Annotated in this window: 78 protein-coding genes, 2 tRNA genes, 1 other RNA gene and 1 pseudogene (1 of these 82 cut by a window edge); 31 read left to right on the forward strand and 51 right to left on the reverse strand. The window is 63.1% G+C overall.

All coding sequences use genetic code 11. The features are described 5' to 3' along the window. From OW493_RS10320 to OW493_RS10330, 3 genes are all read left to right on the forward strand, one after another. Window positions 1-973, forward strand: the 3' portion of a protein-coding gene (locus OW493_RS10320; protein ID WP_289864048.1) for a beta-ketoacyl-ACP synthase. It extends 284 nt beyond the left edge of the window; 973 of the gene's 1,257 nt are visible here — the last part of the coding sequence; its start codon lies off the left edge, out of view; its stop codon occupies window positions 971-973. A gap of 192 nt (window positions 974-1,165) precedes the next feature. Next, window positions 1,166-1,705, forward strand: a complete 540-nt coding sequence (locus OW493_RS10325; protein WP_240499664.1) for a heavy metal-binding domain-containing protein — start codon at window positions 1,166-1,168, stop codon at window positions 1,703-1,705. A 9-nt stretch (window positions 1,706-1,714) separates the two neighbouring features. Next, the gene (locus OW493_RS10330; protein WP_289864049.1) at window positions 1,715-2,617 is read left to right on the forward strand and encodes a hypothetical protein; all 903 of its coding nucleotides are present in this window, start codon (window positions 1,715-1,717) and stop codon (window positions 2,615-2,617) included. A 7-nt stretch (window positions 2,618-2,624) separates the two neighbouring features. Here the strand turns inward: OW493_RS10330 and OW493_RS10335 are convergent, their stop codons facing one another. From OW493_RS10335 to OW493_RS10390, 12 genes are all read right to left on the reverse strand, one after another. After that, entirely contained in the window at window positions 2,625-3,710 is a 1,086-nt protein-coding gene (locus tag OW493_RS10335; RefSeq protein WP_289864051.1) for an AAA family ATPase, read from the reverse strand. A gap of 8 nt (window positions 3,711-3,718) precedes the next feature. After that, complete coding sequence (locus tag OW493_RS10340; protein WP_289864052.1) at window positions 3,719-4,372, reverse strand: AAA family ATPase; 654 nt, start codon at window positions 4,370-4,372, stop codon at window positions 3,719-3,721. A 109-nt stretch (window positions 4,373-4,481) separates the two neighbouring features. Continuing rightward, on the reverse strand, window positions 4,482-4,841 hold the full coding sequence (locus tag OW493_RS10345) for a RidA family protein (RefSeq protein WP_289864053.1): 360 nt from the start codon (window positions 4,839-4,841) through the stop codon (window positions 4,482-4,484). A 288-nt stretch (window positions 4,842-5,129) separates the two neighbouring features. Beyond that, window positions 5,130-6,020, reverse strand: a complete 891-nt coding sequence (locus OW493_RS10350; RefSeq protein WP_077375301.1) for a universal stress protein — start codon at window positions 6,018-6,020, stop codon at window positions 5,130-5,132. Between the two features lie 244 nt (window positions 6,021-6,264). After that, window positions 6,265-7,752, reverse strand: a complete 1,488-nt coding sequence (locus OW493_RS10355; RefSeq protein WP_077375304.1) for a SulP family inorganic anion transporter — start codon at window positions 7,750-7,752, stop codon at window positions 6,265-6,267. Between the two features lie 264 nt (window positions 7,753-8,016). Continuing rightward, a complete protein-coding gene (locus tag OW493_RS10360; RefSeq protein ID WP_289864054.1) occupies window positions 8,017-9,027 on the reverse strand; it encodes a DMT family transporter in 1,011 nt (336 codons plus the stop codon). A 4-nt stretch (window positions 9,028-9,031) separates the two neighbouring features. After that, window positions 9,032-9,895: an HAD family phosphatase gene (locus OW493_RS10365; RefSeq protein ID WP_289864055.1), complete on the reverse strand. Its 864-nt coding sequence runs from the start codon at window positions 9,893-9,895 to the stop codon at window positions 9,032-9,034. Between the two features lie 154 nt (window positions 9,896-10,049). Further along, the gene (locus OW493_RS10370) at window positions 10,050-11,039 is read right to left on the reverse strand and encodes a cyclodeaminase (RefSeq protein ID WP_289864056.1); all 990 of its coding nucleotides are present in this window, start codon (window positions 11,037-11,039) and stop codon (window positions 10,050-10,052) included. Between the two features lie 134 nt (window positions 11,040-11,173). Beyond that, window positions 11,174-12,298, reverse strand: coding sequence for a pyridoxal-phosphate dependent enzyme (locus tag OW493_RS10375; protein WP_289864057.1), 1,125 nt, complete (start codon window positions 12,296-12,298; stop codon window positions 11,174-11,176). Between the two features lie 3 nt (window positions 12,299-12,301). Beyond that, on the reverse strand, window positions 12,302-13,792 hold the full coding sequence (locus OW493_RS10380) for an aminotransferase (RefSeq protein WP_077375316.1): 1,491 nt from the start codon (window positions 13,790-13,792) through the stop codon (window positions 12,302-12,304). 75 nt (window positions 13,793-13,867) lie between these two features. After that, entirely contained in the window at window positions 13,868-15,337 is a 1,470-nt protein-coding gene (locus OW493_RS10385; protein WP_077375705.1) for an NAD-dependent succinate-semialdehyde dehydrogenase, read from the reverse strand. 375 nt (window positions 15,338-15,712) lie between these two features. After that, window positions 15,713-16,261: a hemerythrin domain-containing protein gene (locus OW493_RS10390; protein ID WP_077375707.1), complete on the reverse strand. Its 549-nt coding sequence runs from the start codon at window positions 16,259-16,261 to the stop codon at window positions 15,713-15,715. A 312-nt stretch (window positions 16,262-16,573) separates the two neighbouring features. On the opposite strand from OW493_RS10390, the gene OW493_RS10395 reads away from it, so the two are divergent. Continuing rightward, window positions 16,574-17,941, forward strand: coding sequence for a replication-associated recombination protein A (locus OW493_RS10395; RefSeq protein WP_084207982.1), 1,368 nt, complete (start codon window positions 16,574-16,576; stop codon window positions 17,939-17,941). 73 nt (window positions 17,942-18,014) lie between these two features. Here the strand turns inward: OW493_RS10395 and lolA are convergent, their stop codons facing one another. Both lolA and OW493_RS10405 read right to left on the reverse strand, forming a co-directional pair. After that, window positions 18,015-18,611, reverse strand: coding sequence for an outer membrane lipoprotein chaperone LolA (gene lolA / locus OW493_RS10400; RefSeq protein WP_103751423.1), 597 nt, complete (start codon window positions 18,609-18,611; stop codon window positions 18,015-18,017). Window positions 18,612-18,879: 268 nt separating this feature from the next. Next, a complete protein-coding gene (locus OW493_RS10405) occupies window positions 18,880-22,665 on the reverse strand; it encodes a DNA translocase FtsK 4TM domain-containing protein (protein WP_289864060.1) in 3,786 nt (1,261 codons plus the stop codon). 400 nt (window positions 22,666-23,065) lie between these two features. Between OW493_RS10405 and aat the strand changes: the two genes are divergently transcribed. The 3 genes from aat to infA all read left to right on the forward strand — a co-directional run bounded on the left by aat (window position 23,066) and on the right by infA (window position 25,282). Continuing rightward, the gene (gene aat / locus OW493_RS10410; protein ID WP_289864062.1) at window positions 23,066-23,788 is read left to right on the forward strand and encodes a leucyl/phenylalanyl-tRNA--protein transferase; all 723 of its coding nucleotides are present in this window, start codon (window positions 23,066-23,068) and stop codon (window positions 23,786-23,788) included. Window positions 23,789-23,908: 120 nt separating this feature from the next. Further along, window positions 23,909-24,712 (forward strand): arginyltransferase, encoded by an 804-nt coding sequence (locus OW493_RS10415; protein WP_084207979.1) that lies wholly within the window; start codon window positions 23,909-23,911, stop codon window positions 24,710-24,712. A gap of 351 nt (window positions 24,713-25,063) precedes the next feature. Beyond that, on the forward strand, window positions 25,064-25,282 hold the full coding sequence (gene infA, locus OW493_RS10420) for a translation initiation factor IF-1 (protein WP_024953359.1): 219 nt from the start codon (window positions 25,064-25,066) through the stop codon (window positions 25,280-25,282). Between the two features lie 653 nt (window positions 25,283-25,935). Here the strand turns inward: infA and clpA are convergent. The 3 genes from clpA to icd form a co-directional block, all read right to left on the reverse strand. Then, window positions 25,936-28,200 (reverse strand): ATP-dependent Clp protease ATP-binding subunit ClpA, encoded by a 2,265-nt coding sequence (gene clpA / locus OW493_RS10425; protein WP_077375333.1) that lies wholly within the window; start codon window positions 28,198-28,200, stop codon window positions 25,936-25,938. A gap of 33 nt (window positions 28,201-28,233) precedes the next feature. Then, a complete protein-coding gene (gene clpS, locus OW493_RS10430; RefSeq protein WP_077375336.1) occupies window positions 28,234-28,635 on the reverse strand; it encodes an ATP-dependent Clp protease adapter ClpS in 402 nt (133 codons plus the stop codon). 316 nt (window positions 28,636-28,951) lie between these two features. Continuing rightward, the gene (icd, locus tag OW493_RS10435) at window positions 28,952-30,214 is read right to left on the reverse strand and encodes an NADP-dependent isocitrate dehydrogenase (protein ID WP_065392420.1); all 1,263 of its coding nucleotides are present in this window, start codon (window positions 30,212-30,214) and stop codon (window positions 28,952-28,954) included. A gap of 100 nt (window positions 30,215-30,314) precedes the next feature. Here icd and OW493_RS10440 point away from each other — a divergent pair. The 11 genes and pseudogenes from OW493_RS10440 to OW493_RS10490 all read left to right on the forward strand — a co-directional run. Further along, a pseudogene (locus tag OW493_RS10440) lies at window positions 30,315-30,848 on the forward strand (pseudouridine synthase); the annotation flags it as partial. Between the two features lie 275 nt (window positions 30,849-31,123). Then, window positions 31,124-31,573, forward strand: a complete 450-nt coding sequence (locus OW493_RS10445) for an NUDIX hydrolase (RefSeq protein ID WP_136938838.1) — start codon at window positions 31,124-31,126, stop codon at window positions 31,571-31,573. Window positions 31,574-31,746: 173 nt separating this feature from the next. Then, on the forward strand, window positions 31,747-32,928 hold the full coding sequence (mnmA, locus tag OW493_RS10450) for a tRNA 2-thiouridine(34) synthase MnmA (protein ID WP_077375345.1): 1,182 nt from the start codon (window positions 31,747-31,749) through the stop codon (window positions 32,926-32,928). Continuing rightward, window positions 32,925-33,560 (forward strand): high frequency lysogenization protein HflD, encoded by a 636-nt coding sequence (hflD, locus tag OW493_RS10455; RefSeq protein WP_077375348.1) that lies wholly within the window; start codon window positions 32,925-32,927, stop codon window positions 33,558-33,560. The genes mnmA and hflD overlap by 4 nt, the downstream gene beginning before the upstream one ends. A gap of 149 nt (window positions 33,561-33,709) precedes the next feature. Next, window positions 33,710-35,077: an adenylosuccinate lyase gene (gene purB, locus OW493_RS10460; RefSeq protein WP_077375351.1), complete on the forward strand. Its 1,368-nt coding sequence runs from the start codon at window positions 33,710-33,712 to the stop codon at window positions 35,075-35,077. Between the two features lie 271 nt (window positions 35,078-35,348). Continuing rightward, window positions 35,349-36,602, forward strand: a complete 1,254-nt coding sequence (locus OW493_RS10465; RefSeq protein WP_289864064.1) for a cupin domain-containing protein — start codon at window positions 35,349-35,351, stop codon at window positions 36,600-36,602. Next, window positions 36,599-37,030 (forward strand): GNAT family N-acetyltransferase, encoded by a 432-nt coding sequence (locus OW493_RS10470; protein WP_077375356.1) that lies wholly within the window; start codon window positions 36,599-36,601, stop codon window positions 37,028-37,030. Before OW493_RS10465 ends, OW493_RS10470 begins: the two co-directional genes overlap by 4 nt. A gap of 318 nt (window positions 37,031-37,348) precedes the next feature. Next, window positions 37,349-38,170 (forward strand): hypothetical protein, encoded by an 822-nt coding sequence (locus tag OW493_RS10475; RefSeq protein ID WP_289864065.1) that lies wholly within the window; start codon window positions 37,349-37,351, stop codon window positions 38,168-38,170. Between the two features lie 192 nt (window positions 38,171-38,362). Beyond that, entirely contained in the window at window positions 38,363-39,673 is a 1,311-nt protein-coding gene (aceA, locus tag OW493_RS10480) for an isocitrate lyase (protein WP_077375362.1), read from the forward strand. 395 nt (window positions 39,674-40,068) lie between these two features. After that, window positions 40,069-40,581, forward strand: coding sequence for a glycine zipper 2TM domain-containing protein (locus OW493_RS10485; RefSeq protein ID WP_077375365.1), 513 nt, complete (start codon window positions 40,069-40,071; stop codon window positions 40,579-40,581). Between the two features lie 544 nt (window positions 40,582-41,125). Beyond that, on the forward strand, window positions 41,126-42,136 hold the full coding sequence (locus OW493_RS10490) for a lipid A deacylase LpxR family protein (RefSeq protein ID WP_136938842.1): 1,011 nt from the start codon (window positions 41,126-41,128) through the stop codon (window positions 42,134-42,136). A gap of 138 nt (window positions 42,137-42,274) precedes the next feature. Here OW493_RS10490 and OW493_RS10495 read toward each other — a convergent pair whose 3' ends face one another. Next, window positions 42,275-42,559 carry a hypothetical protein gene (locus OW493_RS10495; protein WP_077375371.1) on the reverse strand — a complete coding sequence of 95 codons (285 nt, stop codon included), beginning with the start codon at window positions 42,557-42,559 and terminating at the stop codon, window positions 42,275-42,277. A gap of 624 nt (window positions 42,560-43,183) precedes the next feature. On the opposite strand from OW493_RS10495, the gene OW493_RS10500 reads away from it, so the two are divergent. Beyond that, window positions 43,184-43,666: a peptidylprolyl isomerase gene (locus OW493_RS10500; RefSeq protein ID WP_065392558.1), complete on the forward strand. Its 483-nt coding sequence runs from the start codon at window positions 43,184-43,186 to the stop codon at window positions 43,664-43,666. Window positions 43,667-43,885: 219 nt separating this feature from the next. Here the strand turns inward: OW493_RS10500 and OW493_RS10505 are convergent, their stop codons facing one another. From OW493_RS10505 to OW493_RS10525, 5 genes are all read right to left on the reverse strand, one after another. After that, the gene (locus OW493_RS10505) at window positions 43,886-44,584 is read right to left on the reverse strand and encodes a DUF3047 domain-containing protein (protein ID WP_289864066.1); all 699 of its coding nucleotides are present in this window, start codon (window positions 44,582-44,584) and stop codon (window positions 43,886-43,888) included. Window positions 44,585-44,673: 89 nt separating this feature from the next. Then, a complete protein-coding gene (locus OW493_RS10510; RefSeq protein ID WP_284728445.1) occupies window positions 44,674-45,321 on the reverse strand; it encodes a CDP-alcohol phosphatidyltransferase family protein in 648 nt (215 codons plus the stop codon). Window positions 45,322-45,365: 44 nt separating this feature from the next. Then, window positions 45,366-47,117, reverse strand: a complete 1,752-nt coding sequence (locus tag OW493_RS10515) for a hypothetical protein (protein WP_289864067.1) — start codon at window positions 47,115-47,117, stop codon at window positions 45,366-45,368. Continuing rightward, the gene (locus tag OW493_RS10520) at window positions 47,093-48,376 is read right to left on the reverse strand and encodes an ABC transporter substrate-binding protein (RefSeq protein ID WP_289864069.1); all 1,284 of its coding nucleotides are present in this window, start codon (window positions 48,374-48,376) and stop codon (window positions 47,093-47,095) included. The genes OW493_RS10515 and OW493_RS10520 overlap by 25 nt, the downstream gene beginning before the upstream one ends. A 65-nt stretch (window positions 48,377-48,441) precedes the next feature. After that, window positions 48,442-50,664, reverse strand: coding sequence for an FAD-dependent oxidoreductase (locus tag OW493_RS10525; RefSeq protein WP_077375383.1), 2,223 nt, complete (start codon window positions 50,662-50,664; stop codon window positions 48,442-48,444). Window positions 50,665-50,963: 299 nt separating this feature from the next. Here OW493_RS10525 and msrA point away from each other — a divergent pair, with 299 nt between their 5' ends. After that, entirely contained in the window at window positions 50,964-51,641 is a 678-nt protein-coding gene (gene msrA / locus OW493_RS10530) for a peptide-methionine (S)-S-oxide reductase MsrA (RefSeq protein ID WP_141392648.1), read from the forward strand. A gap of 96 nt (window positions 51,642-51,737) precedes the next feature. Here msrA and OW493_RS10535 read toward each other — a convergent pair whose 3' ends face one another. Next, window positions 51,738-53,078, reverse strand: coding sequence for an MFS transporter (locus OW493_RS10535; RefSeq protein WP_289864072.1), 1,341 nt, complete (start codon window positions 53,076-53,078; stop codon window positions 51,738-51,740). Between the two features lie 264 nt (window positions 53,079-53,342). On the opposite strand from OW493_RS10535, the gene OW493_RS10540 reads away from it, so the two are divergent. Further along, window positions 53,343-54,260, forward strand: a complete 918-nt coding sequence (locus OW493_RS10540; RefSeq protein ID WP_289864073.1) for a LysR family transcriptional regulator — start codon at window positions 53,343-53,345, stop codon at window positions 54,258-54,260. A gap of 94 nt (window positions 54,261-54,354) precedes the next feature. On the opposite strand, the gene OW493_RS10545 is transcribed toward OW493_RS10540, so the two are convergent. The 13 genes from OW493_RS10545 to OW493_RS10605 all read right to left on the reverse strand — a co-directional run bounded on the left by OW493_RS10545 (window position 54,355) and on the right by OW493_RS10605 (window position 70,947). After that, window positions 54,355-54,870 (reverse strand): NlpC/P60 family protein, encoded by a 516-nt coding sequence (locus OW493_RS10545; protein ID WP_289864075.1) that lies wholly within the window; start codon window positions 54,868-54,870, stop codon window positions 54,355-54,357. A 354-nt stretch (window positions 54,871-55,224) separates the two neighbouring features. Continuing rightward, a complete protein-coding gene (locus OW493_RS10550) occupies window positions 55,225-57,855 on the reverse strand; it encodes a YbeU/YbeR family protein (RefSeq protein WP_289864076.1) in 2,631 nt (876 codons plus the stop codon). A 282-nt stretch (window positions 57,856-58,137) separates the two neighbouring features. Next, window positions 58,138-61,215, reverse strand: coding sequence for an efflux RND transporter permease subunit (locus tag OW493_RS10555; RefSeq protein ID WP_084207966.1), 3,078 nt, complete (start codon window positions 61,213-61,215; stop codon window positions 58,138-58,140). A gap of 3 nt (window positions 61,216-61,218) precedes the next feature. Then, complete coding sequence (locus tag OW493_RS10560) at window positions 61,219-62,427, reverse strand: efflux RND transporter periplasmic adaptor subunit (protein WP_289864078.1); 1,209 nt, start codon at window positions 62,425-62,427, stop codon at window positions 61,219-61,221. A gap of 80 nt (window positions 62,428-62,507) precedes the next feature. Beyond that, window positions 62,508-63,146, reverse strand: a complete 639-nt coding sequence (locus tag OW493_RS10565) for a TetR/AcrR family transcriptional regulator (RefSeq protein WP_289864079.1) — start codon at window positions 63,144-63,146, stop codon at window positions 62,508-62,510. A 281-nt stretch (window positions 63,147-63,427) separates the two neighbouring features. Then, complete coding sequence (locus OW493_RS10570) at window positions 63,428-63,907, reverse strand: YcgN family cysteine cluster protein (protein ID WP_077375429.1); 480 nt, start codon at window positions 63,905-63,907, stop codon at window positions 63,428-63,430. 67 nt (window positions 63,908-63,974) lie between these two features. Next, the gene (locus tag OW493_RS10575; protein WP_077375431.1) at window positions 63,975-64,271 is read right to left on the reverse strand and encodes a YcgL domain-containing protein; all 297 of its coding nucleotides are present in this window, start codon (window positions 64,269-64,271) and stop codon (window positions 63,975-63,977) included. 124 nt (window positions 64,272-64,395) lie between these two features. Then, entirely contained in the window at window positions 64,396-65,583 is a 1,188-nt protein-coding gene (rnd, locus tag OW493_RS10580; protein WP_289864081.1) for a ribonuclease D, read from the reverse strand. 207 nt (window positions 65,584-65,790) lie between these two features. Continuing rightward, window positions 65,791-66,417, reverse strand: coding sequence for a recombination mediator RecR (recR, locus tag OW493_RS10585; RefSeq protein ID WP_077375437.1), 627 nt, complete (start codon window positions 66,415-66,417; stop codon window positions 65,791-65,793). Then, window positions 66,417-66,749, reverse strand: a complete 333-nt coding sequence (locus OW493_RS10590) for a YbaB/EbfC family nucleoid-associated protein (RefSeq protein ID WP_077375440.1) — start codon at window positions 66,747-66,749, stop codon at window positions 66,417-66,419. Before OW493_RS10590 ends, recR begins: the two co-directional genes overlap by 1 nt. Before the next feature lie 156 nt (window positions 66,750-66,905). After that, window positions 66,906-69,164 (reverse strand): DNA polymerase III subunit gamma/tau, encoded by a 2,259-nt coding sequence (dnaX, locus tag OW493_RS10595; protein ID WP_289864085.1) that lies wholly within the window; start codon window positions 69,162-69,164, stop codon window positions 66,906-66,908. 495 nt (window positions 69,165-69,659) lie between these two features. Next, an RNA gene (ffs, locus tag OW493_RS10600) (signal recognition particle sRNA small type) lies at window positions 69,660-69,756 on the reverse strand. 129 nt (window positions 69,757-69,885) lie between these two features. Continuing rightward, window positions 69,886-70,947 carry an AbrB family transcriptional regulator gene (locus tag OW493_RS10605; protein WP_289864087.1) on the reverse strand — a complete coding sequence of 354 codons (1,062 nt, stop codon included), beginning with the start codon at window positions 70,945-70,947 and terminating at the stop codon, window positions 69,886-69,888. Window positions 70,948-71,143: 196 nt separating this feature from the next. Between OW493_RS10605 and OW493_RS10610 the strand changes: the two genes are divergently transcribed. From OW493_RS10610 to OW493_RS10620, 3 genes are read left to right on the forward strand one after another with little or no spacing between them, the layout of a single operon-like run. Next, complete coding sequence (locus OW493_RS10610; protein WP_271303149.1) at window positions 71,144-71,917, forward strand: response regulator transcription factor; 774 nt, start codon at window positions 71,144-71,146, stop codon at window positions 71,915-71,917. Beyond that, window positions 71,914-73,581, forward strand: coding sequence for a sensor histidine kinase (locus tag OW493_RS10615; RefSeq protein WP_289864088.1), 1,668 nt, complete (start codon window positions 71,914-71,916; stop codon window positions 73,579-73,581). The genes OW493_RS10610 and OW493_RS10615 overlap by 4 nt, the downstream gene beginning before the upstream one ends. Next, a complete protein-coding gene (locus tag OW493_RS10620; RefSeq protein WP_271303151.1) occupies window positions 73,575-74,852 on the forward strand; it encodes an ABC transporter substrate-binding protein in 1,278 nt (425 codons plus the stop codon). The genes OW493_RS10615 and OW493_RS10620 overlap by 7 nt, the downstream gene beginning before the upstream one ends. Here OW493_RS10620 and mscK read toward each other — a convergent pair. Further along, on the reverse strand, window positions 74,849-78,385 hold the full coding sequence (mscK, locus tag OW493_RS10625; RefSeq protein WP_254696554.1) for a mechanosensitive channel MscK: 3,537 nt from the start codon (window positions 78,383-78,385) through the stop codon (window positions 74,849-74,851). The two genes, OW493_RS10620 and mscK, sit on opposite strands and share 4 nt — an antisense overlap. Window positions 78,386-78,661: 276 nt before the next feature. Between mscK and OW493_RS10630 the strand changes: the two genes are divergently transcribed. From OW493_RS10630 to OW493_RS10645, 4 genes are all read left to right on the forward strand, one after another. Next, window positions 78,662-79,807 carry a phospholipase A gene (locus OW493_RS10630; RefSeq protein ID WP_254696555.1) on the forward strand — a complete coding sequence of 382 codons (1,146 nt, stop codon included), beginning with the start codon at window positions 78,662-78,664 and terminating at the stop codon, window positions 79,805-79,807. A gap of 375 nt (window positions 79,808-80,182) precedes the next feature. Then, entirely contained in the window at window positions 80,183-80,530 is a 348-nt protein-coding gene (locus tag OW493_RS10635) for a DUF883 family protein (protein ID WP_077375457.1), read from the forward strand. Next, the gene (locus tag OW493_RS10640) at window positions 80,530-80,952 is read left to right on the forward strand and encodes a phage holin family protein (RefSeq protein ID WP_043333873.1); all 423 of its coding nucleotides are present in this window, start codon (window positions 80,530-80,532) and stop codon (window positions 80,950-80,952) included. Before OW493_RS10635 ends, OW493_RS10640 begins: the two co-directional genes overlap by 1 nt. 36 nt (window positions 80,953-80,988) lie before the next feature. Beyond that, a complete protein-coding gene (locus OW493_RS10645) occupies window positions 80,989-81,339 on the forward strand; it encodes a YqjK-like family protein (RefSeq protein ID WP_084207957.1) in 351 nt (116 codons plus the stop codon). A 101-nt stretch (window positions 81,340-81,440) separates the two neighbouring features. On the opposite strand, the gene OW493_RS10650 is transcribed toward OW493_RS10645, so the two are convergent. Continuing rightward, window positions 81,441-82,637 (reverse strand): MFS transporter, encoded by a 1,197-nt coding sequence (locus OW493_RS10650; RefSeq protein ID WP_289864092.1) that lies wholly within the window; start codon window positions 82,635-82,637, stop codon window positions 81,441-81,443. A gap of 218 nt (window positions 82,638-82,855) precedes the next feature. Between OW493_RS10650 and OW493_RS10655 the strand changes: the two genes are divergently transcribed. Further along, on the forward strand, window positions 82,856-83,764 hold the full coding sequence (locus tag OW493_RS10655) for a LysR family transcriptional regulator (RefSeq protein WP_289864094.1): 909 nt from the start codon (window positions 82,856-82,858) through the stop codon (window positions 83,762-83,764). 28 nt (window positions 83,765-83,792) lie between these two features. Here OW493_RS10655 and OW493_RS10660 read toward each other — a convergent pair whose 3' ends face one another. From OW493_RS10660 to OW493_RS10680, 5 genes are all read right to left on the reverse strand, one after another. Continuing rightward, the gene (locus tag OW493_RS10660) at window positions 83,793-84,989 is read right to left on the reverse strand and encodes an NAD(P)/FAD-dependent oxidoreductase (RefSeq protein WP_271303156.1); all 1,197 of its coding nucleotides are present in this window, start codon (window positions 84,987-84,989) and stop codon (window positions 83,793-83,795) included. A gap of 328 nt (window positions 84,990-85,317) precedes the next feature. Beyond that, on the reverse strand, window positions 85,318-86,313 hold the full coding sequence (locus tag OW493_RS10665) for a PepSY domain-containing protein (RefSeq protein WP_271303157.1): 996 nt from the start codon (window positions 86,311-86,313) through the stop codon (window positions 85,318-85,320). Between the two features lie 241 nt (window positions 86,314-86,554). Next, window positions 86,555-88,144: an ABC-F family ATPase gene (locus OW493_RS10670; RefSeq protein ID WP_077375479.1), complete on the reverse strand. Its 1,590-nt coding sequence runs from the start codon at window positions 88,142-88,144 to the stop codon at window positions 86,555-86,557. Between the two features lie 95 nt (window positions 88,145-88,239). Beyond that, entirely contained in the window at window positions 88,240-88,521 is a 282-nt protein-coding gene (locus OW493_RS10675; protein ID WP_289864095.1) for a peptidylprolyl isomerase, read from the reverse strand. Between the two features lie 499 nt (window positions 88,522-89,020). After that, window positions 89,021-103,114, reverse strand: coding sequence for a carbohydrate-binding protein (locus tag OW493_RS10680; protein WP_289864096.1), 14,094 nt, complete (start codon window positions 103,112-103,114; stop codon window positions 89,021-89,023). Between the two features lie 854 nt (window positions 103,115-103,968). On the opposite strand from OW493_RS10680, the gene OW493_RS10685 reads away from it, so the two are divergent. Both OW493_RS10685 and OW493_RS10690 read left to right on the forward strand, forming a co-directional pair. Further along, entirely contained in the window at window positions 103,969-105,750 is a 1,782-nt protein-coding gene (locus OW493_RS10685; RefSeq protein WP_289864097.1) for a type I secretion system permease/ATPase, read from the forward strand. Next, entirely contained in the window at window positions 105,747-107,075 is a 1,329-nt protein-coding gene (locus OW493_RS10690) for an HlyD family type I secretion periplasmic adaptor subunit (RefSeq protein ID WP_077375488.1), read from the forward strand. Before OW493_RS10685 ends, OW493_RS10690 begins: the two co-directional genes overlap by 4 nt. Window positions 107,076-107,212: 137 nt before the next feature. Here OW493_RS10690 and OW493_RS10695 read toward each other — a convergent pair. The 7 genes from OW493_RS10695 to OW493_RS10725 form a co-directional block, all read right to left on the reverse strand. Next, window positions 107,213-107,300, reverse strand: a tRNA-Ser gene (locus OW493_RS10695). 176 nt (window positions 107,301-107,476) lie between these two features. Next, window positions 107,477-108,052 (reverse strand): YiiD C-terminal domain-containing protein, encoded by a 576-nt coding sequence (locus OW493_RS10700; protein WP_289864098.1) that lies wholly within the window; start codon window positions 108,050-108,052, stop codon window positions 107,477-107,479. Between the two features lie 8 nt (window positions 108,053-108,060). Further along, on the reverse strand, window positions 108,061-108,621 hold the full coding sequence (locus OW493_RS10705) for a nitroreductase family protein (RefSeq protein WP_289864100.1): 561 nt from the start codon (window positions 108,619-108,621) through the stop codon (window positions 108,061-108,063). A gap of 128 nt (window positions 108,622-108,749) precedes the next feature. Beyond that, complete coding sequence (queF, locus tag OW493_RS10710) at window positions 108,750-109,628, reverse strand: NADPH-dependent 7-cyano-7-deazaguanine reductase QueF (protein ID WP_289864101.1); 879 nt, start codon at window positions 109,626-109,628, stop codon at window positions 108,750-108,752. A 133-nt stretch (window positions 109,629-109,761) separates the two neighbouring features. Continuing rightward, the gene (locus OW493_RS10715; RefSeq protein ID WP_077375500.1) at window positions 109,762-110,535 is read right to left on the reverse strand and encodes an ABC transporter permease; all 774 of its coding nucleotides are present in this window, start codon (window positions 110,533-110,535) and stop codon (window positions 109,762-109,764) included. Further along, window positions 110,532-111,500, reverse strand: coding sequence for an ABC transporter ATP-binding protein (locus tag OW493_RS10720; protein WP_289864103.1), 969 nt, complete (start codon window positions 111,498-111,500; stop codon window positions 110,532-110,534). The genes OW493_RS10715 and OW493_RS10720 overlap by 4 nt, the downstream gene beginning before the upstream one ends. Window positions 111,501-111,865: 365 nt before the next feature. Next, window positions 111,866-111,940 (reverse strand) — tRNA-Gly (locus tag OW493_RS10725). Between the last annotated feature and the right edge of the window lie 91 nt (window positions 111,941-112,031).

The raw sequence follows: 112,031 nt of genomic DNA on the forward strand, positions 1-112,031 counted from the left end.
AGCCGCGGGACTGAGTGACAGCCCGCTCAAGGAGAGCGGCCAGATGGGCATCGCCTACGGCGCGTCCGCCGGTGAGCCGGACGCGGTGGCGGACTTCGGCAACATGCTGATCAACCACTCTACCGATGGCCTCAACGCCAACTCCTACATCCGCATGATGGCGCATACCGCGCCGGTGAACATCGGGGTCTTTCTCGGCATCAAGGGGCGGATCCACACCACCTCCAGCGCCTGCACCTCCGGCAGCCAGGGCATCGGCTATGCCTATGAGGCGATTCGCTTCGGCCGCCAGATAGCGATGGTCGCCGGGGGCTGCGAGGAGCTGTCCGCCGCCGATGCCGCGGTGTTCGACACCCTGTTCGCCACCAGCACCTGCAATGACCGCCCGGACCGCTCGCCGCGACCCTTCGATGCCGAGCGCGATGGCCTGGTGATCGGCGAAGGCGCCGGCACGCTGATCCTCGAGGAGCTGGACCACGCCCTGGCGCGTGGCGCGACCATCCACGCCGAGATTCTCGGCTTCGGCACCAACTCCGATGGCCGCCACGTCACCCAGCCGGACGCCGACATGATGGAGGCCGCGATGCGCATGGCCCTTGACGATGCCGGCCTCTCGGCCAGCGAGATCGGCTATGTCAGCGCGCATGGCACCGCCACCGAGCGCGGCGACATCGCCGAGAGTCACGCCACCCATGCCGTGTTCGGGGAACGCACGCCCATCAGTGCCTTCAAGAGCTACACCGGCCATACCCTGGGGGCCTGCGGTGCGCTGGAAGCCTGGATCGCCATCGAGATGATGCGCGAAGGCTGGTTCCACGGCACCGCCAACCTCAAGGACATCGACCCGCGCTGCGCGACGTTGGACTACCTGCGTGACGGCGGCCGCGAGATCGAGACGGATACGGTGATGAGCAACAACTTCGCCTTCGGCGGCATCAACACCTCGCTGATCCTGCGGCGCTGGCAGGGCTGACGACGCCCGCACGGCCCTCGGTGTCATCGGGCGTGTGACTGTCGCCACCAGACGACTTTGCAGCGGGTCACAACTGGCGCAAGATACGCGCCCGCTGCATGGTCTATGGTGTGATTGGCTCACGCCGTTGGCTGGATGAAGGCGATATTCCCTGGCGTCGAGCCAGTCAAACCCTGTCAGGAGAGGTGTCAGATGGCGTCATCCGTTGCTCAGTCGTTCGTTTCCTCGTCACACCCCATGGCCCACGCCAGCACGGCGCCGGCCGGCCGCCTGTCGCGGGGACGCGTGCTGGTGTCCGCCCTGGTGCTCGGCGCGGCCGGGCTGCTGGCCTCCGCACCGGCACAGGCGCGGGATACGCAGCACTTCCTGCCCATCATGCCGGTGATGGCCAGCACCGCGGCCAGTCAGCGACTGGGCAAGGATGTGGCCTTCTTCTTCGGTGACAAGCAGCCCTACGAGCGCATCGAGAAGCGTGGCTGGGCACGTGTGAACCCGAAGACCAACGCGACCAACAAGAGCGATGCCGCGGCCTGCCGCTGGGTGTTCCTGTCGGCGCTGCGTGAGTTGCAGGAAAAGGCGCGTGAATACGGGGCCAACGCGGTCATCAATATCCGCAGCGACTATGACAACGTGCCCTACTCCAGCAGCGAGAAGTACGAGTGCCACGCGGGCAATGTCGTCGCGGGCGTCGCGTTGCGCGGGGATCTGGTGATCCTGCATCCGAAGAACTGATTCGCCATCATGACGGCCAGGGAAGGCAAGGATGTGAGTGAGGCAGGCGAGCCGGTCGAGGGCAGCTCGGCGCGCGCAGCGGATACTCCTGCGGCGCGCCCGACCGATCACCCCGCCTACCGCTGCGTGGTGCTGGGGCATGCGGTATCGCATGGCTCCGCTTCACTGAGCACTGGTTCACTGAGCACTGGTTCACTGAGCACTGATTCGCTGAGCGCCGACTTGTCTAACGGCGAGCCGCTGATCTCGCATGATCCCCATGCCCTAGCCGCCGCCCTGGCGTCCGCGACTGGCAGCGCTGTGCGCGACTTGCCGAATGACAGCTCTGACGCCACCTCTCGGCCAGCCCGCCTGTGGCTGGCCGAGGCCTGTGTGCTGCCTACGTCTTGTGCTGATTCGGCTGCTCCCTCTGCCAGCTCCTCGACGGATGCCTCCAGCCGTCGCTCGATGCGCAATTTACAGGCGGCTGTGGATAACGCGGACACTCCCGTGTCATCTGCCAAGGCCCGCCGTCGCCAGCAACGTGAAGCCGAATCCCACCTCGCCCGCGTGCTGCTCGGTGAACTCGCCGCTGCTCAAGGCATTGTGCTGCCACTGGCTGACTGGTCACCACGTGGCCAGGCGCCCCATCACCCTGCACTGCCATCAGGCTTTCACGTCTCCATCGCCCACCGCCACGGCCATGTCCTTGTCGGCCTCGCCACCGCTCCGCTCGGTCTGGACCTCGAGTACCGCAATCCCCGCCACGCCCACGACCTCGACGCCCGCATCGCCATGCTGCCTACAGACGCACGCGAACGCCTCGCTGAAGCATCACACCTCAGCGAGACAGAACAACTGGACGGATTTTATCGGGAATGGGTGAGGTATGAGGCGGCATTAAAGAGCACGAATAACCACTCCCAAACATAACAAAATATCAATCATAAATAGCTGTAATTTTATCCAACATGCTATCTGAAATCTGAAAATCTTCTCGATTTATATGACTCAATGCCACATATGGCTTTGAACTAGTACCTTGAGGTAGTCCTAACTCTTCCTCAATATCATTAACAAGAAACAGCCCATGACCTATATTATAATTAATCACATTCAATATGTTTTGAGTTGATCTATCTGCCGCATTTCTAGCATCTATGTTCTTATGATGTTGATGATCTTGATCGTATACTGCAACATAAGGAATGAGAAAACAATTTAAGAGCTTGATATACTGAGGGATGCTATTCTTTGAGCCACAATCTATAGCAGTATATTCATATTTATAAAGTTCATATTTTTTAGCCAATGCCGGTATTACCGCTTTCTCGGTCGCCCCTTCCAAGAGTATAACTTTTTTAGCAAAAAATAGTTCGCTTCTATCCGGATTTATCCAATATGTGAGATTGAAATCCTTTTTTTCGTCACCTTCAAATATATCACCCGCGCATTTTCTTACAACTGTACCTGCTTCATCATCACTTTTGTCAGCTATATATATTGAGCGATATCTTTCTAGATCAATGAGGCCGCTTGAATGAGTACATATAATCACTTGACTACCTAAGTCCGAAAGCTTTACAAAAGAATCAAAAAGCTGCCTTTGTGCTTGCGGATGTAAATACAACTCTGGTTCTTCAAATATAAAGTATTTTGAATTTGATATTCTGACATCGTTATCGACATGTAACCTTCCCGGAGTCTCTTTAGCCAATACTTGCACCAAAGCAAGTGTCAATGCTCTTTGAAGGCCATGACCTTTTCTCACTATATCCGTTCTTACACCATCGTCGATCCAGATCTGAGTATTCGACTTAATAACATTATCAATGTCAGGTTCCTTTATTTCAATATCTATCTTTGTACCCCAGACACTAAGCTCACGTGAAAGAGACAGTTCAAGTTCAGTTATTTCCTGAGGCCTTCTTGCATGATGCTCACCATCATCATTTATATTGAAAATTGAAAACAACTCAGCCAACCCTTCTTTAGCCGACCTCCAATCATTATTGCTTTCAGACATGGAGGATATTACACCTGAATAAATCCTACCAAAGACACTAGACTCTTTTGAGCTAAAATCAGACACAGCATCTTTACAGCGGGTATAAAGTACAATTCTCCAAAGCTACTTGCAGCAACAGACTTCAAACCTAAAAATTCAGTTTCTTCTTTTTGATAAATAAATTCTAGCTCCACTCTGTGCTCCTCAATATACGAGGCTTGAGCATTCATTACATCTTGCTTATTAATCCTTCCTTGAGCAGGCAAGAAATCTATTAAAGGCGTATTCTCAACAACTTCTCTTTTTGTATAATTAGAAGCCTCCTCTTCTTTAAGCCACTCTATAGTACACTTTTCAACAAAACCTCTATATTCAAAACTTCCTCCTTTGTAAGCAGTCTTACGCACAGTTATTTTGTTATCAGAAGTCAAATACTTGGTGAACCTAGCTTTTTCCACATCCGACAAATCGTTAAAAACTATTTCAACAAACAAAATTCCAGAATCACAATTAAAATCTAAATCCTGGTGCTTTAATTGACTAAAGAAGAACAGTATTGCAGATAGGATATTTGACTTGCCGTGATTATTCCTTCCGATAATCACCATTAAATCTTGCGCTTCGATATCTATCTCTTTGATAGACCTCCAATTCGATATCTTCAGAGAATCAAATCTCATAAAAAACTCCTTTAGAATAGAAAATTCATAATCTACTTAAAGAAGTTAACAAGAATTAAAAAACCCGCCAGAGAAAAATCTGGCGGGCTTAGAAAAACCATACTGCGAGTTATTTAACGGCGGCGACCACGGTAATTTCACACAGCAGTTCCGGGCTGGCCATGGCGGCTTGGACGCAGGCGCGGGCGGGGGCGTGACCTTCCGGTACCCAGGCGTCCCAGATGTCGTTGAAGGTCTTGAAGTCATCCATTGTCTTGAGATAGACGGTGGCGGAGAGCAGGTGCTCGCGGTCGCTGCCGACTTCTTCCAGCAGCGCATCGACACGCGCGAGCATGCTGTTGGCCTGGTCCGTGATATCACTGAAGCGTTGTTCCGGCCCGGCGACCTGGCCACACAGATAGATGGTGTTGTTGTGGATGACGGCGCGGCTCATGCGTGCCTTGGTGTCGTGACGTTGGATATCGCTCATGGAGAGTGTCCTTGTGCCGTTCTTCTTGGAGTGGTGAAAGACGCACCAGCGTAAGGGAAAGCCCCTCAGCGGCATGGCGCGCAATGAGGATAAGCGGCCATCAGCGTTCCAGATTCCGGCGGGCGGCGCAACGCGACCTGCGGGGTATTTTCCAGTCGTCGTGAGGGTTTCTGCCTTGCGTACCTGTAGCCACTGCCCAAGGGGCGGAAATAAAGACGCCGCGCCATCCCGACATGACACGGGAAGGCGCGGCGTTCTCATTGCCCGGCAGGGCGTGTGCTGAACGTGCTAGCGCAGGATCAGCAGCGGCACCGTGGCATTGCGGATCATCTCGGTGGTGGTACTGCCGACCAGCAACTGACGGATGCGCGAGTGGCCGTAGGCGCCCATCACCAGCATGTCGATGGCGTGCTCCTTGGCGTATTCGCGCAGACAGGCTTCCACTTCACCGGCCTTGAGGCTGGCCTGCACGTTGAAGCCCGCTGACTGGAGAGTGTCACGCGCGGTCTCAAGCGGAGCCTGATGCTCCACCGAGTCCGCGCCGACCATCACCAGATGCAGCTCGGCGCCCTGCAGCAAGGGGCTGGCCGCCAGCACCTCGATGGCACGCTTGATGGTTGCGCTGCCATCGAAGGCGATCAACACGCGTGTCGGCGTCTGAAACTCGCCCGGCACTACCAGCACGGGACGATGCAGGCTGCGAATCACGCGCTCCAGATTGGAGCCGAGATGCTCACTGGCCTGCTCCGCCCCTTCCCCGCGCTTGCCGATCACCAGCAGGCGAATCTCGTCCTCAAGCTCGGCCAGTGTCTCGACCAGCTCACCATTGCGCTGGCGCGGGCGTGGTTCGGTGATACCGGCCTGGGTGGCGCGCTCACAGGCGGCTTCCAGCATCAGGCGGCCCTGCTCCTGGGCGATGCGCCCGCGCTGCTCATCGAGGGTGGCGAGCTCCTCCAGCAGGTGCTCCCGGGCACCGAGACCGATGCTGCCGGAGAGATCGCCATTGGCGGGTTCGGCGCTTTCATTGCGGTCGATCACATGCAGGATGCTGAGAGGTGCCGACAGGCGCTGGCTGGCCCAGACGGCGGCGTCACACACGGGGGCGGCGAAGGCGGAGCCGTCAATGCAGGCGGTGACCTTGTCATGGCCTGTCGCGGCACTGGCAGAGGATTGGCTCATGGCGGGCTTCCTTGTGCTGACAACAAAAAATACTGACAACGGAGATGGCGTGCCGACCGGGGCGACGCAGAAGGAGGACTGACATTCCCCCCGCGATGCCGGCGCGACCTGTTTCGAGATTACCACTTTCCGACCCCATGAACGCAAACGGCGGGCAGCCCGTGAAGGACTGCCCGCCGTCTGACCTTGTCACGCGGCGCGATCAAGCGAAGTGACTCGATCGCGCAGGGTCATGCGTGCATGATCAGTGACCCATCAGTTTCTCGACCGCGTCCGGCTTGTCATGCACCGCGAAGCGATCCACCAGCGTGGCGCTGGCCTCGTTGAGGCCACGTACCTCGACCTCGGTCCCCTCACGACGGAACTTGACCACCACGGTATCCAGCGCGCCGATGGCGGTAATGTCCCAGAAGTGCGCACGACTGACGTCGATCACGACACGCTCGACGGTTTCCTTGAGGTCGAAACCGGCCTGGAACTGCTCGCTGGAGGCGAAGAACACCTGACCGACCACGCGGTATTCGCGGGTACGACCATCGGCATTCATGTCGCTGCCGATATGCAGCACCTGGCCGATCTTGTTGGCGAAGAACAGCGCCGAGAGCAGCACGCCGACCAGCACGCCGATCGCCAGGTTGTGGGTCGCGACCACCACGGCCACGGTACCCAGCATGACGATGTTGGTGGACATCGGGTGGCTCTTGAGGTCACGGATCGACTGCCAGGAGAAGGTGCCGATGGAGACCATGATCATCACCGCGACCAGTGCGGCCATGGGAATCTGCGAGACCCACGGGCCGAGGAACACGACCAGGATCAGCAGCACGACACCCGCCACCATGGTGGAGAGACGAGTACGTCCACCGGATTTCACGTTGATCATCGTCTGACCGATCATCGCGCAACCCGCCATGCCACCGAGGAAGCCAGTGACGACGTTGGCCGCGCCCTGGCCCTTGCACTCACGGTTCTTGTCGGACGGCGTATCGGTCAGATCATCGACCAGCGTGGCCGTCATCAGGGATTCCAGCAGACCCACGACCGCCAGCGGCAGCGAGTACGGCAGGATGATCCACAGGGTGTCCAGATTGAAGGGGATGTCCGGAATCAGGAACACCGGCAGGCTGTCCGGCAGCTCACCCATGTCACCGACGGTGCGGATATCCAGACCGACGGCCATCGCGAAGAGGGTCAGCACGATGATGCAGACCAGCGGCGACGGCAGCAGCTTGCCGATCTTCGGCACCAGCGGCAGCAGATAGATGATGCCCAGGCCCGCGGCCGTCATGGCATAGACGTGCCAGGTGACGTTGGTCAGCTCCGGCAGCTGGGCCATGAAGATCAGGATCGCCAGTGCATTGACGAAGCCGGTGACCACCGAGCGCGAGACGAAGCGCATCAGGGAGCCGAGCTTGAAGTAGCCGAAGATGACCTGGATCACGCCGGTCATCACGGTGGCGGCCAGCAGGTACTCCAGGCCGTGGTCCTTGACCAGGTCGACCATCAGCAGTGCCATGGCACCGGTGGCGGCGGAAATCATGCCCGGACGGCCACCGGCGATGGCGGTCACCACGGCGATGGAGAAGGAGGCATACAGGCCGACCTTGGGGTCGACACCGGCAATGATGGAGAAGGCGATGGCTTCGGGGATCAGGGCCAATGCCACCACCAGGCCGGACAGGATGTCGGGCCGGAGGTTGGAAAGCCACTGCTGTTTGAGGCTGCTTGTCATCGAGTCGTCCGCAACAGGTTGGGGAAGGTGGTGTGCGTGCTGAATCCTGGCGCTGTCGAGTCAGTCTGGCGTCCGGTTGTGGCAATCTTCATCGCTGCCGTCAGGGGCAGTGCCGCTCGCGCCTGGCTTGCGTCGTGATGCCGCTGTCGTTTCCGGTCGCCCTGTGGCTTTCTTCGCGCCATGAGCTATTCGCTCCGGTCGCCGTGAGGCGTCCAGAGGGCTGTCATTTGACAGTGAATAAACTCGGGGATGGGCGGGATTGTATCAGCTGCGACCGGTGGACGCATCCGCAGAACGCGCGCTCGCCGTCACCGATTGACGGTGACGACGGTCGATCAGACTCTTGATGAGCATCGCGCCCAGCACCAGTGCACCGCCCGCCCAGCCACGCGGGGTGAGCGATTCTTCCAGCACCCACCACACCCACAGGATGCCGAACACGCTTTCCAGCAACATCAGCAGCGCCACTTCCGCAGAGGGCAGATAGATCGGGCCACGCTGGATCAGCGTGAAGCCCAGCGGCGAAAGCACCAGGCACAGCAGCACCAGCCAGCCGGCGCGCTGGGCGAAATCGGCACCGTGAGAGGGCCACAGCTGCGTCAGCACGTCACCGCCGCCCTGCGTCATGCTCCACAGGCACGCCAGCAGGCCGCACAGCGCGGTGACCAGCCCGGACAGTGTCAGCATCGGACTCATGTCATGCCCCGGGCGCGTGCGACACAGCGTGAAGTTGCCGGCCAGCGACAGGCTGCAGCCCAGCGCCAGCAGGTTGCCGGTGAGCGTGCCGCTGCCGGCCTCATCGAGCACCAGCAGCGTGATGCCCGCCAGCGAGGCCAGAATCGCGCCCCACACATGGCGTGGCTGACGCTCGCCCAGCCACAGGCGCGACATCAGCGCCGCGAACAGCGGACTGGCGGCGAGGATGATCAGCACGTTGCCGGCGCGGGTGTATTGGTTGGCGAGCACGAAACCCAAGGTGGAGCCGGTGAACAGCAGCGCGACCCATACGCCGGTACGCCCGCAGCCACGCATGCGCGCCAGGGCGCTGGCGATGCGCTGTGCGGGAGTGCCGCGCTGGAGGGCCAGCAGGAGCAGTGCAAAGCCGATGGCCGTCAGCAGACCGCGCCAGAACACCAGCGGGCCATCGGCGACATCGGCGAGTCGCAGCAGCAGCGCGTCCGGCGAGATCAGCAGTACGCCCAGCGCCGTCATCGCCACGCCCCGCGCCTGCCGCGAGGCGCGGGCGGCGGCTTCTCGCCCGGCCAGCGGGTTCATGACGTCAGTCCGACAGGCGCGACAGGCGCCAGTCGACCACTGGCCAGCCGCGCGCTTCGGCCAGCTGCCGCAGCGGTGCGTCCGGTTGGGTGGCGTGGGGGAAATCGACCCGCTCCAGCAGGGGCAGGTCATTGTGGGAATCGGAATAGCCCCACAGGGATTGCGGCGTGCGATGGATGCGCTCGGCACCCTCAAGCCAGTCATCCAGCGCCGCCAGCTTGCCTTCGCGGAAGGTGACGATACCGCTGGTGGCTCCGGTGAAGCAGCCCTGCTCATCAAAGGCCGGATGGGTAGCCAGCGCCCCATCGGCGGTCAGACGACTGGCGATGGGCCCGACCAGATGATGCATGGAGGCGGAGATGATCAGGGTGCGATGGCCGGCCTCGCCGTGCTCGGCCAGCCGCGCGATACCACCTTCCAGCAGTCGCGGCATGACCATTTCTTCCACGAAATCATCGACTTCGCGACGCACCTCATCACGATGCCGCCCGACGAGCGGGCTGAGCAGATGGCCGGTGTGCTCGTGGATGTCCAGAGTGCCGGCATGGTATTGCACCTGATGACGCTCACCGATGGCCATGAAGGCATCGACATCCTTGATCCAGCCACAGGCGACCATCCAGCGCATCCACATGCCGGTGCAGTCGCCGTCGAGCAGCGTATCGTCGAGATCGAATACCGCCAGCGGGGCATCCAGCGCACAGTGGTGGCGCACATGGCCCTCCTCCGGCGGCGAGAGCGGCGGCAGCAGGGTCACGGCGTCACAGTCGGCGCAGAGATCCGCCAGCGGTGTGCGGCAGATCTCGACATCGGGCGCAGCGCTCAGGGCACGCGGCCGGGCGGCAGATGAGGACGAGGTACGAGTCACGACAGGCTCCGAGTGGCAAGGGGCGTCAACGGCTTCCTGCCGTCACCTGCGTGACCCTCGCATGCGGCGACGCTGCGGGCAAGTCCGCCGCACCATTGGCGCTCCAGCGCTGACGCTGCCAGTACCGACGTTTTCCGTACCGACACTTCCCGTACTAACGCCGGACGAGCCGCGAGAGCGCCAGGCTGGCGATGGCCGTATCCTGCACGCCGGTACCGGTGAGATCCGCCACCGTGATGCAGGTATCCGGGGCCGACCCGCCTGAACGCAGATCACGCCCCTCGGCCAGCAGACGGCCCAGCTCATGCACGTCACGCGATCTGGCCTGCTCGGCCTCCAGCCCTTTCAGCTCACCGTTGGTCTCGGACTGGGTGCGGGTATCACACACGAAATGATCGCACTCGAGGAGCACATCGGCTTCCAGCTCAAGCTTCTCGGGGCTGTCGGAGCCCATCGCGGTGACATGCACGCCCTCCGGCAGCATCGAGTAGTCCAGCAGCGGCGTTCGCGAGGGGGTGGCGGTGACGATGATATCGGCGTTCTGGCAGACCGCATGCAGGCTGTCATGACTGCGCACCGTCAGCCCCAGGCGCTCCTCCGTCTCCCGCGCGAAGGTCTCGGCACGCTGCTTGTCCCGTGCCCAGACATCGACACTCTCGATGTCGCGCACCAGCCGCAAGGCCTCCAGCTGCAGGCCGGCCTGCTCACCGGCCCCGATCAGCGCGACCCGCTTGCTGTCCGGGCGAGACAGGGCATCGGCGGCCACGGCGCCGGCCAGCGCGGTTCTCACCGCCGTCAGGTAGCCGCCATCATTGAGCAGCGCCTCGGCAAGGCCCGTCTCGGCGGAGAACACCACCATCAGGCCATTGAGACTCGGCAGGCCGCGGGCGGGATTGTTGAAGAAGCCGGGACTGATCTTGATCGCGAAGTGCTTGAGCCCCTGGATGTGGGCCGTCTTGACGTCCACTTCGCCGTTGGCCTCCTCGATGGCCATCGACAGGATCGGCGGCTGCACCACCTTGCCCTGCCCCAACGCGATGAAGGCATCACGAATGGCCTTGAGTGCCGTGGTATCCAGCCCCACGACCTCGGCGATCTGTTCGCGTGAATAACTCTGCATGCTGTCCTGAGTCGGTTCCGTCATGCGTCCTCCTCCGGGGTTCGGGTGTCATCGAGCGCGCTGATGTCTTCAGGCACTCTGTTGTCTTCAGGCGTTCTGGTGTCTTCAGGCGTTCTGGTGTCTTCAGGCGTTCTGGTGCTTCAGGCGTTCTGGTGTCTTCAGGCGTTCTGGCCTTGCCCCTGAGCGTCTGCCAGCAGCGCTCTGGCCTGATCGAGCGTTTCCAGGCTGACGCCGTTGCCGCTGATGATCAGCGCGACGCGCTGGCCACGGATCGACTCGGCCAGCGCGGGGTCGGTCTCGCCTCGCCACGAGGCCTCGAGTGCGGCAAGCCCGACCACCGCAGCGCCCTCCACCAGAAGCTTCTCTTCCTCCAGCAGCATCAGCATGGCGCGGGCGATGGCGCGCTCGCTGACCTGATGGTGGTGATCCATCACGCGATGCACCAGCGGCAGCGTGGTGTGGTTGTCCAGGCCAATGCCGCCACCCAGTGAATCGGCGAGGCTTGCGACCTCCTCCACCTCCACCGGGGCGCCCGCCTGCAGGCTGTGCCACATGGCGGCGCCCTCGGTGAGGCTGACGCCATGCACCTGGGTCTCGGGGCGAATCGCCTTGAGCGCCGCCCCGATACCGCCGAGCAGTCCACCGCCGGAGAGCCCGATCAGCACGTGGTCGAGCTTTGGGCAATCCTCCAGCAGCTCCAGCCCGATGGTGCCCTGACCGGCCGCGATCAGCGGGTCATCGAAGGGCGGCACCGCCAGCATGCCCTCCTCCTCGACCAGCCGATTGACCTCGTGGAAGGCCTCGTCCTGGCTGCGCCCGACTCGGCGCACCTCGACACTGCCGCCAGACGCGCCGCCCAGCTCGCCCAGCGCCTCGATGGCCCGTACCTTGTTGGCGGGTACCTGCTCGGAGAGACAGATGATGGCCTTCAGGCCACGGCGCATCGCGGCATAGGCCAGCGCCCGACCGTGATTGCCGGTGGAGGCAGTGGTCACGCCGCGCGCCAGGCGCGTCACGGCATCCCCCGACGTCTGCTCGGCCACGGCCGCCAGCAGGTTGCTGGCACCACGCAGCTTGAAGGCGCCGGTGGGCTGACGGGTTTCCAGCTTGAGCAGGATCTCGGCATCGAAGCGTCGTGACAGCGCCGGGGATGGCACCAGCGCCGTACGCTCGACACCCGTGTCAGTCGATGAATGAAACAGCCGCTGGCGCGCGGCATGGATATCAGCCAGCGCCAGCGGCGTTTCCCGTGGATGCTTGAGCGGGGGCAGGGTCAATGCCATGGCTTACTTGTCACCAGAAGCGGGGTCACCAGAAGCGGGGTCACCAGAGGCCAGATCGCCGTTGTCGAGAAGCTCCTGATGCACCTTGTCCACGGCGCGACGCGCGCGGGCGATGATGTCATCGATCTCCTCGGGGGTGATCACCAGCGGCGGTGCGAAGCCGAGAATGTCGCCCTGGGGCATGCCACGGGCGATCAGCCCTTCCTCGAGTGCCGCCGCCGAGATGCGCGGGCCGACCTTGAGTGCGGAATCGAACGCCTTGCGCTCTGACGGCTGCGGTGAGAACTCCAGCGCCGCCAGCAGGCCGATGCCACGCACGTCGCCGACGATGGGGTGATCGGCGAAGGCTTCCTTCATGGCCTTCTGCAGATAGGCGCCGGTATCGCGGGCGTTGTCCACCAGGCCCTCACGACGAATGATCTCCAGGTTGGCGACACCTGCCGCTGCGCCCAGCGCGTGGCCGGAGTAGGTCCAGCCGTGGCCGATGGGGCCGAATTCCCCGGTGCCCTGCTCCAGCACCTTCCACACGCGGTCGCCGACGATGACCCCGGACAGCGGCTGATAGGCGCTGGTCAGGCCCTTGGCGATGGTGACCAGGTCCGGCTTGATGCCGAAGTGCTGGTAGCCGAACTGGCTGCCGATGCGCCCGAAGCCGCACACCACCTCGTCACAGATCAACAGGATGTCGTGGCGCTTGAGCACGGCCTGGATGGCGTCCCAGTAGCCCTCCGGCGGTGGCACGATGCCGCCGGTGCCCAGCACCGGCTCGCCGATGAAGGCGCCGACGGTCTCCGGCCCTTCGGCCTGGATCATCGCCTCGAGCTTGTCGGCACACCAGGCGGAGAATTCACGCTCGCTCATCTCGGCGCATTCCGCGGGACGACGGTAGTAGTCCGGCGCTTCGGTATGCAGGATGCCGGCGATCGGCAGATCGAAGTGATCATGGAAGGCCGCCAGGCCGGTCAGAGAGCCTGAGGCGATGCCGGAGCCGTGATAGCCGCGCCAGCGCGAGATGACCTTCTTCTTCTCCGGCTTGCCGATCACGTTGTGGTAGTAACGCACCAGCTTGAGCTGGGTCTCGTTGGCATCGCTGCCGGACATGCCGTAGTAGACCTTGGACATGTCAGGCCCGGCCAGTTCGAGAATCTTCTCGGACAGCGCGATCTGCGGCTCGTTCGAGTGGCCGACATAGGTGTGGTAATAGCTGAGCTTGAGGGCCTGCTCGTGAATGGCATCGGCGACTTCCGTGCGCCCGTAACCGATGTTGACGCAGTAGAGGCCGGCGAAGCCGTCGATCAGCTCACGCCCGTCGCGCTCACGGATGCGGATGCCTTCGCCGCCGGTGATCACGCGGCCCGGCAGATCGCCCTGGGCGAAATCACGCAGGTGGGTGGAGGCATGGAAGGTGACCTTGCGGTCACGGCGAATCAGCTCGTCGGTGCTGATGCTGTCATCGAAGCCGACAGACTGGCGTTGGGTGTTATCGGTGCTCATGTGACTCTCCGAATGGTCCACAAGGGGCGATCGCGCCGTGGCCCTGACCGCCCGTGACAATGAATGATGTCCGTCTCAACTCCCGGAGGCGCTTTCCATCCCACCCAGGCAGTAGTACTTGATATCCAGATATTCCTCCAGCCCCTGACGGCCGCCTTCGCGGCCCAGGCCGGATTGCTTGACGCCGCCGAAGGGAATCGGCGCACCGGTCATCTTCACCGAGTTGACCGAGACCATGCCGAAGCGCAGGCCGCGCATCAGCTGCCAGACGCGGCGAATGTCGTGGGTGTAGACATAGGCGGCCAGGCCGTATTCGGTGTCGTTGGCCATCGCGATCACCTCTTCCTCATCGTGCCAGGCCGTCACGCCGGCCACCGGCGAGAAGGTCTCCTCGCGCCAGGCGCGCATGCTCGGCGTGACATCCGCCAGCAGCACCGGCATGAAGAAGTTGGGGCCGGGGGCCATGCTCTGATCGCCGTGGATCAGCCGCGCGCCCTGCTCGACGGCGTCATCGACGATGGTCTGCGCCTTGGCCACGGCGTCACGGTGGATCAGCGGCCCCATGTCGATACCCGAGACCAGCCCATTGCCGACCTTGAGCTGCTTCATGAGGCGCACGAAGTGGCTCAGGAAATCCTCATACAGGCTGTCGTGCACCAGGATGCGATTGGCGGCGAGACAGTCCTGACCGGAGGTCTGGAACTTGGCATCGACGGCGGCACGCGCCGCCTCCTCGGGGTCCATGTCCGGCCCGACGATGAAGGGCGCATTGCCGCCCAGCTCCAGCGAGACGCGCTTGACGCTGTCGGCGCACTGGGAAAGCAGCAGGCGCCCCACCCGGGTGGAACCGGTGAACGAGAGCCCGGCGACACGTGGGTCATCACACAGCTGCTTCGAGACTTCCGCGGCCTCGCCGGTGATGACACTGAAGACACCGGCGGGAATCCCGGCACGCTCGGCAAGCTCCGCCAGCGCCAGCGCCGAGAACGGGGTCTCGCCGGCGGGCTTGACCAGCACGGTGCAGCCAGCGGCCAATGCAGCCGCGGCCTTGCGGGTGATCATCGCCAGCGGGAAGTTCCACGGCGTGATCAGCGCGGCCACGCCGATGGGTTCACGCACGGTGCCCAGCGCGGCATTCGGGATATGACTGGGAATGGTCTCGCCGAAGGCACGGCTGCCCTCCTCGGCGAACCAGTGAACGAAGCTTGCGCCGTATTCCACCTCGCCACGGGCATCGTCCAGTGACTTGCCCTGCTCACGGGTCATCAGCATGGCGAGATCCTGCTTGTGGGCGCGGATGAGGTCATACCAGGCATCCAGCAGCTCGCCGCGCTGGTCCGCCCGCAGCTTGCGCCATTCCCGCTGGGCCTCATCGGCCGCGGCAATGGCAGCATCGATCTGCGTGGACTCGAGCCACGGCACCTGACCGAGGCGCTCGCCGGTGGCGGGGTCGAAGACCGCTTCCTCACGGCCTGCCTCACCATGCACCCAGCAGCCGTTCACGTAGGCAAGCTGACGAAACAGTCGCGGGTCTTCCAGTGCCATGCCATCGCTGGCGCTGGCCCACTGACGGGTAAGGGTCTGGACACTCATGGCGCTCTCCCCGGCCGAAGGGCCGTCATCTGGACACTCAGACGATCTGCCCCTTGTGGATATCGGCAAGGATGCACATCACTGAGCACTGCATGGGCAGTGTCCTTCGCGCAGCCCGAGGCCTGCGAAGGACGCGTTTCAGTGACTTCAGTGTGGGGGATGTGACGGGAGGAGACTTTCGGGAATGCCCGCCAGAGGCTTGGCGTTCTTTCTGTTGTGGCGGGCGAAATGTCGGTTTTTTTCTGTCAGACGGGGGCGCGCTCCGGCGCAGTGCTCTGGAGCGCGACCTCACCTTCACGAGACGACAGGGCCTTCATGTGCAGGGGATCAGGCGGTCACGACCTCACTTTCGGTCAGCTCGGCGTAGAGTTCCGGATAGGCTTCCTGCAGACGCTCAAGCTCTGCACGGGCATGCGGGATGGCGTCGGTCAGCTGCTGCCATTCCTCATCACTGAGATTGTCCCGCATCAGCGGAAACAGCTCGGTACGCTCGGCACGCAGGTAGTCACGATGCGCTTCGACATAGTCGCGCAGATCATGGATGAACTGATCCATCGGTATGATCTGATCCATCAGGATGCTGTCGAGATTGTCGGACAGCTTGGAGAGACGGCCGTGCAGAGTGTGATACTGCTGGATGAGCCGCTGACACAGGGGTGAGGCGTCCTCGGAGCGCTCGCACAACATCTGCGTGCATTGACGCTCCAGCGGAATGATGAAGCCCTGCATGTAATCGAGAATGTAATCCACCACTTCCCGCATCATGCGAAAGTCCGGGCGTTCGCCACTGACCAGTGTCCTGTGGCGATGCGAGAGCACGTGCAATAGACGCGCCATGTTGGCGTGGTCCTGGCGCAGCTGAGTCACATTGGGCATGACTTCCTCCTCCTGACGGAACAGGTGGCCGATGCTGGCAGACAGCGCTGCCGCCTCGGGCATTGCTACCGAATGTAGCAATGTCGTCATCCTGAAGTGTAGGACACATCCCATGAGCGCCCGTTAGACGTTGGGCGGGATTGCCTGAATGCGCGAGGCATGCTGTCAGGAAAACATGACAGTCCGTGAAGAAGTCACGGATGGCCTGATGCCGTTGGCAGGCCGCGCCAGCCCTGCTGATTTGTACAGGCTTGCGTGATCGGCCATGATGAGCGCATTCCCCGCCCACGCCTGCCGGAGCCTGACTCGCCGATGGATCTCTTTGCCGATACCGCCTCGAATTCCCATGCGCCATTGGCCTACCGCATGCGACCGCGCTCGCTGGAAGATTACATCGGCCAGGCGGCGCTGGTCGGGCCTGACATGCCGCTGCGCCAGATGGTGGAATCCGGCGTGGTGCGCTCGATGATCCTGTGGGGGCCGCCGGGCGTCGGCAAGACGACGCTGGCCGAGATACTGGCCCACGGCTGTGATGCACACCTTGAACAGCTGTCGGCGGTGATGGCGGGCGTGAAGGACATCCGCGAGGTGGTGGAGCGAGCGCGCCACCATCAGGCCAGCGAGCGCCAGACGGTGATGTTTCTCGATGAGATCCACCGCCTCAACAAGAGTCAGCAGGACGCCCTGCTGCCGCATGTGGAGTCGGGTCTGCTGACGCTGATCGGCGCGACCACCGAGAACCCGTCCTTCGAGGTCAACTCGGCACTGCTGTCGCGGGCGCGGGTCTATGTGCTCAAGGCACTGGACGAGGAGGATCTGATCGAGGTGCTGACCCGTGCCTTGCGCGATGAGGTCAATGGCCTCGGCACGCGTCAGATCGACGCCAGCCGCGAGACGCTGACCCGGATTGCGCGAGCAGCCTCGGGAGATGCGCGTCGTGCCCTGGGCCTTCTGGAAACCGCCTGCGACTTCGTGCGCCGTGAGCCAGATGCCCAGGGGGGAACGCGCGAGATACTCGAGGACAGCTCGCTGGAGGCCGTGCTGGGCCATCAGGCCTCAAGCTTCGACAAGCAGGGCGATGACTATTACGACCTGCTGTCGGCGATCCACAAGTCGGTACGCTCCTCGCGCCCCGACGCGGCGCTTCTGTACATGGCACGCTTCATGGATGGCGGCGGGGATCCGCTGGATGTGGTGCGTCGGCTGGCGGCGATTGCCTCCGAGGATGTGGGCAACGCCGACCCGCGCGCCCTGCCGCTGACCATCGCGGCCTGGGACGCCTATCTGCGCCTGGGCGACTACGAGGGCCAGCGTGCCATCGCGCATGCGGCGATCCACCTGGCCATCGCCCCCAAGAGCAACGCCATCGACACGGCGTGGAAGGAGGCCAGAGCCTTCGTGCGCCAGCAGCCGCATTTCGGGGTGCCGGTCTATCTGCGCAATGCGCCGACGACCCTGATGAAGGAGCTGGGCATGGGCGAAGGCTATCGTTATGCCCACAACGAGCCCAACGGCTATCCCGCCGGCACGGCGCACAACGCCTGGCCCGAGGAACTGCCGGTACAGCAGTTCTACCGCCCGACCCAGTATGGCGGCGAGAAGCGCTTTGCCGAGATAGAGCGCTGGCGCCGCGAGCTGGATGACCACGCCGACCGGAACACGCCTGACGCCCAGTCGTGAGCGCCAGAAACGACAACGCCCGGGCCATCTGGCCCGGGCGTTGTCGTCTGATCATCATGTCACTGCTCGCGGATCACTGCTCGCGAATGACATCCGCACCTTCAGGAATCTGGAACACGAAGCGACTGGCCTCCAGACTCGGGTTGTACTGGACATCATGGAAATCGATGGCCGTACGCTGGCCGGTGGAATCGGCCATCTGCAGCATGTCGAGCTGCTCGCCGTCGAAGGTCAGCTTGAGGCTTTCAAACAGGGTGTCGGCCTGCTTGGGCGTCAGCGTGAAGGTCTCGCGGGCCCCCTGCTGCTGGCGCTCGACATCGTAGTTGGCGGTCAATTCGCTGGAACGCCCGGACAGCAGCAGTGCCGGCGTGTGGGTCACGCGCTCATCCAGCGGCTGCACGGTGACCTGCTCCAGATCCGGGTCATGCAGATAGACTTCCTTGCCGTCGGAGACCACCTCCTGGCGGTATGGCGCGTCGACGCTCCAGCGGAACTTGCCCGGACGTGACAGCCACATCTTGCCGTGGGCTTCCTGCAGACGCTGGCCCGAGGCATCGAGAATCTGCTGATCGAAGTCGGCGGTATAGGTCTTGAGGGGCTCCAGCAGGCGAGAAAGACGCTCTCCGGCGGCGTCATCGGCGTGGGCCGGCAGGCTGGCCATGCCCAGCATCAAGGCGGCGCCCAGCCCCTTGGCCAGACGGGTGGTCAATGAGGAAACGAAAGAACGTGACGGTGTATTCATGACACTCCTTGCAATGAGACGGACATGGCTGCGGCCTGAGGCCTCGACGCGCGATATCCACCTCATGTCAGCGATTCGGGTTGTGGCCTGCCAGTCTCGCCGCGAGTCTGACAGGTGATCTGACGTCTTTGACACGAAGGGGAGCCAAAAGCTCCCCTTCGTGTCTTTCATGTTTCAACTCAAACGCTTGGCTGCACTAGCCGCTATGGTTGGGGGCGAGCACTTCCCGCGAGCCGTTGGTGCCCATCGCGGAGACGACACCGGCCATTTCCATCGCCTCGACCAGCCGTGCGGCACGGTTGTAGCCGATCTTGAAGCGCCGCTGCACGGCGGAGATGGAAGCACGACGCGACTCGACCACATAGGCGACCGCTTCATCGTAGAGCGCATCCTGCTCGGCATCGCCGTCCTCGCCTTCGGCCTCAAGCCCGGCCAGCGCATCCGCCTGCACGCCGCCGGTGAGGATCTCCTCGATATACTCCGGCGTGCCGCGACGCTTCCAGTCATCCACCACGCGGTGCACCTCGTCATCATCGACGAAGGCGCCGTGGACACGCGTCGGCATGCCGGCACCGGCCGGCAGATAGAGCATGTCACCATGGCCCAGCAGATCTTCCGCACCGCCCTGGTCGAGAATGGTGCGCGAGTCGATCTTGGAAGAGACCTGGAAGGCCATGCGCGTCGGGATGTTGGCCTTGATCAAGCCGGTCACCACGTCCACTGACGGGCGCTGAGTGGCCAGAATCAGGTGAATCCCCGCGGCACGCGCCTTCTGGGCCAGACGTGCGATCAGCTCCTCGACCTTCTTGCCGACGATCATGAACATGTCGGCAAACTCGTCGATCACCACCACGATATAGGGCAGCTTGGCGAGCACCGGCGGATGCTGGTGCATCTCCCAGGGCTGTGGCTCCCACAGCGGGTCAGCGATCTGGGCGCCATGCGCCTCGGCTTCATCGATCTTGGCATTGAAGCCGGCCAGGTTACGCACCCCCATGGCGGCCATCAGCTTGTAGCGACGCTCCATCTCGGCGACACACCAGCGCAGGGCATTGGCGGCCTCCTTCATGTCCGTCACCACCGGTGCCAGCAGGTGCGGGATGCCGTCATAGACCGACAGCTCCAGCATCTTGGGGTCGACCATGATCATGCGCACTTCATCTGGCGTGGCCTTGAGCAGCATCGAGATCAGCATCGAGTTGATGCCGACCGACTTGCCCGAACCGGTGGTACCGGCCACCAGCAGGTGAGGCATCTTGCCCAGATTGGCCACCACCGGTGCGCCCCCGATGTCCTGACCCAGCGCCAGCGTGACCGGCGAATCCGCCAGCTGATAGGCATCCGAGTCGAAGACTTCGCGCAGGCGGATCATGGCGCGGTTGGGGTTGGGAATCTCGATGCCGACCGTGGGACGCCCCGGAATCACCTCGACCACCCGCACGCTCTTGACCAGCAGTGAACGCGCCAGGTCGGTCGACAGGTTGGAGATCTTGGAGGCCTTGACCCCCGGCGCCGGCTGGATCTCGAAGCGCGTGATGACCGGCCCCGGCCACACATCCGCCACCTCGGCCTTCACCCCGTACTCGCGCAGACGCACCACCAGCAGCTCGGCCATCTGGTCGAGTTCTTCTTCGCTGTAGTTGGGCTTCTGCTCATCCGGGGGCGTCAGCAGGCTGAGCTGTGGCAGATCGCCCTCCGGCGCCTCTTCGTGATCCGAGCCCTCGTGACGCTGACTCTGCAGGTGCTCCACGGTCCAGAGTGTCGGCCCGGAGGGATCCCGTACCGCTTCCTGCGCATCTTCCGCCGTCGCCAGTCGCCCGGCACCCGGCACCATGCCGGACTCATCGCCGTCATAGGCCCAGCTCGGACGCTCAGGCGTCGCGTTGGCGGGGGCCTGCTGCGGCTCGATCTCGTCTTCCGGCACCTGCGGCTCTGCCGGCTGCAACGGGGCGGCCGACTCACGAGCGGCCAGCTCTCGAGAAGCTGGCTCTCGGGAAACCTGCTCAGGCTCTGACGCACGTGGCGCCGGCTCCGTCGGTTCTGCCGGTGTCGGTGTCGGAGCCGAAGTTGACGTCGAGACGCCACCAGCACCGCTCGCACCAGCAGTTGCCGAACCCGATGCGGTGGGTGTGGCATCGGTGGATTTGCCGGTGGGGGCCTCGAAGGCATCATCCCAGGAGACGACGGCCTTGCGCGAGGCCGCTGCTGCCACACCGGCAGCCATCACGCCGGCACCGACCGCAGCGCCTGCCAGGGAGGACTCTCTCGGTAGCGGTGCATCCTCTTCATCACGCGGCTCAGGCGGCTGAAGCGCCGGATTGGCTGCCTTGTGAGCGCGTTCGGCTTCCTGCGCGGCGGCCTGACGGGAGGTCTCGGCCTCATGCTGGGCCTGACGTGCCGCTTCTGCTTCACGGACTGCCTTGGCTTCTCGGGCCGCTTCCGCTTCACGGGCTGCTTCCGCTTCACGCGCTGCCTCGGCCTCAGGTGCCGCTTCTGCTTCGCGGGCCGCCTCAGTCTCACGGTCTGCCTGGCTCTGCGGCGCCTTGCCAGCTTCGCGGGAGGTCGACTCTGCCTGGCGGGTGTCCTGACGCGCTGCAGGTGCGAAGGCGGACGCAGCGTCCCACTCCTTCGCTGGCCGAGACTCTGTCACCGGTGCGGTTTCGCTCACCGAGCTATCGACTGGCGGCGTGCTGCCGGACGTCGACGCCTCGGTGTCACGAGTCGCCGAGGCGTGACGCTGACGCTCGGCTTCGATGGCAGAGGCATCCGGCAGGCGCGAGCGGGTCACATCGGCGCGTGAGTCTGCGGCGCTCTCGGGCGAGGCTGCCGTTCTGGGGGCCGCGGCAGCCTGGGACGCCACGGCCGCCTGCACGGCGCTGGCAAGCTCGACGCCCTCGATGTTGACCGTGGCACTCTGCACCGTCATGCGTTCGGTGTAGGCAGCCCCCGGTACCTTGGCGGAAGGCGTGGTCTCGGCTGTCTGCCAGGGGATATCCGTGCTGCGATCATTGGCGAAATCGTCGTCACCGCCAAGCGAGGGTTCCACCCGACGCTTGCCACGTGGCTCAGCCGCCAGAGTGTCGTCAGCCTGCGCTGCGCCAAGCAGTATCTCGTCGCTGTCTTCTTCCCACTCGACACGCTCCTCTCGACGGCGCGGCAACAGACGCTGCCACCAGCTCAGTCGCTCGTCATCACGCTCCGGCTCGTTGTCGGCATCGTTCTCGTCGTGAGTCAGCGCCTCCTCGGCATAGGTCGCCTCGTCATCGTATTCATCATCACGACGACTGTTGAGTCGCTCCTTCAGCCAGATGCCAAGGCGCATGCAGCCATTGCCCAGCTCGTCCATGACCGTCAGCCACGACATGCCGGTAAACAGCGTGAAACCACACAGGAAGCTGGCAAGCGACGCCAGCACGGTGCCGCCCATGCCGATCAAGGGCGTGAGCGCTCCTGCGATGCCCTTGCCCAGAATACCGCCGGCACCGTTGGTCAGCTGGCTGTCAGGGCTGTAGAACTGGATATCGCCGATCACGCAAGTCGCCATGATCAACAGGAAGAGCCCGCCGGCACGCACCGCGATGGTGGTCGGGTCCCACACCAGCTCGGTGCTGGGTTGACGCATCAGACGCCAGGCACCGAAACCGAGCATGGCAGGCCACCACAGGGCGCTGCCACCGAACAGGGAATACAGGACGTCGGACAACCAGGCACCGATGCTGCCCATCCAGTTGCTCGTCGTCGACTCAGGACCGCTGTAGGACCAGCCGGGGTCCGTCGGCGCGTAGCTGAACAACGCCAGCAGCATGAAGACGCACAGGCTGAGCATGAGGATGACCACGCCTTCACGGCTGACACCCTGCAAGGTGGTCGTCAGTCGTGAAGGCGGGCGAGCCTGGGCTTCCGCGCGTCGTTCGGCACGGATGGCCTTGCGCTCCTCGCGTTCAGCCTGGCGCTCTTCACGGCGCAGGGCCGCCGCGCTCATCTCGCGCGGTTCATTCCTGCTCGTGTCCTTCTTCGCGGGCTTGCCCGAGACTCTGGGCGTCTTGCGGGGCGCGGGCTTGCTGGCCGCTGAAGCGCCCCGCAGGCGAGCGAAGAAGCCTGGCGCATCCGCCTTCTGGCGGGCACGCTTTCTCGGTGTTGCTGCCGCGCGGCGGCTGCGGGTCTCCGGCTTCGCCTGATCCCGACTTGTCTTTCTGGCACTCTTGGCAGTCAAGTCGCCATCCCCCTTGCACCTTGTGGGCGATTTTCCATGTACCTTCAGCCGGTTATCATAACCATCCGATGGCAGTGACGTCACAATTGCCGATTCACGTCTGCCCATGACATCCAGGTGTCACGAGCGCATTGCACTGAGCTGTTCACGATCCAACAAGAGACTGCCCATGCTGCCCTGGCTTCCTCCTGCCCCCGTACGCTTCCCGCATGCCAGCGAAGCGCTGAGCGACCCCGATGGCCTGCTGTGCGCGGGCGGCGACCTCAGCCCCGAGTGGTTGCTGGCGGCCTACCCTCGCGGGATCTTTCCCTGGTTCAGCCCGGGTGACCCGATACTGTGGTGGTCGCCAGACCCGCGCATGGTGCTGAGACCCGAGGAGGTGCGCGTACGTCGCAGTCTGGCCAAACGCCTGCGCAATGGCGGGTTCCACTTCAGCATCGACCGCGACTTTACCGGCGTCATCGATGCCTGTGCCAGCATTTCCCGTGAGGGGCAGGCCGGCACATGGATATTGCCAGAAATGCAGCAGGCCTACATCGCTCTGAATGCCATGGGTCACGCCCACAGCGTCGAGGTCTGGCAGGGTGACAGCCTGGTAGGCGGCCTGTATGGCGTGGCCTGTGGCCGGGTCTTCTTCGGTGAGTCCATGTTCTCTCGCACCACGGATGCCTCGAAGATGGCACTGGTCGTGTTGTGCCGTGAACTTGAAGCACGCGGCTTTCCGCTGATCGATTGCCAGATGCACACCCCGCACCTGGAGAGCCTTGGGGCTTGCAGCATCGCTCGCAGCGAATTCATCAGCTATCTTGACCAGTATGCCACTGGCGAAGGGCATGAGGGCAAGTGGTCACTGACAACCGAGCCCTTGAAACACGGCAATCAAGACCTGTGAGCCATATCGCAAGGTGAAGGTCATCAGGTCCTTGGAACGATACCGCCATCCTGGCGCAGGTCATCACCGACGATGGGCTGCCGGCGTCCACACTGATGCAGTGAGGGAGATGAAGCGAAGGTGAGCAGCAATACCCCCAAACAACCGCAACGCGATCTGCGCTTCTTCCTGACCGTGCCCCATGCCTGCAGCTACCTGGAAGGACGCCAGGCGACCACGCTGTTCCTCGACCCACAGGAAGCGCCCAACTCCGGCGTCTATGATGCTCTGGCTCTGCTCGGCTTTCGTCGCAGCGGCTCACACCTCTATCGACCGCACTGCGGCGATTGCCGCGCCTGCATCTCGGTACGAGTCCCCATCGCCGACTTCACGCCCAACCGTACCCAGAAGAAATTGCTCAAGCGCAATGCCGATCTCACCATCGAGGAAGGCCCGGCACTGTTCGATCCCGAACACTATCGTCTGTATGCGCACTATATCCGTAGCCGTCACGCCGATGGCGACATGTTCCCGCCAAGCCACGAGCAATACCGTACCTTTCTGACGTCACGCGATGAATATGCACGCCTGATCAGCTTCCGGCTCGATGGCAGGCTGGTGGCGGTCGCGGCCATGGATCGCATGAGCCATGGGCTGTCCGCCATCTACACCTTCTACGACCCCGATGAAGCCTTCCAGTCGCGCTCCCTCGGCACCTACGCCGTACTGTGGCAGATAGAGCAGGCGCGCCGGGAGGCTCTGGCGCATCTTTATCTGGGCTACTGGATACGGGATTGCCGCAAGATGAACTACAAGCAGCATTTCCAACCGCTGGAATACCTGGATGGCAGCCATTGGCGTCGCCGAATCCCCTTCAGCTTCCATGATACTCACCTCCCCCTGAGCCTCATCAAGACTGGTGACAGCCTGCAGCGCGACGCCTAGGGCCCGCCTTCGCCTTCCCGCTCCTGAAAGGATGGGGAACCTCATGGCAGTGCCGCTGCCCAACCTCGGTGCAGCGGGTTCTCGAGAGGGGGTTCGAAAGGGAAGCTCGAGAGTGGACAAGGGCAGCCTCTGCCGCCGGCGGAACCTGTCGGTGGCACTGGATACGATTTTATCGCTCCTGCGGCCTGCCCACGAGCGCTCAAGGAGCGTACAATCTCGCTTCGACTTTGCCTTGCTGCCGCCCTTGCGGCACAATATCGCCTATCGAAGTCCCGAATCCGGCACTTTTCTGTGCGCGGATGGCTCGGAACCCACCGCATTACTCCCTGTATCAGATGAGGATCAGCCTATATGGCGCGTGAAGATCATATTGAAATGGAAGGCGTCATCGTCGACACCCTTCCGAACACCACTTTCCGTGTAGAACTGGAAAACGGCCACATCGTGACCGCACACATCTCTGGCAAGATGCGCAAGAACTACATCCGCATCCTGACCGGTGACAAGGTCAAGGTTGAGCTGACTCCCTACGACCTGTCCAAGGGCCGTATCGTCTACCGTTCGCGCTGAGCACGGTCTGACTGCCTTGCCGGTCACTCGACATCGAGCATCAGGCTGCGGGGGCATGGCAAATCAAGATCTGCCCTCACCCCACTTGCCAATGCTCCCTGTGACACCGGCTGGCTGAACCGGCCGTCCTGGCATTTCAGACATGGAAGCCTTTCCTGCCTGATCCCCCCGCTCGGACCCGGAACAGCGCACCACCAGCCCTTCGTGACACGACTCCTCGTGACATTGAAGGCGCGTCTCGATGGTGCGCGCCAGAGTATTCCGATGATGCCGCTTTGCCCCGTGGATGCGTCCTGAGCCCGAACGCCCGTATGGCCTTCGCTCCCATCCCATGAGGACAAGCGGCTCATCCATGCCCCCTGCCATGACACGCTGCCCTTGCGGCAGAGGCCTTGGCGTGGGCGCCTTTCGCCTTTCCCCTTCTGCGTAATCCGTCCCCACTCCCTCTTCTTCCCTGCCCTCTTGCTTCTCTCGACTGCACCATCGGCCGTCCTTTCCGCCATGGACCCTGCTGTCGGCATTTGACCCTCGGCGGAGCGGAATCACTGCGCTGGCTCGCTTTTCAGGCAAAAGAAAACGGCCAGTGCCTGAGCACTGACCGTTCATTGTGATGATACTGCGGGGCATCAATACATCACGAGCCGGGGCGACCCTCAGGCCATTTCAGCTTCGGTCTCCAGGTGCAGTTCGCCGTTATCGACCGTGACATGCACGATACCACCGGACTCCGACAGATCACCGAACAGGATCATCTCGGCCAACGGCTTCTTGAGCTTCTCCTGAATGACGCGCGCCATCGGACGAGCCCCCATTGCCGGGTCATAGCCCAGAGTCGCCAGCAGGTCTCGCGCTTCATCCGCCACGTCCAGCTGCACGCGCTTCTCATCAAGCTGTGCCTGCAGTTCGACCAGGAACTTGTCGACCACATTGCGCACCACGGCGAGATCCAGCGCGCCGAACTGGATGATGCCATCCAGACGGTTGCGGAATTCCGGCGAGAAGGTCTTGCGGATGACTTCCATCGCATCGGTGGAGTGATCCTGATGCTTGAAGCCGATGGAGCGACGCGCCACCTGCTCGGCCCCTGCATTGGAGGTCATCACCAGGATGACGTTGCGGAAGTCCGCTTCGCGACCGTTGTTGTCGGTCAGGCGGCCGTGGTCCATCACCTGCAGCAGCAGGTTGAAGACTTCCGGGTGTGCCTTCTCGATCTCATCCAGCAACAGCACACAATGCGGCTGCTTGGTGATGGCTTCGGTCAGAAGCCCGCCCTGGTCATAACCGACATAGCCCGGCGGTGCCCCGATCAGGCGCGAGACAGTGTGACGCTCCATGTACTCGGACATGTCGAAGCGCACCAGCTCGATCCCCATCAATGCTGCCAGCTGACGCGCGACCTCGGTCTTGCCGACACCTGTCGGCCCAGCGAACAAGAAGCTGCCCACCGGCTTGTCCGGCGCCTTGAGTCCGGCACGCGACAGCTTGATGGCTGCCGAAAGGCCGGTGATGGCATCGTCCTGACCGAACACCAACATCTTGAGATCACGCTCGAGATTGGACAGCAGCTTCTTGTCGGAGCTGGAGACCGTCTTCGGCGGAATGCGCGCGATGGACGCCACGATCGCCTCGACCTGCTCGGTATCGATGGTATCGACACGGATGCTCTCGGGCAGCAGACGCTGGTGAGCACCGGCTTCATCGATCACGTCGATGGCCTTGTCAGGCAGCTGACGATCGTTGATGTAGCGATCCGCCAGTCGCACTGCCGTCTCGAGCGCCGCATCGGTGTACTTGAGGGCATGGTGCTCCTCGAAGCGACCTCGCAGCCCCTTGAGGATGCGAATGGTGTCGTCCACCGACGGCTCCATGACATCGACCTTCTGGAAGCGACGTGCCAGCGCACGGTCCTTCTCGAAGATGCCGCGGAATTCCTGGAAGGTGGTGGAACCGATGCAGCGCAGCTCACCGGAAGACAGCAGCGGCTTGAGCAGATTGGAGGCATCCATCACGCCACCGGACGCCGCTCCCGCCCCGATGACGGTGTGGATCTCGTCGATGAACAGGATCGAGTTCGGTTCCTTGCGCAGCTCCGCCAGCAGGGCCTTGAGGCGCTTCTCGAAATCACCGCGGTACTTGGTACCCGCCAGCAGCGCGCCGAGATCCAGCGAGTAGACGACGGCTTCCTTGATGACTTCCGGGACGTCTTCCTCGACGATTCGCTTGGCGAGACCTTCCGCGATGGCGGTCTTGCCGACACCGGCCTCGCCGACCAGCAGCGGGTTGTTCTTGCGACGGCGCACCAGAATCTGCACCACGCGTTCGAGTTCTTCATCACGGCCGATCAGCGGATCGATCTTGCCCAGACGCGCCTGGTCGTTGAGGTTGGTGGCGTAGTTGGTCAGCGGGCTGTTGCCGCTCTCGCTGCTGCTCTCCTCGCCTTCCTCGCTCTCGACCGACGCCTGAGGCGCCTGGGTGTGACCCGCCACCTTGGAAATGCCGTGGGCGATGTAGTTGACCGCATCGACCCGCGCGACATTCTGCTGCTTGAGGAAGTAGACCGCCTGGCTTTCCTGCTCGGAGAAGATGGCCACCAGCACGTTGGCGCCGGTCACTTCACTCTTGCCGGAGGATTGGACATGGAAGACAGCACGCTGAAGCACGCGCTGGAAGCCCAGCGTCGGCTGCGTCTCGCGGTCTTCCTGCTCTTCCGGGATCAGCGGGGTGGTGGAGTTGATGAAGTCCTGAAGGTCGACTCGCAACTTGTCCAGATTGGCGCCGCAGGCGCGCAAGACGTCCGAAGCGGAGGCATTGTCGAGCAGTGCCAGCAGGAGGTGTTCCACGGTCATGAATTCGTGGCGCTTGGAACGTGCCACGGTGAAGGCCGTGTTCAGGGTCAGTTCAAGTTCTTTGCTCAACATGGCAAGTCCCCTCTAGGCCGCGTCTTGGACGGATCACTCCGCCCGGTCGATGTCGCACAGCAGCGGATGCTGGCACTCTCGAGCATATTGATTCACTTGGTGGCATTTCGTTTCCGCGATGTCGCGGCTGAAGATGCCACAGGTTCCTTTTCCCTGATGATGGACAGCGAGCATGATCTGTACTGCCTGCTCCTGATCCTTGTTGAAGAAGGTGGTCAGCACCTCCACGACGAAATCCATCGGCGTGAAGTCATCATTGTGCAGAACGACCTTGTACATGGGCGGTGGCGCCAGTTCGGGCTCAGCGGTAGCGAACGCCAGATCGCCATCCTGATCCTCCTGGTGCGACGGCTCCTGTGCCGAGGGAGCCTGATTCCTGATCCGCAACAGCTGCGAGAAAGAGAAGCTGCTGCACGATGTGTCTGTCTTGAACATAAGGGGCTGATCCGGTGAACACAAGCAGTGGCGAAGCTGATTGCCTCAACGCGCCACGACGGAAGGCCACTTCCATCGCCGGGCATTGACGTTGATGGGATAAGGAAAAGATGAGGGCATGTCGCGCATGATGCAAGCGCCCTGCGCTCAAGTGTGCTCACGAGCGGGCGCAAAGCGCGCCGGAATGTCGTCTCCTGGAAGACGAAACGACATCTCAAGACGCAAGAAGGCCCCCGGACACGTCCGGGGGCCTTCTTCTGAAAACCCTGCACTGCCTGAAACGGAACGTCAGTCCCGGTCAGACAAGTGTCGGATCTCAGGCATCCATGTTGTCAGCGACAGCCTGACCGAACTCGGAGCACTTGAGCAGCTTGGCATCGTCCATCAGGCGATGGAAGTCATAGGTGACTTCGCCCTTGGCGATGGCCTTCTCGACGCCTTTCAGCACGAGATCCGCGGCTTCGACCCAACCCATGTGACGCAGCATCATCTCGGCGGAGAGGATGACGGAGCCCGGGTTGACCTTGTCCTGACCGGCGTACTTCGGTGCAGTACCGTGAGTCGCTTCGAACATGGCGACGGTGTCGGACAGGTTGGCACCCGGCGCGATACCGATACCACCCACTTCCGCCGCCAGAGCGTCGGACAGGTAGTCACCGTTCAGGTTCAGGGTAGCGATGACATCGTATTCCGCCGGACGCAGCAGGATCTGCTGGAGCATGGCGTCAGCGATGACGTCCTTGACCACGATGTCCTTGCCGTTGTTCGGGTTCTTGAAGGTCATCCACGGGCCGCCATCCAGCAGCTCGCCGCCGAACTCGTCCTTGACGATTTCGTAGCCCCAGTCCTTGAAGGCACCTTCGGTGAACTTCATGATGTTGCCCTTGTGCACCAGGGTCAGCGACTCACGGTCGTTGTCGATGGTGTACTGGACAGCCTGACGGACCAGACGCTTGGTACCTTCTTCGGACACCGGCTTGACGCCGATACCGCAGTTCTGCGGGAAGCGGATGTTGGTGACACCCATCTCTTCGCGCAGGAACTTGATGACCTTGTCGGCTTCCGGCGTTCCCGCTTTCCATTCGACACCTGCGTAGATGTCTTCGGAGTTTTCGCGGAAGATGACCATGTCGACGTCGGCCGGCTTCTTGACCGGACTCGGCACACCCGTGAACCAGCGCACCGGGCGCAGGCAGGTGTACAGGTCAAGCTTCTGACGCAGTGCGACGTTCAGGGAGCGAATACCACCGCCCACCGGAGTGGTCAGCGGACCCTTGATGGAAACGACGTAATCCTTGACAGCCTCGAGAGTCTCTTCCGGCAGCCAGGTGTCAGCGTCATAGACGTGAGTGGCTTTTTCACCGGCGTAGACTTCCATCCAGTGAATCTTGCGCTCACCGCCATAGGCCTTTTCGACAGCAGCGTCGATGGCAATCTTCATGGCCGGAGTCACGTCCACGCCGATACCATCGCCTTCGATGAACGGGATGATCGGATTATTCGGAACGTTGAGGGTATTGTCGGAATTTGCGGTGATCTTGGCACCGCCTTCCGGGACGACAATCTTCTGGAACCCCATTGATAACTCCCCTGTCATGGATTCAGTGGAGGCGCGAGTATAGCACCCGTGCCGCTTCTCACAGTAGGCTTATACGGCAGCCGCGACAAAAGTCTAAACCATGTCTCTCATATATCTGCTACACAAGCCCTACCGCGTTCTGACGCAGTTCACCGACCGCGATCAGGGCCGTCAGACCCTCGCGGACTTCATCGACGTGCCGGATGTCTATGCCGCCGGACGCCTCGATTACGATTCGGAAGGATTGCTGCTGCTCACCAGTGATGGCGCGCTCTCCCACCAGATCGCACATCCGAAGAAGAAGCAACCCAAGACTTACTGGGTGCAGGTGGAAGGCGCCCCTGATGAGCAGGCCATCGCCGCGCTGAGAGCCGGCGTGGAGCTCAAGGATGGCATGACCCGACCGGCCCAGGTCAGGCTCATCGACCCACCGGCGTTGCCAGAAAGGCAACCTCCCGTGCGCTTTCGTGCCAGCATTCCCACCCACTGGCTCGAGATCATCATCAGCGAGGGTCGCAATCGACAGGTACGCCGGATGACCGCACATGTCGGTCTGCCGACACTGCGCCTTGTCCGAGCCGCCATCGGCCCCTGGAAGCTCGATGGCCTGGCACCCGGCGAGTGGCGCAGCGAGGAGGTCGAGATGCCCGTGCCGCCACATAAGGCGCGCCCGCCCGCTCGCGGCAGGAACGCTGGCGGCGGCTCCGGGGAGCGCAAGAACGGCTCGGGGCCGAAGCAGCGCACCAGGGGTGCCGACAAGCGCAAGCCTCGACAGTCCGACAGGCAGGCCGGCCACCATGCCGACGGCAAGCCAGCGTCAGGCAAGGCAGCCGCAGGCAAACGCAGCGGCGGATCTTCGCGCCCCTCCTCCTCACGCCCCCCCTCCCACAAGAAAGGAAGAAAATCCTGATGGCTGCACGCTGGACCCCGAATGCCACCGTTGCCTGTGTCGTGGAACGCGCCGGGCGCTATCTGATCGTCGAAGAGGACAAGGGCGGCCCCGCGACGCTGTTCAACCAGCCGGCCGGCCACCTCGAGCCCCACGAGCGCATCATTGATGGCGTGCAGCGCGAGGTACGTGAGGAAACGGCCTGGCGTATCCTGCTGACGGGCTATCTTGGCCTGTACGTGCACGTCGCCGAGGATGGCACCCATTTCCACTCGCATGGCTTCGAGGCAGCGGCGCTGGAGCACCTGAACACGCCACTCGACCCAGACATCGTCAGGACCCACTGGCTGACTCTCGAGGAAATCGAGCAGCTGGAGGCCATGGGGCGCCTGCGCAGCCCGCTGGTGACCCGCCGTATCCGCGACAGCCTGCGTGGCAAGCGCTTCCCGCTCGACGTCATCCACGATTGACGCGCGCCCTCGTGACCGCTCAGGCGCCTGCCGTGCGTCAGAGGCTGCAGGCGGGGTGAATCCCACCCACGCCTTCAGGTATAATCGCGGTCAATCAAGCGGTGCCAGAATGACGTATCCGCCGCCTCCCCTGTTTGTGACGACTCGCGGCCACGCGGGTGACGAGAGAACTGATGACCGCTGAAACCGGTACCGGAACCAAGGTCATCGTCGGCATGTCCGGCGGTGTCGACTCCTCTGTCTCTGCCCTGTTGTTGATGGAGCAGGGCTACCAGGTCGAAGGCCTGTTCATGAAGAACTGGGACGAAGATGACGGCAGCGAATACTGCACCGCCATCGAAGACCTGGCCGATGCCCAGGCCGTGTGCGACAAGCTCGGCATCAAGCTGCATACCGCCAACTTCGCCGCGGAGTACTGGGACAATGTCTTCGAGCACTTCCTGGCCGAGTACAAGGCCGGTCGCACGCCGAATCCCGACATCCTTTGCAATCGGGAGATCAAGTTCAAGGTCTTCCTCGAGTATGCCGAGATGCTGGGTGCCGAGCTGATCGCCACCGGCCACTACGTGCGTGGCGGCGTGCGTGACGGTCGTGCGCGCCTGCTCAAGGGCCTGGACACCAACAAGGACCAGAGCTACTTCCTGCACGCCGTGCCGGAGTCCGCCATCGCGCGCACCCTGTTCCCGGTGGGAGAACTGGAGAAGCACGAAGTGCGGGCCATCGCCGAGAGGCATGAGCTTGTCACCGCGCGCAAGAAGGACTCCACCGGTATCTGCTTCATCGGTGAGCGACGCTTCGCCGACTTCCTCAAGCAGTACCTGCCGGCCCAGCCGGGCAAGATCGAGACGCCTGACGGCGAGGTCATCGGCGAGCACATGGGCCTGATGTACTACACCCTCGGCCAGCGCCAGGGCCTGGGCATCGGCGGACTGCGCAACCATCCGGACGCTCCCTGGTTCGTCTGTGCCAAGGATCTGGAGCGCAATGTGCTGATCGCCGTGCAGGGCAAGCACCACGAGCTGCTCTACACCCAGGTCCTGAGCACCGAGTCCGTCGACTGGGTGGCGGGCGAGCCGCCCGCGGCCGATGCCAACGGCGAACTGCGTATCCGCTGCAAGAATCGCTACCGTCAGGAAGATCAGGCCGCGACCTTGATCGTCAATGACGGCCAGCGTGTCGAGGTACGCTTCGATGAGCCACAACGTGCCGTCACGCCCGGTCAGTCAGCCGTCTTCTATCTCGGCGACATCTGTCTGGGTGGCGGCGTGATCGATGCCGCCTGGAAACTTCCGGCAGCGGCCAGCAGCATGGCCGCCGCCCCGCTCTCTGGCCCCGAGGAGTCTGCCGCGCAATGACCAGCGTGCCGATCCGTCCCGTCACTGATACCACCACCCGCCAGGCGCTTTCGCTGGCGGGCGTCTTCCAGGCGGCCGCGCTGGTCGATGAGCTCGCCCGTCATGGCCAGTGCGATGAGCGCGCCTGGGAAACCCTGGTCAACGCCACTCTGGACACCAACCCGGAAAGCTTCGAGGCCATCTACGGCGGGCATCACAACCGCCTGCGCCTGGGCATCGACACCGTGAGTGCGGTGATGGATCGGCGTCAGGTCTCCCCTGTGGTGATGCGCTATGGCTTCTCGCTGGTGATGCTGATGAGCAAGCTCAAGCAGGACCCGGACATGCTGGACAAGCTGGGGGCAGGCCTGACGCGTATCCAGGGCCAGGCCGAGCACTTCGGGCCGACCCACGAGAACGTGATCGCAAGCCTCGGCGAGCTCTACCAGCAGACCCTCTCCACTTTCCGTTACCGGATCGTGGTGCAGGGCGATCCCGGTCTGCTGCAGCAACGCATGATGCCAGAGCGCATCCGTTGCGCCCTGCTGGCCGGCGTACGCTTCGCGCTGCTGTGGGACCAGCAGGGCGGCCGTCGCTGGAAGCTGATCTTCCAGCGCTCCGCGCTCAAGAAATCCCTGCGCCAGCTGGACTGATGCCGGCTCGCCTGGCCGGCAGCACGCCCGCCAGGCAACACCGCGCACACCCCGAATTCGCTTCAACAACGCTGGAACCCGTCAAGCGGGTTCCGAGACACTTGAACTGGCAGCACGTCCTGTCCTGCCACCATCGGAAGATTCTCATCATGCAGCTGTCCGCCCTCACCGCTCTGTCTCCTGTCGATGGCCGTTATGGCGCCAAGACCGAGGCCCTGCGCGAGCACTTCAGTGAATTCGGCCTGATCCGTGCCCGTGTCACCGTCGAGGTGCGCTGGCTGCAGCGCCTGGCCGCCCACGCCGAGATCGCTGAAGTGCCGGCTTTCTCGAAGGAAGCCAACGCCGTGCTGGACGCCATCGTCAGCGACTTCAGTGTCGAGGATGCCCAGCGCATCAAGGACATCGAACGCACCACCAATCACGACGTGAAGGCGGTCGAGTACTTCCTGAAGGAGAAGGTCGAGGGCAACGCTGAGCTCAACGCCGTCACCGAATTCATCCACTTCGCCTGCACCAGTGAAGACATCAACAACCTGTCTCACGCCCTGATGCTGCGTGGCGGTCTGGACAACGTGCTGCTGCCGCAGATGCGTGAAGTGACCGAGGCCATCGTCGCACTGGCTCACCAGCACGCCGAACAGCCGATGCTGTCGCGTACCCACGGCCAGACAGCCAGCCCGACCACCCTGGGCAAGGAAATGGCCAACGTCGCCGCGCGTCTGCGTCGTCAGCTGGCCCAGATCGAACGCATCGAGATGCTCGGCAAGATCAACGGTGCCGTGGGCAACTACAACGCCCACCTGACCACCTACCCGGCCATCGACTGGGCGGCCAATGCCGAAACCTTCGTCGAGAGCCTCGGACTGACCTTCAACCCGTACACCACCCAGATCGAGCCGCACGACTACATCGCCGAGCTGTTCGATGCCGTCTGCCGCTTCAACACCATCCTGATCGACTTCGATCGTGATGTCTGGGGCTACATCTCGCTGGGTTACTTCAAGCAGCGCACCGTGGCCGGCGAGATCGGCTCCTCCACCATGCCGCACAAGGTCAACCCGATCGACTTCGAGAACTCCGAAGGCAATCTGGGCATCGCCAACGCCGTGCTGGGCCATCTGGCGCAGAAGCTGCCGATCTCCCGCTGGCAGCGTGACCTGACCGACTCCACCGTGCTGCGCAATCTCGGTACCGGTCTGGCACAGGGCCTGATCGCCTACCAGGCGACCCTGAAGGGCATCAGCAAGCTGGAAGCCAACCCGGAACGCCTGAACGCGGATCTGGACAACAGCTGGGAAGTGCTGGCCGAGCCGATCCAGACCGTCATGCGTCGTTACGGCATCGAGAAGCCCTACGAAAAGCTCAAGGAGCTGACCCGTGGCAAGCGCATCGACCAGGCCGGTTTCGCCGCCTTCATCGAGACGCTGGAACTGCCGGAAGACGTCAAGACCGAGCTGAAGGCTCTGAGCCCGGCCAGCTACATCGGCAACGCCATTGCACAGGCCAAGGCGCTCTAAGCGGCGCAGGTCACTGCAAGTCTTAAGACGCCGGGGCCTCTGCTCCGGCGTCATGCATTGCGTATTAGACAGCATGCAGCACGCTGCACATTGAACGACACACTGGATTCACGACCACTGACGTATCCACGTCAGTGCGCACGACATGTCACGCCCCACGCGGGTCGGCATGGATCGCATTGCCGCCAGCCAACCGGAAGCGGCTTCACCGACGTCATCGCGAGACACGCAGGCCCACCAAGGGCCGCGGCTCACGTTCGAGAGGTTCTGCATGAGCACATCCCCCGCCCCCCACGACACCGACACGCCACTGGCACTGTTGGGCGGCCTGAGCATCCGCGAATTCCTGCGCGACTACTGGCAGCAGAAGCCGCTGCTGATTCGCGGCGCCTTCGCGGATTTCGAGACGCCGCTGGAAGCCGATGAACTGGCGGGACTGGCCTGCGAGGACGGCATCGAGGCACGCCTGGTGGAAGAGCATGGTCCCGACAAGGCCTGGCAGGTCAGCCACGGGCCTTTCGATGACGCCACCTTTGCGCGTCTCGATGCCAAGGACGACAGCCAGTGGAGCCTGCTGGTGCAGGCAGTGGACCACTATGTCCCGGACGTCGCTGCCCTCTTCGAGCCCTTCACCTTCCTGCCGCGCTGGCGCCTCGATGACATCATGATCAGCTACGCGCCCACCGGCGGCAGCGTCGGTCCGCACCTGGACAACTACGATGTCTTCCTGCTCCAGGCGCAAGGCCAGCGTCACTGGCAGCTGGGCGGCATGCACGGTGATGACGCCGAGATCATCGATGGCATCGACCTGCGCATCCTCAAGCACTTCGAGGTCACGCCGGGCGAGGATTGGGTGCTGGAGCCGGGCGACATGCTCTACGTGCCGCCGCGTCTGGCCCACCACGGCGTCAGCCAGTCCGATGACTGCATGACCATCTCGGTCGGCTTCCGTGCCCCTTCCGCCGATGAAGTCGTCACCTCCTACGCCGACTATCTGGGTGCCAGCCTGCCGGAATCGCTGCGCTACCGTGACCAGGGCATGGCACCGGTCGCCAATGCCGGCGAGCTGGACGACGCCTCGCTCGAGCGCGTACGCGAACTGTTGCTCAGCACGTTGGACAACCCGGCCCAGCTGGCCCAGTGGTTCGGTCGCTACATGACCCAGCCCAAGTATCTGGAGCAGCTCGCCGCCCGTGAGCCGGCGCTCAAGACGCATGAACTGGTCGAGTATCTGGAAGATGAAGGCGTACTGGTGCGCTCGCTGGGCTCGCGCTTCGCCTTCCGTCACGGTGAGAATGACACCAGCACCCTGTTCGTCGATGGCGATGGCGTCCCCGCGCCCCCGGCGCTCGCGGAAGCGCTGGCCTCCAGCGAACGCCTGACGGCGGTGTTGCTTGACTACACGACGGCCGACCTTGATCGCAAGGCAGTGGTCAGCCTGCTCACGGCGCTGGTCAATCGCGGCAGTCTGATTCTGGAATGCGACCTGCAGGACGAAGAGGACGAGGAGGAAGATGACGCATGAGTGACGCCATGATCAGTCTGGAACGCGGTGACTGGCAGACCCTCGCCGATGAGGCCAGCGAGATCCGTCGCGTGGTCTTCATCGAAGAGCAGCAGGTCCCGCAGGACGAGGAATGGGACGGCCGCGACGAGCAGTGCGTCCATTTCCTGGCACGCCTTGAAGGGCGTGCCGTCGGGACCGCTCGCCTGTTGCCGGATGGCCATGTCGGTCGCGTCGCCGTGCTCTCCCAGGCACGGGGGCTGGGGCTTGGTCTGCGCCTGATGGAGGCGGCCATTCATGCCGCTCGCCAGGCGGGTCACGCAGAGGTACTGCTCGATGCCCAGATCCACGCTCTGGAATTCTATCAACGCCTGGGCTTCACGGCCTTCGGTGAGGAATTCATCGATGCCGGGATACCGCACCGCAGCATGCGCTTGATTCTCAACTGAAAAGCGACGTTTTGTCACCAGAAACCGGCTCCCTGTGGGGGCCGGTTTTTTTTATGCCTTCAAATATCTTGTAGTCTGACTACAACGTGAAACGTGACCAAGTCATCATTCCCCAAGGCCCATGAAACCTGACATGATGATGATATTGAAAATATTAAAACACTCGTTTGTCATGCGAATTATCCTCAGCGTTGAAACGGTATGAAACGGTCGTTTTAATACGACCAAGGAATGAAAGACAACGCGATGATTCACAGCGATGCTAGGAGTCATCCCCATCACGCTGCATTGCGGCATCGCCAATCAGGAGGCCTCCCCATGCATGGCATACCCTCTGCAACGCTTGCCACATCCAGCGGGAGCGCCATGGCCAGCGTCAGCAGCCATGTGCCGAGACGCAGCGCCACCAGTGGCATCACGGGGAAGCCACTGGAGGAAGCCCAGAGTGAGCTGTGGCACTCCCGAGAGATGCAGGCACGCCTCGCCAGACTGGCTCGCCCGATGATCGACCTCCTGCCCAGCGTTCCACCAGAACCGACCGCTGCACAGGCACAGACGATCTGTCATCTGAGCCGTGACAAGCGCTGGCACCTGGCAGGCAACGACTGGCAATGGCAACGATTCGATGGGACCTCGCAGCCGGCGTCGACGGGACCGGAGCCGGGATTGCGCGACGACACCTGGCAGGTGGCACGTCAGGGTGACGGACTGGCGGCTGATTCACGTCTCGCGCTACCCGGGCTTGAGCAAGCCGTGAAGGGGCTCATGATCGCCGGACGCCCCCTCCCGCTGGCCTTCTGGACGCTGGCCGCCGCGCGGCATCGCGGCGAACGCCATGCCGGGCTCGATATCGCTCACATCGGCAGTGTGCGAGAGGCGCTCTGCTGGGGGGAGCTCATCGCGCGCCTCAGAGCGCCGGATGGCCGCCCTCCCCGCGTCACGGCAAGACTTGCGAACTGCACGGTGCCAGTCCTGGAGGCCAGCCTCTACTTCCTGCAGCCCTGGCTCGAGCGTCTGACTCTGCAGCCTCATCCTGAGATGCGCGAGGGCTGCCATCAGGTACTGCTCGAGAGAACTCGCCTGACCGACACGACTTCAAGACCCACAACAACAAACGATGATCTCGCTATCCCACGATGACAATGACAAATGATGGATAGCGCTTGGCGGCGATGAGCGGCAGGCAGCCCGGAGGGTCTCACGACATTTCCGCACGCCAGTTTCTGACCAGGTCCCGCCCTGATTCACCAGATGACACGGCAACAGACACAAGACACCACGACATGCCAGGCGCCCTCGAGGCCCTGCGACGAAGCCATCAGGAGATGCACCATGACTCAATCACGTGCCGAACAGATTGCAGCGCTGGAAAAGGACTGGGCCGAAAATGCACGTTGGGAAGGCGTGACACGCCCGTATTCCGCAGAGGATGTGGTGCGCCTGCGCGGCTCCGTCCAGGAAGCCAACACCCTAGCGACGCGTGGTGCCGAAAAGCTCTGGAAACTGGTCAATGGTGATGCCAAGAAGGGCTACGTCAACTGTCTTGGCGCCCTGACCGGTGGCCAGGCCATGCAACAGGTGAAGGCCGGTATCGAAGCCATCTACCTGTCCGGCTGGCAGGTCGCCGCTGACAACAATACCAGCGAGGCCATGTACCCGGATCAATCCCTTTACCCGGTGGATTCCGTGCCGACCGTGGTCAAGCGCATCAACAACACCTTCCGTCGCGCCGACCAGATCCAATGGCAGAAAGGGGCCAATCCGGGCGATGCCGGCTTCGTCGACTACTTCGCGCCCATCGTGGCGGATGCCGAGGCCGGCTTCGGTGGCGTACTCAACGGCTATGAGCTGATGACCGCCATGATCCGCGCGGGCGCCTCCGGCGTGCACTTCGAGGACCAGCTGGCGTCGGTCAAGAAATGTGGTCACATGGGGGGCAAGGTGCTGGTGCCGACCCAGGAAGCGGTGCAGAAGCTGGTCGCCGCGCGTCTGGCCGCTGACGTGGCCGGCGTGCCGACGCTGGTCATCGCGCGTACCGATGCCAACGCCGCTGACCTGATCACCTCTGACGTCGACGACTACGACAAGCCGTTCCTGACCGGCGAGCGCTCCGACGAAGGCTTCTATCGCGTCAATGCCGGCCTGGATCAGGCCATCGCACGCGGTCTGGCCTACGCGCCCTACGCCGACCTGATCTGGTGCGAGACGGCCAAGCCGGACCTCGAGGAAGCACGCCGCTTCGCGGAAGCGATCAAGAAGGAATACCCGGATCAGCTGCTGGCCTACAACTGCTCGCCTTCCTTCAACTGGAAGAAGAACCTCGACGACGCCACCATCGCCAAGTTCCAGCAGGAACTCTCGGACATGGGCTACAAGTACCAGTTCATCACCCTGGCCGGCATCCACAACATGTGGTTCAACATGTTCGATCTCGCCTACGACTACGCCCAGGGCGAAGGCATGAAGCACTACGTCGAGAAGGTACAGGAAGCCGAATTTGCCGCCGCCGAGAAGGGCTACACCTTCGTGGCACACCAGCAGGAAGTCGGCACCGGCTACTTCGATGACATGACCAATGTCATCCAGGGTGGCAACTCCTCCGTCACCGCCCTCACCGGCTCTACCGAGGAAGACCAGTTCTGATCCCAGCACTTCCCTGCAGACAGCAGACAACCCTCGGCGAGACAGAGACTTGACCGAGGGTCACCATCCGAAGACACGCAAGCCCGTTCACGCGGGCTTGCGTGTCTTCGTCGTTCCAGAATTCGGTGCATGGGGCGCGACGCAACAGTGGCACGGGTGCTCCCGCCCGGGATGGCGTGCAGGGGAACCCGAGAATGGCGGCGTGGTCTATACTGTTAGGAAACAGTGTTCTTGCACTGTCACGGGGGGCATTGCCTCGGCCCTCGACAGCGCAACGACACGGTGGCGGCCAACGGACGTGCCAGCCAGCTTCTCTCATCCGTCGTCATCGGCCTCCACACCCCATGACCTCATCACAACCGAATGTTGCACCGCTTCCTGCGAGGAAATACACCATGAGCTTCCCGACCCACTCACAACGACGTCCTGACGCGAAACGCTCGGCACGCTGGTTGCCAGTGATCGCCATTGGCCTGCTGACACTGGGTGGCTGCGCGAACAGCGATATCTATTCCGGCAACGTCTACACCGGCGATCAGGCCAAGCGCGCGCAGTCCGTCAGCTACGGCACCATCACCTCGCTGCGCCCGGTGCAGATCCAGGCACAGGATGAAGGCAGTGGCGTGCTTGGCGGCCTGGGTGGCGCCGTCGTCGGCGGCCTGCTCGGCAGCCAGATCGGTGGCGGTTCCGGCCGCGCGATCGCGACCGCCGCCGGTGCCATCGGCGGTAGCGTCGCGGGCAAGTCGATCGCCGACAACGTCGACCAGATCGACGCCTACGAGATCGAGGTGCGTCGCGATGCTGGCGACAGCCTCATCGTCGTCCAGAAGGCCGATACCGCCTTCTCGGTTGGCCAGCGTGTCCGCCTGGTCGGCTACGGCGCCAACCTGAGCGTCGCCCCGTATTGATCCTCTTGATGGCTGGTGCCCTTGCCGGGTGCCAGCCATTCAGTGTCTTCCCTCCCTGAACGACTTCTGTTGCAGGCCTCTCTGCACTCAAGAGGCTCCTGCCATTTTGCGGCTTTGCTTGCTGCCCTCGCCTTCCCGGTATTCATGCGCTTGCCTGGCCCCTCGCACGCGCCTGACGCTGGCGTATCGATATTTTCCTCTTTCTTTCTCTTTCTCTTTCTCTTGCCCTTGCTCTCTCTTTCTCTTCCTCACGCATGAGCGGCGCGCCGTACGGAGTGATCCATTGGTCATCTATTGATTAACAGGCTATGAAATCGTGATTTTTTGTGCAAAGTTATACACATGCAGCTTAACTAGACTCTGTGTACAACTTTTCGTCCCAGGAGTTGCGATGCGTCCCGTCACTGCCCGTCCCACAGATTCTCCTCAGAGCGCCCGCCAGTCGCCTTGCAGCGCGTCATCCTTGACCAGTTCCTCCCACGGACACCGTCGTTCTGGTGATGAGCGTCCGTGTACGGCTATCGTCACCCGCCATGCTCCGCAGATGGCTCCCGCCTTCTCCACGCGACGGCTGGGGCTGGCGCTGATCATGCTCGGCGCGGTGGCGCTGGCCCCCATCGTGGAAGCCGACGAGGACGAGGGTGGCGTGCTGTCTCTCAAGGTCGAGAATGACCTTCTCGCCTCCGGCGATGACGGCCACTACACCAATGGGTTTGCGCTGAGCTATACCTTCGCGACACCGGATCAGCATTGGTCTCGCGCCTTCGCCGACTGGGTGCCCGGTTTCAGCGCTGCACGTCTGGATGCCACGGCCTATCGTTTCGGACAGCAGATCTATACCCCCAACGACATCACTCGCGAGCAACCAAACGAGGATGATCGCCCCTATGCGGGCTATCTGTTCGGTGGCCTTTCGCTGTTCGCCGGTGAAGAGGGAGAGGATTGGCGACGGGTCGATACCTTCAATCTGGATCTCGGCATCGTCGGTCCCGCCTCAGGTGCCGAGAAGGCGCAGAAGGGAGTCCACGAGATCACCGGCAGTGATGACCCGCAGGGCTGGGACCATCAGCTTCACAATGAAGCCGTGGTCAATGCCGGCTGGCAGAGCCAGCTGTGGCTGCCGGCAAGCCTGGGGGGCCTGGAAATGGAGTACGGCCCCTCTGCCTCGATGGCGCTGGGCAACCTGTATACCTACGCTGGCGTGGGGGGCGGTGTGCGCATCGGCCAGGGACTGTCACGCAGCTACGGCATCCCGACCGTCGCTCCCTCCCAGAGCGGGCGTCAGTATTTCGAGCCGGATGGTGAATTCGCCTGGTATCTGTTCGCCAATCTGGAAGGCCGTGCCGTGGCGCGCAACATGCTGCTGGACGGCAACAGCTTTGAGGACAGTGACTCGGTGGACCGTCGCCCGCTGGTAGGAGATGTCCAGCTCGGCTTTGCCCTGAGCTGGCAGCGCTGGCAGCTCGCCTTCGTCAACGTCTGGCGCACGCACGAATTCGAGACCCAACAGGAAAGCGATCAGTTCGGCTCCATCACGCTCTCCACCTGGCTGTGAAGACCAGAGACCGACGGTGAGAACAGCTGTGCCAGACACACGAAGGCCGGGCAGATGCCCGGCCTTCGTGTGTCCGTGGGAGGCAACGGATCAGCGCGTCACACGCGGACTGAAGCCTCCCGGGATGATAAAGGCAGATCAGTGCATCTTGACCTTGCTCATGCCCCAGCAGATCAGCTTTCCGCCGATGAAGGCGATCAGTGCCAGCATGATCAGCGCCATCAGCATGGAAATGGGGTTGACGATGAAAGTAGCGCCCAGCACGGCAAGCGCTGCGCCCCAGACATAGCGATCACCGCTGTCGATGCTCAGGGCATCCGGCAGGATGCGCTTGACGGTGGCACCCAGCGAGCCCTCCCAACGGTTCAAGCACAGCATGAAGAGCGCGGCGAAGCTCACCAGCCAGATCAGTGTCACGGTCATCGAAATTCTCTCCTGAAAGATAGGGTCGCATGGAACATGTGATTGTCGTTTCCCGCCAGCGGCCACGGGGCAGACCTTGCGAGCGGAGCCGGTAACGAAAGGCCCGCGTCAGAATTCGCAGTCTGAACAGGCAGAGTAACGGCCCCCCGATGCCCTCGCAAGCGGACAGCACCAACCATTGTCGGTCATTGGTCATGAGACCGTGATTGGCGCCTGAAGTTGCCCTGCCTCGTACAGCGAAGCGCGGCCAGCTCCCCCTTTCTTCTCTCGTGTTCTCCTCTTTCTTCTCTCCTGTTCCTCCCCCTTTCCATCTTCCCTCAATCTTCCCTCAAGCCCCTCTCTCCTCCATGCCCGTCGCCTTCCCGCCCTGGAAGCTCGCGCAGGCGTGTAGTCTCACCCGGGGCAACAGGCAAGAAAAAATTCGGGGACCGGGTTGAAAAGCCTCCTTCAGGGCGTCACCTAGTATTTCAAGACACGGTGACGTGGATGACATGCCCTGCAGGATGGCTGTTCAACAAGCTGCAAGCCACGCGATACGCGGGATTTTTCCTCGTAGCCCCCTGACAGCCACCTCAGGGTCACGTTACCATTGACCGTTCATATACCTATCGAAAGGCCCTCAACATGCAAATCGCCCAGAATGCCGTCGTATCCTTCCACTACACCCTCACCAACAACGAAGGTGAAGTGCTGGATAGCTCCGAAGGCCGTGAGCCGCTGGCCTACATCCACGGTGCCGGCAACATCGTTCCGGGCCTCGAGAAGGAACTCGATGGCAAGACTTCCGGCGACAAGCTGAAAGTCGCTGTCTCTCCGGAAGAAGGTTACGGTGATGTCCAGGAAGCGCTGGTGCAGGAAGTGCCGCGTGAAGCCTTCCAGGGCGTCGAAGAGATCGAAGCCGGCATGCAGTTCCAGGCACAGACCCAGGGTGGCCCGCTGATGGTCACCGTCACCAAGGTCGAAGGCGACACCGTCACTGTCGATGGCAACCACCCGCTGGCCGGTGAGACCCTGAACTTCGACGTCGAGATCACCAACGTGCGCGAAGCGTCCGCCGAAGAGCTGGAACACGGCCACGTTCACGGTGAAGGTGGCGTGGAGCACTAAGCTCCGCCCCTTCCCTCATCGGGTGGCCCTGTCGCCCGATGAGTGCTTCACACGAGAATGTGTGACGCCTGAACCTGAAGCCCCGCCACCGAATTCTCGGTCGCGGGGCTTTTTCATGTCTGAAACCTGGTTCTCAGGCCCAGCTCTGAGGCCCGGTTCTGAAGCCCGGTTCTGATGATGCTGTCTGTGATGACGCTTCCCGGGGATTCGCTCTGCAGATCAGGCGCCGCAGCTGGGCGGCGTGGTATCACTGGAAAGGCTCAGCCCACGGAACAGCGCCGTGGCGTCGCCTCCGGCATTGTCACCGTCAGCCATCAACGCAAGCCCGGCTATCTCGTCTGGCGTGCTACCGAACAGCGCCGAGTAGTCGGCACGCAGATCGCGCACCTCGGCGACCCACTGCCCCACCTTCTGATCACCGGACTCCACCGCCAGCAGCACGGCGCGGTCGGTGAAGGCATTGTCCCAATGACTGTCCTTCGCCTCATTGCTGGACCAGACGTAATTGATGGCCTCTACCTGCCACGGCAGGATGCCGGTCTTGTTGACCACATAGAGGCGCGCCGGGTAGTCATCCCCTCCCTTGGTCTTCTCGTTTACGCCCGGATAGATGCTGTCCACCTGCCAGCACCACTTCAGATAGGGCGTCTCCTCGAGCGAGATATCTTCCTCGAGATAGCGTGCGGAGGCCTGCCCCTGAGCACGCGCCTCGAGAGCGGGCCGGCCTTCGCGCTCCACCACGCGATACGCGGTCTGGCCTTCGAAGGTCTTCTCGCCCCAGGCGAGAATCTCGGCCGGCGTGAAGGTCTGGTCAGCCGCCAGCGCCGCAGAGGGCATCGCCGCCGCCAGCAGGCCACTGGAGGCGACTGCCGCGAGCATGGGGAGGAAGCAAGACAACTGACGGGAAGTGGTTTTCATTGGCAAGACTCCGGAGCGCTTGAACAACGCGATGAGAAAAGATGACGGGACGAGTCATCTGCAGGGCCAGGTAACGCGCTTGGCACGTATCAGTCCGGGTCGGTGCCGTGCTGCTCGCTTCGGTCCTGGGCCCGCAAGGTTACATACCCTCCCCATACGCGCGTCAGCGTGGTCAGGATGCATGCCGCCGCGAAGATCCACGCCAGCCATGCGAAATGGTGCGGCATCAGACAGGCCAGCACGAAGAAGCCGATCGTCTCGGTGCCTTCTGTCAGGCCATCCAGATAATAGAAGGCCTTGCGCGTGAAATTGGGGCGCTCCAGCTGGTGCTTGGCCGCCATGATGGCAAAGGCCAGAAAGCTGGATCCCGTGCCCACGAAGGCGAACAGCAACGCCACGGCCGGCATGGCATTGGTGGCCGGGTCTGCCAGTGCAAAGCCCACCACGACGGCGGCGTAGAACAGGAAATCAAGACAGATATCCAGAAAGCCGCCGGCGTCCGAGCTCAAGCCCGCATGACGCGCCAGGGCACCATCCAGCCCATCCACCACCCGATTGATCAGGATCGCGATCAGTGCCAGCCCGAATTGCCCATAGGCCAGCAGCGGCAATGCCAGCATGCCGATGACGAAGCCAGCCAGCGTCAGTTGGTCAGGATGCAGACCGCGTTCCGCTGCGCTACGTGCCAGGCGTTTCAGGGGTGGCTGTACCCAGCGTGAGGTCCACTTGTCCAGCATGCTTCATCGACTCCAGAATGATTGAATGGGGAAGGTGTCAGGCATCAGCCACGTATCGGTGCCAGCGCGCGCCCGGCAGGCACGGCTCTCGCCAGCAGGAAGATCAGCAACGGCAGACAGGCCTGCAGACAGGCCGCGACCGCCGTCAGGCGAGGATCCGCCCCCGTGGCCAGCGCCAGCGTCTCGGTGGTCAGGGTGGGGACGCGTCCACCGCCCAGCACCACCGTCGGCACGTACTGCGCGATGCTGACCGCGAAGGCCACTGCCCAGCTGATGGCCAGAGGCCTGAGCATCAAGCGCAGCCGGATGCCGATCAGCACCTCAAGCCGCGAGCGCCCCAGCAGTCGTGCTGCCTGCTCGAGGCGCACGTCGAAGCGGGCCCAGGGGCCGGCCAGCGTCAGCCAGGCATAGGGCAAGGCGAACAGAAGATGGCCGATCACCACCCCCACCCAGCCCGGATCCGCGCCGAGGCTCAGCCAGCCGACCTGGAAACCGAACAGGAAGCTTGCCTGAGGCAGCAGCAACGGCAGGTAGAGGCACACCACGAAGCCTCGCAGGCGACCCACCTCACGCTCACGCTCGAAGACCGCCACACTGAGCATCACCGCCAGGGTGGCGACCAGCACGGCGAGCCACAGGCTGTTGCTGAAGGCTCCACCCAGTCCTGAAAGCGCCTGTTGCCAGCTTTCCAGCCCCCAGCGAGCCGGCAGCAGTGACGGGAAGAACCAGCTTCTGGCCAGCGATTGAACGGCGATCACGGCAAAGGCCAGCAGCGAGACTGCCGTCACCGTACCAAGCAGGACGCGGATCACGCGCCCGCGCTGCCCCTTGCGTACCGCCGCCCGAGGTGCAGGATTGTCGAGCACCCAGTCACGATGGCGATTCAACAGATAACGTCCCACAGCGGCACCCAGCGCCATCACCACGATGACCAGCAGAGCCAGCAGGAGTGCCCCGACACTGGCCGGTAGACGTGAGCTCGGGTCACTGTCACGCCACAGTTCGACCAGACGCACCGCCAGGGTCGGCGTACGTGTCGGCCCCAGTACCTGAGCGACATCCACCACCGCCAGCGAATAGGCCAGCACGGCACCGATGGGCAGGGCGATGGCCCGCATCACCTGCGGCATCAGAATTCGCCAGCGCAGCTGGGGGATGCTGTAGCCGAGCGCCTGGCCCGCCTGCAGTTGCGCGGTGACCGGCAGACGCGAGAGCGCCGTCTGGGCCATCAGCATCAGAAACGGCGCTTCCTTGAGTGCCAGTCCCAGCGCCAGCGTGATGCCATGCGCGTCCGGCAGAGGGTATTGCGGGGGGGCCAGCACCTCGAAGGGTGCCAGCAGCAGTCGCATCAGCACGCCGCTGGGAGCGGCCAGCCACAAGAGCCCCAGAGCCAGCGCCAGATGCGGCATCGCCAGCACCGGTGCCAGCAGACGTTCGAGGCGCTCGCCGAAACGGGTACCGGCGGCCGCGGCCAGCCAGCCCATGGTCAGCAGTACCGCCAGCAGCGTGCCGCCGATCCCGCTGACCAGGGTCAGACGCAGTCCGTCGGCCAGTCCCGGCAAGGCCCACCAGCGCTGCCAGGCGATCGCCGAGACCTCCTCGAAGCCAAGCGCCGGCCACAGCCCGAAGGCCGGTGCGACCAGTCCTGCCAGCCCCAGCGCCGTGGGGCCGAGCAACAACAGCAGTACCGCCCAGCGCAGCAGGCGAGCCGGTGTCAATGCCAGGCGCCCCGCCGGGCGCTCAGCGCGCCAGCGCTCGGCAAGCCATTGCGTCAGTTGCGATAGCGTCGCGCCCACTCGGCCTCCAGTGCATCTGTCCAACTGGGATGCGGCTCGCTCAGCGGCGTGCCCAGCGCTTCGGGCGACATGCCACCCGCAAGCTCCGGCAAGGCGTCGAAGGCAGCGCGCTGTGCCGCCGGCAGGCGCGTCACGTCCAGCACCGTCTCATCACCCCAGCGTGAGGGGTCCGCCTTGGCGGCCTGTGCCTCGGCGGACATCAACTGATTGACCCACACCAATGCGGCCGCCTTGTGAGGCGCACTGGCCGGAATCGCCAGATAGTGCACATTGCCGAGAGTGCCGCCGTCATGGATATACGGCTCGATGGTCGGTGGCAGCCGCCCTTCCTGACGGGCATTGGCCACTTCCTGGGGCACGAAGCTCAGCGCGATCCACACACTGCGCTGAGCCAGCAGTTTCATCTGCTCCTCGGCGCCGGCTGGCTGTCGCTCGCCCTGCGCCCACATCAGCGGATGCAGTGCATCGAGATAGTCCCACAGCGGTGCGGTCACCTCAGCGAACAGAGCATCACTCGCCACCGGCGCAGCCAGCAGCTCACGCTGCTCACCCGGCATCAACTCAAGCAACGCCTGCTTGAGAAAGGTGGTGCCATGAAAGCTCGGTGGCTGCGGATAGGTCACGCGCCCGGGGTTGGCCTTCGCCACGTCCAGCAGCGCCTGCATCGAACGTGGCGGCGATTCCAGCAAGGCACTGTCGTACATGAAGATCAGCTGGGCACGCCCCCATGGCGCCTCCATTCCCTCGGTGGCGAGCCCGAAGTCACGCGCACCGATCTCCTCGAGCAGATACTCGCTGTTGGGCAGGCGTTCGACGAAGGGTCCCCACACCAGCTCGGCCTGCTTGAGCGCGCGGAAGTTCTCGCCGTTGATCCAGATGACATCGATACTGCCATCACTGCGCCCCGCCGCCTTCTCGGCCAGCAGGGTCGAGACGCTCTCGGCGGTATCGGCAATCTTGACGTGACGCACCTCGATACCGTGCTCACGTGCCGCGATCTCTGCCTGGGCGCGCAGATAGGCGTTGGTGGCTTCACTCCCGCCCCAGGCGTGGAAGTCGATGCGCTGACCGCGTGCCTTGTCGGCGATCACGTTCCACTCCAGTGCAGCCAGCATCGGCACTGCCCGCCCCTTGGCGGCATCGGCGGCGTACGCCAGTGACGTGGCCCAGGGCATGGCACTCATGCCGGCCATCAACACCAGTGACCCACCCATCAATGCCAGTGCGCGACGTCGCCCCGGCAGACATGTCGTAGCCATGGAGGTTTCTCCTGATAGCAAGATGCCGCGACCCTGAACGAGCAGGTTCGCGGCATGGGAAAGGATCAGTGCTTGTCGACCGTCACGGGAGGGGTGGCGTCATCCGCCTGGCGTGTCTTGGTCGGCTCGAAGCGTCCATTGCGGCGCCAGGTGAAGTAACGATCCAGCACCTTGAGCACGCCTTCCGGCTTGTGGGCGTTCTTCCACATGCCTGCTGCCGCCTTGTTGGCCTCGGACAGTGTCGGATACGGATGGATGGTGGACAGGATCTTGTTGAGACCGATGCCATGCTTCATCGCCATGGTGAATTCCGCCAGCCATTCCCCCGCATAGGCACCGACCAGTGTCACGCCCAGGATACGATCGCGTCCCTTCTCGGTGAGCACCTTGACGAAGCCTTCCGTCGCACGCTCGGCCAGGGCACGGTCACTCTCGCCCATCTCGTAATGGGTCACTTCATAGTCATAGCCCTGCGCCTTGGCTTCGGTCTCGTTGAGGCCGACCCGCGCCACTTCCGGCTCGGTGTAGGTGACCATTGGCATGATGCGGTAATCGACCTTGAAGGTCTTCAATCCGCCGAACAGTGCATTGACCGCGGCGTGCCATGCCTGATGACCTGCCGCATGGGTGAACTGATAGGGGCCAGCGACATCGCCACACGCCCAGATGTTCGGCTGCAGCGTCTGCAGCGACTCGGAGACATCGATGGTGCCGCGCTCGGAGACCGCGATGCCCAGCTCTTCCAGACCGAAGCCTTCGACGTTGGCTTCGCGCCCAATGGCCACCAGCAGCTCATCGAACTCGATCCAGCTCTCCTCGCCGTCGGGAGAACTCACGACCAGATGGCGCATCGGCTGACTGTCCTTGTCCTTGAGCACCTCGATGCGCGTGGCGGTGGAATTGATGCGCAGATCGACGCCCTCACCGGCCAGCTGCTCGTGCATCAGCGCGCTGACTTCCTCGTCTTCACGCGGCATCACCCGCGGGGCACCCTCGATGATGGTGACGTGACTGCCCAGGCGCGCGAAGCTCTGCCCCAGTTCCATGCCGATCGGGCCGGAGCCCAGCACCACCAGACGCTTGGGCTGCACCCTGAGATCCCACAGATTGTCAGAGGTCAGCGGCGTGATCAGCTCGATACCGGGGATCGCAGGAACACGCGGGCGGGCACCGGTGGCGATCACCACGTTGCGCGTGGTCAGCACGCGACCATCGACTTCCACTTCCCAGGGCGTCCTGAGTCTGGCGTTGCCGGTGTGGACTTCCACGCCCAGACTCTCGTAACGCTCGATGCTGTCATGCGGTTCGACACTCTCGACCACGTCCTGCACATGCCCCATCACCTTGGCGAAGTCGATTTCCGGCTCATTGGCGGTGATCCCGAAGCGCTGGGACTGACGAATCTCATGAGCCGCACGCCCGGCACGAATCAGCGCCTTGGAGGGCACGCAGCCGGTGTTGAGGCAGTCACCGCCCATCTTGTGGCGCTCGATCAGCGCGACACGCGCATTGACGGCAGAGGCGATATAGCTGGTCACCAGCCCGGCGGAGCCTGCACCGATGACGACCATGTCGTAGTCAAAGGTCTTCGGCTTGTCGAAGGCCGCCTGCTGCTTGCGCTTGCGCAGCACGCCGACGATCTTCTTGGCGATCAGCGGGAAGAGGCCCAGCGCGATGAAGGAGGCGATCAGCCCCGGCGAGAGGATGCCGGACAGCGACTCCAGCTGACCCAGCTCACGACCGGCATTCACGTAGATGGCGGTACCGGCGAGCATGCCCAGCTGGCTTGCCACATAGAAGGTGACCACACGCATGCGGGTCAGGCCCATCACCAGATTGACGATGAAGAACGGGAAGACCGGCACCAGACGCAGCGTGAACAGATAGAAGCCGCCTTCACGCTCGACCCCGCGATTCAGGGATTCCAGCTGACGACGGAAGCGCTTCTCGATGCTTTCGCGCAACAGCGTGCGGGAGATGAGGAAGGCCAGGGTGGCACCGATGGTACTGGCGAAGGAGATCAACAACAGACCCCAGCCAAACCCGAACAGGGCGCCGCCCAGCAGGGTGAGCAATGCCGCACCCGGCAGCGAGAGTGCCGCCATTGCCACGTAGACGACGAAGAAGGTACCCGCGACCTTGAACGGCGATTCCTCGAAGAGTGCCTGAAATTCCGACTGACTGGCCTTGAGGCTCTGCAGAGTGAAGTAGTCCTGTGCCCCACTGGCAAAGAAGACCACGATGGCAGCGACGATGGCGCCCAGAAGCAGTAACTTGCGTTTATTCACTGGCGATTTCCTTTTCGATTCCTGCCGTCATGGGCATGTCATTGGGATGTACCGTGTCCTTACGAGACGCGTTGCTGACTGGATGCACTCATCAGGTCATGATGACGCGAACGACCTCATCATGATCACGGTAACAGTACCGTTTCATTCGACATCTTCGCATCCATCCCGCGTTGATTCGCGTAGCTCCCTGATACAGGCAGTGAGGGAATGGCAAGGCAAGCCACCTCGCGGCCCATCGAGACATGGAGATTTCCGTGTTCTCACCTCGAAGGAACGACGCCTTTCCCGGAGACACCATGACCCGATACACGCGATTCCCCTCCTCTGCGCTCAAACGTCTCACACCGCTTGCCAGCCTACTTGGCGGTCTGCTGATTGCCGGCCACGCCAATGCCTTTGACCCGGAACAGGCGCCCAGAGGCGTCGCCGAGGGTGTCACTCAAGGCCAGGAGGTCGCCATCTTCGCCGGTGGCTGCTTCTGGTGCATGGAAGGCCCCTTCGACAAGCTTGACGGCGTGATCTCGACGACGTCCGGCTACACGGCAGGCGAGACGGACAATCCCACCTATAAGCAGGTCTCGGCCGGCAGGACGGGCCATACGGAGGCGGTCAAGGTGGTCTATGACCCTGAAAAGGTCAGCTATGACACCCTGCTGGAGGTCTTCTGGCACAACATCGACCCGGTCGCGGTGGATCGTCAGTTCTGCGATGCCGGCACCCAATACCGCAGTGGCATCTATCCGGTGGATGAAGCACAGCAAGACGCCGCCCAGGCGAGCCTCGACGACTTGAAGGACAGATTCCCCGAAGGCATCGCCACCGAGATCGAGGCAGCGGGCCCCTGGTATGCCGCCGAGCAATATCACCAGGACTTCTACCAGAAGAACCCGGTGCGCTATCGCTTCTATCGCGCGGGGTGTGGCCGTGATGACCGTCTTGAGGAAATCTGGGGAGATGACGCCCCGGCGCACTGAGTCTCACCGTCGAGTCGCCTCGCCTGCCACTGACACGCAAACGGCTCGCCAGATGGCGAGCCGTTTGCGTGTCAGGCAAGAATCTCACGGTGGATATCAATGCTGCGGCGTGGCCCGTCGCCAGCACAGCATCGCCAACCCCAGGGTGACAAGCAGAACGCTGACGCCACCCACCACCACCCCTGGCCACCCTGCCTGCTGCCAGAAGGGCTCCAGCCAGAAGCCGCCCAGGCTCGCCCCGAGATAGTAAGCCGTCAGGTAGAGCGCGCTGGCGCTGGCCCGCGCCCCTTCGGCATTGCGCCCGACCCAGGCCGACGCGGTGGCATGTGCCAGGAAGAAGCCGAAGGCATTCAGGCTCAGGCCGGCCAGCATGCCGATCAACGAATGGCTCAGCGTGACCAGAGTGCCGAGAATCAAGAGCGCGGTGCCCAGCATCATGGTCAGTGCCTGGCCGCAGCGTTGCGCACCATCCTGCTCCTCCTGTCGCTGCGCTCCCTGCGCGAGTGACTGCCCCCGCCCGGCGGCCAGACGCTGTGCCAGCCGGCCGGACTGCGAGGCACCGAAGGTGCCTGCCAGATAGGTCAGAAACAGCAATCCCAACCACTGACTCCCCAGTGACCAGGGGGCCGCGCTCAGGCGAAAGGTCATGTAGCTGTAGAGATTCACGAAGATGAAGAAGTTGAGTCCACCGAGCAGAAACACCGGCCACAGCCGTGGATTGCGCAGATGGCGCCCCAGCCCTGCCAGCATGCTGGCCGGATGGAAGGGCTGTGCCACGAAGCGTCGCTGACGCGGCAGCAACTGCCACAGCGCCGCCAGCAGCAACAGGCTGATACCGCCAATCACCGCGAAACTCATCTGCCAGCCCCAGTGCTCAGCCACGAAACCTCCAGCGACCCGCCCACTGATGCCGCCGAGCGAATTGGCACTGATATAGAGCCCCACCGCAGCCATCAACGCCGGCTGTTCCATCTCATCGCTCATGTAGGCGACCGCGACCGCCGGCAAGCCCCCGAGCAGAAAGCCCTGCACCGCACGTACTGCCAACAGCGACCAGAAACCTTCAGCCAGCAAGGCAAGTCCCGAGCAGGCCACCCCCCCGGCCAATGTCCAGAGCAGCAGACGTCGCCGTCCCAGCGCATCCGATAGCGGGCCGAAGACCAGCAACGCCAGTGCCAGCGTGAGGGTGGTCACCGACAACGACAGACTCGCCTGCAGCGAGCTCAGGCCAAGGTCGGTCGCCAGCAGCGGTAACATCGGCTGCACCACATAGAGATTGATGAAGACGACGAAGGAGCCCAGACACAACGCCTGGGTCATGCGTCGCCAATCACGGCCGTGCGCCTTGAGAGGAGACGGCAGTACTGGCTGCCCGGCAGTGTCGTGATGCCCCGAGTCGGATGGGGCGGTGGAAGACGCACTCAGCGATGAAGCCATCAGGTACCTGCAGTCAATCATGGGGATGGCGTGAGTCTGCGCCCTCGAACACCATCAGTAAAATAGCTAGACATGATGCCAGCCATCAGCAAAAGTGATACCCATGAGCCTGACCCACCGGCCTGCAGGCCTCACGCCGTCAGACCGCCTGCGCATGGTGAATGACGTCCAGGGACTGGACGGCGTGATGGCCGCAAGGGACGCCGGTCAGGGTCGGGGACAAGGGAGATGGATGAGGATGGCATCAGACATGAAGAGCGCGACATGAAACTGCCCTTCGATCTGCGGGCACTGGAGATCTTCGTGAGTGTCACGGAGCGCGGCAGCTTCACCGCCGCCGCCATGGCGCTGCAACTGGCCCAGTCGGCCGTCAGTCAGTCGATCGCCAACCTGGAGACCCGGCTGGGCCAGCCGCTGCTGATACGTGGCACCAAGGGCGTGAGTCTGACACCCGCCGGTGAGACATTGCTCATGCATGCACGCTCTCTGCTGCAACAGGCGCAGCGAGCGGCCCTGGCCATGGCCGAACTGGATGGCCTGGTCAAAGGTGAGGTACGCATCGGCGTGTCCTCGATGCTGGGGTCCTACTATTTCCCGCCCCTGTTGATGGCCTTCAAGGCGCGCCACCCCGATATCACCTTGAGCGTGATCGAGGGCGGCACCCTGAGTCTTCGCAAGATGATCGACAATGGCGAGCTGGATCTGGGCGTCATCGTCGAGGAACACCCCGGCAGCGCCACCAGCGGGCTGGTCAGCCAGCACTTCCTGCGCGAAGAGATGGTGGTCTGCCTGCCCAACGACCACCCGCTGGCGACACGGGAGCACATCAGTCTCGAAGCGTTCTTCGCTGAAGAGCTGGTCGTCTTCAAGCGCGGTTATTTCCATCGCGATTTCATCGAACGTCTGGCAAGCCAGCACGGTCTGATTCCCAGTATCGCCTTCGAATCCAACCTGATCGCGCTCAACAAGGCGATCGTGTCACGCGGCTTCGGTATCACCACCTTCCTCAAGCGCGTGGTGGAGGATGACCGTGAGGAAAACAACCTCACCGCCATCTCCTTCAGTGAACCCGCCTGGCTGGACCTGTCGCTGGCCTGGCGACGTGAGCGTGGACTGTCGCGGGCCGAACAGGCCTTCGTCGACTTCGTGATCGAACATTCCGTGGTACGCGAAAGCCCATGAGGCGGGCTGCCGGACATGGCGGGGCTCGAGAATTCGCCGGCCGAAAACGACAACACCCGGCCAGGGCCGGGTGTTGTCCATCATGCGAGTGTCGTCATTGACTGCGCATGGCCAGTTTCATCTGCATGGCCTCGTGGGGCATGGGCCGCCGCGACTGCCAGTAGTGCTGCGACCAGTAGACATTGTCCAGCCGCGACAGCTTCACGCCACGTGACGTGGAGGCATGCAGGAAATAGCCGTTGCCCACATACACGCCCACATGGTTGTAACGACGTGAGGGGCGGAAGAACACCAGATCCCCCGGCTTCAACTGCGACTTGTCGATACGCTTGCCCCGCTTGACCTGATCACGGGTGGTACGTGGCAGTTCGATCCCGAAACCGTCACTGAACACATGCTGCATCAGCGCGGAACAATCGATGCCCCGTGCGTTGGTGCCACCCAGGCGATAGGGCGTTCCCGCCCAGCGATCATGCTCTTCCAGCAACACTTCCCGGATACTGGGACCCGATGCCAGCTGCGGCTCTGCCGGGCCCTGCGGTTGGCCGGCCTGCTGACGGTAACGCTTGAGCTTGGGCAATTCCGGCAGATCGACATCGTAATAGGCCATGTCACTCGGAGGCTGTGAATGGCTGGCACACCCCGCCACACCTAGCGGCAACAGTAAAAGACAACACAATAACGTGTGACGCATCCAACATTCCTCGTCGTGGGCCCGGTGCCATGAGACAAAACGTGATCAGCACTTGCGGACGGCGATAACAGGTGATGCATGACAAGACAGAAAGCCGGCAGGAATCCCGTCATCACGAGATGCCTGCATGCCTGAAACGTGAATCAACAGGATCAACGGCATGCCCTGAGACCTGTGACGCAATTGAATGCCGTTCGCAGCAGGGTAGTGCATATTGCCGCAATCCGTATGCCATCGCCTCACAAGATAGACTAAAGCATCAGAAAATACTCAATGCAGCAGACGAGCATCGCCGCTCAGGGTATCCAGATGCAGCGCCGGCCAATGCCCCGGACGCGCGCCCGGGAAATCCAGACTGGCCCAGGGTCCGGCCAATGGCGGCGCCGCCGTCAGCCACTGGATCAATACATCACGGAAGCCGCGCAGGAAGCTGTCACGCTGATCGGTATCGCCCATGAAGAAGGCATAGCCGGCGAACAACCCGCGCGCATATTCCTTCCAGCTGCCGTAGTGTGCTCGCGCCATCGCATGGGCGCTGTCCAGATAGGCAGTGAAGGTGGCCGCATCCAGCCATCCCAGCTGACGGCCGGCAATCGCCAGATCCACCAGCTGCGCGATGTCCCAGGCTGCCATGTCCAGCTCATTGCAGCGGGCCTCATTGTCACGCACACGGCGCAGGCGATCGAGGTGCACCTGCTCATCCTCGCCGCGTTCACCGCTCTCGAGCACATCGATCTCGTTGTCCAGACGCGCACGATTGAGGGTATAGGGGCCGTAATTGATCTGATATTCGTCCCGATCCCCGGCATCACGCAGGAAATCGAGGAAGCCGATCAGCATCTCGGCGTTGGCCAGACCATAATGACCTTCCAGCCAGCCGGTCAGTTCCTCGACTCCCCGGCCATGCTCGACCATCGGCTCGCCCCAGCAGGGCGAATTGAGCGGGCCACTGAGTGCCAGCGCCGTGAAACGATCCAGACTGGGGCGCTCGCCGGGCTCCTGCCAGTCACTGGCGCGCCAGTCGAGCCAGTGGAACAGGCTGCCGGGGTCCTCGAGATGCCAGCGGATCTCGTTGACCAGCGGGTGGTCCTCAAGTTCCGGGACCGCGGATTCCCATACCGCCCAGGCTTCCAGCAGGCGGACGGCGTCCGGATAGAAGCGGCACAGTGCGCTGCGCAGGCGCTCGGCACACTGCGCCAGCTCACCGGCATCGAAATCGCGGCTGTCCTGCACCATCAGCAGATAGAACGCGTACTTCTCCGCCATCACGATGCTGGCAGGATGACGATGACAGACTGCCAGCCGCTGTCGCCGTTCCAGCTCGGCGGTATCGGCGCGACCGAAGGGTGTCTGAGGATCAGGCAGCCCACCCCGTGCGGCATCGGCCGCCAGCTGATTGAGGTGATGGGCCTGCGCCGGCAGCCAGAAACGCGCCATGCCGGCCACGCCATCGCGGGTATCCAGGGCCAGCGTCTCGTTGAGGTACTGACGCGCCTCTTCACGCCGCGCGTCCGCCACATCCGCAGGCAGCCCCTGACGATAGAGCAGGTCCGGCTCTCGAATGCTGGCAATGGCCAGCACCCAGTGGCGGCTGTCACTGCGCCATTGACGCATGGCGGTGCGTGAGCGATCCCGGATGGCCTCCGGCAGCAACGCGTGCAGCTCGCAGCGCAGCGGCGTCACCGGTGAGGCCATCAATGGCCGCCAGTCACTGTCGGTGGAGCCGGTGAGATCCGCCCCCTCGAACAGGCTGCGTCCGCGTTGATAAGCGCGCGCCACGCCCTGCCAATCCGCGTAGCGACGCACCAGCAGGTCGATACCATGCGCGGCGAAGTCCTCGCCCTCCTCACGACTCAACCAGCCGGCACATAGACCGGCAAAGGCCAGATCCACCAGCCGCAGCCAGTCCCAGGCGGCAAATTCCAGTGGCTCACCACGATCCAGATACTGGAGCAGCAGCTCCCCGTAGGCCACGGGCGACGGGCCCTGTTCGAGACCCGCAGCGGCCGCCAGCTCCGCACTGGCCGCCGCATGTGCCGGGGTGCCGGCGAGCCCCTGAGCCTTGCGCTCGGCCTCCTCGGAGGCGGCGTCAGACTCCAGCTCGTCGAGCCACTTGTCACGCTCATCCTGACTGGCCGACAGCATGCGCGCGCTGTCGATGTCCCAGCCGTAGCGATGCCCTTGCGAGGCCAGCCACAACAGCAGACGGATCAATTCGTCACGAGTGCGGATCGCCCAGGTATCACGCAGCCAGCGTTGCACGTCGGGCCAGTGACCCTGCGCATCAAAACCGCTGTCACTCGCCTCGCAGAGGCCGTCATCCGTCGACGTCAGTGCCGTCCCGCCGACCCAGGGTGCAAAGATGGCGCGCGCCATCCACACCCGGTCACGCTCACCCTGCGGCCACAGCTCGGTGGCGGGTACCGGCTGACGGCCTTCCAGCGCCTCCAGCAGACGCGGCCAGGTGACGCCCGCCTCTTCCTGCTCCAGCCGGGACAGCGCGAGACTGGCCTCGAAGAAGCCGTCATCGCCGCGTGTCCAGCCAGCATCGCTGCGCGAATGCGCCAGCGCCTTGAGCCAGTCATCCAGCGAGGTGAAACGTGATGCGATGGCCATGAGCAATCGCACCAGCCAGGCACGCGTGCGCGCCTCGGACAGCCAGCCAGCCGTCCGCGCCAACGCCAGCAGCTCCAGCGCTTCCAGCTGACGCAGCGAGTCGGGCATGTCACTGGGGAACGCTTCCAGCAAGCGCCAGCCCAGCTCGCCGGCATCCGGCACTTCCAGCGCCTTGAGGCGCGCACGCGCCTCCTCGGATGTCCACACCGCTTCGGGTGTCGCACTGAAACGCCAACCGCACAACACCAGCTGCTGCCCCCACCAGGCACTCAGGGGTTCGACCAAGGCACACCTCACGACTCGACAGGTTTTGATGACGACGGGCCAGCAGCGGACCCTAAACACACCACTGGCGGCGCATAGTGTAACGGAAAGGCGCTGTTGGCGATGCCCCCATGCGGGATCGACTGCATCGCGATGACGCGTGAGAACACCGCTGACTCGCCAACGGCAGTGCGCCCGACGACAGGCGCTGTCATCGGGCGCACGGCATGCCTCAGTGCTTGCCATCAGTGCTTGGCATCACGGCATGGCGCCTTCCCGGGAGGATGGCCATGGGGGACGTGACTACGCCGCCTCGTGCTTGCCTGCCGGAATACGGAACAGTGCACAGTAGGCCACCGGCAGCACGACCAGCGTCAGCAGCGTCGCGACGCCCAGACCGAAGACGATCGCCACCGCCATGCTCGAGAAGAAGGCATCCGAGAACAGCGGAATCATGCCCAGCATGGTCGTGATCGCCGCCATCGAGACCGGCCGCACGCGGCTGACCGCCGCCAGCATCACCGCCTGGAAGCGGTCCTCCTGTTCGGTCAGCTGCACGTTGATCTCCTCCACCAGCACGATGGCGTTCTTGAGCACCATGCCGACCAGGCTCAGGGTGCCCAGTAGTGCCATGAAGGTGAACGGCGCCCCGAACACGATCAACCCGCTGACGATACCGATCAGCGTCAGCGGCACGATGGACCAGATGGCCAGCGCCTGGCGCAGGTTGGAGAACAGCAGCACCGTGATCACGAACATCCCCAACAGCCCCATCGGCAGCGAGGAGAACAGCGCCTTCTGCGCATCGGTGGACGTCTCGTATTCACCGCCCCACTCCAGATGATATCCCTCCGGCAGCTCGATGGCCTCGACCTTGGGTCGGATGCGACTCAATACACTGGCGGCCGTTTCGCCGGACAGTGGCATCGGCTCCGCATAGACCGCCAGCATGCGTTCGCGATTGCGCCGCTTGATCAGGGGATCACGCAGTTCGGCCTTGAGCGGGCCCATCACCGCTCCCGCCGGCACATAGGTTTCCTGTTCGTCGCTCCAGACGTTGAGACTGGCCAGGGTGTCGAGATCAAAGCGCTGACGCTCCTCACCGCGCAGCAGGATCGGGATCAGTTCGGAGCCCTCGCGATAGACGCCGACGCTCTCGCCATCACTGTTGATCAGCAATGCCTCATGCAATGCATCCCGCGTCACGCCGACACGCCGCGCCTGATCATCCAGGAACTCGGGTTCGATGCGATTGACGCGATTGCGCCACGACAGGCGAATGCTGTCTGCCAGCGGCTCCTGCTCGAAGACGTCACGCACTTCGGCGGCCAGCTGGCGCAGTACCGCCGGGTCCTCGCCGTAGAGGCGCGCCTCGAGACTGGCCTTGGCGGACGGGCCGACCTGCAAGGCCTGCACCTTGTATTCCACCTGCGGATATTCGGCGCGCAACAGGCGTATCACCTCCTCCATGCGCGCTTCGCGGCTGTCGCGGTCCTCGGTCTCGACGATCAGCTGACCGAAGCTCGCGTAGCTGTCTTCCGGCGAGTAGGTCAGGGTGAAGCGCTGGGCACCGCCCCCGGTCACGCTGGTGACATGATTGACGCGCTCCATCTTCAGCACCTGCTGCTCCAGACGCGAGACATGCCGTTCGGTCTCCAGCACATCGGTGCCTTCCGGCATCCAGACATCGACGAAGAACAGCGGTGTCGAGGCATCCGGGAAGAAGGCATTCTTGATCTGGCCAAAGCTCATCACGGCCACGACCAGCAGTGCCAGCGCCCCACCCAGGGTCAGCCAGCGCAGACGGATCGCCCAGCCCAGCAGGGTACGGAAGCCACGGAAGATCACGCCCCGGTAAGGGTCTTCATGCTCGGCGCCATCCTTGTCGTTGCCCGATGTCTCACGCGCTTCGCGGAAGAACATGTCGAAGAAGAACGGGGTCAGCGTCAGGGCGGTGATCCAGCTCAACAGCAACGAGTAACACAGCACCCAGAACAGCGAGCCGACGAATTCCCCGGTCGCATCCGGCGACAGACCGATGGGCGCGAAGGCGGTGATCGCGATCACCGTGGCCCCCAGCAGCGGCAGGCGATTCTGGTTGACCACCTCGAAGGCAGCCTGACGCTTGGTCTTGCCACGCTTGAGGCCGATCAGCATGCCTTCCGTGACCACGATGGCGTTGTCCACCAGCATGCCCAGCGCGATGATCAGCGCGCCCAGCGAGATCTTCTGCAGCTCGATGCCATGGATCGACATCATCACGAAGGTGCCGAGGATGGTGATCAGCAGCACCAGCCCCATCAGCACCCCGCTCTTGACGCCCATGAACAGCAGCAGCACCAGGATCACGATACCGACGGCCTCGGCCAGATTGAGCAGGAAGCCGGAGACCGCCTCATCCACCACCTGCGGCTGGTGATAGACGGTGGTCAGCTCCATGCCCAACGGCATGCGCGATTCAAGCTCCCCCAGACGCTGGTCGACTCGCTCGCCGACCTCCACCACATTGACGCCGGAGGCAAACGAGATCCCCAGCGACAGAGCGGTCTCGCCATCGGTGTGATAGAGACGTGACGGCGATTCGGTGTACTCGCGGCTGACGGAGGCGATATCCCCGAGACGGATCAGGCCGCCATTGCCGGGGCGACCGACCACGAGGCGCTCCAGATCCTGCACGCTCTGGAACTCCCCACCCGGCTGCAATTCCAGCGACAGGCCGTTCTGACGGATACGACCGGCATTGCCGACCACGTTCTGGGCATTGAGCAGATTGGAGAGCTGGTCCGGCGAGATGTTCAGCGCCTGCATGCGATCACGGTCCAGCGCCACGATCACCTGCTCGCTGCGCGCGCCGACGATGGAGACCTTCTTCACGCCCTCCACCAGCGTCAGTTCGCGTTGCAGGAAATCGGCCTGATCCTCGAGATCATGCGCCGAGTAGCCCTCGCCACTCAGGTTGTAGAGCAGGCCGAACACGTCCCCGAAGTCATCATTGACCACCGAGGAGGAGCTGCCGGGTGGCAGGCTCGACTGGGCATCATTGATCTTGCGCCGCAACAGATCCCAGTACTGCTGCATCTCGCCTGCGCGCACGCTGCTCTCGAGTTCCAGCGTGATCTGCGAAAGGCCTGAACTGTTGACCGAACTGACACGCTTGAGATTGGGAATCTGCTGGATGGCCTTCTCCAGCGGCAGCGTGACCTCCTCCTCCACCTGCTTGGGGGTGGCGCCCGGGTATTGGGTGATCACCACCGCATTGCGGATGGTGAACTCGGGAAACTCCAGCTGGCCAAGATTGAAGAATGACACCACGCCGCCCACCGACAGCAACAGCGTGACCATCCAGCTGATAACCTTGTGTCTCAGGAAGTAATCGACCATGGATCAGAGCCCCGCTTCCTTGACCCAGGGGCGCACAGGCTCCCCGGCTTGCATGCGGCTGGCACCCGCGGTCACCAGACGATCACCGGCATTCAACTCCCCCGTGATCACCAGCCCCTCCCCCGTGGCCTGAAGCACCTCGACGGGCACGGCTTCCACCGTCCCCTGCCCTGCCTTGCCCTCGTCCTCGACGTCCGGTGACGTCTCGGTGGCAGCTGAGCCGTCTTCCACATAACGCCACACCACGGCCTGCTGCGGGTCGGCATCGCGCATCACCACCGCTCCCACCGGCACACGCCATTGCCCCCCGGTGGCCCCCGTCAGCTGCTGCATGTCCAGCTCGACCGTCGCGCTCATGCCGGACAGCACGGTGATGTCCTGAGGCTCCGGCAGGGTCAGGGTGACCTGATAGCTCAGCGAGCCCTCACTGGCGCTGGTGTCATGCTCCTTGTAGCGCGCCGGATAGCGCTGTTCACCGCGCCCGAAGCGTACCCAGGCCAGCGCTGCATCCTCCTGACGCCCGGCCATGGCACGCTCACGGTCGATGGCGCGCACCTGGCGTTCCGGCAGATTGAAGGTCACGTCGATCTGACCGGGCTGCTGGAGCACCGCGATGGTTTCCTGCGCCGTGACCACCTGATAGTTGTCCACCGGCACTCGGGCGATCACCCCGTCATAGGGGGCTTTCAGTTCGGTATAGCTGAGCTGGTCCTGCGCCTGGGAGTACTGGGCCTGTGCCGACTGGAATTCCGCCTGCGCCTCATCGAAGCGGGCACGGCTGATGGCGCCCTTCTCCACCGAGTACTTCATGCGCTTGTAGGTCGCCTGGGCGAGATTGAAGCTGGAACGGGCGTTGTTGAGCTGACTGCGGGCATCACGATCATCCAGCTGCGCGATCAGCTCACCCTGCGTGACCTCCTGGCCGGCCTGCACGTTGAGCTCACGCAGCTCACCGCCGATCCGGAACGAGAGATTGGAACGCTCGGAGGCCTCGACCACGCCGGGATAGCGCTGAATGACACCGCCCCCCTCATCCGACAATGACAGCAACTTGACCGGATGCACCTTCTGCTTCTTCAGCGGCGCCTCGGCCTCGCTGCAGGCCGAAAGCCCGAGGGCCAGCAGCAGACCGGCAAACAGCTGCAGGGCAAGGCCTCCGCGCCAGGCGGCGGGAGTACGCAGGTGTGGCTTGGCACCAGGTCGAAGTTTCATCAGCAGGCCCTTGAGTCATTGGAATGGAAAAGCACAAAACGAAGATCTGTCATCTGTCCGGCAATGCGTACGGCCATGGCTCACGGCGCTGGATGACGAAGCGCTATCGCGTCCCAGGCCATCTCGAAGGCCTGGTCGAAGCATGCATCACTGATGGCCGGCACCTGACAGCCCGAGCCCTGCAGCAGGCTGTAGATCGAACGAAACATGAACACCTCGATGAGAGCGATGTCGATCTGTTTCAGAATGCCGGTCCGCTGGCCCTGCGCGAAGGCTTCCAGCAGGGGCGCGGCCCGCTCCTGGTTGGCCACCTTCAAGGCGTCCCGCATATGCGAGGAGTGAAGAAACTGATCATGAAAGCGGAACAAGGCGGGCTGGCGGCGCCCCAGCATCACCAGGGCGTGCCACACCCGACACAGCGCTGACTTGAGCTGCCAGGCCGCGGGGGACATCGCGGGCGATGTGCCCCGTGATACCTGCGCGTCCGGCTCGGCCTCGAAGGCATCAAGCGCCACCTCGATGATGCGGCGGCTGACCTCGCTGAAGGTGGCCTCCAGCAAGTCGTCCTTGTCGCGATAGTAAAGATAGAGCGTTCCGGGGGACATGCCGGCAGCACGCGCGATGCGTGCCACGGAGGTCACGGCAAAACCATGCTCGGCCACCTCATGCAGAGTGGCTTCCAGCAGCGCCTGCTGCTTGTATTCATCACGATGGCGCATGGCCTGTCTGCCTCTGGATCTGCTCAGGATGAGAATCCACACAAAATAAATGAACGTTCATTTATTTACAACCAGCCATTGCGCCAGCCGGCCCCCGCCTTGCCATGCAGACGGCGGCTCTGACGCAGACACCACCAGGCCCCACCTGCCTCAGACCAGGCAAGGAAAAACGGACAAGGAAAAACAGGCAAAGAAAAACAGGCAAAGAAAAAGCGCAGCTCAAGGAGCTGCGCTTGCACGATCAAGACGGGCAGACAGGGAGACGCGAAAACGTCAGCGCCTCAGCTCTCCGGGTCGATGATCGCGATGATATGGTCTTCCAGATCCTGCTGGCGCACCGAGGCCTCGGAGACGGCGAAGCGTGACACCGCGACACCGGCACGCTTGACGCTTCTGGCATCCCCGGTCAGCAGCGGATGCCATTCTGGCAGCTCACGGCCTTCATTCAGGCGGCGATAACCACAGGTTTCCGGCAGCCAGCGCAGCTTGCCTACCGTCTCGACATCCAGCGGGATGCAGCCCGGCACGCGTGTGGCGCGATTGGGGTAATCACGGCAGCTGACCTTGCGCACATCCAGCAGGCGACAGGCGACATCCAGTACCGCGATGTCGCCACTGTCTTCATCCTCGAATTTCAGCAGGCAGCATTGGCCACAGCCATCACACAGTGCCTCCCACTCGGCCGTGTTCAGCTCCGAAAGCGCATGTCGCTCCCAGAAACGCTCACGTTTTCCGCCGTCAGGTTGCGGAACATCACTCATCTTGCTCTCCTCGCCCTGCCGGGCAGCAGGGTCGGTCCAGTCGGTCTCGTCTGACGACGGGCAGTCGTCAGTAGTGCGTTTCCGGCGGCGTCACGCCAATCTCCTTGAGGAGATTTTCCTTGACCGGCGGCATCTGCAGGTAGAAGCCCTGCTCCCGGATCTTCTCCAGCACCGTGGTACTGGCCACACGCGCCAGCGGCTTGTCGGCACGGATCAACAGCGTCATCAACGGCGCAGGCCTGCCGAAGATCTCCAGCAGGGACTCCGGCACATCCTTGAGACCTCGCGTCTTCTCGACGTACAGATACATCTCGTCCTTGCGGGCGCTCTTGTAGATCTCGCAGATCATCTTGTCATCAGTCATCGGGACCACCCATCACGTCATCTTGCAGCGCATGCGCGCATCAGCGTGCGCACGGGACACGAGCGCACGACGTCTCACATTGGTTACGTGATCGCCCCCGGCCATGCCGGAGGCAATCCTTGACTCATTCCGGCTGGAACGCCTTGGCGAGGCGCTCGGCCAGCAGCGCGCCGCGCCAGCCACCCGGCAACGGCAGCGGCTCACCTTCGTAGTCGGCGATCACCAGCGCTTCCATGTCGCGACGCTTGCCGAGAATCTCCGGCTTGAGGTCCTGGGCCTCGGCGACCGCGTTGACCTCACGCTTGAGGCGCTTCATGCGCGCCTTCCATTCCGGCGCCAACGGCGACGGCGGCACGCGCGGCAACTGGCTGTCATCGATCATCGCCACGTCCTTGAGAATTTCCAGCACGCTGTCGCCGATGCGCTTGATCTGCGGCGGGTGGAGCCCCTCGACCTTGGCCAGCTCGAAACGATTGACCGGCAGACGCTCGCAGATGGCGAACAGCTGGGCATCCGCCAGCAGGCGCGAGCGCGGCACGTCACGCAGACGAATCTGGGCCTCACGCCACTCGCACAGGGACTGCCAGGCGGCCAGCCCACGCGGCGTGAGCTTCCACAGGCTGCGATGGCGCTTCCAGTACTCCGGGTCCGGCGTGGCACCCCCGCTGCTGCCCGGGGCACTGCAGTCCTCTTCCAGCCAGGCCATGCGACCCAGCTGATTCAGGACCTCACGCTGCTGTGCCCAGACCTGCGGCAGGAACAGCACGTCCAGAGCGGCATAGTCACACTGCGCCTGACTCAGCGGACGCTTGAGCCAGTTGGAGCGCGTCTCTTCCTTGGGCACCGTGATGCCGGCCACACGTTCGACCAGACGCTGATAACCCATGGAGGCCTCGCCACCCGTGAGCCCTTCGGCGATCTGGGTATCGATCAGCGGTGCCGGCGCCACGCCCGCCCAGCGCAGGAAGACTTCCATGTCCTCGCCGCAGGCATGCAGCAGCTTGAGCGGCCCCTCAGGACCCAGCAGACGCTTGAGCGCGTCACTGGCCGGCACCACCGTGGGGTCGATCAGGAAGATGCGCGGCGTCTTGCCATCCGCACCGGGCAGCTCACCATCGCGGGCCGCCATCAGCTGCACCAGTGCCGGAATCGGGAAGAAGGTGGACTCACGGATGAACTCGGTGTCCAGCGCCAACCAGTCGGCGCCCTCAAGTTCGGCACAGGCAGCGGCCAGCGCTTCGGGGGTCTCGACCCAGATGGCGTCGAAGTCTAGCTCTGACAGCAGTGCGGTGGCGGCGGATTGATCACTCATCTGCAAGAATATCTCATGGTGACTGGCTTGCCCGGGCAAGCGATAAATGAAGGGTGACGGGCACTCGCCAGACACCGGGCGGAAACGACGGCGGGCGTGGTGGTTCCTGACCACCACGCCCGCAGACGTGCTGCTGTTGTTGCCTTTCGGACGCTCCGCGTCAAGGACATGCCGCTGGCGAAACGCGATCGGGCGAACCCGACACGTTCAGATCTCGCCGAGGGTAAAGGGCAATCGGCCGCTGAAGGCACGACTCAGCGTACCACCATCGACATATTCCAGCTCGCCACCCATCGGCACGCCATAGGCCAGCCGTGTCAGCTTGAGGGGCTGCCCGCCATGCGCCACATCGCGAAGCTGCTCGGCGATGTAGTGCGCGGTGGCTTCACCCTCGACCGTCGGGTTGGTGGCCAGCACCAGCTCTTCGATCTGACTCTCGCGCACACGGGTTTCCAGCGCATCCAGACCGATGTCCTCAGGCCCGATGCCGTCCAGCGGTGACAGGTGGCCATGCAGCACGAAGTAACGTCCCACGTAGCCACCCGCCCCTTCGATGGCAAGCTGGTCCGCGGGGGACTCCACCACGCACAGCACTCGCTCATCACGCCGAGGACTCAGGCACAGCTGACAGATCTCTTCTTCCGTCAGCGTCCGGCAGCGCGCGCAATAGCCGACACGCTCCAGCGCCTCGCCGAGTACACCGACCAGCCGGTCGGCCCCCATGCGATCACGCTCCAGCAGATGCAGCGCCATGCGCTGTGCGGTACGCGGACCGACGCCCGGCAGCACGCGCAGGGCATCCAGCAGCTGATCGACCAGCGGCGAGAATCCCATCAGAACGGCATCTTGAAGCCGGCCGGAAGGTTGAGACCCGCAGTCGCCTCTTCCATCTGCTTCTTGGAATTGACCTCGACCTTGCGCACCGCGTCGTTGACGGCAGCGGCCAGCAGGTCTTCCAGCAGTTCCTTGTCCTCTTCCATCAGGCTCGGGTCGACCTCGACGCGCGAGACGTCATGGCGCCCGTTCATGGTGATCTTGACCATGCCGGCACCGGCTTCTCCCTGGACTTCGGCCTTGGCCGCTTCTTCCTGGACCTTCTGCATGCGCTCCTGCATTTCCTGCGCCTGCTTCATGATGTTGCCCATACCGCCTTTTCCACCAAACATGGCTCACCTCATCAATGACGTGTTGTACATGAACTAACGATAAATGCTGTCTGCCAGCCGCGCCATCTGGCATGGCTGGCGTGGGGGCACATGCCCGCAAGCACGTCCCCCCGGAATCCGGGAGCGTCACCGGTCGCGGTGACCGATGACGCTCGATCAGAAATTGTCCGGCTCGAAGGAGTTGACGCTTTCCTCGATCAAGCGCGCGCCCAATTGCTGCTCCAATGACTGGATATGCGGGTCAGCACGCAAGGCTTCAACCGCCCGCAGCTGACGCTCACCCAGCAGTCGAATGCGTCGGCTGTGAGGTGTCTCGAGACCCTCCGGCAGCGGGCCGACATTGATCTCGAGTTCCCGCACCACGCCCTGCCCTGCCAGCGCCTTGTGAATGCGCTCCCGGTGGACATCCGCCATCATCGCGGACTGGGCAGGGTCCAGCCTCAGCTTGAGGTGCGTGCCATCATCGTGCTCGACCAGACAGTGCGCACCGATGTTGCGTGTGATGCCGCCAAGCCCCAGCGCCGGGAATAGCTCCAGCCACGCCGCGTGATTCAAGCGGCCATCACCACTCGGCGCATCGGATGGCGCAGGCGCTGATGCCTGAACCGGCGCGGGAGCCGCTGCCGGCATCGGTTCCGCTGCCTCGACAGGCTTGGGCATGACCGGCTCAGACACGACCGGCGCAGCAGGCTCTGGTTGTGCTGGCGCTGACAATTCAGCAGACGTCGGCGCTGCTGTTTCAGCAGGCTCCGGTACTGATGCTTCAGCGGGTTCCGGTTCCGGCTCCGGTTTCGGCTCCGGTTTCGGCTCCGGTTCCGGTTCCGGTTGCGCCGAACCAAAGGCGGCGCTCAGGCGTGACATCGCCGAGCTGGGCGCAGCGGCTGCCAGTGCGGGCGCAGCCACCGGCTCCGACGCTTGCGCACCCGTGGCAGACATCGCCGGGGCTGGCTCGGCAGCCGGCGCTGACCCTGTCGCGGCCGATGTCTGGGGCTCATCTTGTGTCAGGTCGCGAAAGCCGGCATCCCGGGCGTCATGGGGAACGTCCTCCGTCGCCCAGGGGGGCGGCTCATCGGCCATCGGCGGCCGTGCTTCAGTCACCGGTGCGGCAGACTGCGCCGCGGCGGGAGCCACAGAGGCAGCCGGGGCCTGCTGTACCGGTGCTTCTTGAACAGGAGCCTGCTGAGCCGGAGCTTGTTGAACAGGAGCCTGTTGAGCCGGAGCCTGCGGCGCGGACGCCTGTGGTGCCGGGGCTTGAGCGGCGCCCTCCGGCTGGCCGGTCATCGGCAGCGGCGTCTGCGCCGGACGCGGCGTCTGCGCCGGACGCGGCACGCCCTGCGGGCGGAAGGCCAGCATGCGCAGCAACGTCATCTCCAGCGCGGTGCGGGCATCCGGCGCATTGGCCATGTCGGCGCGCCCCTGCAGGGCGATCTGGTAATAGAGCTGCACGTCTTCGCCAGTGAAGCGGCTGGCCAGCGCCAGCAGTGCATCACGGTCACCATGGCCGTTGTCCAGCGCGCTCGGCACCATCTGGGCGATCGCCAGGCGATGGAAGACGGAGGCCATGTCATCCAGCACACCGCCGTAATCCGGGCCCTGCTCGGCCAGCGTCGCGACCTCCGCCAGCAGACTCGCGGCGTTCAAATCCGCCAGACATTCCAGCAGCGCCAGCACATGACGGTGATCCAGGGTGCCCAGCATGGCGGCGACATCTTCGCGCCGCACCTGTCCATGGCCGAAGGCGATCGCCTGGTCGGTCAGACTCATGGCGTCACGCATCGAGCCATCGGCGGCCTTGCCGAGCAACCACAGCGCGTCTTCCTCGAAGCTGACTTCCTCACGCCCGAGAATGTCGGTGAGGTGCTCGACCACGCGGACCGGCGGCATGTTCTTGAGCGTGAACTGCAGACAGCGCGACAGGATGGTGACCGGCAGCTTCTGCGGGTCGGTGGTCGCGAGCAGGAATTTCACGTGGGGCGGCGGCTCTTCCAGCGTCTTGAGCAGCGCATTGAAACTATGGGTCGACAGCATGTGCACCTCATCGATGAGGTACACCTTGTAGCGTCCCTGGGTCGGGGCGTACTGGACGTTGTCCAAAAGCTCACGCGTGTCCTCGACCTTGGTCCGCGAGGCGGCGTCGACTTCGATCAGGTCGACGAAGCGCCCCTCGTCGATCTCGCGACAGGTGCCACACACGCCGCAGGGTCTGGAGCTGACACCCTCCTCGCAGTTCAGACACTTGGCGAGAATGCGCGCCAGCGTCGTCTTGCCGACACCGCGAGTCCCGGTGAACAGATAGGCATGGTGCAGGCGCCCCTGATCGAGGGCATTGACCAGCGCACGGCTGACATGCTCCTGACCGATCAGTTCGTGAAAATTGCGCGGGCGCCACTTGCGCGCCAATACCTGATAGCTCATTGAGCGAGGCATTCCTTGGGTGATCTGAAACATGAGCGGAAAGCCTGCACGACCCGGATAAGCGTCACCACCGACAGTCGACAGACGGAGACCGATGACGCGGCCTCGCTGAGAATGCGCTCATTCTAGCGACTTGCCGAGTGGCTTCAAAGCACGTAACCACTTGTGCAACGGGATTGCTGTCTCCAGGCCCGCATGACGGGCCCGACGGCGGAACATGACAGTCGAACATGATGATCAAGCATGAGGATCGCACACGGGTGTTGGTCATAGATGCCGAACGCGAGTGTTGAACATAAGCGCCGAACGCGGGTGCTGGACGCGGATATTGAACATAAGCGCCGAACAGGGAAGCCAAAGGCACAAGACGGACACGACAAGACGCCCGACAGGGCATGGCAACATACGAAGGAGTCGATCAGGGGACTTGCGGGGGGAACACGTAGACGTGGCATTTCAGGCATGCGGATCTTTGCTGCCCTGAAATGGAGGCGGCCCCATCAGCCACATCCCGGCACACGCGTCAGCCACTACCGTTGCTCCCTTCCGGGCCTGGCGGGGTTTGCAGCCTAGCATTGCGGGAGGACCAACAGGGCCACCACAGACATGATCAATCGGTGAACTACCGAGCCAATCGCTTGAACTTCAAGCACTTGGCGTGATCAAGGCGCACACTATAACAGCGTGTTGCCGCCCTCACAAGAGGAGATGTCGCAGCGCCTCACTCCCCCTTCCTCTCATCGCACGCCTCGCCGTCAGGTACCGGCGCACGCCTCCGGAAATGGCGCACCATCAGCGGTAGCGCCAGCATCAGTACGATCATGCGCAGAAGGTGATGAAAGGCGACGAAGACGGGATCGAGATCCAGCGCCACCGCCAGCAGTGCCATCTCGCCGATACCGCCCGGTGCCAGTGCCAGAAAGGCCACATCGCGCGGCACGCCCATTGCCTGATGGATCACTTCGGCGAAGCCACCCAGTACCGCAAGCGCGATCAGTGTCGCGACCCCCGATTGCCCCATCAGCCCCGCCAGTCTGGCGGGCGACAGCCCCTTGAAACGTGCCCCGATGGCGCAGCCCAGCACCAGCTGCATCACATCCGTCCCCCATATCGGGGGCGCAAAGCGCACCACCTCGGCCAATGACAACGCCATCGCCACCAGCAATGGCCCCAGCAACGCGGCATTCGGCAAGCGCAGGCGCCTGCCCAGAGGCAACAGCAATGGCAGCGTCAGTACCAGCCACAGCCCGCTCACCGGCGGGTCGCCTGCCCCGTCCGCTCCACCGCCACCCTCCAGCAGCCAGTAGAGCGGCGGCAGGATGAGTATCGCCAGCAGCACGCGCAGCGACTGGGCCACCGCGATACGCTGGGCATCGCCGCCACTGCGCTCCCCGATGATCACCATCGCCGTCAGCACCCCGGGCACCGAGGCGAACCAGGCACTGGTGGCATCGAAGCCGCAGCGTCGATACCAGGCGGCACAGGCCAGTGTCGAGGCCAGCACGCCGAGCAACAGCAATGTCCCCGACAGCCACCAGCTGGCAAGGTGCGAGACCAGCTCCGGCGACACTCGCGCTCCCAACGTCAGACCCAGCACCCCGAGAAACAGGCTGCGCAATCGCTCCGGCACGGCGAGTGTCAGCCCGGCCATGGCACCGAGCAGATTGGCGACCAACGGCCCCAGCATCCACGCCAGCGGCATGCCGGTCAGCTGGAAGAGGCTGCCTCCCGCCACGCCCAGCGCCAGCGAGACCGCCAGCGATTTCCACTGATCGTTATCCACGGATGGAGTCCTGAAGCGCTGTCTGACAGCGCGCGCGAACGAGATGAGTGACATTCCGACATCCTTGCCAGCGGCACGAGAGGGGCCTGCGATGGTACGCTAGCCACATGGCTTGTTGCCCTGATGATCCTACCGTGAATCGTGGTGCCTTCGGCAGCCACCTGAACGGGAATACCGTGCATCTCCCGGAGCCCGGATGACCCCCACGCAATCGACACCTTCCACACCTTCCCGACAGACGCCGTCACTGCTGCTGGTGGAGGACGACGCGCTGCTCTCCAACACCCTGCACAGTGTCTTCATCAGCGAGGGACTCGACGTCACGCACCTGGCCGATGGCAGCGCGGCGCTGGCGCGACTCTCGCCAGGGCAGCCGCACGGCTTCGCGCTGGTCGTGCTGGATCTCAACCTGCCCGGCGCCTCGGGGCTCGAGATACTGGCCGCCCTGCGTGAGCACGATCGCCATACCCCGGTCCTGATTCTCACCGCCCGCGGCGCCATCGAGGATCGCGTACGCGGACTGGATCTCGGTGCCGACGACTACCTCGCCAAACCCTTCGTGCTCGATGAACTGGAAGCCCGCGTGCGTGCTCTGCTGCGTCGTCATGCCAATCATCAGGCCAGCCAGGCCACGCATCAGGGCCGGGCGCTCGAACAGCGACTGGTGGTGGGCAGTCTGGCCTTCGAGCCGCTGAATGGTCGCTTCCTGCTGGCCGAGGCACCGCTGTCACTGCCCCCGCGCGAGCAGCGTCTACTTGGCTGCCTGATCCAGCACGCCGGTGAGCCGGTGGACAAGGCCCGCCTGACCCGCGAGGCCTTCGGCGAGCAGGAGGCGGTCGGCGACAATGCCATCGAGGTCTATGTCCACCGCCTGCGCAAGCGCCTGGACGGCAGCGACGTCAGTCTGCGCACCATTCGCGGCCTCGGCTATCTGCTGGAACAGGCCCCGGCGGAGAGCCGGACTCCTTGAGCGCGCTCGACTCTCACCAGGCCACGGCGTCCCCACAGCCACCACGCGATGCCCAACAGCCCGTCAGTCTCTATCGTCGTCTGCTGAGCTGGCTGCTGATCCCGCTGCTGGCCCTGGGTACCCTGTTGCTGGTGCAGGCCTTCCTGTCCGCGCGTGAAGCCGCGGACCGCGCCTATGATCGTCTGCTGGAAGCCTCGCTGGTGACCATCGCCGAGCAGGTCAAATGGCAGGATGGTCAGCTATGGCTCGACCTGCCGCCGGCAGCCCTGGAAATGCTGGCCACCGATGCCCAGGAGCGGGTCTTCTACAGCCTGGTGGACGCCGATGGCGAGCAGGTCACGGGCAATACGCGGCTGCCCGATGCACGAAGCGAGGCCGGCGCGCATGGCACGCGGGACGAGATGGCGGGACGCAGTGGCGAACTGGCCTTTCGCGACATCGCCTGGCAGGGGCAGGCACTGCGCCTGGGCACGCTCGATACCCGCCTCGGTGGCTGGGGTGATGACCCGCGTCATGGCCAACGCTTCAGCATTCGTGTCGCCCATACCCGCGAAGGGCGCGATGCGCTGACCCAGGAGCTGTACCGTGGCTCGCTGGTGCGCCTGGCAGGCATGGCCATTCTGGCCCTGATGGTGGTGCTGGTGGGCGTGCGCATGGCGCTTGCGCCCCTCACGCGGCTGCGGCGAGCCATCCGCGAACGCGACCCGCGCAGCCTGGCGGCCTTGCAGCTGACGCTGCCGCGCGAGCTTGAGGAACTCAAGCATGCCCTCAATGAGCTGCTGTCCCGCATGCGCCGGGTCCGTGCCAATCAGGAGCGTTTCATCGGCGATGCCTCCCATCAGTTGCGCACGCCCCTGGCCGGTCTCTCCGCGCATGCCGAACTGGCCCTGCGCCAGCAGGACCCGAGCGCCTGGCACGCGGCACTGGCACAGATGCAGGCCACTGCCAGCCACACCGCCCACCTGGCCAATCAGCTGCTGTCGCTGACACGCCTTAACAATCCGGAAGTGCAACCTCCTCGGGTGCCGCTGGAGCTCTCGAGCCTGGTGCGCGACACGGTCAGCCGTCATTTCCTGCGCTGTGATCGCGCCGGTGTGGATCTCGGCCTCGAGATCGCGCCGGACATCGACCATGCCGCCTGGACGCCGGGTGTGGACTGGCAACTGCAGGAGGCGCTGGCCAACATGATCGACAACGCCTGCAAGCATGGCGCGCGGGTAGTGACCGTGACGCTGAGCCGCGAGCACGCGATACCCGCCAGCGGAGAAGACGCGGCACGTGAATCGGCCACGCCAGGCCGTCTGCGCCTGAGCGTCGAGGATGATGGCCCGGGCATCACGCCGGAGCGGCGTCTGCTGGTGCTGCGCCCCTTTCATCGCCATGCCCGGGCAGACCAGCACCCGGCCGCCCAGCCGATGTCCGATGCCTCAGGCGGCCAGATACCCGAGCAGAGTGGCGCAGGGCTCGGGCTTGCCATCGTCGATGGCATTGCCCGCCACCACGATGCCCGGCTGTCATTGGAGGCCTCCGACCCTGCCCCCGCTGATGGCGCTCGGCCGGGACTGCGCGTGAGCTTTCACCTGCTGCCCTGCCCGCCTCCCGTGACCGCCACTGCCCCAGCCTCACGCGAGGCATCGACCGGCCCCAAGGGGGATGCATGTTGAGAACGCACCGCTGCTGGGCCGCCGTGCTCACCGTCGTCGGGCTGGCCGTCGCGTCGTTGTGCTCGGCACAGGACACCGCGAGCTTCGACCCGCAACTCGATGAGCATCAGGCACTCTGGCTCAAGGCAGGAGAGCCCGTGGCCGCGCAGGCCGTCCAGTCCAGGGAAGAGGCGGATCTGGTGATCCATGCGGCGCTGGATCTGCCCGAGATTCGTCCGCTGCTGCAACGCTACAGCCGCGAACACCCCGGGATGCTGCTGCATTACGTCAATCGCTCCGCGCTGGCGCTGGAAGCCCGCTATCTGGCCGCCCCCCTGACACCTCGGGCCGACCTGATGATCTCCTCGGCCATGGGCCTGCAGTACCGTCTGGCCAATGGCGGCCATGCACGACCGCTGCAAGCCGCGAACCTGACAGGCTGGCCCGAAAGCTCACGCTGGCGCAATGAGCTGTTCGCCATGAGCTTCGAGCCCATCGTGATGGTGGCGCGCCGCGATGCGCTGAAACGTCTGGCCGACAGCGAAGGACTGCGCGACCCTCGCGATGCCCTGCGCAGTCATCGGGATCTCTGGCATCTGCTGGAGACACGCCGGGAGCTGCTGCGCGGTCGCGTGATCACCTACGACCCGCGTCGCAGCGGCTCCGGCTTCACCTATGCCGTCTCCGATGCCCGTCAGTCGCCTCGCTACTGGACACTGGTGCGCGCCATGGGTCAGGCCGATGCACGGCTGGTGACCACCACCGGCGCCATGCTCGAGGCACTGGCCAACGGCGAGGTGGATATCGCCTACAACCTGGTCGGGCCCTATGCCATCTCCTTTGCCCGCGCGCACCCTGAGCTGCTGGTGATCGTGCCGGAAGACTACGTGCTGATTCAGCGCCGACTGGCGTTCGTGCCGCGCCAGGCACCGCATGGTGATGCCGGCGAGGCATTTCTGGACTGGTGGTTGAGTCTTGAGGGCCAACAGGCGGTGGCCAGTGACAGCGATCTGGGCGCATTGCATCCCGAGGTGAGCGGTGACGGCAGCGCGCGTGATCTGCGTGAACGTCTCGGCAACGCGCTGCGCCCCATCGAGATAGGCCCCGGCCTGCTCGCCACCCTCGACAGGCTCAAGCAGGCCAGCTTCCTGAGCCGCTGGGCGCTGGAGTTTCGGGCCCCGGCGCCCGGGCCCAGGTCTGGCTCTGAGCCTGACTCTGAGTCTGAGTCTGAAACCGGGCCTGCGCCTGAGACTCAAGCAACACCGGCCTCACCGGCCACGCTCGACGACTAGCGGCCGCCGCCATCTCCCCCGTCGCCGTCCGTCGCGTCGGGCGCGGATTCGCGCAACCCGGCATCTTCACGGCCGCCCACGCCGGTGGTCGGCTTGCGACGAGCGATCAAGGCGCCGCCCTCACGATGTTCGCTGCTTGACGGTGCGTCTCCCGTCTCGGCTCCAACGCTTTCCGGCGAGCCGCTGGCCGCTCTGAGCGGCTCGCCCGTGGCCGCTCGCTGCTCGATGAGACGCTCGGTGCCATCCTGACGATGCAGCCAGACATCCATCTGCTGGAAGGCCACCTTGAGACCGTTCTCGCGGAAGCGTGCATCGACCCAGCGATTGATCTCGTCTGTCGCATACAGACGGTCGGTAAGGTCGTTGACGTAGATGCGCAGCTCGAAGCCGAAGTTGTCCTTGTTGTAGCTCAGACAGAACACCAGAGGCTCCGGGTCCTTGAGCACCCGCCTGTTCTCCTGGGCGGCCTGCATCAGCAGGCGGTGCGCCAGATCCAGATCACTGCCATGGGCGACGCCGAAGTTGAGCACCACCCGCGTCACGTTGTCCGAGAGTGACCAGTTGATCAGCTGGTCGGTCACGAACACCTTGTTGGGAATGATGATCTCCTTGCGGTCGAAATCCGTCACCGTGGTGGCACGGATACGGATACGACTGACCGTCCCGTGCAGATTGCCGATGGTGATGGTGTCGCCGATGCGTACCGGGCGCTCGAACAGGATGATCAGACCCGAGATGAAGTTGGCGAAGATCTCCTGCAGACCGAAGCCCAGGCCGACACTCAACGCCGCCACCAGCCACTGCAGCTTGTCCCAGCTGACGCCCATGCTGCCCAGTGTCATCACGAAGCCCGTCGCCATGATCACGTAGGACAGCAGCGAGGTGATGGCATAGCTCGACCCCTGCTTGAGTTCGAGCCGCGACAGGATCGAGACCTCCAGCAGGCCCGGCAGGTTGCGCGCCATCATCACCGCGACTCCGAGAGTGACCAGCGCCGCGATCAGATCCGCCAGCGAGATGGGGGTCGCGGAATCTCCCTCGGCCGAGGCGGCGATCTCCCAGACCACGACGCTGTCCAGGTAGCTGAGCACATTGAGCAGATCCGCCCAGACCAGATAGAAGATGAACATGAAGCTGATGACCAGAATCAGCTTCGACAGACGCAGCGACTGCGAATTGACCTGCTCCATGTCCAGCGGCGGCTCCTCGACCACCTCGACGCCGCCCTCCGCGCCTTCCTGCACCTGGGCTCGCCGACGCGCCACGGCACGTCGATACGCCAGACGGCGCGCCGCGACTGCCAGCCCGCGCACCACGGTGGCCTCGACCAGAATCCAGGCACCGAACAGGAACAGCGTGGTGATGAAGCGTCCACTGAGGCGCAGTGCCGTGTACTCATACCCCAGGCAGATCAGCACGCCCAGCGCCACCGGCACCATGGCCATGGCCAGCCCCAGAATCAGGCGGAACAGCTTGAGACCGAAGAACGGCACATGCGCCAGGATCAACCGCGAGAGACAGAAGCTCATCGCGCATAGCCCCGAGAACAGGATCAGCAGACCCAGCGGGCGCTCCAGCAGATTGAGATCCGCCTCGCTGATGATGTTGGTGGTCAGGATGACCGGCAGCAGCGCGCAGCCCAGCCACCACAGATGGCGGCGCAGCTCGGCCACGTAGTTGGCGGGCCACTGGAAGTGACGCTCGGCCACGCCGTCCTTGACCAGCAGGCGCCGGAAGATGGCGAAGATCCCCCATGCCAGCGCCAGCTTGAGCAGTGCCTGGCCCAGCGCCCACAGCATGACGCCCTCCCCCAGCGACAGCACGCTGCCGATCAGTGCCAGCGCGAGTGCACCGGGGATCGCCAGCATCACGTTGAGCAGGATCGCCCGCGGAGTGTGCAGCTGGGTGTCCTGCTTGAGGCGGCCTATCTGGGCATGCAGGTCCGCCAGGCGCGATCGGATGTGCGAGCGCTTCCAGGTGATGAAGATCAGCAACAGCAGCCCCGGCAGCGCCACCCACAGATCATTGAGCTGGAAGCCCTTGGACAGCCCCGCCACCACGCCGCGCCATACGGTGGGCTTGAGCTCGTCCGCCAGCATTTGTGGAGTACGCGACAGCCAGTCCAGGTCCAGAGGCTTGCCGTTGGCGACCCAGAAGAGCTGCTCCTCGATGGTCTGACGCAGACGTCCGGAGACTTCGAGCAACTGCTGCTGGTTGAGCTGCAGATCAATGGCGCGCGCCAGCAGGCTGTCATATTCCTTGTCGAGCTTGTCGACCAGCTCCTTGCGGGCCTCCAGCTGGCGAGTCAGCGCCTGACGCAGCTCGGAGCTGACCGTCTGGGCATCGGCGTTGCCGCCGGGGCGCTCCAGCGCGGCGCTTTCGCTCAGCACTTCGCTTTGCAGATAGTGCGGAATGTCCGCGAGCTGTTCGCGCACCTTGTTGAGTTCGAACTGCTTGAGGCGCAGATCGGCGATCTCTTCCTTCAGGTCCTGACGCACGTCGACCTTGGGCAGATGACTCTGTTGCTCACGCAGGATACGGGCCAGCAGCACGCTGCCCTTGATGGCCTCGATCTGCTCGCTCATGGTGCGCTCGACCTGGGTGACGCGATCCAGCTGGGTGCGCACCTCGAGACCATCGCGGATCACGGCGTTGACGCGATCCGTGATCGCCAGCAGCTGGCTGCTGAGTTCACGGTTGCGACTCAGGACCTGCTGGAAGATGGGGTTGCTGGCCAGCTCGGCATTCTCGCCGCTGGTGGCCTCCGCGATGGTCTGCTCGGACTGGTCTCGCCGCTTGGCGTTGACCAGGCTCTGCACCACCTTGAGGTCCTGCTCGAGAGTCTCGATACGCCGGCTGTAGAGCGTCTTGCGTACCTGCGCCAGCTCTCGCAGCTGCGAACTGGAGTTGAGCTCGGTGTGGCTGAGCTCGCCACGTGCCTCGGCCAGGGCCAGACGCGCCTCCAGCAGGTCTCGGCCCGTGCCGGTCAGTGCCTGGCTGTCGCTGCCGGAGAGCTGGGTCTGCAGGCGCTGCACCTGCTGCTGGGCATCCGCCAGGGTCGAACGAGAGCGCTCCGGCAGACTCTGGGCATTGATGAGGCGCCGATTGGTACTCGCGAGCTTGTCCTGCAGGCTCTGGAGCTCGTCCAGGATACGCGTCATGCGCGCATCCAATGCCTCCACCGATTCCTCGGCGAGACTCGCTTCGTCGAGCTGACTGGTGCTGTCGCGAGGCAGGCTCGCCAGCGCTGCCTGGGCCTCGGCCAGATCACCCGGCGCCGTCTTCACCTCGGCCTTGATGTCCTTGAGGTTGCTGTTGGCCTCACCGAGATCATCGAGTACCGTCAGGGTTTCCTTGAGATCCGCGATCCGCTGGCGTGTCTCCGCGTCAGGCTTCTCGACGCTCTGCAGGTCCTCCAGCTGGCCCTGCACATCGCTGCGCTCCACGACGGCCTGTGCCATGCCGGGCAAGGCGCACAGCAGCACGACAAGCATCATCACGATCCATCGCGTCGTCGCTCTCAAGGAATTCATGCCTGACACATCCATCTCCTCACCCGCATCGTTACCAGAGGCAGACCTCTCGGGGTCCACGATGCCTGCATTGTCAACTGAGCCTCAGTCAGGCGCAATCGCTCCGACACCTCCCTGCCAAGCGCACCATGGGGATGTGAGCGGCAGGCGACAGAGGTGTCGTCGGTTGCCAGCTGGCACCCCACGCCTGCCAGCCAGTAGAATGGCAGACTTGTCATGATCGTTGCCCCATAATGCGCTGCTCGTCTCTTGCGGTGTTACAGACAGGATATTTCCATGCTTCTCTGCCCTACCTCCACCGGCTCTCGGCCAGTCGCGGCATGCCTGTCCGGAATGCTGGCGTCAGCGCTGCTGACCTGCGCCCCACTGGCCAGCGCAGACGTGCCCTATACCATGGACAGCCAGGGCCGCGTGGTACTGGCCAATGGCCAGCGCTTCACGCCCCGAGAACTGGGGATGACTCCGGCCCAGGCGCGTGCAGGGGCACGCAAGAGCGATCCACGTCGCACGCCGATCTATACGCAACCCGCACGTGGCGGCGCAGAGCTGGCGGCGAGTGATGACGCCCCTGCCTCCGTGGAAGGTCAGGAGAGTCAGGGGCAGGACAGCCTGGCTCAGAAACGTGCCGAGGAGCGGGTGGTGCTCGAGGACGATGCCGAGAGCAATCCCCTGGCCATCACCGCCTACAAGCGCAACTATCTGCTGCCCTGGGCCTACAACTCGACCCCGAATGAGAGCAGCTTCGCCCAGGTGACCCGTGAAGGCGAGGTGGACAACACCGAGGTGAAGTACCAGCTCAGTCTCAAGGTCGGGCTGGTGAATGACATCTTCGATGACAATGGCGACCTGTACTTCGCCTATACCCAGCGCAGCTGGTGGCAGGCCTACAACTCCGATGCCTCGGCGCCGTTCCGCGAGACCAACTACGAGCCGGAAGCCTTCCTTCAGTTCGACAATCGCTATGAACTGCTGGGCTGGACCAACACGCGCAATCGCATCGGTTTCGCCCATCAGTCCAACGGGCGTTCCGACCCGCTGTCGCGCAGCTGGAACCGGGTCTATGCCGACATGATGTTCCAGAATGGCGACTGGGCCGTGGCGATCACGCCGCATTGGCGCGTGCCCGAGGAGTCCGATGAGGACGACAATCCGGACCTCTACAACTACATCGGCTACGGCGACATCACCGTGGGCTATACCGCGGATCAGCACGAGTTCACCTGGATGGTGCGCGGCAACCCCTCCAAGGGCAATTTCGGCAACCAGCTGGATTACTCCTTCCCGCTGTTCGGCAAGGTGCGCGGTTACGTGCAGTACTACCACGGCTATGGCGAGAGCCTCATCGACTACGACCACAGCGTGAACCGCCTGGGGCTGGGCTTCTCGATCAACACCTTCTTCGCCGGCCTGCCAGAGACCTGATCTTCGGCCAGCGCGCCTCTCACGGGCCGCCGAGCCATGATCCCCTCGCGACGCAACGGGCAGCCCAGGCTGCCCGTTGCGTCGTTTCAGGCCGTGCAGACAGGATTCATCCTCCCTGATCCAGATCAACGAATGCGCCTCGGCTCCCCCGATATCATCATCCAGGCATTGCCAGCCCTTGTGTTTGTTCCCGGTGGCCCCAAGGATTTGTTCATGACCAGAAAAGACGCAGCCAGGCAGGAATCGCTGCGACCTGAAAAGGTCATGCCCTGCCGCCAGCGGCGCCCCAGGGAAGACTGAGTTCGAGAGTCATGCGCGCCATCTGGCGCTCACAATTCACGAAATCTGATTCGACACACGGGAAGGAGACACAACATGGCCATGCAGAAAATCGGTGATCATACGACCACAGCCAATTCAGCCACCGGTGCCAACACCGAGCAGCTGAAGGAAGACCTGCGTCATCTCTCCCAGACCGTCGAGGAACTGCTGCACGCCTCGGCCGAGGACTCCCGCGAGAGCATGAAGGAAGCGCGTGCCCGCGCCCAGACCCGCTTGGAAGCCACTCGTGCCCGACTGAGTGCCCAGGGTGACCGTCTGGCCGCCAGCGCGCGTGAATCCGCGGACTGCGCTGACCGCTACGTGCACGACAACCCGTGGACCAGTGTCGGTATCGGCGCTGCCGCCGGTGTCGTCATCGGCATGCTGCTTGGCCGTCGCTGATGCAGGAGCAAGGGCCGGTTGAACGCGTACTTGGCGCCATCCGTCGTCTGACCGCGAGCCTGGTGGAGAGTGGCGAGACGCGTCTGCGTCTCGCCGTGCTGGAGCTCGAGGAGGAACGCGAACGCTTGTTCGTGATGCTGCTGCTGTCAGGTATCGCCCTGATGCTGATCTGCTTCGGTATCGGCCTGGCGATCCTGCTGGTGGTCGTGGCCTTCTGGGATACCCATCGCCTGCTGGCCATCGCCTTGAGCGGCGGTATCCTGCTGGCACTGGGCGGATTGATCGCCTGGCGGGTCAAGGTGATCGCTTCCCAGCGCAGCCTGCTGCGCTCGACGCTCAGCAATCTGAGCCGCGACAGCGACAGCCTCAAGGACGTCCGCGCCGACGCACTGGAACGCCAGCGCCAACGCGAAAACCTCTGATGCCCCCCGCCTGCCAGCCCCTGTAAAGGAGGCGAGATGAGTTCTTCCAGACAGTCCCTCGCGCAGCGTGAGCCGGCACTGCCCCCCTCAGGGGGGAACGGTCGCCGGCAAGCGCATTCGCGCGATGCCAGGCGTGCGGAACTCGAAGCACGCATCAGCCAGCAGCGCCTCGACGTCAGTCATGCGATGCGTGACCTCAAGGAGGCAACCGCCCCCATCGACCGTGGCTGGGCCAAGGTGCAGCAATACCGTGGCCCGTTGGTTCTGGTGGGCGGCCTGATTGCCGCCCGGGGAGGTTTCCGGCCAAAGAAGGGCCTGAGCCTGATCAAGCGCGGCCTGATGGGCTGGGTGATGATTCGCCGCCTGAGAATACTGTTCGACAAGTGATCACGATACATACCGAAAGCCCCGCCACCTGGCACTCAGGTCGCGGGGCTTTTTTCGTCGCACGTCTCGATATGCAGCGGGCAGGCGTTGCCCGGGATGACTCAGGCGCCGCGACTGTCGCGCTTGAGCAGATGGATGCCCAGATAGAGAGCCGCGAAGATCAGGCCCAGCACGGCGCCAAAACCGAAGACATGGCGGCCATCGCCGGGCAGGAACTCCAGGAAGGAGGTCAGGAACTGGCCCAGGAAGATCGCCATCGTCAGGTAGGCGAGATTGCGTCCACGCACCAGTGCGTGGCTGCGCTCCACCGTCATGTGGTTGAGCAGCGGAATCGAGAAGCCGAAGCCCATCCCGGCCAGCACGGCACCCGCGCTCATCACCCCCATGTTCTCGGCCTGCTGGAAGACGAACAGGCTGGCGGCATACAGCACGAAGGCCAGTGCCAGCGTCGGCATCTCGCGCAAGGTACGTGAGACCTTCGGCATCCACATCGCCGCCACCACCGCGACCATCGAGATCGCCGCCAGGAAGATGCCGGTCGAGGCCTCGTTCAGCCCCAGCAGGTTCAGGCGCTTGGGCAGCATGACGATGGCGGTGAAGAACAGCGTCATGGCCATGGCCGCCGCCAGATAGACACTGGTGAGCGAAGCGGACAGCGCCTGCTGGCCCGACTTGCCAACCGTTTCATCAGGGACTGCAGGTGACTGCCTGGGCACCATCATCCACAGCATGGCCAGCAGCAACCAGGCCAGCAGGTAGAGCAGGAAAGGCAGCTGCCAGGCGATGCCTGCCAGCACGCCACTGACGAACAGGAAGATCACACCGCCAAGTTCGATGGACATGCCCTGCTGGGCAATCATCTTGAGTCGCGCATGGCCATGATACCACTCGGAGATCAGCGTGGTGCCGCCCGCCATCACGACCGCGGTGACGCCCCCCAGCAGGATACGATCAGCGAACACGGCGACGGTGCCTTCCAGCAGTGCCCCGCCCGCCCCCAGCAGACCATACAGGAACAGCCCGCCAGTCAGCGCGCGATAGGCCCCGAGGCGGTCGATCATGCGTCCGGCGATAGGCGCAAACAGCACGGCGCCCAGCGACGGCAGGGTGATCAGCCAGCTGGCATGGCTCTCCACCTCAAGCGCCGAGGCGATGCTCAGAAGCCCCGGTGCCACCACGGTACCCACCATGATGGTCAGGCAGGCGACCGCCAGCAGCGTGAAACGCCCGCCGCCAGAAAGTGATCGAGAGGTATCGCGCGTATCCTGCGCGATACCTCGGGAAGTTGATGTCGTCATATCGGCTCCACTCGGAAACAGGGCCCTCTTGCCAGCCACTGCATCGCCGCGCCCTCCTGGCTTGTGAGACACGAAAGCCGGGAGGGCGCGAGAGGAAGAAAGCTGACGGAGGGAGGCTTGGCAGGTCCCCAGACTAATGAGCGAGCATTGATAATAGAAATGACGATACTTGATATGACTTATACTTGATGGACATCAATCAACTGACGAGAGCTGCCATGGAACTGCGCACACTGAGAACCTTCGTTTCCGTGGCGACGCACCGGAGCTTCTCGGCCGCCGCCCGCGAGCTGCACACCGTTCAGCCTGCCATCAGTCGCCAGATCGCCGATCTTGAAGCCGAACTGGGCGTGAGTCTGTTGTGGCGCAATACGCGGGAAGTGCGAGTGACGGCACCCGGCGAGGCGTTGCTGGAAGAAGCGCAGCGCATGCTGGCGCTGGAGGCACAGGCACGCAAGCGCGTGGCGATGGCCGCCAGCGGCCAGACCGGCACATTGCGCATCGGCTACATGAGCTCGGCCTGCGCAAGCTTCGTGCCCGGCCTGATGCGCGACTTCGCCGCCAGCCACCCCGAGGTCAGCCTCACCTTGCATGAGATGAGCGCCCAGCAGCAGCTGGATGCCTTCGCGCGTGACGAGATCGACCTCGGCCTGTCGCGTCCGCTGCCCATCGAGCAGCGCGATACCCTGACGGCTCTGCCGGTCTACGAGGACATGCTGATGGCGGTGATACCCCAGGGCCATCGTCTGGCGCACCGCAAGCGGCTCACCCTGATCGAGCTTGCGCAGGAGGACTTCGTGCTGTTTCAGCGCACGCAGGCGACGGGGCTATTTGATCAGATCATCAGCGCCTGCGGCGATGCCGGCTTCTCGCCGCGCCTCCAGCGCCAGCCGGCCATGATGCAGACGCTGCTCAGTGAGGTCGCGGCCGGACTGGGGGTCGCCATCGCGCCCGGCTGCATCCGCCGTCTGCAGTGCGATGGCTGTCAGTTCATTCCCCTGCGTCCGGCGCTCGGGGCGGTGCCATTGGAGCTTCACTATCCGACCACACCGGGCCGACCGGTGACCGAGGCCTTCATCGCGCTGGTCGAGCAGCGCCTCCCCACCATCCGCCAGCAGATGGCATGAGACGCGGCCAGTGGTGAGAACGTGCTGGTCAGCAGTTCAGCCCGCAGGCCACCGCCGAGGACCACGCCCACTGGAAGTTGTAGCCGCCCAGTTCGCCGGTGACATCCAGCACCTCACCGATGAAGGCCAGCTGCGGGAGATCGCGCACGCTGAAGTCCTTCTGCGAGATGGCATCGGTGACCACGCCGCCCATGGTGACCTCGGCGGTGCGCCAGCCTTCGGTGCCCGCCGGCTTGAGCTGCCAGTGATTGAGCGCCTTGGCCAGCTTCTCGAGACGCGCGTTGGAGAGCTCGGCGAGACTGCGCTCGCTGATGCGGCCGGCATCGGCGTCCTGCCACTCGACCAGCGACTGGGCGAGACGCTTGGGCAGGCGCTCGCCAAGCCAGGGACCGATCTGGCGCTTGGGTTGCTGCTCACGCAGGGCCAGCAGCTCGGCGTAGGCGTCCACCCCCGGCAGCAGGTCGATGTCCAGTGGCTGACCGGGCGTCCACCAGCTGGAGGCCTGCAGCATCGCCGGGCCGGAAAGCCCACGGTGGGTGATCAGCATCGGTTCGCGATACTGGCCCTTGCCGGCGGTGACGCTGACGTCACAGGCAAGCCCGGACAGCGGCGACAGGCGCTCCTTCCACTGCGAGGTCAGCGTGAACGGCACCAGCGCCGCGTAGGTCTCGGTGACCTCGAGCCCGAACTGGCGCGCGATGTCGTAGCCAAAGCCTGTCGCGCCCAGCGTCGGGATCGACATGCCACCGGTCGCCACTACCACCCGCCCTGCCGTATGCGTGCCGTTGCTGGTCTCGACCCGCATGCCCTCACCCGCACGCTCAAGCGAAGTGATGCGTGTGTTGAGACGAATCTCCGCCCCGGCCCACTCGCACTCCGTCATCAGGATCGCCAGCAGATCCTTGGCGGAATCCGCGCAGAACAGCTGCCCCGGCTTCTTCTCGACATGCTCCAACCCGTGACGCTCCACCAGCTCGAGAAAGTGATGCGGCGTGTAGCGCTTGAGTGCCGAGATGCAGAAGTGCGGATTGCGTGAGAAGAAGTTGGACGGCCCGGCATCCAGGTTGGTGAAATTGCAGCGCCCGCCACCTGACATCAGGATCTTCTTGCCGGCCTTGTTGGCGTGGTCCAGCACCAGCACGCGCTTGCCCTGATAGCCCGCCGTGGCGGCACACATCAGGCCTGCCGCGCCTGCGCCGATGATGATGACGTCGTATGTGGCCATGCTGGAAACCTCGTGCAACAAGAAGAGAAAGACGGTGCTGAAACGCCGAGTGCTCGAGTAGCGGCACCGTGGTGGCCCGACTGTGCCAGACACCGGCCGCGCAGTTTACCAGAAGCCACGCCCGGTTTCGGGCTCCCGCCGTCCCCTGGCAACATGTGGAACGCGGATTGGCCATCAAAAGGAGCGCTGCGGATATCCACAGCGCTCCTTTTTATCTCGCACGTCAGCTCGCACGTCAGCTCGCACGTCAGCTGACATGCCATCTTGTCAGGTTCTGTCGTGTCTCGCTGGACATGACGTCAAGCCAAGAGCCTGCTCACCTCACCTGTCACATTCCGGCATGCAGCCCCAGTCCCAGAGCCGCCGACAGACCGATACCGGCCGCCATGAGCAGGCCGCCCAGGGGGCGCCGACGTTTCATCTGCCACCACATCCACAGGCCAGTCAGCCCCCACATCACCATCACGCAGGCCATGACATCCACGACCACGGCCCACAGCCACTCCAGCACGCTGCTCTTGTAGCCATGCTGCTTGTGCAGATGCGTCAGGGTTTCGCCAAGCCCCGCGCCGGGCTGGTCCTGCCCGACGGGCTGGCCCTTCAGCTTGCCTGAATACAGGTCCAGCTGGGCAGTGAAGCGCTGGCCGCTGCCGTCCTCCAGCGTGAAGTCGAGCGTCCCCTTGCCATTGAGCGGCTGACGTTCACTGGCGCCGATCGCCTCGCGCAGACGGGCCTGCTGACTGACCAGTGGCACCGCCAGTGGTGAGGTGTCAGGAAGCGTCAGGGTCTGGCCGGCCAGCGGCATGCGAGCAGGACGAGCCGACGCATTTCCCGCGGCGTTTTCCTGCATGGCGATGCGCCGTCCCTCACCGTGGGAAAGATCCACCATGTAGCGCTGACGCATGTCCGCTCCCCGGGAATCCAGCAGCAGAGACAACGGCGCCCCTTCGAGCGCCTGCGGATCAACCAGCGTGAATTCATGACGCCCCGAGGAGACTCGGTTCATTTCCGCCACGGTGGCCACGGCCAGAGCCTGGGCATCCACCGGGCCCAACGCGGCGCGTTGCAATGCCTCGGACGACAAGGGTGTCTGCTGGATGTCGCGATACAGACCGGGATGGTTCATCAGGAAGGCGCTCACGCCATACAACAGCACGAAGGGCACCAGCGCGACGCCGCAATACAGATGCAGAGAGCGGATCCAGGGATTGAGTCGCTGCGCCAGGGTCTTGCGCCGCCCTCGCTGACGGGGGGTGTCCTGACGCAGGGACGTGGCGCGCGAGGCGGGCCGTTGAGCGGGGGCACCGGGTGCGACATCTGACATGATGACTCTGTTCCTGGGGTGAGCGACGACAAGGTGGATGCACACGCCTTCGCGCGGGTGCGATCAAGAGGCGCAGATGATAAGACAAATACACCTCATCGGCGAATGATTCTCACATGCAGTCACATCGCGCAATCGAATGGCGCGGATCGTCGACGCCAGATGGCAGATCGCCCCCGCTGCCAGGGGCAACGGGGGCGATCAGAGCGGGGATTTCACGCCAGGGAGCAGACGTGCTCGCTCAGACGATGACGCCCTGGCTGCGCAGGTAGTCATCATAGGTGCCGGAGAAGTCGACCACACCCTCGGCATTCAGCTCGATGATGCGCGTGGCCAGCGAGCCGACGAATTCACGGTCGTGGCTGACGAAGATCAGCGTGCCCGGATAGTTTTCCAGCGCGAGGTTGAGTGCCTCGATGGACTCCATGTCCAGGTGGTTGGTCGGCTCATCCATCACCAGCACGTTGGGCTGCTTGAGGATCAACTTGCCGAACAACATGCGGCCCTGCTCACCACCGGAAAGCACCTTGACCGACTTCTGGATGTCGTCATTGGAGAACAGCATGCGCCCCAGGGTGCCACGCACGACCTGTTCGCCCCCACCGGTCCACTGCGACATCCAGTCGTAGAGGCTCATGTCGTTGGCGAAGTCATGGGCGTGGTCCTGCGCGTAGTAGCCGACTTCCGCGGCGTCGGTCCACTTCACTTCACCGGCATCCGGGTGCATCTCGCCGACCAGGGTGCGCAGCAGCGTGGTCTTGCCGATACCGTTCGGGCCAATGATGGCGACACGCTCACCGGCGGCGACCGTGAAGCTGAAGTTCTCGAACAGGGTGTTGCCATCGAAGCCCTTGGCCAGCTTGTCGATCATCACCGCGTTGTTGTGGACCTTTTTGGTCTGCTCGAAGCGGATGAACGGGCTGACGCGTGAGGACGGCTTGATCTCGTTGAGCTGGATCTTGTCGATCTGCTTGGCACGCGAGGTCGCCTGCTTGGCCTTGGAGGCGTTGGCGGAGAAGCGACTGACGAAGGACTGCAGCTCGGCGATCTGCGCCTTCTTCTTGGCGTTGTCGGCCTGCAGCTGTTCACGCGCCTGGGTGGCGGCGGTCATGTACTCGTCATAGTTGCCCGGGAACAGACGCAGCTCACCGTAATCCAGGTCCGCCATGTGGGTGCAGACACTGTTCAGGAAGTGACGGTCGTGCGAGATGATGATCATGGTGCTGGAGCGCGCGGTCAGCACGCCTTCCAACCAGCGGATGGTGTTGATGTCCAGGTGGTTGGTCGGCTCATCGAGCAGCAGGACGTCAGGATCGGAGAACAGCGCCTGTGCCAGCAGCACGCGCAGTTTCCAGCCCGGCGCGACTTCACTCATCGGCCCGAGGTGCTGCTCGATGGGGATATCGAGGCCCATCAGCAGCTCACCGGCACGCGCTTCGGCGGTGTAGCCGTCAAGCTCGGCGAATTCGACTTCGAGGTCGGCGACCTTCATGCCATCTTCCTCGCTCATCTCCGGCAGCGAGTAGATGCGGTCACGCTCGGCCTTGACCACCGCCAGGCGCTCGTGACCCATGATGACGGTGTCGAGCACCGTGTATTCCTCATAGGCGAACTGGTCCTGACGCAGCTTGCCCAGACGGGTGTTGGGCTCGAGCATGACGTGGCCACCGGACGGCTCAAGATCGCCGCCGAGAATCTTCATCATGGTCGACTTGCCGCAGCCGTTGGCGCCGATCAGGCCATAGCGATTGCCACGACCGAATTTGGCGGAGACGTCTTCAAACAGCGGCTTGGCACCGAACTGCATGGTGAGATTGGCGGTAGAGATCACGAGGGAATATCCGTTTGGAATGAAAAGGTGGGCGGTGACGAAGCGTCACGCTGGCGCCGGATGATACGGGGTCTGGAATCGCGGTCCGTCAGGCATCAGCCACGGAAGAAGACTTCCAGCAGGTGATAGCCGAACTTGCTCTTCAGCGGCCCCTGCAGGGTATTGAGCGGGCCCTTGAAGATGGCGCTATCGATGCCGCCGACCATCTGGCCGGGGCGCACTTCGCCCAGGTCACCGCCCCGCTTGCCGGAAGGACAGGTGGAGTGCTTCTTCGCCAGCTTCTCGAACGGCTGGCCGCGCTCCAGTGACTGCTTGAGACGCTGCGCCTCGGCCTCGGTCTTCACCAGAATGTGGCGTGCCATGGCAATACGAGCCATCTCATGTCCTCTTGCAAGCGAATGCGTGCCTGTAATCTCCCGGTTCGCGTTCTGTCCCTCCGAGGTGCCGTCCTGTCAGCGACGACCTGCGACAACAGGCGCATGACGAGGGACATGGCGGGAGGCCAGACGAAAGATGAGGGAGACAACAGCCAACAAGGTGAATCTGAAGGCGGGCATGATAACAGCTCAGGAAGACAGACGCTGCAGTGCGTGTTCGCAGCCGCTTCTGACAGGCGAGCCTCCGGTAACGCCAGACGCAGGCGCGGAGATCGAGACCCGTCTCGCGCCATCAAGTGTTGCCGGGAGATCTCGGAGCGTCACACCGAAAGAAGGAGAGGGGGAACTGGCGACACGCAGATGCCTGGCAGGACATGCGCGTCAGAGACTTACGCATGTCCTGCCAGGCATCTACGCGGGCCGGGAAAGGCAAGGTTCCAGCCCATGCCATGTTCCCGGCCACTTGCTCACGCCTTCCCCGTCATCTTGCGCCGTCTTTCTAGAGCAGGCCGGCCTGGACATCATCCTGTATGCCCTGAAGGCCGACATCGTCGCTCATCGGCGCCTCCTCATCATTGGAGACCGGAATCGCGTCGCCGTCCTCGAGCATGCTCATCATCGCGAGTGCATTCGGTGAGCCAGCCGGAGCCACATCCGGATCACGCGTGATCTGGAAGGACGCCAGATCCTGTGAACCGCCATTGAAGGTGATACGCAACACCTGCACCCCCTCCTCCAGGTCCAGCGTCAGCGAGGGACCATCGACATAAACTCCCCAGGCACCGGAATTGGGTAGCGTGCCACTGGCCTCGTCATAGAACTCGCCATTCTTCTCCACCGAGGCCGTGATGCTGCGCCCATTGTCAGGAGCGGAGGTGACGAATGACAGCGTGTGAGCGCCGGCCTGCTCGACATCGATGGTGTACTCAAGCCATTCACCATCCTCTACCCAGCCTATCGCTTCCCCCTCACCGACGATATCCACCGGTGTATCGCGATAGTTCGAGCCGAGCTGAGCGCTGGAGAGCTCGTTGTAGGCCTCCCCTTGCCCACCTTCATCAAAGTTGACGGCATCGAGGCTGAGCCCCTCATCCGCCTGCACCTGCCAGGGGATGCCTCCCGCATTGAAGGCCTGCTGACCATCAAGGGAGAGCGAGAATCCCTGCAGGTCCATGGAACCGCCATTGAAGGTCAGTCGCAGCACCTGCTCTCCAGCCTCCAGGGTCACCTGGGTGGTCTCGGTACCCACGAAACTGGTCCAGCTACCGGTCGGTGAGACCCCTACCGGTGTGGCGCTGGCGTACGGGGCGTCGGCCTCCTTGGCAAAGGTTGCGGTAATGCTGCGCTGACCTCCTCCCATGACTCCCAGGGAAGCCAGGAAGGCCATATCGTAGGTACCGGCCTGTTCGACGTTCAAGGTGTACTCCACCCATTCGCCATCCTCGATCCAGCCGATGGCGCTGCCGCCGCTGGCCATGTCCACGCCCTCACCGCGAACATCGGTCCCCTCCTGCACCTCGCTGGAATCGTTGTAGGCGATATCCTGTCCGCCTTCATCGTAATTCACCGCCTCAAGGCTGAAATCACTGCCTACCTGCCAGGGCTGACCATCGTCGGTGTACGCCTGCTGGCCATCGTCCACCGGCGCCACCAGCGTCAGGTTCAGAGAGGCCAGATCCAGCTGTCCGCCGTTGAAGGTCAACCTGAGCACCTGCTCACCTTCCTCCAGCGTGAAGGTCAAGGGACCCACATCGGTGAAGTTGGTGAAACCGTCGGTGTCCGGTACCGCCACCGCCTGGCCCTCGGTATAGAAGCTGCCGTCCTGCTCGAAGGCGGCGGTGATCGACTTGCCGTCGGAAGTCGCCGAGGCGGAGAAGTTCAGTGCATAGGTGCCCGCCGTCTCGACATTCAGGGTGTACTCGAGCCACTCACCGTCGGCCACATAGCCGATGGCCAGACTGCCATTGGAGATATCCACCGCTTCGTCGGAACGGAAGCCATCGCCCTGGTGGGCCTGCGTGGTGTCGTTGTAGGCGACGCCCTGGCCACCGTTGTCGAACAGGCGCGCTTCCAGTGTCAGGCCATCGCTTCCCACCGCCCAAGCAGTCTCGCCGGCATTGAAGGCGCTCTGTCCCACCGGCTCGGGATTGTCGAGGAAGTTCGGCACACCGTCGTTGTCATCGTCGTCGTACAGATCCACTCGTCCATTGCCGTCAGCATCTTCCGCCCCTGCGGGATCGTAGGTAGTGACGTTCTCCACCAGGAAGATGTTGTCGTTGTAGTCGTAGTTCACCCCCGCGTAATCCTGGATCACAATATAGGTATCCGGGATTTCGTTGCCGGCGGCGTCCCTGGCCACATACACACGGATCAGATGGCCATCATTCTCGTCCCAGTTGAGATTGTTGCCGGGAGTGCCGATGGCATCGACGGTGTCCTCATGGAGGTTGGCGTCGGGATCGGACCAGGAAATATAGCCCTGGCGGCCCGATATCTCAGCGAAGAAACCAAAGGGCGCATCGCGATCCAGGGTGGTGGTGGTCAGCAGATCTCCCTCATTGAGCGTGCGTGGCAGCAACGTCTGACCATCGGCCTCGTCGTGGGCCAGCACCTCGTCGATATCACGGCTGTCGACGTCGTGGATGAACAGTCGTGCCACGTCGCCCTGGGTATGGTAAGCCGCCAGCTGAGTGATCTTGATCGGCGAGCCTCCATCGGCGCGCTGGAAGTACGGAGACAGGATCTCATCGCCGTTGGCCTCCACCAGCCCTCCCTGGTTCATCTGCCCTTCGGCAACATTGGTCGAGTAGCCGAAGGCATCGATGATCTCCTGCACTCCCGGTTCCTGGCCGCTTTCTGAGCGATTCTGGGCCAGGCCGGCAAGCTCGATGACCTTCTCTCCCTCATCCGCATCACTTGAGGTGATGATCAGGCTGGACTCGTAGAGGCTGCCATCGTTGGGGTCATCGGCGATGAAGCGCACGATCACATCGACTGACTCACCCGGCTCCAGCGTCACTGCAGTGAAGGCCTCCGTCAGCTCGAACAGCGTCGCATCACTGACCTCGACACGACTGATGTCGAGACTCTCGAAGCCATCGTTTCTCAGCGTGACGGTCACCTCGTCATGCACCTCCTGCGCGGCATTGGCCGGATTCTCGATGCGCGACATCACCAGGCGATCGTTGGAAGGCACGCCGTCATTGTTGATGACCGTCAGCTCACCACCAGACACCGGTGTCACGCCCTCGATGAGGAACATGTTGTCGTTGTAGTCATAGTTGATCCCGGTGTAATCCATGATCCCCAGGTAGGTGTCGGGGATCACGTTGCCCTCGGCATCGAGAGCCCGGAACATGCGCACGGTATAGCCGCGCTCGATACCCTCGGCATCGGCCGGCGGGGTGCCGCCTCCGGTCGGGTTGAGTGACGGGTCCGTGGACAGATTGGCCACTTCGATACCGAACACGCCACTTCCGGCCCACCCGGCCGGGATATCATCGAGCCCGAAGGTCGCGGTGGCGAAGTTGCCGTTGCTCAATACCGGCAGGATCGACTGGTTATTGTCGCCCGCGTGATTGGAGAAGATCACGTCCTGCCCCTTGTCGCCGGGGTTGTGGATACCCAGCGTCGCCCCGCCACCGCCATGATAGGCCGCCAGCTGGGTGATCCTGGCCTCGCCAGCCCCCTCGGCCAGAGACCAGTAGCGCGATAGCACCTCGTCATCATTGACCGGGCGATACAGATCGAAGTCGTTGAGTACCGAATTCTCTCCGCCACCGACGGTCGACAAGCCTTCGATACGGTTACCGAAGCCGAACACCTCCCACACCTCGTTGACGTTGGGCTCCCAGCCACCCTCGTCACGCGCCTGCCAGAAGCCTGCCATGTGGATCTCGGCGATCGGTGAGTCGGCATCGTTGGTGGTGAGACGGATACGGCCCTCGAAGACCCCATCACCGGCATTGTTGGACGGCGCGGTGTAGCTGTCCCGGTCGAACAGCACCGTGACCTCGAGGGATTGCCCCGCGGCCAGCGTCAGGCCATCAAACACCTCGGGGTCCGCCAGCGTGAAGGGGCCGTCGATGTCGGCATCGAGCACTTCCAGCACATCGCTGCCGGTGTTGGAAATGGTGACCGTGGCACTTTCCTTGAAGTCACGATCGGGATTCGAGCCGCTGTTGTTGTCCAGATAACTGAAGTGCAGGCGATCGGAGTAGTAGGCGGCATCACCGCTCTCTACCACGATATCGGCGTCGTCGCTGCCGACCACCGGCATCACATCGAGATAGTCGAGATCATCGGCACCATCGGCGGTGGACACCGCACGCAGGTTGTACTCCACCCCGGCCTCGAGCTCGACATAGGTGCCCTCTTCACCAGCGTCACCCACTCCCGGATAGGCCAGCAGTTTCACCGACTGCCCGTTGAGCGTCAGGGCCAGGCCTTGGCCATCATCGGCGCCCGCATTCGCGGCCAGATCCAGACGATAGAGTCCGCTGCTGTCCACGCTGAAGTAGAAGTCGGCGGTCAGCTCGTTGAGGGTGCGTGCGCTGTCACCGCTCTCGAGCTCGATGCGCGACCCGTTCGAGACATCGGCATAGACCGGGATGAAGCTGTCGGACGGTGCATTCGGCACCTGCAGCAGATCGATGTTCGGCCCCACGGCACCCGGCGCGGTCAGGGTGATGGTGTTGCTGCCCTGCTGCAGAGCGACCAGCGTGTTCTGGAAGAACCAGTCGCTCTCGTCAGCGTTGCTCTGGCCTTCGAAGTTCAACACCCCGAGGTCGACACCATTGATCGCAAGCCCCAGGGGACGGTCATCCTTGGTCGCGGCAAGCGCGTAGCGGAAGGCGATGTCATAGCTTCCCGTCTCGGCGACATCGAGTGTCCAGGTAATGGTCTGATCACCCGTTCCCGCGAAGTCGACGTACCCATCACCGGACGCGTTGCGATCATCATCGCTTGTCAGTACCACCACGGCGCCATCGAGCACTGCCCCCTCGGCCTCGTACTCATCGACGCCAGGCGTGGTATCCGGCGCTTCCTGCAGGATCTCCAGCTGGTCGATATTGGGGCCGGTGTCGGCGGTGGCCTGCAGGCGCACCGTGTTCTGACCACTGACCAGCGTCGCTGCCACGGCCTCGGTCAACCACTCGGCCCAGGCTGCATCCCCCGTCAGGCCGTCGGGCGGACTGAAGTCAAACACCCCGACACTGACATTGTTGACGAACACTTCCAGCGGGCGATCGGCATTGCCGCCGTTGGCATAGCGCAGATGCAGCACCGAGTCGCCAGCCTGCTCGGCATCCAGCTCGAACGTGAAGGTGAGGAAGTCGGCATTGGTAGACCCGAAGTCCGCATAGCCGCCTGGCGTGCCATCGGTATCGTCGGTATTGCCATCGAGCCCGAAGGCACCGGGGCGCAGGCCATTGGGCAGGTCCGGCTGGTTGGTCTCGGGGTTGTCGATGTCGCGAATCTGGATCTCGGCGTCCGTCCCCGTCGCGAGCGTCACGGCGGTGCCGTCGTCAGGCGTCCTGTCCTCGGCCTGAATGACCAGCAGCGAGACCAGCTCATCCGTCGGGTCGACAGGGTCCACGGGGTCCACCACCCCGCCCGGTGCCGGGTCGAGGCGAATGATCTGACTCTGGCCATTGCCGCGATTCAGGGTCAGCAGATAAAGCTGGCCGGTGACCGGATTCTCGATGATGTCCAGAGGGTCGACGTAACTGATGACGTTGCCCTCAGGATCACGCAGTACGTCATCGCCAATCACGTTGCCGTTGGCATCCAGCGTGATCGAGCGCACGTCATCACCGCCGGAGTACTCGGTGAACAACACGTTGCCCTGCAGATTGCCCCCGAAGACATCACTGGTGTATTCCACTGCGCCGTTGGGCGAGCGATTCTCGCCGAGCGAATAGACACCCGAGATATCGTAGGTGCCCTCGGGGTTGGTGCCTGTCGGATACTTGTCGACCTGATTGGGGTCGGTGGCACTGGTCGGATTGCCGCCGTTCAAAATGTATTCGTCGCGCAGCGGGTTGGGATGCCCGTAATAGCCTCCCTCGACGATCTTGAACAGATAGTCGTCCTGCTTCTCGACACTGGTGTAGCGCTCGTCCTCCGGCGTCGACGGGTCATCCGGCACGTTGCCGCCTGCCGCCGAACCGTTGGTCGGCACGTACAGGAAGCCATTGGAATGCCACACCAGGTCGTAGGCGTTGCGCGCCCCGGTGGCAAAGATCGTCAGCACCGCGTCGCTGGCGTAGGGGTCGTAGTAGGACTCGAGCACGTTGCCGGACTCGTCCTGCACCGTGGCGACACCACGCTCATCGAACACCAGGAACTCGCCATTGCCCATCGGGATCGGGTCGTCCTTGGGATGGCCATCCGGGTCATCGAAGCGAGTATTCTGGCCGTTGTCGGGAAGCGGCTCGGTAGTGACATCGAAGCCACCGGGAGGCGCATCACGGGTCGGGTCGATCTCCATCACCGCGGCATTCAACAGACGCTCCGGACGATTGCCCCAGGCGCTGTCCGGCTCGCCCATGGCAGAGTTGGAGCCCTGGATCAGATACAGCAGATGACTCGGGACATCGGGATTGGTCTCGGCGTCGTAATCCGGATTCGCGCGGAACTCCAGGCTGTTGGTCACATGATCGCCATTGGAGCGTGGCAGGCCAGTGATGTAGGGCTCGGCGGTGCCCGAGAACTCGCTACCGCCCTCCAGGGTGATCTTGGTGATCCGGCCACTGAAGTCAGGCACGCCGTTGTCACGGCCAGACAGCGGGATCGGATAGTTGTCGGTGATCCACAGCACGTCGGGATCGGTGGGGTCGATCACCAGCCCGATGATCCCGCGGCGATCATTGCTGGCATCGGCCCCGTCCTGATGGAAGTAATCGCTCGGCAGCGAAAGCTCCTGGCGGTTGCCGAGGGAGCCATCGACGGGGTCGATGTCGTAGCGCAGGATCTGCCCACCAATGGTCGCGATGTACATCGTCGAGCCATCGGCGGTGATCTCCAGCGAGGTGAAACCGAAGGCGTTGTCAGAGGCACCGTCGAGTTCCACCACGTCATTGAAGGCCACATCGCGAGCGACGATCTCCGGGGCTTCGCCGGTGATGAAGGTGTTGGTGTACTTCTGGAACTCACGGGTCGGCGCGTCCAGGTCGTCGTTGGCGCCACGATCCTGGAAGCCGTCGATGATCAGCGTATAGCTGGTGAACTCCTTGAGCGTCTGGCTCGGCGAGATGGTCAGGGAATCGAAGCCACCGGTGGTGTTGGCGTTGAAGCTGACCTCCTCTCCGGTCAGCGTCTCGATCAGCCGGATCGAACCGTCAGCCAGGCTCTCGAGCAGTGCCCCGCCGCGACCGTCCACCACCGAGATGCCGACGAAGATGTCGGACGTCGGGTCGACCCCGCTCGGCAGGCCGCCGTCGTCGGGATCCAGATCGACTTCCACCTCGTTGTCACCGACCCCAGCGATGGCGCGCGCGTCAGTGAAGAAGGCGTAATCCTCGGCGGCGATGCGATCATCTTCCGGCGTCAGGTCCGGCAGTGCCTGGATCTCGAGGTACTGGATCTCGGTGTTCTCGTTGTCGAGCCCCAGGGAATCCAGTGTCAGACGCCCATCGCTGACCTGCACGATGCGGGTGACCAGATCCGAGCGGAAGCCATCGGTATCATCTGACGGATTGCCGTCCGCCGGGAAATCATCGGGCCGGAACGGGGTGAAGGGATCATTGAACAGCTCACCCTCGGCATTGAGCACGTTGCGACTGTCGTAGGGCCCGGAGGTATCCCCGATGGAGACGGTGACCTCGTAGTAGCCATCGTCCAGCTCGATCTCCCAGCCGGCGCGCACATAGGCGCTTCCCGGCTGGTCTAAGTGGGCGTAGGTGCCCTGGCGCGGGTCGAGCCCGGCGATGTCATCGGTGCGGTCGTTGACCGCCACGCTGGTCAGCGCGCTGATGTCCAGCGGCTCGGTGCCGGGCTCGCCGTCGTAGATCGACGCCTCGGTGATCCAGCCGTACTGATGGGTCTGGCCATCCACGGTCACCGATTGGGTGCCGAAGGCCTTGCCGTTGTCGGCGATGTAGCCATCCGGCACCGCGGTGCCTTCGGGCTGGAAGTTGATCTTGACCGAGAAGCGCTCGCCCGGCTCCACCGGACGCTCCGGCACCACGCCATCACGGCTCACCGTCAGGCTGTCGATGTTGGGGCCGGCGTTGCCCAGGTTGGCAAGGCGAATGGTGTTGTCGCCGGCTTCGAGCTCCACCTCGAGCGTCGTGGTGGTCCAGTTCTCCCAGCCGGCGGCGTCGATCCCCGTGGAGGCAAAGGCCAGATTCCCCTGACTCAGCCCGTCCACCAGGATGTCCATGGGGCGATCGGCGCCGTTGGAACCGGCATTGGTATAGCGAACCTCCAGGGTGTAGGTACCGGCCTCATCGACCGCCACCTGGAACTCGGCGGCGTCACCGGCGTCGGCTCCCATGTCCAGATAACCGGTGCCGGTAAAGTCATCCCACAGCCCATCTGGTCCGGAGGCGACATTGGTTTCCGGATTGTCGGCATCGCGCACCTGGGTATCACCGTCGGTATCGATGATGGTCAGCGCCTCGCCCTCGATGGCGAAGTTGAATGCAGGGGTGCCGACGTCGGCCTCATTGAAGTCGAACACCACCTGATCGATGTTGGGCCCGCCGGTGGCACCGGCCGGCATGGTCAGGGTGAAGGTGTTGGCGCCCTCGACGAGATCTACCTCGACTTCCAGGGTCTGCCACTCGTTCCAGGCGTCCGCGCCGGTAGCGTTGGAGAAGCCGAGCTGGCCCTGATCATCGCCGTTGACGGTCAGATCCAGCGGCCGCGCTGCATTGCCGCCGTTGGCGAAGCGCACGGTGGCGGTGTAGCTACCGGCCTCCAGCGCGTTGACGTTGAAGGTGATCTGGTCGCCGGGATTGGAACCGAAGTCCAGATAGGCATCACCCACCGCACCGGGACGATGGTTGCCGAAGTCATCGGGGTTGTCGGCATCCACCGGCCGGGTAACCTCGCCCTGGGCGATACCGCCCACGTCGACGATATCGGCGTCCTCTCCCTGCAGGGTGATCGGCGCCACCACCACGCCTGCGTCCTCGAAGCTGACCACCTCGCTGGCGCTGGCCTCGTTGCCGGTGGCATCGGTGACGAACAGCGAGACGGCGAGATCGCCGCTCTGATCATCGAGCTGGCCGCTCAGATCCAGCGTGATGTTGCCATCGGCGTCCGGCGTCACTTCCTCACGGGTCGCGCCGCCGTCGAAGGACACGGCAACGCTGGTCACGTCATCATCGATGCCGGAGACGTTGAAGACTGCCGCCGCCAGCTGACTGGCATCGAGAGTGTCGTCAGCCGCGACGATGGCGAGATCGCCGTCCTCATCGGCACTCACATCCTCCGGGATCGGGCCGCTGCCGGCGTCGGTCACTTCGATGCGATCGATGTTGGGACCGGTGGTGGCGCCAGCGGGAATCGCCAGCACGATGGCGTTGCTGCCCGCCTCCAGGCTGACGGTGAAGGTCTCGAAGACCCAGTGGTCGAAGCCTTCTTCCCCGCCGCTGCCGTCCGGGTCCGTGCTGGCCATGGCCAGCATCAGCGGATCGCCGCCATTGATCACCAGATCCAGCGGACGATCGGTATTGGTGGCGTAACGCACACTGATGTCGTACTGACCGGCCTGGGCCACCTCGATCTGCCAGGCGACGTTATCGCCAGCCGTGTCGCCGAAGTCCAGATAGCCGGTACCGGAGAAGCCCGGCCGCAGACCGTTCTCCAGATTCGCATTGTCTTCGGGATTGTCGGCATCGCGCACTACGGTATCCGTCGCGTTGGCACCGTCATCGAAGCTCGTCACCGTGCCGTCTTCGGCCTGCAGACGCAGGGGCGAGAACGGCGCTTCATCGACATCATTCACGGTGACCGAGAGCTGCGCGGTGGTGGAGAGGTCGCCGTCACTGACGCTGACCTCGACGTCATAGACGCCATCTTCGTCATCATCGACCGCCAGCTCGAAATCGCGGGCACTGGTGAAGCTCAGCACGCCGGTGGTGGCGTCAATGGTGAACAGCGGAGAGTCGGCCCCGCCAGTGATGGCGAATACCGGCGCGTTGAGGCCGAGAGTCCCCCCGTCTTCATCGACGAGCGGGATCGCGCCAATCTCGGTCAGGTTCTCATCCACTGCAAACGCGGTCTGGTCGATGGCGATGCTCTCATTGAGATCTGCCACGGTGATCAGGGTGTCCTGTGACACGCTGTCCTCGCCATCGGTCACCGTCACGGTCAGCTCGTAGACACCATCTTCATCACTGTCGGCGGCCAGCTCCGCGTCCGGTGGATTGAGGAAGGCGATTCCTCCACTCGCCACGTCGTAGGAGAAGAGCGCGGCATCGGCACCGGACAGCGTCACCGTCAGGCTGTCGCCATCGGCATCCTCAAGCACCAGACTCGCCACGCCTGCACTGTTCTCGTCGACACTGATCGCGGCACCGAGTCCCGCCAGGGTCGGGGCAGTGTTGACCGGCTCATCGATACGCTCGAATTCAAGCGAGTCGATACGCATCAGCTCGCCACCGGCACCACGCAGTTCGAGGCTTGCCAGATCACCGGCGGTGACCTCGAAGGGCGTCTCGAAGACGATTTCCTTGCGGTTGCCGCTCTGGCCAGCATTTCCGCGCGCGCCACTGCCGACGAAGGTGCCGAAGTCGTCGTTCAATACCACGTCGGCGCTCAGGCTATCGGTTGTCGTGTTGCGCGCTTCAAGCACGGTGTCACCGATGGTCAGGGTCAAGGTGCCTTCACCGTCGGTTTCATCGAACACATAGAGGCGTGCGATGTACCAGCCCGGCTCCACACCGCCCGCCGAGAGATCAGTGCCGATCGTCGCCGGCGCATTGCTGGTCAGACGAATCAGCTGCTCGTTGGACGCCGACGCACTGCCGGTGACGATCAGGTTACCGGCGTCGAGATCCGTGAAATCTTCCGCCTCGATCGTGATGCTATCGCCAACCTGGGTGCCTTCGATGATGAAGCTCAGCGACTGGGTCGCTGACAGACCACTCGGGTCGGTGGCGCGCACGACAACATCAAAGGTGCCTCCTTCACTTGGCGTGCCTTGAATGACACCGTCGATCACCTCGAGTCCGGCAGGCAGATCCTCGGCCGTCAATGTCAGGCTGTCGCCATCGGCATCGGAGAACAGCGAGGCGAAGTCCGCCAGCGGAATCTGGAGGAAGCTCTCGCCCACCTCTCCAAAGTAGGGCTCGAGAGCGGCAGGCTCCGCCACCGGGGCGTCGTTGACGTTCTCGATGCTCAAGGCGAAGTCGGTATCGGTACTGGCGGTGCCATCATCGGCGGTCACCGTGATGGTGTAATCGCCCGGCACCAGACCAGCGAGGCTCCCGGACAGCACGGTGTCGCTGACACTCAGCCCGTCCACGGTGACCGGCAGGCCATCGCCATCGGTGACCTGAAAGCTGAAGGCGAGGTCATCGCCATCGTCATCGACGAAGGGCAGGTCAACCTCGAGATTCGCGCCTTCGTCGAGACTCAGATCAGCGATGCCACCCCCCACCACGCGCGGTGCGCTGTTGGTGTCATCGACATCGGCTTCTGACAGGCTTACGCCACTGAAGCTCGCACTGCCCTTGGCGCCCACATCATCGTCGTTGACGAAGACCAGCGAATCGAGGGTGATGCCCGCATGCGCCGAGAGATCGATGGTGAAGCGCAAGGTGCCATCGCCATTGTCGATGCCCTGCCCACGCAGATCGACAAAGCCACCCTGCGTCTGGCTGCCGCCCAGCTGATAGACACTGTTTCCGCCATTGAACGGATTGGAATCGGCATCGAAGCCGATGGCAACGATCTCGGGGACCGGCGAATCGGATATGGCCACATCCAGGGTCAGGATGCTGCCACTGGTGATCGTGTAGTCCTCCGGCAGGGCTGCCCGCTTCCAGACATTGTCGTTCAACGTCAGAGTGCCACCGTCGTCTTCCACCACCGCCCCCGTGCCAACGGAGGGATTGTCCTGGGTCGCGTTGTAGGCGCTGATCGTGGCGTCATCGAAGGTGACATCCAGCGTCACGCTGCCGACGACGGCCAGCGTGACTGGCTCCGCGACACTCGCCTCATTACCGGCGGCATCGGTCACGATCAGGGTCACGATCACATCGCCCGGGGCCTGTGTGGAGAGATCGACCGTCAAGGTGTCGCCATCGCTGACAACGGACTGACGGGTCACGCCGCCGTCGAAGCTGATCTCGAGAGTCGAGCCGTCATCGATCCCCGCGACACCGAATACCACGCTGGCGCTGTCATCCGCCTCGATGGCATCTTGCGGGCCTTCGAGTGCCAGGTCGCCCCCCTCATCGGCGGTGGTATCCAGCGTCAGTGCCAGGCTCTGTTCGGCACGGTTGCCGAAGGCATCCATGGCGATCAGCGTGACCGACAGATCGCCATCAGCGAATCCCGACAGATCCAGCGTGAAGCTGCCATCCGGGTTCGGCACCACCTCCTGGACCGTGATTCCCTCATCGAAGGTCACGCCGACGAAGGTGATGTCGGCATCCAGTCCGCTGACGCTGAAGCCCGCTTCACCGACGGTCGCGCCATTGAGGAGGGGGTCTACGGCGGTAAAGGTCAGCACAGAGGCACCGGCATCCGCCACGACATCCCCTACCGGGCCCGTGCCCGCCGTGGTGACCTCCAGGCGATCGACATTGGGCCCATTGCTGCGCCCATCAGGGATCGTCAGCGTGATGGTGTTGTCACCGACCTCCAGACTCGTCGTCAGGGTGTGGTAGCTCCAGACATCGAAGCCCTCAGGGTCGACGTTGCCAGCGTTGGGGTCAGTCCCGACAAAGGCGAGCTCGGAGGACTCGCCGTCATTGATCGAGAGAGCCAACGGACGCGCGCCATTGCTGGCATAGCGGAAGTTGAGGTCGTAGTCGCCCGCCTCGGCCACATTGACGGTGAAGGTGAGGCTGTCACCCGGCGCGCTGCCGAAATCCACGTAACCGGTGCCGGAAAAGTCCGGGCGCAGTCCGACAAAGCCACCGGTTTCAGGATTGGCGGCGTCACGCACCACGGTGGCGGCCCCGTTGTCGGCACCCAGCACGGCATCCTCTGCCTGCATCACGACTGGCGCAATCACCGGATCGACAGGCTCCACCGCATCGGCCTCCAGTAGCGCCACCTCGATCTTGTCGATGTTCGGCCCGTTGGTCGCGCCGCCCAGACGCAGGGTATTGCTGCCGGCGGCCAGCGTGATCTCCAGCGTCTCGGTCGACCAGCCCTCCCACGCGGAAGGCCCGCCATTGCCTGGCTGGTTGTCCGCGGGCACATCATCGACATCATCGGGGTAGTAATTCGGCGCAGTCACCGCTGCGAACTGGAAGGTACCGACCTGACTTTGCGTGTCGTCATCGACCAAAAAGAGATCAATGGGACGCGCCGAGTTGCTGGCATAGGTCACGGTGACACTGTACGTGCCGGCGGTAGCCACCTCGAGAGTGAAGTCACCGTAGGCCTCGGCATTTTCCGATGCCCAGTCGAGATAGCTGGCGCCTTCGGCGCCGACCCGGAAGGTTTCCCTGCCATTGGTGAAGCTGGCGATATTGTCGAGAGTCACCACACGATTGGTGCCAGCGTCGGCGACATCAGACGTCGGGCCGATATCGAGATCCTCACCCTGAATGACGAAGACGTCCGGGTCCGGTGCACGCACTTCCAGATAGTCGACGTTGGGGCCACTGGCCCCATTGGAGGTGAAGGACACCGTGTTCTCGCCCGCCTGCAGCTGAACGCGAATGGTACGCTCGCCGAACTCACTGAAATCAGTGGCGTCGCCGGTCAGGGTCGTGCTCGGCAGATCAAACATTCGATCCTGAAGTTCGCCATTGACGTCCAGGCGCAATGGGCGGTTTCGATCAGACCCATCGCCATTCTGGCTGAGCGCATACCCCAGCGCGAGTTCATATTCACCGGCCTCGGTGACGCTGAAGGTGAAGGTCAGCGTCTCGCCGGTCGCGCCGCCGAAATCCACGTAGGCAGTGCCTGATGCATTGGCGGTATTGGACGGATTATCCCCCCCGGTCACCACCTCGATACCGGCCCCACCGATGGAGGATGCATTGCCATCTCCGTCGTCATCGCTGAGGTCTTCGGCCTCGATACGAAGGGTAGTGAAGCTTTCCGGTGCGATGAGCGCCGCCGTGGCCAGAGGGGCAGGTTCGGCCAGCAAGGCAGGTCCTGTGCCCGCAGCAGGTTCATCACTACTGGTCAGTAGCGCCTGGGCGGCTTGCGGCGTGTCCTCCTGGTCACTCACCTCCTGGTCACTCACCTCCTCGGCGACGACATCCGGTGACTCGACCTCGAAGCCGAACTGCTCACCAGACCCGGGCAGTACCTCGCCTCTTTCATCCAACGCTTCGATCATCATCTTGAGCTTGCCTGATAGAGGGGTAGGCAGATGATCAAAGACAAAGGGACGCTCAAAGCGCTCAAATACCGACAGTCGATCCTGCGCATCCTCGAATGTCATTCGCATTGACTTGATGGAATCCCCCCACGCTGAGGGAAATGGCGTGACCATTATCTCGTGATCCTGGAACGTCTTTCCCTCAAGACGATCACCACTCCTGATACGTGATGCCATGGACTCAAGACGACTCGATACGAATGACATGGAATACATTTTCCCTACCCCTCGAATAATTTTTAGTGGCGATTTCTACGCCATCTTGAGACCTCACGACACGACGTCCCTCACCGGCAATGAATCCCCGATGACGTTCCACTCTCCAACGCTTTCCCAAAGAGTTAGAACATGACCTGCAAAGGCTCGTAAACCCGTCAAAAACGAGTCTAGACGCGGCCTATCGCAAGACAAGAGGTATTTCCACTCACCCTCGAAATGGCAATATGCATCAGATTCCCACATCAAAATAAACTCAATTAAAACAATACAGTGAATGCTTTGAAATAATAAAACACCACCCCTATAAACCCTCGATACGACTTGCGTGAGGAGAAAAACAATGCTGAATACCAGAGAAGATAATCTTGTCGAAAGCCAGAACCGTCATACTTTTTGAAAAACGTAAACCATATGGATCTTCACCATCAGACATGAGCAAAATAAACAGCAAAAACCAACAAAATAAAACCCGGAAAGTTTTTTATTGATCATTGAAATATTCACTTGCTCGCCGATCATTCAGCAGCAATATTTCAACAGGCAGCCAGAGGAATAAAAAAAGAATAGCCTAATAAATAGATGATCAATATTGACCACAGAACCATGGCGTCTCCTCAAGACAACGTGAAATATCCGAGCTCAGGCAGCCGTCAACGACGGTGACGTGGATAAAAAGAACACCAACGACGCTAGGGAACGACACCATGGCCATCTCCCGGGAAGGTAATGACCTGCAAAAGATCCTGGACCACTGTCGGCACAGCTTTGTCTATGTCGGCCTCTTCAGCTTGTTCATCAATCTGCTGATGCTGGTGCCGCCGCTCTACATGCTGCAGGTCTATGATCGAGTCATCACGACACGTAGCCAGGAAACGCTGCTGATGCTGACTCTGGTGGTCGTGTTCCTCTTCATGGTGATGGGGGCCCTTGAACTGATTCGCTCGAGAATTCTGGTCCGAGTCGGGAATCGACTGGACGTACTGATCAGCCCGAGACTTTACAGTGCCATGTTCAAGCACTCCCTGATGACGCCGGGCAAGCCCTCCGCACAGCCGCTGAACGACCTCACCACCCTTCGCCAATTCCTTTCCGGCAACGGCCTGTTCGCCTTCTTTGACGCGCCCTGGGTGCCGATATACATCGGCGTGCTGGCACTGTTTCATCCATGGTTTGGTCTGTTCGCCCTGGGCGCGGGCCTTGTTCTGACCGTCATTGCGCTGATCAATGAGAAGACCACCAGGAAGCTGCTGAGCGATGCCAACGGCCAACATGTCCTGTCCCAGGATCTTGCCAACAGCAATCTGCGCAACGCCGAAGTGCTCCACGCCATGGGCATGCTGCCGGGCATACAGAATCGATGGGAGGCGCGCCACCGTGAGTATCTGGTGCTGCAGTCCAAGGCAAGCGACCGCGCAGGTCTCTTGACCAACACCTCCAAGGTACTGCGCTTGATGTTCCAGTCATTGATCCTCGGTCTTGGCGCCTATCTGGTGCTGACCGGCGACCTGACGCCCGGCATGATGATTGCCGGCTCGATCCTGATGGGGCGGGCGCTGGCGCCGATCGATCAGATGATCACCGGCTGGAAAGGCTTCAGCGGTGCACGCACCTCACGAGCCCGCCTCGAGGAGCTGCTCGAGGCCGTGCCGGCCGAGGCGCCCTCGATGCCTCTACCGGCCCCCAAGGGCCGACTGACACTGGAGGCAGTCAACGCCGCGCCGCCAGGCGAGCGTCTACCGACCCTCAAGGACATCACTCTGACACTTGCCAAGGGTGAGCACATCGCCGTGGTAGGCCCCAGCGCCGCCGGCAAATCCACCCTGGCACGAGTGATACTCGGCCTATGGCCAGTGCAGCTGGGGTGCGTGCGCCTCGATGGCGTGGACGTCAGTCAGTGGAAGCGGACCGCGCTCGGGCCTCATCTTGGCTATCTGCCGCAGGATATCGAGCTGTTCGATGGCTCCATCGCCGAGAATATCGCGCGCTTTCAGGAGGTCGATGCGTCACTCGTGGTACAAGCCGCCCAGAGCGCCGGTGTCCACGACATGATCCTTCGCCTGCCGCAAGGCTATGACACCTGGCTGTCCCACGGGGGAGCCGCCCTCTCCGCGGGCCAGCGACAGCGTATCGGCCTGGCGCGGGCACTCTATGGAAAACCGGTGCTGGTAGTGCTCGACGAACCGGACGCCAACCTGGATGAAAGTGGCGAGCAGGCGTTGGCCAAGTGTCTGATGCAACTGCGCCAGGCAGGCACCACCGCCATCATCATCACCCATCGTCAACGTCTTCTGCAGCAGGTCGACCGCATCCTCGTCCTCAAGGATGGCCAGGTGGCTTCACTGTCCCCGCCGACGCGAGGCCGACCCGTTGCACGGGCCGTAGCAGGGAAAGGGCACTCGACTCCGTCCAGGAACGCACAGCGTGTCACCGAGCTGAAACCCAGTGCCAGAGGCCGCCATGAAGGCGGTGAGGAGAGCCCGAGATGACCACCTCCCACTCCATGAATGGCGGCTTTGACAGTGAGCTTCCGCTACGCGACCACAATTATCGACGCCTCGGCCTGGCCGTGCTGCTCATCGCGGTCGGCGGATTCGGCAGCTGGTCAGTCATGGCGAACCTGGCAATTTCCGTGGTGGCTCCGGGATCGGTATCGGTAGAGAGCTTCACGAAGACCATCCAGCACCTCGAGGGAGGTATCGTGGAGTCGATTCGCGTGGAGGATGGCGATCATGTCGAGGCCGGCGACGTGCTCATCGTCTTCGATGACACCCAGGCACGCTCTCAGCAGAAGATCGTCGAGGCTGAATACCTGATTGCCAGAGCCAGTGAGATACGCCTGCTTGCCGAGTACAGCAACGCCGAGACCCTGACCTTCCCGGAAGCCTTGAGGCAGTCGACCAATCCTCGTGTGCGGGAGGTCCTTGAAGTACAGCAGCGGCTCTTTGACGTACGTCGTCAATCGCTGAACGGTGCCATGGCAGCCCTGGATGAGCAGGTCGTGCAGATGAACGAGCAGATTGCAGGTCTCGAGAATACCCAGGCCATCACAAGACGACGCATCAACTCTCTCAATGGTGACGTTGCCAACCATCGCAAGCTGTTCCGAAATGGTCTGATCAATAACCAGCGATTGCGTGAGATGGAGCGTGAGAGTCTCGAATACCAGAGCGACAATGCCGGCCAATTTGCCGAGGTCGCACGGCTGCGTTCCCAGATCAGCGAAAACGAGCTGCAGAAACAGATTCGCCTGCAGGAATTCCAGCAACAGATCGGCGAGTCTCTACGCCAGGTTCAGGCAGAGGTCACCGATGCGGAAGAACGACTGGTCGCGCTCAATGACAATCTGAGGCGTACCAAGGTCATCGCACCGGTGGCCGGCACCGTGGTCGGCCTGAAAGTCCATACGCTGGGCGCGGTGATTCGCAGTGGCGACCCCCTGCTCGATATCGTGCCCGCCGGCGACGGCTTCATCGTCGAGGCCAGGGTCCCGGACCATGATATTGACCACCTCTACTTAGGCCAGCCCGCAGAGATTCGCTTCAGCGCATTCAATCAGCGCCTGTCCAACATCATCGATGGCGAGGTCACGCACGTGAGCGCCAACAGCTTCGAGGATGAAGCGACGCGTGCCCGCTATTACAAGGCGCGGATTCGCGTCACCCGGACCGGCCAGAGCAACATGACCGAGAGCATGCGATTGCTTTCCGGCATGCCTGCCGAAGTGATGATCCGTACTGGTGAGCGCAGCTTCGCCAGTTATGTCGGCAAGCCTGTCGTGGATATGCTGGCGCGCGCGATGAGGGAGGAATAAGAGGGGAATGAGGGGGAATGACAGGCGACTGAGGCGCCAGTAGACGCAGGGAATCACGAGGAGAGCAGGCAATTCGACCAGATCCCCCCTCAGAAACGCGAAAAGCCCGCATCGTGAGATGCGGGCTTTTCTGAATCTGGTGGAGGAGGAGGGATTCGAACCCTCGAAGCCTTTCGACTTACACACTTTCCAGGCGTGCTCCTTCGACCACTCGGACACCCCTCCAGATCAGTGCTCTCATTGGTCACCCGACTGCGTCGTGTTTCCCTTGAGAACGCGGCGTATATTATCGATAACCCTTGAGGGACGCAAGCCTTTTTTCCAAAATCTTTCAGATAGATAGCGTCAGCGCCCTCACCCACCGCACTCGGGCCGAGGTCGGGCCGAGACCGTGCTCGGCATCACGGCCCGAGCACCACGTAATCGCCACGGGCCTCGAAACACAGCCTCGGGGAAGACTGCCCATCGACCTGACACCACAACTGCTGAGTCAGCGACAATCGCGCTCGCCGCCCTGCCGCCAGACGCTCGCCGACGTCGATCAGCGCGGCCATGTCATCCGGCGCACAGCGGATGTGGTAATCGCCACTGACCGGGGCCAGAAACTGCTGACTGGCACGCGACACCACGAGATCGCGCTGGATACCGCGAGCACGCAGCCACAGCGTCACCCAGCTCCAGCCACACAAGGTGGCCTCGAGACTCATGGCCCCGCCGAAGGCCGTGCCCTTGTCGTTGAGATTGGGCGGCAGATGCAGGCGCCAGCTCAGCTGACCCGTCGAGCGCTCGGGCTCTGACCACTGCATCTCGACAAGCCCCATGTGAGCAGCCAGCGGAATCGCCTGACTCAGCCAATCACGGAACCGTGACAGGTCTTCACTGACCGGCGCCGCGAAAGTGCCCGACCGCCCCTGCCCGTCACGCGGCAAAGGCAGCGGTGGCCAGGCTTCACCACTCGAGCGCAACTGCTCGTTCATTCAGCGCCTCACTGCCAGCGTTCGACGAAGTCGGCACTCTCGCGGCTCGGCAAGGGCTTGAGACGTCCGCCCGGGGTGCCGAGGTAGAGGAAGCCGACCAGCTCATCCTGCTCACTCATGCCCAGTCCGGCGTGCACGGTTGGGTCGAACGCGTAGCCGCCCGTGCGCCACATACCACCGAGTCCCTGTGCCTGAGCGGCAAACAACATGGCGTGAGCGGCACAACCGGCACTCACCACCTGCTCGACACGCGGCACCTTGGGGTGGTCCGGCGTGACCTTGGCGATCACCGCGACGACCATCGGCGCCCGTAGCGGCTTCTTGCTGGCTGCGGCCTGGGCTGCCTCGTCACCTGCCGGCAACGTGTTGCGCTCCGCCTCGGCAAACAGCTCGCCGAGGCGCTCCAGCCCGCTGCCCGTGAATTCGATGAAGCGCCAGGGCGTCAGCTCGGCGTGGTCCGGCGCGCGCAGGGCGGCCTGGTAGATGGCCTCCATCTGCGCATCGCTCGGGGCTGGCGCCATCAGCTTGCCCATGGAATTGCGTTCATGCAGTAACGTCAGCGCGTCCATCGTCTCTCCTGTCACAGACTTAAGATAAGAATGATTCTCACACTAGCATCTCGCCAGCACGCCGTCTCATCACTCGATGCTATCTGCCTGATTGGCAAGCCGATCAGACGACATGACCATAGAGAGGACTACTGACGCGAGAGACGCAGCGGCAGGCTGGCACGGGCCTCGGCCTCGAGATCTGGCGTGGCACGCCACGGGCTGATATCCAGGCCGCCACGCCGCACATAGCGCGCCATCACCAGCAGGGACTCAGGCTTCACGCGCGCCATCAGGTCGACGAACAGATGCTCGACGCAGTGCTCATGGAAATCCTGGTGCTGGCGATAGCTGATCAGATAGGCCAGCAGGCGCTCGCGATCGATACGCGGGCCGCGATAGCGGATCCAGACGCTGCCCCAGTCCGGCTGACCGGTGACCGGGCAGTTGGACTTGAGCAGATGGCTGTGCAGGTCTTCGCTGACGATATCGGCGTCATCGGCGCTGAGCAGCTCCGGCGACGGCGTGTAGTGCTCGACGGCGATCGGCAAGTCATCGAGGCATTCTCCCGGCAGGCGCCCGACGTCCAGCTCGTCATCATCCAGTCCCAGCAGACGCACCTCGACCGGCGCACCCGCCGCGGCGGCAAGATCCCGCTCCAACGTCGTCTGCACGGCCGCCTGATCGGCGAAGCGGCTCTGATTGAGGCTGTTGAGATAGAGCTTCCAGGACTTGGACTCGATCAGATTCAGGGAAGCCGCCGGCAGGCGGAAACGGGCCACACGCACCCACGGCTTGCCGGATTCATCCAGCCAGGAGACCTCAAAGGCGTGCCATTCATCCTCACCGACGAACGGCAACGCCGCATCATCGATACCGATGGGACCACGATTGGCCGCCCGCGCGATGGGGAACAGCAGGCTGGCATCGTAGTGCTCGGGGTAAGCGGACTCTCGCCCGAGCGGGGCATCCTTGAGAGTCTCGGGGCGCGCCTCGTCGGGCACGTTGACGGCAGTGGGGTGAGCCATGACAGCACTCCTGTGAAATAGGCCAATAACGCATCGATATCAGGGGCGCAGACAGCAGAACGCCGGCAGAAGCCGGCGTTTCGTGCACTGGCGCGATAGCGCGCATCTTACCATCATCCTCTGGGCGACTTCTTCAGCTGCGGATGCCCTTGCCACGCTCCAGCAGCCACAGCGCGAAGGCGAACAGGCCGATGATGAAGGCCACGATGGCCGCCATCGCCGGACCGACACTGATGTCCGAGACCCCCAGAATGCCGTAGCGGAAGGTGTTGACCATGTAGAGAATCGGGTTGGCCAGTGACACCGTCTGCCAGAAGTCCGGCAGCATGTGGATGGAATAGAAGACGCCACCAAGATAGGTCAGCGGGGTCAGCACGAAGGTCGGAATGATCGAGATATCGTCGAACTTGCGTGCGAACAGCGCATTGATGAAGCCACCGATGGAGAACAGCAGCGCCGTCAGCACCACGACCACGATGGTCAGGATCGGGTGATGGATATCGAGATCCGTGAACAGGAAGGCCACGGCGGTGACGATGATGCCGACACCGAGCCCGCGCACGGCGCCACCGATGATATAGCCGAGCAGGATGATCCAGGACGGCAGCGGCGAGACCATCAGCTCCTCGATGCTGCGCTGGAACTTGTTGGAGAAGAACGACGAGGCCACGTTGGAATAGGAGTTGGTGATCACCGACATCATGATCAGCCCCGGCACGATGTAATCCATGTAGCTGATGCCATCCATGGTACCGATGCGCGAGCCGATGAGATTGCCGAAGATGACGAAGTACAGCGTCATGGTGATGGACGGCGGCAGCAGCGTCTGCGGCCAGATACGCGTGAAACGACGGACTTCCTTGACGACGATGGTGACCAGAGCCACCCATAGCTGACGGGGGTTCACTGCGTGATCTCCTTGGCGACATTGGAGGCGATACCGCTTTCGGCATTGGAGCGCTCGACCAGGTCGACGAACAGCTCCTCGAGACGATTGGCGCGATTGCGCATCGACACCACGGTGATCCCGGCGCGATCCAGCGCCGCGAAGGCGGTGTTGATCGACTGGCCCTTGCGTACGGACAGCGACAGCTGCTGGGGATCGCTCAGAGAGACCTCGAATCCCTCGATGACCGGTGCGTTGTCAAGCGGCTCACGTAGATCGAGCAGGAAGGTTTCGGCGTCCAGCTCCTTGAGCAGCTCGCGCATGCTGGTGTTATGCACGATCTCGCCGTGATTGATGATGGCGATATTGCGGCACAGGCTCTCGGCCTCTTCCAGATAATGCGTGGTGAGGATGATGGTAGTGCCCTCCTCACGGTTGATGCGGCGCATGAACTCCCACATCGAGCGACGCAGCTCGATATCCACCCCGGCAGTCGGCTCATCGAGAATCAGCAGACGCGGCTTGTGAATTAGCGCGCGGGCAATCATCAGACGGCGCTTCATGCCACCGGACAGCATGCGTGACGGGGTATCGCGCTTGTCCCACAGCCCGAGATCCTTGAGCAGGCGCTCGGCACGCGGGCGCGCTTCCTTCATGGGCATACCGTAATACCCTGCCTGGGTCATCACGATATCCTGCACCTTCTCGAACTGATTGAAGTTGAACTCCTGAGGGACCACACCGAGATGGTATTTGGCCTTCGAGAAATCCTTGTCGATATCGATGCCCGAGATCTCGACCTTGCCGGCGGTTTTCTGCACCAGCGAACTCACCACCCCCAGGGTCGTGGACTTGCCGGCCCCGTTGGGCCCCAGCAGTGCAAAGAAATCGCCCTCAGGGACATCGAGATCAATCCCCTTGAGCGCCTCGAAACCGTTACCGTAGACCTTGGTCAGGCCACGAATGGACAAGGCGAGTCGTGACATCGGACACCTGTAATCAAATTGGCGCTGTCAGCCAGCACAGCAGAAAAGACGCATCTGAGAACAATTGCGCAACAGTAGCGACACCGCTGAGCAGCACTCGAACATGAAAATCAGACACAAGACATTGGATGCGCATGGTAACGCATTCAGCGCTGCCACATCAGGCACGCTGCAGGAAAGGCATTAGTGCGATACGGGAAACAAGCAGGAGGGAGAAAATCAACTGGGAGGACAACACCAAGGACCGGTGCAGAACGGCCTGAGGAGGAATTTCAGGCACAAAAAAATCGCCGGTGACGTGGCACGATGATCGTGTCTGTCAGGCGATGGGGCACTGCTATTTCATCAATCACATCGTGTTCGACTGGAGCGGGAAACGAGATTCGAACTCGCGACCCCAACCTTGGCAAGGTTGTGCTCTACCACTGAGCTATTCCCGCAACACAAGCAGATAATGCGACCACACAAGACCGAAGATGGCGTCCCATAGGGGGTTCGAACCCCTGTTACCGCCGTGAAAGGGCGGTGTCC

The sequence above is a fragment of the Cobetia sp. 14N.309.X.WAT.E.A4 genome (assembly GCF_030397495.1).
GTDB lineage: Bacteria > Pseudomonadota > Gammaproteobacteria > Pseudomonadales > Halomonadaceae > Cobetia > Cobetia marina.

What these genes read in the sequence shown, in the direction of transcription:
- OW493_RS10345 (WP_289864053.1), bottom strand. Translation starts at nt 4,841, where the DNA reads ATGAGCGATATCCAACGTCACGACACCAAGGCACGCATGAGCCGCGCC.
- OW493_RS10510 (WP_284728445.1), bottom strand. Translation starts at nt 45,321, where the DNA reads ATGCTGGACAAGTGGACCTCACGCTGGGTACAGCCACCCCTGAAACGC.
- OW493_RS10500 (WP_065392558.1), top strand. Translation starts at nt 43,184, where the DNA reads ATGCAAATCGCCCAGAATGCCGTCGTATCCTTCCACTACACCCTCACC.
- OW493_RS10465 (WP_289864064.1), top strand. Translation starts at nt 35,349, where the DNA reads ATGAGCACATCCCCCGCCCCCCACGACACCGACACGCCACTGGCACTG.
- OW493_RS10630 (WP_254696555.1), top strand. Translation starts at nt 78,662, where the DNA reads ATGCTTCTCTGCCCTACCTCCACCGGCTCTCGGCCAGTCGCGGCATGC.
- OW493_RS10690 (WP_077375488.1), top strand. Translation starts at nt 105,747, where the DNA reads ATGACCACCTCCCACTCCATGAATGGCGGCTTTGACAGTGAGCTTCCG.
- mscK (WP_254696554.1), bottom strand. Translation starts at nt 78,385, where the DNA reads ATGAATTCCTTGAGAGCGACGACGCGATGGATCGTGATGATGCTTGTC.
- purB (WP_077375351.1), top strand. Translation starts at nt 33,710, where the DNA reads ATGCAGCTGTCCGCCCTCACCGCTCTGTCTCCTGTCGATGGCCGTTAT.
- OW493_RS10620 (WP_271303151.1), top strand. Translation starts at nt 73,575, where the DNA reads ATGTTGAGAACGCACCGCTGCTGGGCCGCCGTGCTCACCGTCGTCGGG.
- OW493_RS10385 (WP_077375705.1), bottom strand. Translation starts at nt 15,337, where the DNA reads ATGGCACTGGAAGACCCGCGACTGTTTCGTCAGCTTGCCTACGTGAAC.
- OW493_RS10375 (WP_289864057.1), bottom strand. Translation starts at nt 12,298, where the DNA reads ATGGCATTGACCCTGCCCCCGCTCAAGCATCCACGGGAAACGCCGCTG.
- rnd (WP_289864081.1), bottom strand. Translation starts at nt 65,583, where the DNA reads ATGAGTGATCAATCCGCCGCCACCGCACTGCTGTCAGAGCTAGACTTC.
- OW493_RS10700 (WP_289864098.1), bottom strand. Translation starts at nt 108,052, where the DNA reads ATGAACGAGCAGTTGCGCTCGAGTGGTGAAGCCTGGCCACCGCTGCCT.
- OW493_RS10655 (WP_289864094.1), top strand. Translation starts at nt 82,856, where the DNA reads ATGGAACTGCGCACACTGAGAACCTTCGTTTCCGTGGCGACGCACCGG.
- OW493_RS10470 (WP_077375356.1), top strand. Translation starts at nt 36,599, where the DNA reads ATGAGTGACGCCATGATCAGTCTGGAACGCGGTGACTGGCAGACCCTC.
- OW493_RS10330 (WP_289864049.1), top strand. Translation starts at nt 1,715, where the DNA reads ATGACGGCCAGGGAAGGCAAGGATGTGAGTGAGGCAGGCGAGCCGGTC.
- OW493_RS10545 (WP_289864075.1), bottom strand. Translation starts at nt 54,870, where the DNA reads ATGGCCTATTACGATGTCGATCTGCCGGAATTGCCCAAGCTCAAGCGT.
- OW493_RS10610 (WP_271303149.1), top strand. Translation starts at nt 71,144, where the DNA reads ATGACCCCCACGCAATCGACACCTTCCACACCTTCCCGACAGACGCCG.
- OW493_RS10340 (WP_289864052.1), bottom strand. Translation starts at nt 4,372, where the DNA reads ATGAGATTTGATTCTCTGAAGATATCGAATTGGAGGTCTATCAAAGAG.
- OW493_RS10705 (WP_289864100.1), bottom strand. Translation starts at nt 108,621, where the DNA reads ATGGACGCGCTGACGTTACTGCATGAACGCAATTCCATGGGCAAGCTG.
- OW493_RS10555 (WP_084207966.1), bottom strand. Translation starts at nt 61,215, where the DNA reads ATGGTCGATTACTTCCTGAGACACAAGGTTATCAGCTGGATGGTCACG.
- clpS (WP_077375336.1), bottom strand. Translation starts at nt 28,635, where the DNA reads ATGTTCAAGACAGACACATCGTGCAGCAGCTTCTCTTTCTCGCAGCTG.
- OW493_RS10405 (WP_289864060.1), bottom strand. Translation starts at nt 22,665, where the DNA reads ATGAGCGCGGCGGCCCTGCGCCGTGAAGAGCGCCAGGCTGAACGCGAG.
- OW493_RS10445 (WP_136938838.1), top strand. Translation starts at nt 31,124, where the DNA reads ATGGCTGCACGCTGGACCCCGAATGCCACCGTTGCCTGTGTCGTGGAA.
- OW493_RS10475 (WP_289864065.1), top strand. Translation starts at nt 37,349, where the DNA reads ATGCATGGCATACCCTCTGCAACGCTTGCCACATCCAGCGGGAGCGCC.
- OW493_RS10720 (WP_289864103.1), bottom strand. Translation starts at nt 111,500, where the DNA reads ATGTCACGACTCGCCTTGTCCATTCGTGGCCTGACCAAGGTCTACGGT.
- OW493_RS10680 (WP_289864096.1), bottom strand. Translation starts at nt 103,114, where the DNA reads ATGCGAATGACATTCGAGGATGCGCAGGATCGACTGTCGGTATTTGAG.
- OW493_RS10565 (WP_289864079.1), bottom strand. Translation starts at nt 63,146, where the DNA reads ATGCGCCATCGTGATGAATACAAGCAGCAGGCGCTGCTGGAAGCCACT.
- OW493_RS10360 (WP_289864054.1), bottom strand. Translation starts at nt 9,027, where the DNA reads ATGAACCCGCTGGCCGGGCGAGAAGCCGCCGCCCGCGCCTCGCGGCAG.
- dnaX (WP_289864085.1), bottom strand. Translation starts at nt 69,164, where the DNA reads ATGAGCTATCAGGTATTGGCGCGCAAGTGGCGCCCGCGCAATTTTCAC.
- OW493_RS10635 (WP_077375457.1), top strand. Translation starts at nt 80,183, where the DNA reads ATGGCCATGCAGAAAATCGGTGATCATACGACCACAGCCAATTCAGCC.
- OW493_RS10645 (WP_084207957.1), top strand. Translation starts at nt 80,989, where the DNA reads ATGAGTTCTTCCAGACAGTCCCTCGCGCAGCGTGAGCCGGCACTGCCC.
- mnmA (WP_077375345.1), top strand. Translation starts at nt 31,747, where the DNA reads ATGACCGCTGAAACCGGTACCGGAACCAAGGTCATCGTCGGCATGTCC.
- OW493_RS10665 (WP_271303157.1), bottom strand. Translation starts at nt 86,313, where the DNA reads ATGTCAGATGTCGCACCCGGTGCCCCCGCTCAACGGCCCGCCTCGCGC.
- OW493_RS10495 (WP_077375371.1), bottom strand. Translation starts at nt 42,559, where the DNA reads ATGACCGTGACACTGATCTGGCTGGTGAGCTTCGCCGCGCTCTTCATG.
- OW493_RS10590 (WP_077375440.1), bottom strand. Translation starts at nt 66,749, where the DNA reads ATGTTTGGTGGAAAAGGCGGTATGGGCAACATCATGAAGCAGGCGCAG.
- OW493_RS10370 (WP_289864056.1), bottom strand. Translation starts at nt 11,039, where the DNA reads ATGACGGAACCGACTCAGGACAGCATGCAGAGTTATTCACGCGAACAG.
- OW493_RS10380 (WP_077375316.1), bottom strand. Translation starts at nt 13,792, where the DNA reads ATGAGCACCGATAACACCCAACGCCAGTCTGTCGGCTTCGATGACAGC.
- aceA (WP_077375362.1), top strand. Translation starts at nt 38,363, where the DNA reads ATGACTCAATCACGTGCCGAACAGATTGCAGCGCTGGAAAAGGACTGG.
- OW493_RS10350 (WP_077375301.1), bottom strand. Translation starts at nt 6,020, where the DNA reads ATGAGCCAATCCTCTGCCAGTGCCGCGACAGGCCATGACAAGGTCACC.
- icd (WP_065392420.1), bottom strand. Translation starts at nt 30,214, where the DNA reads ATGGGGTTCCAGAAGATTGTCGTCCCGGAAGGCGGTGCCAAGATCACC.
- lolA (WP_103751423.1), bottom strand. Translation starts at nt 18,611, where the DNA reads ATGCTGGGCATGGCCAGCCTGCCGGCCCACGCCGATGACGCCGCCGGA.
- OW493_RS10560 (WP_289864078.1), bottom strand. Translation starts at nt 62,427, where the DNA reads ATGAAACTTCGACCTGGTGCCAAGCCACACCTGCGTACTCCCGCCGCC.
- OW493_RS10390 (WP_077375707.1), bottom strand. Translation starts at nt 16,261, where the DNA reads ATGCCCAATGTGACTCAGCTGCGCCAGGACCACGCCAACATGGCGCGT.
- OW493_RS10570 (WP_077375429.1), bottom strand. Translation starts at nt 63,907, where the DNA reads ATGAGTGATGTTCCGCAACCTGACGGCGGAAAACGTGAGCGTTTCTGG.
- OW493_RS10325 (WP_240499664.1), top strand. Translation starts at nt 1,166, where the DNA reads ATGGCGTCATCCGTTGCTCAGTCGTTCGTTTCCTCGTCACACCCCATG.
- OW493_RS10685 (WP_289864097.1), top strand. Translation starts at nt 103,969, where the DNA reads ATGGCCATCTCCCGGGAAGGTAATGACCTGCAAAAGATCCTGGACCAC.
- OW493_RS10335 (WP_289864051.1), bottom strand. Translation starts at nt 3,710, where the DNA reads ATGTCTGAAAGCAATAATGATTGGAGGTCGGCTAAAGAAGGGTTGGCT.
- infA (WP_024953359.1), top strand. Translation starts at nt 25,064, where the DNA reads ATGGCGCGTGAAGATCATATTGAAATGGAAGGCGTCATCGTCGACACC.
- recR (WP_077375437.1), bottom strand. Translation starts at nt 66,417, where the DNA reads ATGGGATTCTCGCCGCTGGTCGATCAGCTGCTGGATGCCCTGCGCGTG.
- queF (WP_289864101.1), bottom strand. Translation starts at nt 109,628, where the DNA reads ATGGCTCACCCCACTGCCGTCAACGTGCCCGACGAGGCGCGCCCCGAG.
- msrA (WP_141392648.1), top strand. Translation starts at nt 50,964, where the DNA reads ATGACCCGATACACGCGATTCCCCTCCTCTGCGCTCAAACGTCTCACA.
- OW493_RS10660 (WP_271303156.1), bottom strand. Translation starts at nt 84,989, where the DNA reads ATGGCCACATACGACGTCATCATCATCGGCGCAGGCGCGGCAGGCCTG.
- OW493_RS10355 (WP_077375304.1), bottom strand. Translation starts at nt 7,752, where the DNA reads ATGACAAGCAGCCTCAAACAGCAGTGGCTTTCCAACCTCCGGCCCGAC.
- OW493_RS10520 (WP_289864069.1), bottom strand. Translation starts at nt 48,376, where the DNA reads ATGGCTACGACATGTCTGCCGGGGCGACGTCGCGCACTGGCATTGATG.
- OW493_RS10490 (WP_136938842.1), top strand. Translation starts at nt 41,126, where the DNA reads ATGGCTCCCGCCTTCTCCACGCGACGGCTGGGGCTGGCGCTGATCATG.
- OW493_RS10640 (WP_043333873.1), top strand. Translation starts at nt 80,530, where the DNA reads ATGCAGGAGCAAGGGCCGGTTGAACGCGTACTTGGCGCCATCCGTCGT.
- OW493_RS10650 (WP_289864092.1), bottom strand. Translation starts at nt 82,637, where the DNA reads ATGACGACATCAACTTCCCGAGGTATCGCGCAGGATACGCGCGATACC.
- hflD (WP_077375348.1), top strand. Translation starts at nt 32,925, where the DNA reads ATGACCAGCGTGCCGATCCGTCCCGTCACTGATACCACCACCCGCCAG.
- clpA (WP_077375333.1), bottom strand. Translation starts at nt 28,200, where the DNA reads ATGTTGAGCAAAGAACTTGAACTGACCCTGAACACGGCCTTCACCGTG.
- OW493_RS10575 (WP_077375431.1), bottom strand. Translation starts at nt 64,271, where the DNA reads ATGACTGATGACAAGATGATCTGCGAGATCTACAAGAGCGCCCGCAAG.
- aat (WP_289864062.1), top strand. Translation starts at nt 23,066, where the DNA reads ATGCTGCCCTGGCTTCCTCCTGCCCCCGTACGCTTCCCGCATGCCAGC.
- OW493_RS10675 (WP_289864095.1), bottom strand. Translation starts at nt 88,521, where the DNA reads ATGGCTCGTATTGCCATGGCACGCCACATTCTGGTGAAGACCGAGGCC.
- OW493_RS10485 (WP_077375365.1), top strand. Translation starts at nt 40,069, where the DNA reads ATGAGCTTCCCGACCCACTCACAACGACGTCCTGACGCGAAACGCTCG.
- OW493_RS10395 (WP_084207982.1), top strand. Translation starts at nt 16,574, where the DNA reads ATGGATCTCTTTGCCGATACCGCCTCGAATTCCCATGCGCCATTGGCC.
- OW493_RS10540 (WP_289864073.1), top strand. Translation starts at nt 53,343, where the DNA reads ATGAAACTGCCCTTCGATCTGCGGGCACTGGAGATCTTCGTGAGTGTC.
- OW493_RS10535 (WP_289864072.1), bottom strand. Translation starts at nt 53,078, where the DNA reads ATGGCTTCATCGCTGAGTGCGTCTTCCACCGCCCCATCCGACTCGGGG.
- OW493_RS10505 (WP_289864066.1), bottom strand. Translation starts at nt 44,584, where the DNA reads ATGAAAACCACTTCCCGTCAGTTGTCTTGCTTCCTCCCCATGCTCGCG.